Genomic DNA, 115343 nt, shown 5'->3' with positions numbered 1-115343 from the left:
ACTGAGCGAGATTTTTCATGGGTTTCATTAACTACTCCATGGTGCTGGCTAGATGTTGCCCTTCAATGATAAAAAACGAGCAGACATATTCGGCCTAACGCAATTTAGGTCTGTGTGATTAGTGAAAAATACGTAGTGCGAACTGCGCTTGCTAAACAAGATAAAAAGATAAGTTAACCAACGAACGCACAGGCTTCGGTAAGTTTAACGTGTTTAATACGGCGATTTAAACAATCAGCTATCAACTTAGAGCAAGCGGTCACAAAGCGTTAGCAAGAACTGGGGTGAATACAGGTGCGATTACGTCCATCAGCTTTGGCTTGGTATAGCGCACTGTCAGCCATGGCAATACCCATTTCCGGTTCATCACCATGTTGAGGAATATAAGAGACAAGACCGATACTGACCGTGAGACGTTCCGAAGCTTCTGAGCTGTCGTGCTCCATATCTAGTTGTCGAATTTGTTCATGAATACGCTGCGCTACATTACTCGCGCCTTCCGTTGTGGTATTCGGCAGGATAAAACCAAACTCCTCACCACCATAACGCGCAACACAATCCGAAGAGCGATTGATGACTTTTGTGAATACGGTAGCAACACTGACCAATGCTTCATCACCTTGCTGATGGCCGTAACAGTCGTTGTAATCTTTGAAAAAGTCGATGTCACACAACATGATAGTGAGCGGCAGCTTTTCGCGGGCATGGTGGTACCATAGTACCTGCAGTTGTTCATCGAAGCGGCGTCGGTTCGATACCTGAGTTAAGCTGTCCATAAAGCTCAACTTTTCTAACTCTAAATTGGCTCTCTCCAACTTTTGTTCGGCAAGGTAACGTTCAGAAATATCACGCGCCATGATCAGCACACCATTCGTTCCTGAAGCTTTATCTTTAAAGGGCGATTTCACCACATCAAACCACGTACTTTTGCCATCACTGCTAACGACTTTATCTATGTATCGGACAGGCTCTGACTGACGCAATGCATCTAAATCACTAGCAGCTAAGCGAGCGTACATCTCTTCAGGAATGACATCTTGAAGGCGCTTACCGATCAAATCAGACACGTCTGAAATACCTAATGCATTAACGAACGGTTTATTACACGCTTGATAGACCATATTCTCATTGAAGATACCGATAGAGTCAGGGCTAGCGTCAAGAATAGTTTGTAAGATGGTATCCCTTTGCGCCAACGCAACTTCTGTATCTTTACGGCGCTCCATTTCATCTCTCAGGTTTTGCTGCATTTTGTGCCACTCGGTCACATCATGACTAATGGATAATGTACCGATCAGCTCACCACTCGGTGACACAAGGGAATTTTGATTCACTTCCAATAAGCAACTGCGACCTTGTGGATCCGTCGTCCACTTGCGCTCACTCTTTCTGCTAGCCTCACCCATGGAAGCCTTTGATGCGCAGGCTTCTTCCCTTCGCCCTTCCCAAAATTGATCAAATGCTCGGTTCGTCGTTAATAAATTCCCTTGGCGATCTTGGGTACAAATTAACTCAGAGAGTGAGTCTAGTGCCGAACGGGCAATCGTTAATTGCGCAAGCTCTTGTTGCTGCTCTTGATGAGTGGCTTGATATGGCTGCGCGTAGATGATCCAAACACGGTGATTGCGCAGCAAACTCTTTCTTCCTGACAACTCCACCTTGATAGATTCGCTTTCAGATAAACGCCAGTCAAATACCTGCTGGCTAAAATGACGACTAGAGACACTGTCTAGAAACGACTCAAGCTCACGAATATCGAATAAAGCGGGATACAAATATCCCGTGCCTAGAGAGCGAATACCTAATAACTGCATCGCAGCTTGGTTAGATAACAAGATCTGAGCATGGCCAGTATCCATCACTATGACTGGATAAGGTGAATCCGTTACGAGTTGCTTAAGTGAAGTTTGAAAGTGCAAATAGATCAGTGCTAACGCGCACACGCTAGCAATTAATAACAAGACGACATAGCCATAACCGCCTTGATCATCCCAAAGCCAATTGAGTAACTGATCCATCGTTTAAACCTTTAAAGAAAACTGGTTAAAATATATCAGTTATTTATTGAGCGATCTGCTATTAATTCCGGTTTAGTATAGATAAAAGCGTTTCCCGTTAGGCTTCCTTGAGCACCATGTTCACTGAGGGCTCGACCAATTTCAGTCATCGCCAGCCAGCGATTTTCACACCACAGTGGCGATAATAAGGTAGGTCTACGAGCTGCTGATGAAACGCGATGGTAAATCACGTCCGGTGGCGTCATACGAATCATCTCACTGGCAATTGCGACATATTCTTCTAGCTCTGGCGCCTCTAATCGTCCTGCACGCCACGCTTTCGCCATGGTGCTGCCTTCCACAATATGCAAGCCATGTAACTTAATGCCATCCGTGCCCACGGCTAACACTTTTTGCAGCGTCTCAATATTATCGTCGCGGCTTTCTTTCGGTAATCCAACAATTAAATGAGTACAGACTTTAATACCTAGCGCACGCGCACGCTTGGTGATCTCGGCATAACATTCGAAATCATGACCGCGATTGATGCGCTTAAGGGTATCGTTATTAGCGGTTTGAAGCCCTAACTCTAGCCAAATTTCATAACCTTGCTGTACATAGTCAGACAGCAAATCTAATACGGCATCAGGCACGCAATCTGGACGAGTCCCGACACACAATCCCACAATATCAGCCGCTTTTAGTGCTTCTTCATACATATTTTTCAGCACTTGCACTTCCGCATAAGTACTGGTGTAAGCCTGAAAATAAGCGAGATACTTCTTCGCTCGATGAATTTCGCCCGCACGATCTTTCAACTGATCGTGAATACTCTTTATCTGTACTTCTTCATCCGCAAACGAAGCCACATTACAAAAAGTACATCCTCCCCGACCAATAGTGCCATCTCGGTTAGGGCAACTAAATCCACCGTGCAACGTTAGTTTATGGACTTTTTCACCGTATCGACGCTGAAGATCTTGGCCGATTGTATTGACCAACTCATGTAACTGCATAAATTCTCACCAACAATGAACCGTAATCAATCTCACTACGATCTGTGTAAATAAATTACATCCCTGCAAGAAAAAACACACAATACTAGTCAATTCAAACAAACCTCATACGGCTCAAAATCAATAAACCTGCATAAATACAGATAAAAAACGTTCATGTTGCGTAAATGTTAAACTAAAAATGCATAATTAAACGAAAAAATTGGGTCACAACGTCGACTTTTTCATTGCATTCTGAAGTGACAAAATTGTAGGATACTTACACAACCCCGTTATTTTTGTGACTTTTATTACAAAGTACACTGCGGGATTTGTCGGTGTTATCCCACTCCTACCTATATAAATCACTAAATAGTGGCAATAAATAAAGGGATACCACCAAGGATTGTTTTTCTCGCAAAACTTTTCCTGCGAGATACGGAAAGGAATCAAGATCGATCAACCTAGATCGGTGGCGATAATAAATATAAAGGACAAGACGTAATCAATGGTCTAGGTGGCATTTGCCTGCCTGGTGCTTTTGCGTCGACATTGAACTGGAAGGATGTATCTATGGTAGATAGAGAGCAAAATCCACAGGGTCTATATACTCCTGAATTGGAGCATGACGCTTGTGGTATCGGTTTTGTTGCTCACCTTAAAAACCGTAAATCTCATGAAGTAGTGACTCAAGCATTGGATATGCTAGCTCGCATGGAGCACCGTGGTGGTCAAGGTTGTGATCCATGCAGCGGTGATGGTGCGGGTATCTTGCTACAAAAACCTCATGAATTCCTATTAGAAGAGGCCGTTAAGCTCGGCATTAAACTGCCTTCATTTGAAAAGTATGGTGTGGGTGTCGTACTTTTCCCGAAAGACGAATATAAACGCGAGCAATGCCGTGACATTCTAGAACGCAACGCTCAGCGTCTAGACCTTGAAGTTATTGGCTACCGCGTATTGCCAACCGATAACTCAATGATCGGTGCCGACCCACTAAGCACAGAACCTCAGTTTGAGCATGTGTTTATCTCTGGTGGTCCAGGTATCACACCTGAAGAGCTAGAGCGCAAACTGTACGTACTTCGTAACTACACTGTACGTGTTTGCCTAGAAAGCGTTTCGAACATTGGTGATGACTTCTACATTAACTCAATGTCTTACAAGACATTGGTGTACAAAGGTCAGTTAACGACAGAGCAAGTGCCTCAATACTTCCTTGATCTGCAAAACCCGACCATGGTGACCGCACTGGCACTGGTACACTCTCGCTTCTCTACCAACACCTTCCCGAAATGGCGTCTTGCACAGCCTTTCCGTTACATTGCCCACAACGGCGAAATCAACACCGTTCGCGGTAACTTGAACTGGATGAAAGCCCGTGAGGCGATCATTGAATCCGATTTATTTACCCAAGCTGAAATCGACATGCTGCTTCCTATTTGTCAGGAAGGCAGTTCGGATTCATCTAACTTTGACATGGCACTTGAGCTCCTAGTTCTTTCTGGTCGTAGCCTGCCGCACGCATTGATGATGATGATCCCGGAAGCATGGCAAGAAAACAAAAACATGGATCCTAAGCGTCGCGCGTTCTATCAGTACCACGCGAACATCATGGAACCATGGGATGGTCCGGCTTCAGTATGTTTTACTGATGGTGTTCAAGTTGGTGCGACACTCGACCGTAACGGTCTGCGCCCTTCTCGCTACACAGTGACCAAAGATAACTTCCTAGTAATGGCATCAGAATCTGGTGTTGTGGATATTGAGCCAGAGAACGTTGAGTTCCGCGGTCGTCTACAACCAGGTCGCATCTTCGTTGCAGACCTAGAGCAAGGTCGCATCATCTCTGATGAAGAAGTGAAAGACACCATCGCAACGGCACAGCCTTACGAAAAGTGGGTAGAAGAAAACCTACTAAGCTTGAAGAAGCTGCCAGATGCGAGCAACCAATTCAGCCAACCTAAGCCAGAACATCTTCTACACCGCCAACAAGCGTTTGGCGTAAGTACTGAAGAAGTGAACGAAATCATCGTTCCAATGGCAAATGAAGGTAAAGAGCCATTATCAGCAATGGGTGCCGACTGGCCTCTTGCAGTGCTATCTCATCAGTCGCAACATCTTTCAAACTACTTCAAGCAGCTGTTTGCACAGGTAACTAACCCACCGATCGATCCGATCCGTGAGCGTATGGTGATGTCGCTGAACACTTACTTGGGTAAAGACCAAAACCTTCTGACTGAAACACCACTTCACTGTCAGAAAGTAGAATTGGAATCGCCGGTTCTGGCGAACTCAGAGCTTGAAAAACTGCGTGCGATCGATAACGAGCACCTACAAGCGAAAACGTTGGATATCGTATTCCAAGCTAGTGAAGATCAAGGCAAACTTGAGCGTGCATTAAAACGCATCTGCCAATATGCAGAAGACGCGGTTATCGATGGTTACTCAATCATCCTACTCACTGACCGTGCAGTGAATTCAAACCACGCGGCGATCCCAGCAATGCTGGCAGTTGGCGCAGTACACCACCACTTGATCCGTAAAGGTCTACGTGCGAAGTGTGACATCGTGGTTGAAACTGGTGACGCGCGTGAAACGCACCACTTTGCAACGCTACTTGGTTACGGTGCGAATGCGGTTAACCCTTACCTAGTGATTGAAACCATCATTGAACTTCAACGTACGAAGAAGTTGGATCCAGAAGCGAACCCTCGCGATCTGTTCAACAACTACCGTAAAGCGATCAATGGCGGTCTTCTGAAGATCTTCTCGAAGATGGGTATCTCAACCCTGCAGTCGTACCACGGTGCGCAAATCTTCGAAGCCTTAGGTATTCATAAGTCAGTGGTAGACAAGTACTTCACAGGTACAGTTTCTCGTATCCAAGGTCTCACCCTTGACGATATTGCTAAAGAAGTGCTCGTTCGTCACCGCATCGGTTATCCACAACGCGAAATCCCAATTCAAATGCTGGATGTGGGTGGTGTTTACCAATGGAAACAGCGTGGCGAGAAGCACCTATTCAACCCAGAAACCATTTCTCTACTACAAGAGTCTACGCGCAACAAGAACTACGATCAGTTCAAGCAGTACGCGACAGAAGTCGATAAACAAGGTGACAACGCGGTAACTCTGCGTAGCCAGCTAGAATTCATTAAGAACCCAGCCGGTTCTATCTCTATCGACGAAGTCGAACCAATTGAAAGCATCGTGAAACGCTTCGCGACGGGTGCTATGTCATTCGGTTCTATTTCTTACGAAGCACACTCCACACTAGCTGTTGCGATGAACCGTCTTGGCGCGAAATCGAACTCTGGTGAAGGTGGTGAAGACCCAATGCGTTTCGAGCGCAAAGAGAACGGCGATTGGGAACGCTCTGCAATCAAGCAGGTAGCTTCGGGTCGTTTCGGCGTAACCTCTTACTACCTAACCAACGCTGATGAGTTACAAATCAAGATGGCTCAAGGTGCGAAACCAGGTGAAGGTGGTCAGCTACCAGGCGATAAAGTAGATGACTGGATCGGTGCTACACGCCACTCAACTCCGGGCGTCGGTCTTATCTCGCCGCCACCACACCACGATATCTACTCAATCGAAGATTTGGCTCAGCTTATCTACGATTTGAAGAACGCGAACCGCGCGGGTCGTGTAAACGTGAAGCTGGTATCGGAAGCTGGCGTAGGTACGATCGCTTCTGGTGTTGCTAAAGCGAAAGCGGACGTTGTACTTATCGCAGGTTTCGACGGCGGAACTGGTGCATCACCAATGTCTTCAATCCGTCATACTGGTCTTCCTTGGGAACTTGGCTTGGCAGAAACGCACCAAACCCTGCTGAAGAACGGTCTACGTAACCGTATCGTGGTTCAAGCGGATGGTCAGATGAAGACACCTCGTGACCTTGCTGTGGCAACACTACTAGGTGCAGAAGAATGGGGCGTAGCAACCGCAGCATTGGTGGTTGAAGGTTGTATCATGATGCGTAAGTGTCATAAGAACACCTGTCCTGTTGGTATCGCGACTCAGAACAAGACGCTTCGCGAGCGCTTTGATGGTCGCGTAGAAGACGTCGTAACCTTCTTCCAATACATGGCACAAGGTCTACGTGAAATCATGGCTGAACTTGGCTTCCGCACTATCGATGAGATGGTCGGTCAAGGCCAGAAACTGCGTGTTCGCCAAGACGTTTCTCACTGGAAATACAAGAACCTAGATCTGTCTCCTGTTCTACACGTTGAACAGCCACGTGAGTCAGACGGTATCCATAACCAAACGCAACAGAACCACAATCTTGAATCGGTACTAGACCGTAAGCTGATTCAAGCAGCGATTCCTGCACTCGAGAAAGGCGAAGCGGTGAATGCCGAGTTCCCTATCGTCAACACTGACCGTTCTGCGGGCACCATGCTGTCGAACGAAATCTCGAAAGTGTACAAAGATGCCGGTCTACCTCAGCCAATGAACGTGAAATTCAAAGGTTCTGCGGGTCAGTCATTCGGCGCATTCCTAGCTAAGGGCGTGAAGTTCGAAGTAGAAGGCGACGCGAACGACTACTGGGGTAAAGGCTTATCTGGCGGTACGTTAGTACTTTACCCAGATGCGAAATCAAGCATTGTCGCAGAAGACAACATCGTGGTTGGTAACGTGTGTTTCTACGGTGCAACTTCGGGTGAGTCTTTCATTCGCGGTATGGCTGGTGAACGTTTCTGTGTTCGTAACTCAGGTGCGAAAGTAGTAGTAGAAGGCGTCGGTGACCACGGTTGTGAATACATGACTGGCGGTGCAGCAATTATCCTTGGTTCAACAGGTCGTAACTTTGCCGCAGGTATGAGTGGCGGCGTGGCTTACGTATGGGATAAATCAGGCGACTTTGAGTCAAAACTGAACCCAGAGCTAGTAGACCTAGATCCAATCGAGAAAGAAGACAGAGATCTATTACTCGACATGCTAACTAAGCATGTTCAATTCACAGGAAGTGAAGTCGCTCAGTCTTTCCTAGACAATTTTGAAGCAAGCCTAGCCTCTATGGTTAAGGTGATGCCGCGTGACTACAAAGCGGTGCTTCAAAAGCGTAAAGCTGAAGCGCAGTCTCAAGGAAACGAAACTCAAGCGGAGGCATTATAATGGGTAAGCCTACTGGATTTTTAGAGCACGGTCGTGAACTACCACAGAAGATCGACCCGGCTGAACGCATCAAGAACAACAAAGAGTTCGTTCTGAACGAGGAGTTTGGTGACAAGATCAATACTCAAGCTTCTCGTTGTATGGATTGTGGTGTGCCGTTTTGTCATAACGGCTGCCCTATCGGTAACATCATCCCAGAGTTTAACGATGCGGTTTATCGTGATAGCTGGGAAGAAGCATGGAACATTCTAAGCTCGACTAATAACTTCCCTGAGTTTACTGGTCGTGTTTGCCCTGCTCCATGTGAAAGTGCTTGTGTACTTGGCATCAACCAAGACCCAATCACCATCTGTAACATCGAGAAAACTATCGTAGAAACGGCGTATCGTGAAGGGTACGCCAAGCCAAAAACGCCACGTTCTCGCACTGGTAAAACGGTAGCGATCATTGGATCTGGACCTGCTGGTCTTGCGGCTGCTGAGCAGCTAAACAGCGCAGGCCATACCGTGACAGTATTCGAGCGAGACGAGAAAGTTGGTGGCCTGCTGCGTTTCGGTATTCCAGATTTTAAACTGAGCATGGAAGTCATTGATCGTAAGATCAATCTAATGGCAGAAGCTGGCGTTGAGTTTAAAGTAAACCAACACGTCGGTGTTGATGTAAATGCTCAGCAACTGCGTCAAGAGTTCGATGTGGTTCTACTGACGGGTGGCTCAACGGTTCCACGTGATTTGCCAGTTCCGGGTCGTGAGCTCAAAGGCGTTCACTTCGCAATGGAATTCCTAGGTCAAAACAACCGACGTGCAAATAACATGGACCTGAAAACGGAAGAGATTCACGCAAAAGGTAAACATGTGGTTGTCATTGGTGGTGGTGATACCGGTTCAGACTGTGTAGGTACGTCAAACCGTCACGGCGCAGCAAGCGTAACTCAAGTGGAAATCATGCCGATTCCACCAGAGAAGCGCCCAGCCAATATGCCTTGGCCTCAATACCCAATGATCCTACGTACTTCGACTTCTCATGAAGAAGGTGTCGATCGTCACTGGAACATCCTGACCAAAGAGTTCATCGGAAATGACAAAGGTGAAGTCACAGGCCTTCGTCTTGCTGATATCGTTTGGCAAGATGCAAAACCAGGCGAGCGCCCAAGTTTCAAAGAAGTCGAAGGCAGCGAGCGAGTGATCCCATGTGATATGGCATTCCTAGCAATGGGCTTCTTACACCCAGAACCTACAGGCGTGCTTGCTCAACTGGATATCGCGCTAGATGATCGCGGTAACGTAGCAACTCAAGGTTTTGCTACTAACCAAGAAGGCGTATTTGCTGCTGGTGATATGCGAACAGGCCAATCTTTGGTGGTTCGTTGTATCAACGAAGGTCGCGAATGTGCTCGTGCTATCGATGACTACCTAATGGATGGCACAAACCTAGAAGCAAAAGCAGATTCACTGATGCTTTCTGCTTAACGGAAGTATTCACGCTTCCCTCTTTCAATGCCATAAATAGCCATCAGCGATATCGATGGCTATTAGCAAAGAAAGAAAACAATTCCTTCCAATCTTTCTATTTTGACCAGCATTTTATGCTGGTCTTTTTTATTTCCCACAGAATCAAATGTTACTTTTTTTGTAACAATCAATTTTCTATCTATTTGAAATCATTAAACTATTTTAGCTTATTAAATGGTAAATCGCATATTCACGTGATTATCCACTAATAACTTGACCTTTTTTACAATAAGCTATAGCTTGTGAAGTTGATGAAAATAAAACACTCAAAAAATGTTAAATATTTCACAGCTTTTATTGAATAAATATACATAAAACCATAAAAGATGACGCATATTCAGTCATCACTATCAACGTAAGCAGTGTTGATATATCTGTCGGGATGACGGATAAGCAAAGGGAGAATTGCAATGGCTCTTTATGATCCAAGTCTTGAGAAAGACAACTGTGGATTTGGCTTGATCGCGCATATGGAAGGCGAACAAAGCCACAAGCTGGTTCGTACAGCAATTTCTGCACTTGACCGAATGACCCACCGTGGTGGTATTGCCGCCGATGGAAAAACCGGTGATGGTTGTGGTCTTCTTCTACAAAAGCCCGATTCCTATTTACGCCTTATCGCCGAAGAAAATGGCTTCAACCTTGGCAAGCAATACGCCGTGGGGATGATTTTCTTTAACCAAGATCCGGTGAAAGCTCAACTCACCAAAGACATCGTAAACAAAGAACTGGCTCAAGAGACCTTAACCGTAGCGGGCTGGCGTGAAGTTCCAACTAATTCAGAAGTACTCGGTCCGATCGCTGCTGATTCACTTCCAGACATTCAACAAGTCTTTATCTCTGCACCAGCAGGTTGGCGCGAGCGTGACATCGAACGTCGCCTCTATATCGCACGCCGTCGCATCGAGAAACAAATTACAGAAGATCCTGACTTCTACATCTGTAGCTTGTCGACACAAGTTCTGGTGTACAAAGGCTTGTGCATGCCTGCGGACTTACCACGCTTTTATCTTGATCTTGCTGATCTACGCATGGAATCCGCTATCTGTCTGTTCCACCAGCGTTTTTCTACCAATACTCAACCGCGTTGGCCGTTGGCTCAGCCGTTCCGCTATCTTGCTCATAATGGTGAGATCAATACCATTGAAGGTAATCGACAATGGGCACGAGCTCGTGCTTACAAGTTCTCGTCACCACTGCTGCCCGATCTTCAAACTGCAGCACCATTTGTGAACGAGACGGGTTCAGACTCCTCTAGCTTAGATAATATGCTGGATCTCTTCTTAGCTGGCGGCATGGATATCTTCCGTGCCATGCGTATGCTTGTGCCGCCTGCATGGCAAAACCACCCAGATATGGATCCGGATCTGCGGGCGTTTTACGATTTCAACTCCAAGCACATGGAACCATGGGATGGCCCAGCAGGTATCGTACTGTCCGATGGTCGTTATGCTGCTTGTAACCTAGACCGAAACGGTCTGCGTCCTGCGCGTTATGTAATTACCAAAGATAAGTTGATCACTCTGGCATCTGAGGTAGGAATTTGGAATTACGCCCCAGATGAAGTTGCCGAAAAAGGGCGTGTAGGTCCGGGTGAATTGCTCGTCATCGACACTCGTAAAGGTAAGCTTTGGCAGTCTAGCGAGATCGATAATGATCTGAAATCTCGTCACCCTTATCGCGAATGGATGGAAAACAACGTTCGCAAACTCACACCATTTTCTCAGCTACCTGAGGAGCAAGTAGGCGAGCGCAGCTTTGATGAAGACTTACTTAAGACTTATCAAAAGCAGTTTGCCATGAGCAATGAAGAAGTCGATCAAGTGCTGCGTGTCCTCGGTGATATGGGGCAAGAAGCCGTCGGTTCTATGGGTGACGATACTCCAATGGCAGTGCTCTCCTCAAAAGAGCGCTTGGTAACTGACTACTTCCGCCAGAAGTTCGCTCAGGTCACCAATCCACCGATCGATCCACTGCGTGAAAAACACGTGATGTCACTGGCGACCAGTATCGGTAAGGAAATGAATGTTTTCTGTGAAACCGATGGCCACGCGCATCGCGTAACATTTGATTCGCCTGTACTGCTTTATTCAGACATGCAGCAACTGCTCGAGCTTGGTGACGATCACTACCGTAATACCATTCTAGATATCAACTACGAACCACAAGAGAAAGATCTTAAACAAGCCATTAATGATCTCTGTGAGCAAGCAGAGCAAGTCGTACGTGAAGGCACGGTTTTAGTAGTACTTTCAGATCGCGCTTTGGTCAAAGGCAAGTTACCAATTCCAGCGGCAATGGCAGTCGGCGCCGTTCAAACTCGTTTGATTGATGCGAACTTACGTTGCGATGCCAACATTGTAGTCGAAACCGCAACTGCACGTGACCCACACCAATTTGCTGTCTTGCTTGGCTTTGGTGCGACTGCAGTTTACCCATACCTTGCTTATGAAGCGTTAGGTAAACTGATTGATGATAAGGCACTAGAGAAAGACTACCGCGATGTGATGCAAAACTACCAATACGGCATCAACAAAGGCCTGTACAAGATCATGTCGAAAATGGGGATCTCAACCATCGCCTCTTACCGCTGCTCACAACTGTTTGAAGCAGTTGGCTTGAGCCAAGATGTGGTCGATCTGTGTTTTAAAGGCGTCACAACTCGAATTGAAGGCGCGAATTTTGACGATTTCCAGCAAGATCTTACAAACTTATCTCGTAAAGCATGGGCGAAACGCAAATCGATTGATCATGGCGGCTTGTTAAAGTATGTCCATGGAGGTGAGTATCATGCTTACAACCCGGATGTTGTCGGCACGCTGCAACAAGCCGTTAAATCTGGCGAAAGTAACGACTATCAGAGCTTTGCCAAGCAAGTGAATCAACGCCCTGTTGCTATGTTGCGTGACTTAATGTCGCTGAAAAAATCAGACTCACCGCTGCCACTTGAGCAAATAGAGCCGAAAACCGAACTGTTCAAACGCTTCGACTCTGCGGCCATGTCCATTGGCGCACTCAGCCCTGAAGCGCATGAAGCCCTCGCGACTGCGATGAACCGTCTTGGTGGCTATTCAAACTCCGGTGAAGGAGGTGAAGATCCTCGCCGTTTCGGCACTGAACGTAACTCACGTATCAAACAAATTGCTTCAGGCCGATTTGGTGTAACGCCTCATTACCTTACTAATGCAGATGTACTACAAATCAAGGTAGCGCAAGGAGCTAAACCGGGTGAAGGTGGTCAGCTACCGGGACACAAAGTCACCGCAGAAATCGCAAAACTGCGTTATTCGGTACAAGGTGTGACTCTCATCTCCCCTCCTCCGCACCACGATATTTATTCAATTGAAGATTTGGCCCAGCTGATCTTCGACCTTAAACAAGTCAACCCGAATGCGCTGGTTTCGGTAAAACTCGTCTCCGAGCCAGGTGTTGGCACCATCGCAACGGGCGTAGCCAAGGCTTACGCTGATCTCATTACCATCTCGGGTTACGACGGTGGTACCGCAGCAAGCCCATTAACTTCAGTAAAATACGCTGGTAGCCCTTGGGAGTTGGGGTTGGCAGAGACACAACAAGCACTGGTTGCTAATGGTCTGCGTCATAAGATCCGCCTACAGGTAGACGGTGGTCTAAAGACTGGTTTAGACGTGGTTAAAGCCGCAATTTTAGGTGCAGAAAGCTTCGGATTTGGTACCGCGCCAATGGTTGCTATGGGTTGTAAGTTCCTGCGAATTTGTCACCTCAACAACTGTGCAACAGGGGTTGCGACTCAAGACGAAACGCTGCGTAAAGAGTACTTCAAAGGCTTACCTGAAATGGTGATGAACTACTTCACCGGGCTGGCAGAAGAAGTGCGCGAGCTGCTTTCTGAGCTAGGCGTTGAAAAACTGACGGACTTGATTGGTCGTACCGATTTACTTGAAGCAGTAGAAGGCTTTACCGCGAAGCAAACCAAATTGGATCTATCCAACATTCTAGAAGCTCCCGTCTCGCCTGAAGGTCATCCGCTGTTTTGGACGGAACCAAATAAACCGTTTGATAAAGCTGAGCTCAATCAAAAGATCATTGATGATGCCATGCATGCAGTAGAAAACAGCCAATCGGCAAGTTTCTTCTACAATGTCATCAACACTGATCGTTCTGTGGGTGCACGCTTATCTGGAGAAATAGCGAAACGCTATGGCAACCAAGGTTTGGCGGCTTCCCCTATCAAAATCTATCTTGACGGCACTGCCGGCCAGTCGTTTGGCGTTTGGAATGCGGGTGGCGTAGAGCTTTACCTCACAGGTGATGCGAATGACTACGTAGGGAAAGGCATGGCAGGCGGCAAGATCGCCATTAAGCCTCACTTAGGTACAGCGTTCAAGTGTCATGAAGCCACCATTATTGGTAACACGTGTTTGTACGGCGCAACGGGCGGTAAACTGTTCGCAGCAGGTAAAGCGGGTGAGCGTTTTGGGGTACGTAACTCAGGTACGATTGCCGTCATTGAAGGAGCTGGCGATAACGCTTGTGAGTACATGACAGGCGGTATTGTTGCCATTCTAGGCGCAACAGGCGTGAACTTTGGTGCAGGTATGACCGGAGGCTTTGCCTATGTTCTGGATGAAAACCAGAGCTTTGAAGGTCGAGTCAATACTGAATCTGTCGAAGCCATTTCATTGTCCGATCTATACATCCACCAAGAGCATTTGCGCGGGCTGATTGCGGAACACCTTGAAGAAACAGGGTCGAGCCACGCAGAAAATATTTTGGCGAACTTTGATGAATGGATTCCAAAGTTCTATTTGGTGAAACCACAAGCGGCAGATCTTCGCACGCTACTTGGTCACCAGAGCCGCAGTGCTGCAGAGCTGCGTGTTCAAGCACAGTAATCATGGAGGATGTTTGAATCATGAGCCAGAACGTTTATCAATTTATCGATGTGCAGCGTGTAGATCCTGCGAAAAAGCCGATCAAAGTTCGTAAGATCGAGTTCGTTGAAATCTATGAACCGTTTACTAAGCAGCAGGCGACTGCACAAGCGGATCGCTGCTTAGATTGTGGCAACCCATATTGTGAATGGAAATGCCCAGTCCACAACTACATCCCTCAATGGTTAAAACTTGCCAATGAAGGTCGTATTCTTGAAGCGGTTGAACTATCGCATCAAACCAATAGTTTACCTGAAGTATGTGGACGCGTTTGTCCTCAAGACCGTCTATGTGAAGGTTCATGCACGCTTAATGATGACTTTGGTGCCGTCACCATCGGTAATATAGAAAAGTACATTACCGACAAAGCCTTTGAAATGGGCTGGAAGCCAGATATGTCCAAGGTGGAGTGGACCGATAAAAAGGTCGCAATCATTGGAGCTGGCCCAGCAGGCTTGGCAGCCGCTGATATCCTAGTGCGCAATGGCGTTAAGCCAGTCGTGTTTGACCGCTACCCAGAAATCGGCGGACTACTGACTTTCGGTATCCCTTCGTTCAAGCTTGAAAAAGGGGTAATGGAAAATCGTCGCCGTGTGTTCACTGAAATGGGCGTCGAGTTCCGCATGAACGTGGAAGTCGGTAAAGATGTACAAATGCAAGATCTAATCGATGAGTACGATGCCATTTTCTTAGGCGTTGGCACCTATAAATACATGCGTGCAGGACTAGAAAATGAGGATGCGCCGGGTGTGTATGACGCGCTGCCATTTTTAATTTCGAATACCTACAAAGTCATGGAGCTTGAGAACAACCAACCTTTTATCGACATGGCAGGAAAGAAAGTGGTCGTGCTTGGTGGTGGCGATACCGCAATGGACTGTGTACGAACCTCTATTCGCCAAGGAGCCTCCAATGTGATTTGTGCTTATCGTCGTGACGAAGCCAACATGCCAGGTTCACGTCGAGAAGTGAAAAACGCTAAAGAGGAAGGCGTGAAGTTTATGTTTAACCTGCAACCACTCGGTGTGGAGGTCGACGCCTCAGGTAACGTATCGGGCGTTAAAGTGGTAAAAACTGCTTTAGGTGAGCCCGATGATGCAGGTCGTCGCAGACCAGAACCAGTGGAAGGCAGTGAACATGTATTGCCTGCGGATGCCGTGATCATGGCATTTGGTTTCCAGCCACACAAAATGGACTGGTTAGAACCGTATGGTGTCGATTTAGACCAATGGGGACGTATCAAGGCACCTGTTGAGCAAGCGTTCATGTACCAAACCAGCAATGCGAAAATCTTCGCTGGCGGTGATGCGGTCCGTGGCTCAGACCTCGTCGTAACCGCCATTGATGAAGGGCGAAAAGCGGCAGAAGGCATTCTTGATTACCTAGAAGTCTAATCACAGCTAACATCACAAAAAGGATCCTATTATTGGATCCTTTTTCTTTTGTATCCATATAATTAGAAGCAAAACTATAAGAGTAAATACAATGAAAAAAGCCGCTCTCCTTTCCATCACTTTACTCAGCCTTACAGCCTGCAGCCAAGGAGTCACCAGTATGCCAGATCGTTCTCAATCACCTTGTGGTGACAAACCAAATTGCGTTTCAACTCAAGACTCAAGAGACAAGTTTCAATTAGCACCTTTTTTGCTCACTGAATCCGCAACGTTAGATGCCATTGAGCAAGCCGCGCTTCAACTTCCTGGCGCCAAAACCGCGGTAAAAGAGGGCAATTACCTTCGGATAGAATGCACATCTAAAATCATGCGCTTCGTGGATGACCTCGAATTAAAAGTAGCAGGAGACAAACTGATTGTTCGCTCAGAGTCACGTGTGGGCTATTCTGACTTTGGCGTAAACAGAAAGCGCGCCGAACAATTACGAGAAAAGCTCACTCAAGCTAAGCTCATCAAATAGAAAACTGCTCACGGGGAGTGCTATACTCTCGGCCAACTAAAATATTTACCGAAAGAGAGTGTTATGAAAGTTGGTATCATCGGTGCGATGGAACAAGAAGTGACCATCCTGAAAGAAGCAATCACAAACTGCAAAACCGTAAATAAAGCAGGTTGTACGTTTTTCTCTGGTCAAATTAATGATGTAGAAGTAGTCGTACTACAATCAGGTATTGGTAAAGTTGCAGCTGCAGTAGGCACTACCATTCTTCTTGATGAATACCAGCCAGATGTTGTGATTAACACAGGCTCTGCTGGTGGCTTCGATTCAAGCCTAAATCTAGGTGATGTCGTTATCTCAACAGAAGTTCGTCATCACGATGCAGACGTAACAGCTTTTGGTTATGAAATTGGCCAAATGGCTGGCCAGCCTGCTGCATTCAAAGCAGATGAAAAGCTAATGGATTTAGCAGAAAAGGCACTAGCGCAAATGGAAAACACTCATGCAGTTCGCGGCCTGATCTGTACTGGCGATGCGTTTGTTTGCACCGCTGAACGCCAAGAATTTATTCGTAAGCACTTCCCATCCGTTATCGCGGTAGAAATGGAAGCATCTGCTATCGCTCAAACTTGTCACCAATTCAACACGCCGTTTGTTGTTGTGCGTGCAATCTCTGATGTCGCTGATAAAGAGTCACCAATGAGCTTTGATGAGTTCCTACCGCTAGCAGCAAAAAGCTCTTCTGAAATGGTATTCAAAATACTGGAACTCATTAAGTAAACGACTCATTCATGGAAGAAGTTTTTCAGTCATTTTATGCCAACGGTGCGCTCCTTATTATGTGGGGCGCACTGCTCTTTCACCTTCTTTTACCAATCCCCCGTTCATCGCATCCCATCACTTTATGGCGAAAGTTAGCTGAGCAGCTCGCCAACAAAGTGAACAATAATCACAGTTACTCACAGAGCCTGACCTCCGGCAGTCTTGCATTGGGCTTGATGCTATTGCCTTGCTTGCTCTTGCTGATTGCCGTGGAGCCATTCGTTTGGCAAGTGCCTTTATACGAACTAGTGCTATTGATCATTGCTTTGGACTGGCGCAACAACGAAGCCTTAACGAAACAACTCGTCACAAGTATGTCGAGAGAAGACAAAGCCCAGTGCCGACAATTACTGAGACCATATCTTAATCGCGATACTGACAGTCTCTCGATCATCGGCATAGGTAAAGCAAGCTCAGAAACTGTGATTATGGGATACTGCCGCAACGTAATCGGTGTGTTATTTTGGTACGCACTCGCAGGTGGTATTGGTGCGTTAATGTATCGACTAACTACAGAGTTAGCTCGAGTTTGGTCCCCTAGCCGACGCCAATATTTGCCCTTTGGTAAACCTGCCGTTCAGCTGGTTGCCGCTCTGGATATTATTCCACTTCGTCTCTTTGCCATACTTTTAGCTGTAGGAAAGAACGTAAGCAATGTGCTTTCTGGTGTACAGCAACAAGCGAAGTCTTGGCCACTACCCGGGCCCGCCTGGGTGTTGTGTACCATCGGACACAAACTACAACTCTCTTTATGCGGCCCTGCTATCTATCAAGGTATACGTGCGGAACGCGCAAAAATCGGTGGACGAATCGCCCCATCGGCTATTCACCTTTCACAAATACATACGCTGCTCGTTTGGCGAGTCTTCGTTTGGATAGCTATCCAAAGTCTGCTTTTAGGAATGATTTATCAAGGATTATGATGAATAAACTATGCTTCACATTAACGTTGTTTGTTTCGACAGCGACCTTCGCTCAAACACCAGTGCAACGCATTGTAAGTTTAGCTCCGCATGCCACTGAAATTGCCTTTGCGGCAGGGCTAGGAGACAAGCTTGTTGCTGTCAGCGAAATGAGTGATTATCCAGAGCAGGCAAAGCAGCTGGAAAGAGTCTCTAATTACCAAGGAATTAAATTAGAGCGCATTATTGCTCTTCAACCGGATTTAGTCATTGCTTGGCCGGCAGGAAACCCGGCAAAAGAGCTGGAAAAAATTAAACAGTTCGGCATTCCTATCTATTATTCCACTACAGGTTCACTGGAAGATATCGCTAATAATATCGAGCAGCTAAGCCAATACAGCGAAACCCCGCAAATAGGACAAAAGGCCGCTGAAGATTTTAGAACGCAACTGAATACACTAAAAGAGAAGTACAACACGCACGAGAAAGTTCGTTACTTTTATCAGTTGAGTGAAAAGCCTATCATCACTGTCGCCGGGAAGAACTGGCCAAGTGAAGTCTTTACTTTTTGCGGTGGTGAAAACATTTTCGCAGCATCCAGCGCGCCTTATCCTCAGGTCAGCATCGAGCAGGTCATCACTCGCCAACCAGAGGTTATTTTTACTTCTCGTCACGCAATGAGTAATGATGGTATGTGGGCAGAGTGGAGCAATGAGCTTCCCGCACTTAGAAATAAACACATCTGGTCTCTAAACTCAGATTGGATTAACCGCCCAACCCCACGCACACTAAATGCGATCACAGAAGTGTGTGAGCACTTTAAAAGCGTTCGTCAAAAACGCTAACGATTTCGTTGCAAATACCGTACAATTTCCGCCCATTTTTTCTCACACTATATAAAGGTACTAAGTAACATGGACTCCATGCTGCTTTATATGATCGACTTGTTCGGTACCGCAGTTTTCGCTATCTCTGGCGTGTTACTGGCGGGCCGTTTAAAAATGGATCCATTCGGCGTTATCGTTCTCGGCAGTGTGACTGCTATTGGTGGCGGAACAATCCGAGACATGGCGCTAGGTGCCACTCCTGTATTTTGGATAACAGATACTACGTACTTATGGGTGATATTTGTTACGTGTCTACTAACCATGCTTGTTATTCGAAGACCCAAGCGACTCTCATGGTGGGTATTACCCGTTTGTGATGCCATCGGTCTCGCTGTATTTGTGGGAATTGGAGTAGAGAAGGCACTCGCCTACAATGCATCTGGAATGGTCGCTGTGATAATGGGGGTTATTACTGGCTGTGGAGGTGGCATTATACGAGACGTGCTGGCTCGCGAAGTTCCTATGGTATTAAGAAGTGAAGTCTACGCTACGGCATGTATTATTGGCGGCATCTTCCATACGATGGCGGTAAACATGGATTATGACCACTCAACCGCTTTACTCGCTGGCGTAATCTCAACGCTCGTTATACGTCTCGGTGCAATTCGTTGGCATCTATCCCTACCAACTTTCGCAATTAATCGTTAAACACAAATTACATGATTCGGTCATGGAGTCGACTGAGTGTCGGCTCCTCTCATTTATACTCATTTGATTCGCCAATTCTTGTACAATTCGCTAAATTATTTCAACCATTCCTAACTTTCATTAATCATTATGTTGCTTGAAGGTATTGAGACGTTACTTGTCCTCAGTAAAGAAAAAACCATGAGCCGTACGGGCAGCCAACTCTATATTAGTCAATCTGCGGTGAGTAAGCGCATTTCGAATCTAGAGAAGAAGTTAGGAAAAAAATTGATTGAGCCAAGTGGTCGGCACATAAAGCTGACCTCCGATGGCCTCGCGCTCATCAACACGATCGAGCCAACGTTCAATGAGTTAAGAGGTCAGATCTATGATCAGCAAGAAATAGAAGATACTTCTTTGATCAAGATAGACTGCTCTGAAACCTTAGTCGCTGGATACCTCAGTGTGATCATGGCAGAACGCTTTGCCCATGACCAGTACATACGAATATCGACCAATCATACACCACGCATTATTGAGAACGTCAAATCAGGTAAAGCGACACTGGGATTCTGTGCCGGTTATTTACCGCCTCATCATGGATTAATGAGCCTTCACCTCGTTGATGAACCTTTTTCAATCGTCAGTAGATACCCACTTTCGCAACTACCCAAAGCCATTTTGACCAATGACTTAACCAATCCTGCCAACACTTACCAACAAGCTATTTTGTCAAAATACGGAATTGAGCCTTTGATGGAAATGGATTCATACACTGCGGCAGCACAACTGGCTTTGGGCGGAATGGCTCCCGCTTTAATTCCTAAATCTATCCTGAAGACACTTAATATCACACCCAAATTCTGCTATGACTTTGAAGAACTAGGACAGTTAATTCGACCAATACATATCTGCATGCGCCACAGCACATATCGCAGCGAACGAGTTAAAGCACTGACAGAAGCCATTGCTGATGTTGTTGCCAAAGAAGTTTCGTTGCCATTAGCATCGACATCACAACAACTAGACAATTGAAGTAGAGTATAATGTAAAAGTGTATTTCATAGTCATTTTACAAAAACATAGTACTCACTTAAGAACCATCGAGAACTAAGTTCCTCAGAATAATGGTATCCATGACTTTCAGCATAAGACAGCAACCACTCATTAAACATATAAGAAAACAAAAAACTAGAAACTAATAAAACAAAACATAATTTAAAAAGCTTTTTAAGTTTTTCTTTATTTGGCTTTCTCTTAGTAGAAACAGTATAAATAGAAACATAAGAAAGCAAAGCAAATAAAAAACCGGATGAAAATAACTGAATATTCTGACCACCTAAGGATAAACTTTCCTGATCGGATGAAATTGCTCCAAAAAAGTCCAACAAATCAGATACCGGAAGATAAATCATAAAATATGTACATATAGGAAATAGAATTGAACCTATAATAAATGTGCTATAATCTATTTCTTCATTTTTCATAATGAAAAACCACTATTTTTAAAGCTCTGCATCGCTCGGTATTGGTTTATTTTATCTTTCATCTCCCATTTTTCCACCTCTTCCTTTTGAGACCAAAATAGCATAATTTCCTTTTGGAACCTCTTTGTGAGGTTAAATTCTTCATCTATTTTACTAGCTGCAAAGCTGGCAACAACACCGACAAAAACAACCACAAACAGAGCTGCTGAACCACCAGCAGCGACAACACCTACAGAAACCATCGTTTTTAATGTTATACTAGCAACTAAAGCAGCCAAACCCACTTTAATAATGTCACTTGCTATAACTCCGAATAATTTAGCCAATACTCTTTTATTTGACTCTTTAAAGAAATACTCAGCTATTCTATAAGATGTGACAAAGATAACAGTAATAATTGCACCTTGCTTAACCGTCTGTAATGCCTTTTCTTTTCCTATAGCAAAACTTACGGCCATCGGTGGCGAAATCTTACCAGACAAAGCCATAACTTTTCTTTGTAAACTAGGTGTTCCTTTAATTACAATATGATTAAAACCACCATACTTCTCAACTGCAATAGGAGCTGCGCTACCTGACAAGGCTACAGCAACTCTACCTAAATACGCCAAATCATCTACAGTTGCATAGTAGTTTGCAATAAATTCTAACTTATCCTTTAAACTATTCCACCGAAGTTGTTCATGCTTAGGGATAAATTTACTAACCAATTTATCAAATTCATTGATAGAAAATGCATAGCATTCTAACTTTATTAAATAAAAATTGTTTATTACTTTTTCATTTTAAGTACGATATCACACTATAATGAAATCATAGATATATCAGTATTTCTTTACATATAATTCATGAGTAGGCGTAGTTGAACGTAGAGAACGAGTTATAATACTGACAAAATCCATTGCTGATGTTGTTGCCAAAGAAGTTTCGTTGCCATGAGCATCGACATCACAATAACTAGAGGACGAATCCATTTTTGCCCTTTACTTACCACGACCTTCGCCCCTAACTGAGCACCAAGAAAACCGCCAACAGCCATGGTTAAGCCAAGCTTCCACACTGGCAACCCGGCTAAGATAAAAAAGAGTAGTGCCGCTATGTTTGACGTGAAATTGAGGATTTTTGTTCTAGCAGTGGCTTCGACCAAAGAAAAGTGACCCAGTGCAACAAAACAAACAGTAAAAATAGATCCAGTCCCAGGGCCAAAAAAGCCATCATAGAAACCGATCCCACCACCAATGCATAGCGCAAACATCGCTTCAGATAACTTTGGTTCTCCATCTATTTTACGTGTACTTGGCGCGAGTAAAAAATAGAGGGAAATGGCAATCAAAAGAACAGGAATCAAACTGGTGAGTACGCTAGCATCAATAAACTGCACAGCCTCGGCACCGATCGCTGCACCGATAAAAGTGCAAAGTATCGCGAAACGCATTTCCTTTAGGCTGACAATACCGTTACGCACGAAATACCAGCTAGCAGAGAAACTGCCAAACGAACTTTGTAACTTGTTGGTTGCTAGAGCTTGAGTCGGACTCAACCCCGCTGCCAAAAGCGCAGGGAGCGTAATGAGCCCTCCCCCACCAGCCATCGCATCAATAAAGCCTGCGGCAGTCGCAACAAAAAATAGAGCCAACAAAATCTCAACCGTGATTTCCACTACACATCCTTTTTATTTAAAGAGGCATCAAAGAGGAAAAACGGTAGCACTTATTCACAAAACCACCAATGGAAAGTCAAGACACCAATCTATTCCTAATTTTCATCATTTAATAAATCTAGAAAATGACACATTAAAAACATCAATCACAACCAAATATAGAGCCTCACCTCAAGAGCCTCTTAATATTTTGATAGAAAAGGAAAGCGCTGTCTTAATAGGGAACGTCTAATCTGATAAAAACGAAAATAATGGATAACTTACTGACTCGACCATCCAGAAAAACAACAATTACACTCAAAAATCGAACAAATAGTGAACATTAATCAGCTATTCAACGTTATTGGCTCTAAACCCAAGACGAGCGGTTATTCGGGAGAGCTAAGAAATCTTACAATTGGAATCTATGAGGAATTGAAAGTTGAATACTAAATCAATTAGCATAGCGAACATCTCAATAAGTGTATGTTTATACTTGGCATTGACTATTGGTCTGACTATTAGCTTAAGCATTTGGAATGACTGGTTTTCTTTCACTCAACACATTGATCTAGATACGTACCTTCTTACATTGGGAGCTATTACGGTTGTTGTTGTATGCATTCCAAACATCCTGACAATAAGCAAAGGATTAAGTATTGCTGCAAAAATAAACTTAATCACTATCTCTTTTATCATTCTTACCTGCAGTATCAACTTTGTTGTAGCAAGTGGTAGTACTATTTCTTCATCTTTAGGAACATTGCTTGCCATAATTAGCTTGATGATCTTCAAAAGCGAAGCATACCAATCGTTCCTAGCACATTTTAATACTCTTCATTTTAAAAAAACCTAGATATAAAAAAGCCCGCTCAAATGAGCGGGCAATGAGGTTGTCATATAAGCCCTATTTTCGGGCTTACTGATTTTTATCTATTACGCTTCTAGGCTAGCTTTCACTTTTGCGTGTAGCTCTTGAACCGAAGTTACTGACGCTTTTGCGTCTGCAGTGTGAGACATACATGTAGCGAACGCTGCGTTCAGTGTCGTTGTGTAGTTCACTTTTTCTGCCAGTGCACCGCGGCGTAGAACTTTCGAATCTTCAATCGCTTGACGACCAGCAGCCGTGTTTACAATGTAGGTGTATTCGTTGTTCTTGATACGGTCAAGAATGTGTGGACGACCTTCGTGTACTTTGTTTACCAAACGTGGGTTGATACCCGCTTCGCCCAGAATCACAGCAGTACCGTGTGTCGCATCCAACTGGTACCCCAGTTTCACTAGCTTAGAAGCCAGGTCAACAACACGCTCTTTATCGCCTTCACGTACTGACAGTAGCGCACGACCACCTTCAGGGTAAACCGCACCACAACCTAGCTCTGCTTTCGCGTAAGCTTCTGCGAATGTTGCGCCAACGCCCATTACTTCACCTGTTGAGCGCATTTCTGGGCCCAATAGCGGGTCAACGCCAGGGAATTTGTTGAACGGCAGAACCACTTCTTTCACTGAGTAGTAAGGAGGGATAATCTCTTTAGTAAATCCTTGTGACTCTAGAGATTGACCCGCCATTACACGTGCAGCGATTTTCGCTAGAGGTGCACCTGTCGCTTTCGATACGAATGGTACCGTACGAGCAGCACGAGGGTTCACTTCGATTAGGTAAACGTCGTTGTCTTTCACAGCAAACTGCGTGTTCATCAAACCGCGTACACCGAGTTCGAACGCCAGCTTCTCAACTTGCTCACGCATCTTGTCTTGAATTTCCTGACTTAGCGTGTATGCAGGCAGTGAACATGCAGAGTCGCCAGAGTGAACACCCGCTTGTTCGATGTGTTCCATGATACCGCCGATAACGACGCGTTCACCGTCACAGATAGCATCAATATCAACTTCGGTTGCATCATCCAAGAAACGGTCAAGTAGAACTGGAGACTCGTTCGATACGCTTACTGCTTCGTTGAAGTAGCGACGCAGGTCTTGCTCGTCGTATACGATTTCCATCGCACGACCACCGAGTACATAAGATGGACGAACAACTAATGGGAAGCCAATTTCTTTCGATTTTTCAACCGCCTGTTCCATCGTTGTTACTGTCGCGTTTTCTGGCTGAAGTAGACCTAGACGGTCAACAGCTGCCTGGAAGCGTTCACGGTCTTCCGCACGGTCGATAGCATCTGGGCTCGTACCAATGATTGGAACACCAGCCGCTTCTAGAGCACGAGCCAGTTTAAGTGGCGTTTGACCACCGTACTGAACAATCACACCTTTTGGTTTTTCAACGCGAGCGATAGACAGTACATCTTCCAGAGTTACTGGTTCGAAGTACAGACGATCAGACGTATCGTAGTCAGTAGATACCGTTTCTGGGTTACAGTTAACCATAATGGTTTCGTAACCGTCTTCACGCAGCGCAAGTGATGCGTGTACACAACAGTAATCGAATTCAATACCTTGGCCGATACGGTTTGGACCGCCACCAAGAACCATGATCTTGTCTTTGTCTGTTGGGTTTGCTTCACACTCTTCATCGTAAGATGAGTACATATAAGCCGTATCAGAAGAAAACTCTGCGGCACACGTATCCACACGTTTGTAAACCGGGTGAATATCAAACTGCTCACGAGCACGGCGAATTTCACTTTCAGCGACACCAAGCAGTTTAGACAAGCGCGCATCAGAGAAGCCTTTACGTTTCATCTGGCGAAGAACGTCTTTGGTCAAACCTGCGTAGCCGCCCGCCTTGACTTGCTCTTCGAGTTTTACGATTTCTTCGATTTGAACCAGGAACCAACGGTCAATTTGAGTCAAGTTGAACACGCCGTCAACTGACATGCCAGCTCGGAATGCATCGGCGATGTACCAGATACGCTCAGCGCCTGCTTCTTTAAGTTCGTGACGAATCTTAGTCAGTGCATCTGGTGCTTCTAAATCGACCATCTCGTCAAAACCAGTTGCGCCAACTTCTAGGCCACGAAGTGCTTTGTGAAGAGATTCTTGTTGGTTACGACCAATTGCCATTACCTCACCAACCGATTTCATCTGAGTAGTCAGACGGTCGTTTGCGCCAGCAAATTTCTCGAAGTTAAAGCGAGGAATCTTAGTTACGACGTAGTCGATAGTTGGCTCGAATGATGCTGGTGTTGCACCGCCCGTGATGTCGTTTTGTAGTTCGTCCAGAGTAAAGCCAACAGCAAGCTTCGCGGCAATCTTAGCGATTGGGAAACCTGTTGCTTTTGACGCTAACGCAGAAGAGCGAGATACACGTGGGTTCATCTCGATGATAACCATACGGCCATCTTTCGGGTTGATACCAAACTGTACGTTTGAACCACCTGTTTCAACACCAATTTCACGTAGAACGGCTAGCGATGCATTACGCATTAACTGGTATTCTTTGTCAGTCAGTGTCTGTGCTGGTGCTACTGTGATTGAGTCACCCGTGTGGATACCCATTGGATCAAAGTTTTCGATTGAACATACGATGATACAGTTGTCCGCTTTGTCACGAACGACTTCCATTTCGTACTCTTTCCAACCGATTAGTGACTCATCGATAAGAAGTTCGTTGGTCGGAGATAAGTCCAGACCGCGACGACAGATTTCTTCGAACTCTTCTTTGTTGTACGCGATACCACCACCAGTGCCACCCATGGTGAACGATGGACGGATGATACAAGGGAAGCCAACCATATCTAAAACTTTGTAAGCTTCTTCCATGCTCTTCGCTGTATCTGCGCGAGGACACTCAAGGCCGATAGACTTCATCGCTTTATCAAAACGAGAACGGTCTTCCGCTTTGTCGATTGCATCTGCAGTTGCGCCGATCATCTCTACGCCGAATTCTTCTAGTACGCCGTGTTTCTCTAAGTCTAACGCACAGTTAAGTGCAGTCTGGCCACCCATGGTTGGCAAAACTGCATCTGGACGCTCTTTTTCAATGATCTTGCGTACCACTTCCCATTGGATTGGCTCGATGTAAGTCGCATCAGCCATCTCTGGGTCTGTCATGATCGTTGCTGGGTTCGAGTTAACCAGAATAACTCGGTAGCCTTCTTCACGAAGTGCTTTACAGGCTTGTGCGCCAGAGTAGTCAAACTCACATGCCTGACCGATAACAATCGGACCAGCACCAAGAATTAGAATACTTTGAATGTCAGTACGTTTTGGCATTATCTACTACTCCGAATTAAGCGCTGTGTTTTTTGATTAGTTCGATAAAGTGGTCAAATAGCGGTGCCGCGTCATGTGGACCTGGGCTCGCTTCTGGGTGACCTTGGAAGCTAAATGCTGGCTTGTCTGTGCGGTGAATACCTTGCAAAGAGCCATCAAATAACGATACGTGAGTAGCACGTAAGTTTTCCGGTAACGTTGCTTCATCTGCCGCAAAGCCGTGGTTTTGCGAAGTGATCATCACAACGTTACGGTCTAAATCTTTTACTGGGTGGTTTGCACCATGGTGACCAAACTTCATTTTCACGGTTTGTGCACCTGACGCTAACGCAAGGATTTGGTGACCTAAACAGATACCGAAGATAGGTAAGCCTTTTTCTAGGAACACTTTTGTCGCTTCAATCGCGTAAGTACATGGTTCTGGATCACCAGGGCCATTTGATAGGAAAACACCGTCCGGGTTCATCGCAAGCACTTCTTCCGCTGACGTTTCAGCAGGAACAACCGTTAAGCGGCAACCGCGGTCAACCAACATTCGTAGGATGTTGCGTTTTGCGCCGAAGTCGTAAGCAACGACGTGGTATGGCAGCTCGCTGCCATCTTTCGCCTCTGGAAGTCCACCTTCAAGCGTCCACGAACCTTGTTTCCATTGATACGCTTCTTTCGTTGTAACTTCTTTCGCAAGGTCCATTCCTTTTAAGCCTGGAAATTCTTTTGCTTTCGCTAAAGCCAAAGCTTCATCTAGGTTATTACCCGCAACAATACAACCGTTTTGAGCACCTTTTTCACGCAAGATACGAGTGAGCTTTCGCGTATCAATATCAGCGATGCCAACGATATTTTGAGACTTAAGGTAATCAGAGAGGGATTGTTCATTACGGAAGTTAGAAGCGATAAGAGGAAGATCGCGAATCACAAGGCCTTGTGCATGAATGGAAGAGGATTCTTCATCTTCGGAAGTGGTTCCGGTATTGCCAATGTGAGGATAAGTAAGGGTGACGATTTGCTGAGAATAGGAAGGATCAGTGAGGATTTCTTGATACCCCGTCATCGAGGTATTAAAAACGACTTCACCAACGGAAATACCATCTGCCCCTATGGATACTCCGTGGAACACTGTCCCATCTTCTAGGACTAACAGTGCTAATTTACCCAAGACAACCTCCAGAATAAAAATGCAAAAAAAATAAATCAAACTGCAAACATGCCTTCCTTTACCTATAAAATCTACATAAATAGGTATTTCAGACAAATTGGCGGTATTCTAAAGTTGGACTGGAAACCTGTCAACCTACAATCAAAAATAAATTATCAATTTCTAGCGAGTAAGGTCATTTCGAATCAGTAAGGCTCAAAAAGACAACTTTTGAATGCTATTACATAGGGAGGGATAGAGGTTTAATAAATTTTACAAATTTGAACTTTTTAGGGATCACAAAAAATTATGAGTTTTTAACGCAAACGTTCACCAAGACAAAAACAGCAATACTTTTAACGGTTACACCCAAAAACAAAGCCAAAACAGACAAAAACATAACAAAAGTAAGTGCTAAAATCTTCTCTATCAGAATCATTTTATTTACAAATAATTCTATAGATATAAAAAAGCCGGCTAGCGCCGGCGAATAATTATGTATTTAGAGTTCATTCAATCCCAAAACATCTGTCATGGTATAAAAGCCCGCAGGTTTAGCACTCAACCAAACGGCAGCCTTTACGGCCCCATTAGCAAACGTCATGCGATCAGTCGCTTTGTGCGTTATTTCCACTCGTTCCCCGATATCAGCAAACATAGCTGTATGCTCACCGACGATATCGCCAGCGCGAATCGTAGCAAAGCCGATCTCATCTTTTGTTCGTTCACCAGTAATGCCTTCTCGGGCATAGACAGCTACATCATTCAGCTTATTACCCATCGCACCAGCAATGGCTTCTCCCATTCCGATAGCGGTACCAGAAGGAGCATCAACTTTATGGCGATGATGTGCCTCGACAATCTCGATATCACAGTAATCACCCATCACTTGGGCTGCTTTCTCAAGAAGCTTAAAGACAAGGTTTACGCCTACAGAATAATTTGGCGCCATTACAACAGGCACTTGCTTAGCGGCTTCGTCAATCAGTTCACGCTCTGCATCACTGAAGCCAGTCGTCCCAATCACAATACTCTTTCCATGCTTCTTACACAGTTCAAGATTCGCTAATGTGCTTACTGGAGCGGTGAAATCGATGATTACATCAAAATTATCGACGTCTTTAGCAAGATCATCCGTTAAGAGCACATCGAATTTACCTTCACCACAAAGTTCACCGATATCGACACCGACGAGTGAAGACTCAGGTCGTTCTGATCCCGCGCTCACTGTCGCTTCAGGATTAAGGTGTGAAGCTTTAACCAAATTACGGCCCATTCGGCCAGCTGCTCCTGCGATTGCAATACGAACCATTGCGCTTTCTCTCCTTCTCTGGATAACGAGGTTTACTCTCGTTCTCTCGTTTTGCTTAATCTGTTTAAACTAACAACATACTATGGTTACCACAAGCAAGTTCATCGAGCTTAAGCAAACTCTTTTACAACACGCTCCAAGATAGGTACGTTCGCTTCAGGAAAGGTATAGTAGCCCAATTCGCTGATTTCAACCCAGCATCCTTCTTGACCTTCTCGACCGTAAGGCTCATTACTGAATTGAGATACTGTAATAAAATCAAACTTGAGTGATTTGTCTGGATAGTCGTATTCCAAATGTTCAAAAGGGGCTTGCTCAATAACTTCAATTCCTACTTCTTCTTCGAGTTCTCTTGTAATAGCAAGCTCAATGCTTTCTCCCGGCTCGACTTTGCCACCCGGAAACTCCCAAAACCCGCCTTTGTGCTTATCATCAGGACGCTTTGTAATAAAGATCTTTGATTTGTCTTGGTTAAAAATAATTGCCGCGACTATGTGAATTCTTTTCATGGGGATTCCTAACTCTCAAGACCGTTGTACTTTTCTATTGTGACAACGAGCTTCTACACCTCAAAAACTTGCTGACCTATCAAACTTATGGAATTTGATAGCCAAAGAATTTATTTAAAAAAAGAGTCGCCTAAGCGACTCTTTGATAAATAATCCGACTAACAGATTAGTCGATTTTGCCGTGGCACTGTTTGTACTTCTTGCCACTGCCACAAGGGCAAGGTTCATTACGACCTACTTTACGTTCATCACGTACCATTGGTTGATTTGAACCTTCTTCAGATTCTTCGCCTTCAGAAAGCGGATTTTGTGCTGCAGCGTGTTGCGCTTGTGCACGACGAGCGGCTTCTTCAGCTTGCGCACGACGCTGTTCTTCCATACGTTCAACTTCTTCTTGTTGCTGAACGCGAACACGAGATAGAACAGTAATAACGTCTGTTTTCAGCGCTTCTAGTAGACCCTCAAACAGTTCAAACGACTCACGTTTGTATTCTTGTTTTGGGTTCTTCTGTGCGTAGCCGCGTAAATGGATACCTTGACGCAAGTGATCCATCGCAGCCAAATGCTCTTTCCAAAGCGTATCCAGAGTCTGAAGCATGACCGATTTTTCGAAGTTGCGAAGCACTTGTGCACCCACCACTTCCTCTTTCTCTTTGTACACTTCAACGGCTAGGTTGATGATCTTTTCACGTAATGCTTCTTCGTAAAGCTTGTCGTCTTCTTCAAGCCATTGCTTCACTGGCGCATCAAGATCGAAGTCCGCTTTCAAGCGCTCTTGTAGACCTTCAACATCCCACATATCTTCTAGTGACTGTGGTGGAATGTACTCATCAATAACCGCTGTTAGCACATCTTCACGGTTTTGCTCGATCATGCCGCTGATGTCTTCAACGTTCATTAACTCGTCACGCAGTTCGTAGACAACCTTACGTTGATCGTTCGCTACATCATCGTATTCAAGCAGCTGCTTACGGATATCAAAGTTACGACCTTCCACTTTACGCTGTGCTTTTTCAATTGAGCGAGAAAGCATCTTCGATTCAATAGCTTCACCTTCTTCCATACCACTTTGAATAAGGCTAGCCATACGATCAGAAGTGAAAATACGTAGCAAAGAGTCTTCCATAGATAGGTAGAAGCGCGATGAACCCGCATCACCTTGACGACCAGAACGACCACGTAGCTGGTTATCAATACGGCGAGATTCGTGGCGCTCAGTACCGATGATATGTAGACCACCAGCTTCTAGCACTTGGTCATGCACCACTTTCCACTCTGCTTTAATCGCATCGATTTGCTCTTGAGTTGGGTTCTCTAAAGCTTCAACTTTTGATTGCCAGCTACCGCCAAGCACAATGTCCGTACCACGACCGGCCATGTTGGTCGCGATAGTTACCGCACCAGGCATGCCCGCTTCAGCAACAATTTCCGCTTCTTTCTCATGGAATTTCGCGTTCAATACGTTGTGTTTGATCTTAGCCTTCTTCAATGCGTTAGAAAGAAGTTCTGACTTTTCAATCGACACAGTACCAACAAGCGTTGGCTGCCCTTTGGCAACACGCTCTTTAATATCTTCAATGATTGCCGCAAACTTCTCTGCTTCAGTACGGTAAACCACATCTGGCATATCGTTACGAATCATCGGCTTGTTGGTTGGGATAACCACCGTTTCCAAACCATAGATAGACTGGAATTCGAACGCTTCAGTATCCGCTGTACCTGTCATACCTGACAGTTTTTCGTATAAACGGAAGTAGTTCTGGAAGGTTATAGAAGCCAAAGTTTGGTTTTCGTTTTGGATCTTAACGCCTTCTTTCGCTTCTACTGCTTGGTGAAGACCTTCAGACCAACGACGACCTGGCATTGTACGACCAGTGTGTTCATCAACGATGACCACTTCGCCTTCATCAGTAACGATGTAATCAACGTTACGCTCGAATAACACATGAGCACGCAAAGCAGCATTCACGTGATGCAACATGCTGATGTTAGCCGGAGAGTAAAGTGTATCACCTTCCTCCATCAGACCGTTTTTCACCAACAGCTCTTCAACGTATTCTTGACCCGTTTCTGTTAGGTATACTTGCTTTGATTTTTCATCAACAGTGTAGTGACCATCACCACGGTATTCTTCAGAGTCTTCTTTATCTTGCTTTTTCAGATGCGGGATCAAAAGGTTGATTCGAGTGTATAGCTCAGAGCTATCTTCAGCAGGACCTGAAATGATCAAAGGAGTACGAGCTTCATCAATTAGGATTGAGTCCACCTCATCGACAACTGCAAAGAAGCGATCACGCTGTACACGGTCTTCGCTACGGAAAGCCATATTGTCACGAAGGTAGTCAAAACCAAATTCATTGTTGGTTCCGTATAGAATGTCAGCTTGGTACGCTTCTTTTTTCTCTTGAGGAGGCATGTTTGGCACGTTTACGCCAACGGTCATACCTAAAAATTCAAATAGAGGGCGGTTCGTCTCAGCATCACGTTTAGCAAGATAATCGTTCACTGTTACGATGTGAACGCCTTTACCAGCAAGAGCATTTAAGTAAGCAGGAAGCGTTGCAGTCAGCGTTTTACCTTCACCTGTACGCATCTCCGCAATTTGACCCGCATTTAGAACCATACCACCGATAAGCTGAACGTCGAAGTGACGCATGCCGTAGACACGCTTAGATGCTTCACGAACCGTAGCAAAAGCTTCAGGAAGTAATTTATCAAGAGTTTCACCTTTCTCTAGGCGCTCACGGAACTCAACCGTCTTTGCTTTTAACTCTTCATCACTTAGAGCTTCGAATGTTGGCTCGTAGTTATTAATTTCTTTTACAATTTTTCTAAGGCGGCGCAGTGTTCGGTCGTTGCGACTGCCAATCACTTTTGTCAGTAGCTTAGTTATCATTTTTCGTGAATCTCTCTTTAATCAGACCGTTCCCGATCTACTCATAATGCCTTCAGTCTCTGCCAGTTTGGAACTAAGAATACTGAGATAAATCATTTATCAAAGATATTGAGTTCAAACATCCATATTTCAAGGCTAAGTTTCGAAACAATGTGGCTTAGTGTAAGGATTTTTCATCGATACAACCATAAATAGACGTATTTGTTTGAAGCACTCTGAAGTTTTTACTTAAAGTGGTGACTGATTAGACGATATTGCATACCACAATATGTGTAATCTATTCAGAGCAGACTTTGCTTTTTACCTTGCTACATTGTAAAACTGAAGCGAAAGACGTTAATGTAAACTATACCTTGATAGAAAGCTGCTCTAGAATAGCTGATATCTCAACAAAATTAGATTTTACCTATGCGTGATCACCGTCCAACCTCGACTGAAGATGTTATTGCTGAATCACAGTTCAAGCAGATTCAAGAACATGCTGGAGAAATCTTACAGCTTAACCAAGCTTTGCAAGAGATCTTACCCACAGGGACGGCCGATCATTGCCGGGTGGCGAATGTTCGTAACGGCCACCTATTGATCGATGTTTCTAGTGCCGCGATCAAAATGAAGATCGATTACGATCGCCTCATGATCCTAAATAAACTTCGTACTCAAGGCTTTGCCAAACTGATGAGCGTTGAAGTGAGGATCAATCCATCATTATACCGAAATCGTTTCGAACAAGACGACAGACCTAAACGTCCACCATTAACAGAATCTGCAGCAAAGTCATTGATGACGATTGCCGACATGGCACCGCCTAAAATTCAAGAGCGTTTAAAGCGATTGGCCGATATGGCAGAAAAGAAAGACCGTAAGTGATCGTTATTTCAATATGCTGAAAAGCTCGAATGCTATTAATAAGCCCAAGATTAAAGCCAAATAGCAAAAAACCAGGCATAAGCCTGGTTTTTATTAATTTTAATGCCGAGTATTTACGCAAGCACCATATTTGGTTCAGCGAATGCTACTGGTGAGCCGACTTCTTCTTCGAATGTAGTCCACTCCCACGCTTCCTGATCAGCAAGAACTGCTCGCAGAAGTTGGTTGTTCAAACCGTGACCCGATTTAAAGGCGCGAAATTCACCGATGATTGGGTGACCACACATGTAAAGATCACCAATCGCATCCAACACTTTGTGAGTCACAAACTCATTTTCAAAGCGTAGACCTTCTTCGTTAAGAATACGGTAATCATCCAATACGATAGCATTGTCGAAACTACCACCCAATACTAGGTTTTGAGATTGTAGATATTCGATATCACGCATAAAGCCAAACGTACGTGCACGAGAAATTTCACGAACGAAGCCTTTTGAAGAGAAATCAAACAGCAAGCGCTGTTCGTCTGACTCAATAGCAGGGTGATTAAATTCAATTTCGAAGTCCATGCGGAAGCCGTTAAATGGTACAAACTCTGCCCATTTATCGCCATCTTCAAAACGAACTGGCTTTTTAATACGGATGAAACGTTTTGGCGCATTTTGCGTTTCGATACCTGCTTGTTGTAGCAAGTATACAAATGGGCTAGCACTACCATCCATAATTGGAATTTCAGGTGCATCTACTTCGACAATAATGTTGTCGATGCCCATACCAGCAAGTGCCGCATTCAAGTGTTCTACAGTTGAAATACGCACACCTTCGTCGTTTACCAATGCAGTACATAGCATGGTGTCACGAACAGAAGCTGGATCAGCTGGAAAATCTACAGGTGGGTTTACATCTGTACGACGGTAAATGATACCTGTATTTGCAGCAGCCGGGCGCAGAGTAAGCGTGACTTTACGACCAGAGTGGAGGCCCACACCAGTTGTTTTCACTATTTCTTTCAGAGTACGTTGTCTGATCATCTGCTTGCCTCTCAAAAATTTGCTACAAAACACGGCCGTCTGTAACGTCGACCGTGAATGCTACCATAATTTTGAGCCATGTCAAATTTATGGATTAAAGATTAATCAGCCTGACGACGCAAAAATGCCGGGATATCTAAATAACCACTTTCCTTCTCTTGCTTCGGAGCCGCAGAGCTTTGGCTCGACGATGCTGGAGAAGAAGAAACTGTATTTGTCTGCTGAGGAGTTACCTGTGGCTTCTCTTGCACTTGATTATTTTGCAAGGTTTGTGCCGGTTTCTCTTCAGCTTGCGTTGCCGCCGCTTGCTGTTGTGGTTGAGCCTGCGGCGTCGGAGCCACTTTCGCTTTACCACCCGCAACTAGCGTGATATCTGGCTTTTTCTCATTGCCAATACCTGTCGCTACAACTGTTACGCGGATTTCATCAGTCATATCTGGATCTAGAGAAGTACCGATAACAACAGTTGCATTGTCAGAAGCAAATGCTTTCACTGTATTACCAACCGTCTCAAACTCGTCAAGACGCATATCCAGACCTGCAGTAATATTGACAAGAACACCACGAGCGCCCGCTAGATCGATGTCTTCCAGAAGTGGGCTAGAAATTGCCATTTCAGCCGCTTCTTCAGCACGATCTTCGCCTTTAGCAATACCGCTGCCCATCATCGCGTGACCCATTTCAGACATTACTGTCCTTACGTCCGCAAAGTCGACGTTGATCATGCCAGGGCGAGTAATTAGCTCTGCAATGCCTTGAACTGCGTTCTTAAGAACGTCGTTCGCACTTGCAAAAGCTTCTAGTAGCGTGACACCACGGCCAAGTACTTTAAGCAGCTTTTCGTTTGGAATCGTAATCAAAGAGTCAACGTGCTTAGACAGCTCATCGATACCTTGCTCAGCGAACGCCAAACGCTTTTTGCCTTCAAAGCTGAACGGTTTTGTCACTACCGCGACAGTTAGAATGCCAAGCTCTTTAGCTACTTCAGCAATAACAGGTGCTGCACCAGTACCTGTACCGCCACCCATACCAGCTGCGATAAACACCATATCGGCGCCAGTTAGGGAATCTTTAATTCTATCTCTGTCTTCGAGAGCTGCGTCACGGCCAACCTGTGGATTAGCACCTGCACCCAGACCTTTGGTGATATCGCCACCGATCTGAATAACATTGCCAACGCTTGTCTTACGAAGTGCTTGCGCATCAGTGTTGACGCTGATGAATTCCACACCTTCGATGGATTCACGCACCATGTGTTCAACGGCATTACCACCGCCGCCACCAACCCCAACGACCTTGATTACTGCATCGTCAGACATTTCCATCATCGGTTCAAACATGTGTTGTCTCCGTTTATCCTGCAACTCAGGTTAAAACTCTTTTTGTATCCAGTTACGCAATTTATCGAAAAAGCCAGTAACAGATGAGCGTTTAGGTTCATTATAATCGCTATCGTCGCTAGACTGCATGTCTCTTGCGTAATGAAGTAATCCAACTGCCGTAGAATGGTACGGCTCTTTTACATAGTCAGTTAATCCGCTGACTTCGAGCGGTTTGCCGACCCTTACTTGATTGCGGAATACGCGTTCCGCACATTCTATCACTCCGTCCATTTGCGCAGCACCGCCGGTGAGTACCACTCCCGCAGCTAGATGGTGCTTTATACCCTCTTCGCGCAATTTCGCTTGTACAGAGTCAATAGTTTGGTTAACCAGTCCCATAAGCTCAGAGTAGCGTGGCTCAATCACTTCTGACAACGTTTGACGTTGCAGACTACGTGATGGTCGCCCACCTACGCTTGGTACATTAACCGTGTCATCCTTACTGACCAGTTCACTCAAAGCACAGCCATATTTGACTTTTATTTCTTCAGCATCGCTCACTGGCGTACCAAAAGCAAAAGCAATATCGCTGGTTACAGCATTTCCTGCGTACGAAAATACTTCTGTGTGACGTAACGCACCGCCAGTCCAGATGGCCACATCCATCGTGCCGGCGCCAATATCCACCACACAAACTCCAAGCTCTCTTTCATCCTCGGTGATTACTGCATTACTTGCAGCAAGCCCAGAAAATACGAGTTGCTCTACTTTAAGGCCGCATCGTTCTACCGCCTTAATAATATTGCGTGCCATGTCATTATGGCATGAGATAAGGTGGACACTTACTTCCATTCTTACCCCAGATAAACCAAGCGGATTTTTGATTCCCTCTTGGTAATCAATGGTGAACTCTTGCGGAATCACATGAAGGATTCGCTGTTCATCACCGATTTTAATCGATTTTGCGGTATGGATAGCGCGATCCATGTCTTCTTGAGACACTTCTTCATCTGAAATCGTGCCCATACCTTTTTCAATTCGGCTTGCGATATGCTTACCAGACAACGAAATGAAGACTCGGCTGATCTGGCACTCGGCCATCAATTCAGCTTGATCAATTGCACGTTGTACTGATTTTACAACCGACTCCAAGTCATTCACGCCACCTTTATCCATGCCACGTGAAGGGCTACTACCTGCGCCAATAATATTAATTTGACCGTCTGGTAGAACCTCACCCACTAGAGCCGATACGGTTGCAGTGCCTATATCAAGACCAACAATAATGTTGTCATCAGCGGGCTTAGTCATCTGTACTCTCTTCTAACTCTTGTTCAGGAAACCAACCAACTGCGGCTCCTGTATCGTACCTAAGATCGATATAACTGATTCTTTGCGTGTCACTGCCAAGCTTGTTATAGAGCTTAAAAAATCGCTCTATACGCTCAAGAAGAGACTCTTTACCGAGCTCTAATCGAATACCGTTATCAAGGATGATTTGCCAAGCTCGTCGCTCGTTTAATACCAGAGACGATATCGCTAAACCCAATTGCTGAAACTTAGGACTCAAATCACGGTAAGTCTGTAAGACTTCTGGTCCGCTGTCTTTGGGTCCGTACAGTTTCACTTTTTCTTCTTGTAACAGAGCCACATCGCCATCAAAAACAAACCCGTTTTTATCTAACAGTTCGTTGCCATTCCAAATGGCTTCAGGTTGATGCTCTGTCAAAAAAACTTTTACTGTATCCGGCCACTGCTTTCGGATTGCGGCATGCGCCACCCATGGCAGAGCTTCGACACTTTGCTGTAATACATCAATATCCTGAGACATAAATGTACCGATGTGATCTATTCGACTAAATGCAGCCTGCACATCGTCAGCTTGGACATACTCCAGTTTTCCCTGAAGTACTATTTTGGAGAGAGGTAACCTTTGGTCATCCCACATCCAACTGATCGCCGAGTACAAAACAGAACTAATTAAGGTCACAACCACAACGAAAAATAACGCACCCAAGATTTTCTCTTGGCGACCACGGTTATTATCCGTGTTTGGTCGCTCGTCATTCAGTGCAATATTCAACAACGTCTTCGTTTCCTGACTTTTGTCGTGTACTTTTTACCCACATAATTACGCAGAGGTAAAAGTCTTGACTTTAACCTTGGGATTATACTGAGCTCTTGTAAACTATCAAACACTGATAGCAATAAATCACAATGATATTGACGCAAAATCGAGATCTGAGTCTTTATCTGTCCTTCGCACCAACAATCTGTGTTAACCAAGCATCTTGTTTATATTTAATTCAAGACCTGCCAGTTGTTTCGCCACTTTACCAACATCACCCGCACCTTGCGTTAAGATTAGGTCGCCGTCTTGTATAACGTTAGCTAAAACTGAAGGTAATTGCTCGATTTCTGGAACAAAAATCGGATCTACCTTACCTCGACTGCGAATTGTGCGACACAATGAACGTCCATCAGCTCCTGCAATTGGCTTTTCACCTGCGGCATAAACATCCAACATGATTAATACATCAACTTGCTCTAGCACATTCGCAAAGTCATCGTACAGATCACGAGTACGGCTATAACGGTGTGGTTGGAAAATCATAACGAGACGTTTATCTTGCCAACCGCTTCTCGCAGCATTAATGGTCACATCAACTTCTGTTGGGTGGTGTCCGTAATCATCCACTAACATGGCATGACCATTACCGGTATCAAACTCGCCAAGGTGATCAAAACGTCGTCCCGTGCCTTGCGTACCGGCCATTGCTTTTAGAATTGCATCGTCTTCAATGTCATCTTCGGTAGCCACTGCAATCGCAGCCGACGCATTAAGTGCATTGTGACGACCTGGAATGTTCAGAGTGATATCTAGGTTGGCACGCCCTTTACGTACTACCGTAAATTTGCCTTGCTGACCTTCTTGACGATAGTTTTCAATGCGTACGTCAGCATCTTCGGAGAAACCGTAAGTAATCACTTGACGACTAATACGTGGGATTAACTCTCGAACCACAGGATCATCAATACAAACAATAGCTTGGCCGTAGAACGGTAGATTGTGTAGAAAATCAATGAAGGTTTGCTTTAACGTTTCAAAGTCACCACCATAAGTATCCATATGATCGGCTTCGATATTGGTGACAATACTTACCATTGGTTGCAGGTGCAGGAATGACGCGTCGCTCTCATCCGCCTCGGCAATTAGAATACGACTCGAGCCTAAACGAGCATTTGTACCAGCGCTTTTCACCAAGCCGCCGTTTACAAACGTTGGATCAAGGCCTGCTTCAGAATAGATTTGTGTCACGAGTGCCGTCGTCGTCGTTTTACCGTGCGTGCCCGCAACGGCAATACCATGACGGAAGCGCATCAACTCAGCGAGCATCTCAGCACGACGTACAATAGGGATACGTAACTCCCGCGCTGCCATCACTTCTGGGTTTTCTTCGTTGATAGCGGTTGAAACCACAACCACACTGGCTTTTTCAACATTGCTAGCTCGGTGCCCGATAAATACCGTCGCACCTTTTGATACTAAACGCTCTGTCACAGGGTTTTCTGATAGGTCAGAACCCGTGATTTGATAGCCTTCATTCAACAGCACTTCTGCAATGCCGCTCATGCCCGCACCACCAATACCGATGAAGTGGATGGATTTCACGCGGCGCATCTCTGGCACCATGGCGCGAATCTGAGCTAAGTCTTGTGTATGTTGGATTGTCATCAATTCTATTCTCAATAATTCGTTAACGCTTTTCGGTCAAAGCGACAATGGCTTGTGCGACAACTCGGTCGGCATTCAATTTAGCAGCGCCACGCGCTTGCTCAGCCATCGTAAGTAAAGCTTGGCGATCCAATTGTTGGATCTGCTGAGTCAGAGACTCAACGGTTAAATCTGGTTGTTCAATCATTTTCGCTGCGCCGCATTCTACTAGATGATCGGCATTCAGTGCTTGTTGGCGATCTTTATGCATAAAAGGAATAAAGATCGCACCAACGCCAGCAGCAGAAACTTCAGAAACGGTTAACGCCCCTGAACGACAAACTAAAAGGTCAGCCCATGCATAAGCCTCTGCTACGTCGTCAATGAACTCTGTGACTTCTGCATTTACCACACCATTAGCTTGGTATGCTGCGTTCACTTCTTCGGCGGAACCTTTGCCCGCTTGATGACGAATACAGTAATCACCGCCCAACTTTGCCATCACTTCTGGCAGAGTTTGGTTAAGAATGCGTGCACCTTGGCTACCGCCCATCACCAGAATACGAATTGGGCCTTGGCGATCTTGCATTCGCTCTGCAGGCGCTTCTAATCTTGTTAGGTCTTCACGAACTGGGTTACCGACTACCTCAGCATTAGGGAACGCGCCAGGAAAGGCCTGAAAGACTTTCTTAGCAATTTTTGATAGCCATTGGTTTGTCAAACCCGCAACCGCGTTTTGTTCGTGCAGAACAACAGGAATACCGCTCAACCAAGCCGCAATACCACCGGGACCACTCACATAACCACCCATACCTAACACGGCATCGGGCTTCCAATGCTTCATGTGCGCCCGAGCTTGCATGATGGCATTAATAATTTGAAATGGAGCTGCAAGCAGACGCTTTACGCCTTGACCTCGTAACCCTTTCACTTTGATAAAATCGATTTCAATGCCATGTTTTGGCACCAAATCCGCTTCCATTCGATCCGCCGTGCCTAACCAACGGATCTCCCAGCCTTGCTCTTGCAGCTGTTTTGCTACAGCTAACCCTGGGAATACGTGACCGCCAGTACCACCAGCCATCACCATCAAACGTTTATTTTGTTTCATTAGTTTGTTGTTCTGATTGTTGTTGCTCGCGTTTCAAGCGGCATTCGTAATCGATACGCAGCAATATGGACACTGCGACGGACATAATAATCAGACTGGAACCACCATAACTGATTAGCGGGAGTGTTAAACCTTTGGTTGGTACGATACCGGCTGCAGCACCAACGTTAACCAACGTCTGGAACGCAAACCAAATACCGATACCGAAAGCCAGATAACCGCCGAACATTTCGCCTTCTTCAAACGCACGCTTGCCTATGTAAACCGCTTTTAACACTAAGCTAAAAATCAACATTAAGACCAACACAACGCCAACAAAACCGAGCTCTTCAGCAAGTACGGCAAACACAAAGTCGGTATGCGCTTCCGGTAGATATTCCAGTTTTTGAATTGAATTACCGAGACCTTGACCGAACCATTCACCACGACCAAACGCCATCAAAGACTGAGTCAACTGATAGCCACTGCCAAATGGGTCTTCCCACGGGTCAAGGAAGGAGGTTACTCGTCGCATACGGTATGGTTCGACTAAAATCAAACCTACCACAGCGCCGATACCTGCCACCATCAACGCGAGAAACTGAGTCAGTTTTGCGCCTGCGATAAACAGCATGCCAAACAGTGTTACTAGCATCACGACGACCGTACCCAAGTCTGGCTGACCAAGCAGTAATACTGCGAAGAAAGCAAACACCATGATTGGCTTCATAAAGCCACCAAAGAAGGTTTGTCGTACTTCGTCTTGCTTTCGAACTAAGTAACCAGACATGAAGATAAACAGCGATAGCTTCGCGACTTCCGCTGGCTGAAGGTTAAACAGCCCAAGGGGAATCCAACGAGACGCACCATTAACCGACTTACCCGCCAAGAGCACGATGATCAACAGTGCGAAAGAAGCCCAAAGTAAGTAATGGCTCTTCTTAAACCACTCTTGCAAAGGCACTTGCAAAATAACAGCGGAGGTCCCTAACGCCAGCACGAGAAACGTCGCATGACGAAACATAAAATGGAACGGCTGTTCCGTTAATCGAGAGCTGATTGGAAAAGATGCAGAGGTTACCATGACCAAACCAGTCAACATCAAACCCAGTGCAATCCACACTAACTGACGATCAAACATCGCCTCTGGGGCTGGATGCTTGAGCCAATTGCCAATACTGCGTTTAACGTTACCTAAACCCACGAAGTGTGTAACCTTTAATTATGCATATTTCTGAGCAAGAGCAGCGAAAGCATCACCTCTTGCCATAAAGTTGTCGAATTGATCAAAGCTAGCACATGCAGGAGACAGCATCACCATATCACCTGGTTTTAACTGCGAAGATACTTGTTGAATCACATCTTCCATGGTGTCGAAACGTATTGCAGATTCATGCAGTGGCATAAATTCATCGCCATCAGCGCCAAAGCAGCACAGTTGCAAGTTAAGCGTCGCGAAGATCGGTTTTAATGGCGAGAAGTCAGCACCTTTGCCAACACCACCAACGAGCAAGTAGAGCTTGCCTGTCGATTCCAAACCAGATAGCGCAGCCATAGTGCTCGCAATATTAGTTGCTTTAGAGTCATTCACCCATTTTACGCCTTGATTATCCGCAACCACCTGGCATCGGTGTGTCAGTCCCGTGTAATTTTTAAGTGCATTCAATGCGTTGTGATAATCAACGCCCGCAGCCTTTAAGAGCGCTAAAACGACCAATGCATTGGATAAGTTGTGTTTACCAACCAACTTAAGCTCATCACTTGCGACGACTCGTTGACCGTGATCGAGCAGCCAAGTACGGTTGCCATCCACCTCGAGACCAAAGTCCTGATTGTCGCTGCCAAATGTCACCAATGGCACCTCTGCATCTGGGAAGGTTTCTTTATCATCACGGTTAACTACCGCGAGATCAGCATGATCAAAAATACGCAACTTGGCTTGTCGATAGTTAGACATGCCTTGATAACGGTCCATATGATCTTCAGAAAGATTCAGAAACGCAGCGGCTTTGAGCTTTAAGCTTGACGTCGTTTCTAACTGGAAGCTTGAGAGTTCAAGCACATACAGGTCTGCGTCATGTTCTAGTAAATCCAATGCAGGAACGCCGATATTGCCACCAACGCCAACTTCCAAACCCGCGGCCTTGGCCATCACGCCAGTGAGATCGGTGACTGTGCTCTTACCGTTTGAGCCCGTAATCGCAATCACCGGTTTCTGCACCGCCCAGGCGAATAACTCAATATCACCAACTATTGTCGTGCCTTTTGCTAATAAGGCTTGGATCTCTGGTGTCGCTAGCGCAATACCAGGGTTGGTCACGATAAGATCAGCGTCAGAAAGCCAGTCTGTATTCCAACCACCACTATGCAGTTGAACACCTTCCGGCAAGCGCTCTGCTCCCGGAGGGTTTACGCGAGTATCAATGACTTTGACCACAAGCTGTGGCTGATTTTTTCTTAGGTGTTTAACGACAGAGAGCCCGGTAATACCGAGCCCTACGACGACAACACTATGTATGTTTTGCCAACGTTCCATATTTGATCACACTGTAAATCTTGTTCTTGGAAAGTGCGATTAACGCACTTTCAATGTCGCAAGACCAATCAGAACAAGAACCATAGAAATAATCCAGAAGCGCACGATTACGCGAGGTTCTGGCCAACCTTTCAATTCGTAGTGGTGGTGAATCGGTGCCATACGGAAGATCCGCTGACCACGCAGTTTGTATGAACCCACCTGTAGAATTACCGACAGCGTTTCCATCACAAACACACCGCCCATGATCACCAACACCAACTCTTGACGAACGAGAACAGCAATAGTGCCTAACGCGCCGCCAAGCGCTAGTGAGCCGACATCACCCATGAACACTTGTGCTGGATACGTGTTAAACCACAAGAAACCAAGGCCTGCACCGACGATTGCTGTACATACGACAACCAACTCAGAAGCATGTGGTAGGTATGGAATATGAAGGTATTCAGAGAAGTTAACGTTACCCGTCGCCCATGCAATAACCGCGAAGCCTGCAGCAACAAGAACCGTTGGCATGATTGCCAAACCGTCTAGACCATCGGTCAGGTTAACCGCGTTACTCGTACCGACAATCACAAAGTAAGTCAGGATAATGTACATCAAACCAAGTTGCGGCATGATGTCTTTAAAGAATGGCACCACGAGCTGAGTGGCTGCAGTGTCTTTACCGTAAGCGTACAATGCAAAAGCGACGACAAACGCGATCAACGATTGCCAGAAGTACTTCCAACGCGCGATCAAACCATCGGTATTTTTGCGCACCACTTTACGATAATCATCAACAAATCCGACTGCACCGTAGCCAAGCAAAACCGTCAAGACCGCCCATACATATGGGTTGGATAAGTCAGTCCAAAGCAAGATTGTGATTGAGATGGCCGCTAAGATCATGATACCGCCCATCGTTGGAGTACCACGCTTACTAAAGTGAGATTCAGGACCTTCGTTACGTACTACCTGACCAATTTGCAGCATTTGCAAACGCTTGATCATGATTGGTCCCATCCATAACGACAGACCCAGAGCGGTTAATACGCTTAGAATTGCTCGAAAAGACAAGTATTCAAACAATCGGAAAAAAGACAGGTATGGCTGTAGCAGCTCGGCAAGCCAAATAATCATTAATAATACTCCTTCAAAGCAGCAGCGACTTCAAACATACGTGCACCGTTCGCTCCTTTCACCAAAATCGTATGGTTTTCAGGAACGGCTTGGTCTAGATGCTGCTTGATGTATTCAATCATCTCTTGGTGCGTCTCAAAATGAATGCCTTGGCAAAGCTCACTGATCACCTTGGCGTCTGCACCATATGTGAGAACATGTTCAAATTTTTGTGGGGCAGCATGTTCCCCGACTTGACGATGAAGTGCAAGACTTTCCTCGCCCAATTCCGCCATATTACCTAAAATCAGCCAGCGCTGACCTGGGAAAGCAGCCAATAAGTCAACCGCCGCTTTCATGGCTGGCACGCTTGCGTTGTAGCTGTCATCAATCAATTTGATTTTTTCGCTCAGCGCTTCAACCTCGACGCGACCTTTCACTTTGTTTAAATGTTTAAGGCCAGCGCGAACCTCTTCTAATGTGGCGCCCATTTGTAACGCAATAATAGAAGCTGCGATTGCATTCGCCACGTTGTGTTGACCTATAATACCCAGAGACAGTTCAATTTCTTGTGAGCTTGCTGCGATATGTAGGTTAAAGCTGGCCTCTCCCGCGGCATTCATCACGATATTTGATGCATAGTAATCAGCCGCAGAATTACTTTGTGAGAAGGTGATAACTTCCTTATCCGCCAGCACGCTTTCCCACTTTGTTTCGCCATTGCTGTCTAAATTGACAATCGCAATACTACCTGCAGCAAGACCTTGGTAAATTTCACCTTTGGCTTGTTTCACGCCATCAATAGAACCGAAGCCTTCAAGATGCGCGGCGGCTACATTATTTACTAACGCGATATCTGGTTTTACTAACTGCGTTGTGTAAGCAATTTCACCGATATGGTTAGCACCAAGCTCAATCACGGCATAATCGTCATCCTGCTGTGAGCGCAATAACGTCAACGGAACACCAATATCATTATTGAAGTTACCTGCAGTAAACAGCACTTTGCCTTTCAATTGCAGAATGCTCGCGACCATTTCTTTGACGGTCGTTTTACCACAACTGCCTGTGATGGCAACGGTAGGTGTTTGGCAAGTTTGATGCACCCAAGAGGCTAACTCACCCAGTGCCATTTTGGTGTCCGACACCACGACTTGTGGCACATTCACATCTAAACGTTTTTGTACGAGTAAAGCACCAGCGCCTGCATCCACCGCTTGTTGGCAAAAGTTGTGCGCATCAAAGCGCTCACCCACCAGCGCAACAAATAAAGCACAGTTGTCAATCGCTCGTGTATCAGTAGAAACCGCGTCGATAAGTAGATCATCGCCGAATAGCTCACCGCGAGTGATGTTGGCAATTTGAGATAATGTTACTTTGATCATAAGGACAATCCTAAAAGCTGCATAGCGGACTCACGGTCGGAGTAATGAATCGTTTCGCCATTCCGAATTTGATAATCTTCGTGGCCCTTACCCGCTAACAAGATGATGTCGTTTGGCGAAGCGTTCTCAACCGCATAAGACAGTGCTTTGAAACGGTCATGCTGCACAATCGCTTCGGCAGGTTTTGACAGCCCAGCCAGCATGTCTTTTACAATCTGAGCCGGCTCTTCGCTGCGTGGGTTATCGTCAGTCAACACCACTCTGTCGCCTAGACGCTCTGCAATTTCCGCCATCATTGGGCGCTTACCTGCATCGCGATCGCCTCCGCAGCCAAAAATAGCCCACAGCTGGCCTTCACAATGAACTCGTAAAGCGTGCAGCGCTTTTTCTAGTGCATCAGGAGTATGGGCATAATCGACCACGACTTTGGCACGGCCCTCTGTCTGGAATAACTCCATTCGGCCGAGTACAGGTTGTAACTGACCTGCGGTTTCGAGTAACGCTTGTTTATCCTTACCCAAGCTTAATAAGGTCGCAAAAGCGAGCATTATGTTGGTTGCGTTAAACTCACCAATCAGTGGCGCGTGCAATTGACCTGAGCCAAATTTACCATCAAATTGGATAGTAATACCCGACTCCGCGTAACGGACATCTGTCGCCCAAATTGCGCTTTCAAATTCAGTGTTCGGTTTGAGTGACACCGCAATCGCATTGCTTAACTGCGACGCCCATGCATGACCGACCTCATCATCGATATTGATAATGGCACGTTCACATTGATGTTGCGTAAACAACCCCAGCTTTGCATTGGCGTACTCTTCCATCGTGCCATGGTAATCTAGGTGATCACGACTTAGATTAGTAAACACACCCGCCGCAAACGACAATGCCTTGACACGGCCTTGCGTTAAGCCATGAGAAGAAACTTCTAGCGCGGTGTATGCGGCTTGTTGATTTGCGAGAGAAGAGAGCGTTTTCTGAATTTCTACAGCATTCCCTGTTGTATTCGCGGCTTGCTGTAAATTGTCGAGAAAACCATTTCCCGTCGTGCCCATCACTGCCGCTTTGTGGCCAAGTAGCTCTAGCCATTGTGCAATTAGCTGGGTAATGGTGGTTTTGCCGTTGGTACCGGTGACACCAACCAAATCCATATCTGGGTAAGCATAGAGCTTTCCAGCGATTGCAGATAAACGTTGATCCAACGTATCGAGGTAAATAACGGGAACGTCATCGATGATTTCCACCGTGCCGTGTGCTTTTACCTCACAGCCTTGCGCTAGAACCGCATTGGCGCCTTGCTCAATGGCAGAAGCAATGAAATTACGCCCATCCACAACATGGCCAATCACCGCAACAAACGTGGTTCCAGGCTGAACTCTTCGGCTGTCGAGCTCCAATTCAGAAACAAGAACGGACGATAAGCTAGGGCAATCCACCCAAGGGGAAAGCAGCACGTCCATACTGATGGCTTTAGTCATATTTGTTCTCCGAGCTTTGGCTCAGGTTTTCTTAATTTTGTTTGCTCAGTAAGCCACTCAGCTTACTGCTGGAATTTGTTTTCGTCTGGTGCAACATTGAGTATTTGTAGCGCGCCTTTCATGATTTCAGAGAAGACAGGAGACGCGACCGAACCACCATAGTAATCATCACCTTGAGGCTCGTTTACGATCACAACCAATGCAATTCGCGGATCGCTAACCGGAGCAAGCCCTGCCGTATAAGTGATGTACTCATCGCTGTATCCACCTGCAGACGCTTTACGTGAGGTACCTGTTTTGGCTCCCACTCGATAACCAGGAACTGCCGCTCGACGAGCTGAGCCTCCTTTTTGGGTTACGGTTTCCAGCATGTCCAAGACCTGGCGTGCGTACTTTGCACTCACTACTTGGCGCGACATGTCATGATCATTGCTTTCGATAATATGGATTGGCTCGTATTTGCCGAGATTTCCAAGCGTCGCATAGGCATGCGCTAACTGGATTGGCGTTATCGATAGACCATAACCAAACGCAATCGTGGCACGTTCAATAGGAGACCATCGTGTTCGTGTCGGGAAGATACCAGTCACTTCCCCAACGAGGTTCAGACCAGAAAGCTCACCAAAGCCCACAGAGCTGTACAGACCGAGCAGCGCCTCTACTGGCATTTGCATTGCCAGCTTCGTCACACCGATGTTACTCGATTTTTTGAGGATCGTGGTCAAGCTCGCTTTACCCACGCGGGATACATCTCTTACTCGGCTACCACCTAAACGAAGTACACCATTACCGGTATCTACGATGGTATCTTTATCGGCTACCCCATTTTCTAAGGCGGCTAAAATAACGAAAGGCTTAATGGTGGAGCCTGGCTCCATCGAGTCCGTGATCACTCGGTTACGCATTTTATAGCTTTGCCAGTCGCTACGATTGTTAGGGTTGTAGGAAGGCGCATTCACCATGGCCAATACGGCGCCGGTTTTCACGTCCAACATAACAACGGAGCCTGACGTGGCGCGATGGTCCGCAACAGCTTGTTTAATAGCACGATAAGCAATCGCCTGTAGGCGCTGGTCGATTGTCAACTGGAGTGACTTACCTTCTTGCTTGTCTTGCCACGCAATGTTTTCTACGACGCGACCATAACGGTCTTTACGAATGGTTTTCTTACCTGCGGCGCCAGTAAGCCACTCATCGTAGCTACGCTCAACACCCTCTAGACCATGCCCATCAATACCCGTCACCCCAACTAAGTGAGCACTAACCTCACCGGCAGGATAGTAACGACGAGATTCTGACTTAAGGCCCACACCAGGCAGCTTTAGCTCACGAATATAGTTCGCCATGGCCGGACTCACTTGGCGCTGTAAGTAAATAAAGCGGCGCTTTTCATTGTGCTTGATCTTGTCTATCAACCCTTGTCGGTCAACACCAAGAACATCCGCTAATGCATACCAGCTCTTGATCTGGCTTAAGGCATTTTCTTTAAATATCGTCGCGGGATCCGCCCAAACGGCCTCAACAGGCACACTGACAGCGAGCGGCTCACCATTTCGGTCCGAAATAATACCGCGTGCAGAAGGAATGGATTTCACACGAACCGAGCGTAGGTCACCTTGTTTAATCAGGTTATCCGGTTCAATGATTTGAATATAGGCTACGCGCGCTACCAAAAGTGCAAATGCACAAAAGACAAAAAACAGTAATAGATGGAAGCGCCAACGAATCAGAAAGGATTCTTCAACCGCCACTTTCACTGCTTTTTTCTCGGTTTTCGTATCCCCCGAAGCGTTTTTTTCTTTCGCGACAGGTTTACGCTTGTTGCTTGGTTTCGTGTTGGTTTTCTTTCTAATCATTTGAGCGTGACAACCACTTCTTTATCGCCATCAGGTCGTTTCATTTCAAGTTCTTTTTTGGCAAGGTCTTGAACACGACTGTGTTCCGCGAGGGCCGTTTCTTCCAACATCAGGTTGCGCCATTCGCTATCTAAACGCTCTCGTTCAACCAAAGTGTGATCTTTTTCGGTGATCGCTTGACGCGCATGGTGGGTAGCAAATACCACTCCCATTGCCGATGCCATGATCAATAGCAACAACAGTAATGGCCAGCGACCAACGGTGATAAGATCCGTTGCAATCAACTTAGCAAGGTTAGGAGTGGGTTTCGTCATAATAATTAAAGCTTTTCTGCAATTCTTAGCACAGAGCTGCGCGAACGAGGGTTCATTTCAATTTCTTGTTTGCTTGGCTTAATCGCTTTGCTCACCGCTTTCATATTCGCACTACCAAGAGCACGAATTTGCTCTTCAGTCATTGGAATGCCATGTGGCACTTCAGGTCCTTTGCTCTCTTTACGGATAAAACGTTTGACCATACGGTCTTCCAGAGAGTGGAAACTGATGACAGATAAACGACCTTCAGGAGCCAGAATGCTTGCCGCACCTTTTAGTGCCGTATCAATTTCTTCTAACTCACTGTTGATGTAAATACGAAATGCCTGGAACGCACGAGTCGCAGGGTGTTTTTTCTCTTTAAAGCTTTTGGGTGCAGCATCTGAGATCAGCTTCGCGAGCTGGCCAGTACGTACCAGAGGTTCATTTTCTTCGTCTTCACGGTAGGCAACAATCGCTTTGGCAATACGGCGCGCGTGTTTGTCTTCACCAAATTCACGAATCACCCAGGTAATATCATCGAGGTCAGCTTCCATTAGCCATTGAGATACGGGAATACCTGATGTTGGGTCCATACGCATATCTAGCGGGCCGTCTTTCATAAAGCTAAAGCCACGCTCTGCGTCGTCTAACTGCGGAGAAGAAACACCTAAATCCAGTAGAACGCCATCAACTTTGCCAACCAAGTCATACTCTTTAGCATACTCAGCAATGCCAGAAAATGGACCATGAATGATGGTGAAGCGAGGATCATTGATTTTGCCTGCTTCAGCTATCGCTTGAGGGTCACGATCGATACTGTACAGTCGGCCGTTTTCTCCGAGTTTAGATAGAATAGTCCGGCTGTGACCGCCACGGCCAAATGTTCCATCGATATAGATACCGTCTGGTTTGATAGCTAAGCCATCAATGGATTCATTTAATAACACGGAAATATGTTGGAAGGTTTCGGTCATAGCTTTCTCGTTGAATGATCTTGAAGCGATTTTAAGATATGTTGCTCTCTCATGCTGAATATTTATAGCAAAAGATCAACCTACCATAGTGTACTGATTTCCCACATCATCGCCACCTCAAGTCTAAAGTCAGACGTGATTTAACGCCAAGTTTATTGGTAATGACAGGGTTTGCGTCAATAAAATGCAAAAAACCCATCACTACAAAAAGTAGTGATGGGTCTCGAATAGTTGGAGTCGACACATAAGCCGGGTTCTGTTCCGCTTGCGCGGCGGTAGCCATTCGTCTAGGCCAGCAATCGCTCACTGGCTCAAGCAACCTACCCGCCTCCTTACGCGAGCAACGCAATGTGGAGGCCTATTTGGTCTTGCTCCGGGTGGAGTTTACCCTGCAACGAACTATTGCTAGTCGTCCGGTGCGCTCTTACCGCACCCTTTCACCCTTACCTGTGCCCTAGGGCCATCGGCGGTCTTCTCTCTGCTGCACTTGTCGTAGGCTTGCGCCTCCCAGGCGTTACCTGGCACCCTGCTCTATGGAGCCCGGACTTTCCTCCCCTTTACCAGTCTCCCGAAGGACGTCAACGTCAGTCTCCCAAAGGACTTCAACGTCAGTCTCCCGAAGGACATCAGTAAAGCAGCGACTACCCAGTCAACTCCGAGGGCGGATTGTATAGAGTTATCTACTCAGAGTCTAGTGAGATCACAGATATGATGAAATGAATGCATTGAGTGGTGTTTTTTTAACCTAACCATTAAACATTGAGCCTAAAAAAGGCCGATATTTTCACATCGACCCACTTTACAATGTTTCTCGTTAGCAGTGCTTAGTCTAAGTTTTCTAAGCCCCACTTATACAACGCATTCTTCTTCAAGTTATGAATTTCTGCCACCAAAGCCGCTGCTTTTTTCAAAGGCAGCTCTTTGGTTAAAATCCCTAATGTACGCAAGGCTTCATCTGGCAATGAATCGTCCGCGGTTTCGCGATGACCATGTACCAACAATACCATTTCGCCACGCTGTTGGTTATCGTCACTTTTCACCCACTCAATTAACTCACCTAATGGCATACCTTGAATGGTTTCAAAGGTTTTCGTTAGTTCTCTCGCCAACACGACTTCTCTATCTGGGCCAAGAACGTCTAACATGTCTTGTAGAGAGTCCAAAATACGGTGCGGTGACTCGTAAAAAATACACGTACGCTCTACCGAAGCAATCTCTAGGAATTTATCCTTACGGCCTTTGCTTTTCGGTGGTAAAAAGCCTTCGAAGCTAAAGCGATCGGATGGCAAGCCTGATGCACTTAACGCCGTAATGACCGCGCAAGCACCAGGAAGCGGCACAACTCTAACGCCCGCTTGACGACATTTTGTCACCAAATGGTATCCTGGGTCGCTGATAAGTGGCGTACCAGCGTCAGAAACTAACGCGATAGACTGACCGGAAAGCAGCTTTTCTACCAAAACCTGTGCTTTTTGCTGTTCATTGTGATCATGCAGAGCAAAAGTTTTGGTTTGAATATTGAAGTGAGACAGTAATTTACCCGTATGTCGAGTATCCTCAGCAGCAATGATGTCCACCGTCGACAGAATTTCGATAGCACGTTGGGTGATATCCGCTAAATTTCCGATTGGAGTCGGTACGATATAGAGAGTTGGCCCCTCATTCGGCAACTTATTTTTATCTGTCATTTGTTTACCATCACTTCAACGATTAATATAGAGACAATTTTGTACAAAATTATAGAGAACTCACGGCAATGATTAACCATAAGAGACTCAGTGTACCACGCATACTTACTCCTGTTGCACTAGCAATTACGCTCGCCGCCTGTTCTTCAGGTCCAAGACAGCCTGATGGCGTTGATGTAACACTTGAGCCTACTCAGTCTGTTCAGAACTATATGATCCAAGCTGATAGCACGGAAGGCAGTTTACAAAATGACTGGTTGATCATGGCAACCAAAGCCGCTATTCAAGCGAACCAGTTTGATCAAGCAGAACTGTTGATCAAACGTCTGGCTCGACAACAGTTGACCGAAGTTCAGCAAGCGGAGTGGCAACTGGCGCGTGCGACCATACAGCAAAAGCAAGGTAATTACTCGCAGTTGCTGCAATTGTTAAACTTTAAACCTTGGTGGAAATTGCCAAACGAGCAATGGAAAGACTATTACTTGATGCGTGCCGACGCTTATCAAGGCCTCAACCAAGCGTTTGAAGCAAACCGCCAGCTGGTTGCATTTGGTCAATACGCCTCGTCAGCAGAGCAGAGGGAAATCTCTAGCCGTATTTGGATGAACTTTGGCAGCTACTCAGAATATGAACTCACCTCATTAGAAACAGAGCCGAATGAGGATGTTCTAGACGGCTGGCTTCAGCTGGCTGTTTATGCAAAAACGCTATCGGGCAACCTGTCCCAACTTAAAAATACGCTAGAGCGCTGGTTAAGCGAAAACCCTTCGCACCCTGCTGCTATCTACACACCAGAAGAGATTCAAAACATTCTCTCTCTTGATATCGTGAAGCCAAACAATACTGCTTTATTGCTGCCGCTGACGGGTAAGTTCTCGCCACAAGCGCAATTAATTCGTGATGGTTTTGTGTTTGCGATGATGAATGATCGTAATCGAGATCCTAGTGCAACACTTACGGTGATTGACACCAATGCGTATAACGCTGACCAAATTAAACAACGCTTGATCAATGAAAACATCGATTTTGTTGTTGGCCCTCTAGAAAAAGAGAACGTGGAGTTGTTGCACACAACCATGGATGGCTCAGCAAATGGCCCTACCATTCCAGCCCTTGCGCTAAATATCCCCGAGGATGTGCAACCAGATAGCAATATTTGCTACTTGGCATTATCACCGGAACAAGAAGCCGCACAAGCTGCAAAACACTTGTTCAGCGAAGGCTATAACTTCCCTCTTATTCTTGCACCAAAAGGCAGCTTTGGAGAGCGTGTAACTGAGGCTTTCAACAAAGAATGGCGAAAGTACAGCTCTAACAAAGTCGCAGCAAGTTACTTTGGTGACAAGCGCCAACTTCAAAAAGACATCAATGAAGTATTTGGCCTGCAAGAGAGCAAGCAGCGTATCGCCCAGATGCAATCATTAATGCGAATTAAGCTTGAAACACAGCCACGTAGTCGTCGTGATGTTGATGCGGTTTATATCGTAGCTAGAAGCACTGAGCTGACTTTGATCAAGCCGTTTATCGAAGTAGCGATTAACCCTGATGCGAAAGCACCACAAATCTTCTCTAGTTCGCGTAGCAACAGTGGCGGCGCGACATACGAAGATCTAACAGGCATCATCTACAGCGACATTCCATTGCTGATTGACCCAGATCCTAGCGTAACCGCTGAAATGAACGAACTTTGGTCAGAGCAATCTAATATGGAAAAACGTTTGAAAGCACTCGGTATGGATGCATATAAATTGATCGGTGAACTTCCACAAATGAAGGTCGTTCCTGGTTACTCAGTCGGTGGCCAAACCGGTATTTTAAGTATCGACAACAACTGTGTTGTACAGCGTGAATTGAGCTGGGCTGAGCGTGGGGCTCTTTAGTAAGCGCCAAATCGGAAATCAATATGAAGCTCTGGCGAAGCACTATTTGCAACGCCAGGGCTTGCGCTTTATTGAACAAAATTTCCTGACCAAGGTCGGTGAGATTGATTTAATCTTCCAACAAGGTGAAACTATCGTGTTTGTTGAAGTCAAATATCGTAAGAATGATCACTTTGGCTCAGCAGCAGAAATGGTAACGCACGCAAAAATGCGCAAGCTAATCAAAACTGCACAAGTTTGGCTTAGCCAACAAAAGCGCTTAAAACACAATATCGATTATCGGTTTGATGTCATCGCTATTCATGACAATGGGCGAGATATCAACTGGATAGAAAACGCAATCTCTGAAGGATAAGCGATGCTAGACAGCATTAAAGACAGCTTTACAGAAAGTATTCAAATTCAAATCGCAGCAGCAGAGGCGCTGCCCGATGCCATTACTCACGCGGCCCAAGCGATGGTCTCAAGCTTGCTCAATGGCAACAAAATTTTATGTTGTGGTAATGGCGGCAGTGCTTCAAACGCTCAACAATTTGTTTCTTGTCTTTTAAACCGTTTTGAAACTGAGCGCCCTAGCCTACCTGCAATGGCCTTAACAGCCGATAATACAACCCTGACCGCTGTTGCAAACGACTACCACTACCAGGAAATTTTCTCAAAACAGGTACGAGCGTTTGGCCAGCCAGGCGACATTCTGCTTGCCATGTCGACTAGCGGTAACAGCAAAAATATTATCAAAGCGATGGAAGCGGCCGTAACTCGAGACATGACGATTATCGCGCTAACAGGAAAAGATGGCGGTGAGATGGCAGGACTGCTTGGTGAGAACGACGTCGAAATTCGCATTCCATCACACCGCACTGCACGTATTCACGAAGTACATATGGTGACACTCCATTGTCTTTGTGATCTTATTGACCAGGTGCTTTTCCCTGCTCATGAAGAGTAACCAAGACTGAGGGTCAGAATTATGATACGTAGCCTCGTTATCTTATTAACAGCATTGAGTTTAAGTGGTTGCGCTGGCTTGTTTATCGCTGGCGCTGCAACCACAGCAAATATTGTCACGGACACACGCAGTACAAAACAAATTTGGCAGGACAACAACATCGAATTCGAAGTTGCGGCGATCGGTAATAAGGCGCCGTTTAAAGGTGAGGTTCGTGTGGTTGCCAGCTCCTATAACGGCACGGTTGTTCTTATGGGTCAGGCTCCAACGCAAGACCTTATCCATGCTTTAGAGCGAAGAGCTCGAGAAGTTAGTGGTGTGAAAGTCATACACAATCAAATCAAACAAAAAGAGCCACTCACTGTCACTCAAATTAGCAACGACAGTTGGATCACAACCAAAGTAAAATCAGCCTTGCTGACCGACTCTGAACTCAATGGCGTTAAGGTTAAAGTGATCACCGAAGACGGCGACGTTTTTCTGTTTGGTTATGTCACACCAGAGCAAGGCGAGCGAGCGACAGAAATCGCGCGTAATATCTCTGGCGTAAAACAAGTCATTAAAGGGTTCCAATATGGCGAAATGGAACCTGTTGAAGTGGACTTACCGAGTGACGGTGTACAAACAATAGAAAGTGAGACTGAAGCCAACGTCGAAGCATTTACGATTGAGTAATTGAAAACACGTCAAGACACTAAAAAGAAAAAAAGCAGCGTTACGCTGCTTTTATATTATTTAATCACTCTTAAGCTTGGTTTGCCTTTTGGTCGAGGAGCATCGTCCTCTTCGGCATCTGAATCAGAGGCTAACTCAGAAGGCTCATCGCTAACCGTTGTAAACGATGGGGATGATTCTTCCTCGGTCATCGCTTCTTCTTCTTCGATGTGAGTGTACGCTTCTTCTGGTTCAAACATAGTACCAGCACCATTCTCACGCGCATAAATAGCTTGGACAGCATACACCGGCACAATTACTGAGTGCGGACGACCGCTAAAGCGAGCATGGAAGGTAATCGCATCATTACCTAACTCAAGATTACCCACCGCACGTGGTGCAATATTCAAAATAATTTGACCATCTTGAATAAACTCAACCGGTACACGTACGCCCGGCATCGTTGCATCCACCACTAAGTGAGGAGTCAAGTCATTGTCTACTAGCCAATCGTAAAATGCGCGAAGCATATACGGGCGGCGAGCAGTCATTTTTGCAATATCCATAACGTGTTTAAAATCGCTTAGCGAACTAGGCGCATTTCACGTTCAGCTTCAGTTAAAGAAGCAAGGAACGAATCACGTTCAAATACGCGGTTCATGTACACCTTGATTTCTTTTGAACCAGGGCCAACCAGATCGATACCAAGTTGAGGCAGACGCCACAATAATGGAGCTAGGTAACAGTCGATCAAGCTGAATTCTTCGCTCATGAAGTACTCATATTCAGCAAAAATTGGCGCTAACGTCAGAAGATCATTACGCAGCTTTGTGCGTGCTTTTTCTGATTCTTCCGCATTACCTTTCATCACTTTTTCAGCGAGTGAATACCAGTTGCGTTCGATACGGTACATCATCAAGCGGCTGTTGCCACGAGCAACAGGATAAACCGGCATTAGAGGTGGATGAGGGAAACGCTCGTCCAAGTACTCCATGATGATTTTTGAATCGTAAAGAGCTAGCTCACGGTCAACAAGAGTTGGCACTGATTTATATGGGTTTAGCTCAACAAGCTCAGCAGGAAGGTTTGCTTCGTCAACAAGCTCAACTTCAACACTTACGCCTTTTTCAGCTAGTACAATGCGAACCTGATGGCTATACAAATCTGATGCACTTGAGAAAAGAGTCATCACAGAACGTTTATTGGCAGCTACAGCCATGGAGCCCTCCAGTACACTTACAAATAAAAACAATGGAGGCTAAGCCTCCATTGTACATCAATTAAAATTGGGAATTAGCACGGTATTTTAGCACAATTAATGCACATCGCGCCAATACTCTTTCTTGAGCATCACGACAACGATGGTTAGAAGCACTAAGAAGCCCATTACCCACCAACCTAAAGCATGACGCTCAAGCTTCACTGGGTCACCTGAATAAACCAAGAAGTTCACTAGGTCACCAACCGCTTTGTCGTATTCGCCTTCGCTCAGCTCACCTGTACCATCTGTTTCAGTACCAACAACAACTTGTACTTCTTCGCCATCTACGATTTTCGTATCGTAAATCGGCGTCGGGATACCCTGTAGCTCTTCGAGCACATGTGGCATACCAACACTCGGGAAGACAATGTTGTTCACGCCGAATGGACGAGATGGATCAACATAGAAAGAGCGTAAGTAAGTGTATAACCAATCAGCACCACGAACTCGTGCAACCAACGTAAGATCTGGTGGTGGAGCACCAAACCAATTTGCCGCTTGCTTCGGTGGCATTGCGTTGACCATTAGATCACCGATTTTCGCTTCAGGATTGAAAATCAGGTTTTCTTCCATTAAGTCTGTTGGAATTTCCAAGTCTGTTGCTACACGCTCATAACGCTGATACTGCGTTGAGTGACAAGCAAAACAGTAGTTCATGAACAACTTCGCACCGTTTTGTAGCGAAGCTTTATCCGTTAGGTCAACATTCGCTTTATCAAGCGGAACGTTAGCCCCCGCTGCCATCGCTAGTGATGGCAACATAGCAAATAGAATTACAATCCACTTCTTCATTTGAATGTCACCCTCTCTGGTAATGGTTTGGTTGCTTCATTTTTGCTGTAGAAGAACAGCAACACAAAGAACATGAAGTAACACAAGCTAAAGATCTGAGATAGTAGTGTGTACGTTGGTGTTGCAGGTAACGCCCCTAAAATACCCAGAGCGATAAAGGCGATAGTGAACTGTACAATATTCAACAGATGAAGTTTGCTACGGTAACGGTATGAACGAACTTTACAACGATCCAACCAAGGTAGAACAAACAGCACTGCTATTGACGCACCCATTAGGATAACACCTAATAGTTTGTCTGGAACCGCACGTAAGATTGCGTAAAACGGCGTGAAGTACCATACCGGAGCAATGTGCTCTGGTGTCTTCAGTGGGTTGGCCGCTTCAAAGTTAGGCGGTTCAAGGAAGTATCCTCCCATTTCTGGGTTAAAGAACAGCACGTAACAGAAGAAGAACAAGAAACCAGCCACACCAACTAAGTCCTTAACCGTACCGTATGGGTGGAAAGGAATAGAGTCGATAATGTCGTATTTCTTCGTGTAGTAATCGTGGAACTTGAACTGTGTCTTGTAATCATCGCCCATTGAACCTTTTGGTAGCTTAGTTTCGATACCATCAGGGTTGTTTGAGCCGACTTCGTGCAGCGCCAATACGTGCAGAACCACAAGAAGAAGCAGAACGATAGGCAGTGCAATAACGTGTAGTGCGAAGAAACGGTTTAACGTTGCACCAGAGATGATGTAGTCACCACGGATCCAAAGCGTTAGGTCATCACCGATAACAGGAATCGCACCAAACAAAGAAATGATTACCTGCGCACCCCAGTATGACATCTGACCCCATGGCAGTAGGTAACCCATGAATGCTTCAGCCATTAGAACGAGGAAGATCAACATACCGAAGATCCACAGTAGTTCACGAGGTTTTTGGTATGAGCCGTAGATCAAGCCACGGAACATGTGCAAGTACACAACAACGAAAAACGCAGATGCGCCAGTTGAGTGCATGTAACGTAGAAGCCAACCGTACTCTACATCACGCATGATGTACTCGATAGAAGCAAACGCACCGTCACCAGAAGGAACGTAGTTCATCGTTAGCCAAATACCCGTTAGGATTTGGTTAACCAGAACCAGCATCGCCAGAGAACCGAAAAGGTACCAAAAGTTGAAGTTCTTAGGCATTGGGTATTCAGACAAATGCTTTTTATAAGCATTCATTGCAGGAATACGCTTTTCAACCCAGTCTAACATTGCTTGCATTATGCATCCCCCTCATCAACACCCACAATGAGCTTGGTGTCGCTCAAATACATGTGCTTAGGAACGACAAGGTTCAATGGAGCAGGTACCCCTTGGAACACTCGACCAGCCATATCGAACTTAGAACCATGACAAGGACAGAAGAAGCCAGATCTTACGCCCTGGACCTGCTCTGAGAAAGAGTCTGGTAGATAGGTTGGTGAACAACCTAGGTGAGTACAGAAACCAACAGCGACAAAAAACTCTTCCTTAATCGAACGAAACTCATTCTGAGCGTACTCAGGCTGCTGTTCCATTTCAGATTGCGGATCACGAAGCTTATCGCCGATCGTTTTTAAGTTATCTAGAACGCTTTGAGTGCGGCGAACAATCCATACAGGTTTCCCCTGCCACTCGACACGAACCAGCTGACCTGGTTCAATTTTACTTATATCCACTTCCACCGGTGCACCTGCCGCTTTGGCTTTGGCACTCGGATTCCATGATTTGATAAAAGGCACGGCGACGGCGACTGCCCCTAACCCACCAACAACTGCCGTTGTAGCGGTTAGAAAACGCCTGCGACCGTTATTTAAAGGCGCGTTGCTCATCCAAACATTCTCCCATTTGCTCCCTTTGGATCGTTATTATTCCGCTTATAAGAGCATGGCTAACAAATAATGAATTTAGTTCTATTTATTGGAGGGAAATGATAAAGAAAACCCTACTTTTTGACAAGATAAAGCTACCTTTTTGTAACATTTGTGAGGCAAATCGCTCGCGTCGTCACAAAAGCGGCAGAATTATAAAAAATTGATGTGATTTGTAACAAGAAAGCACAACATGGAAGTTCTGCTGAAAGCTATTCAAACCTTTTATCTTGGTAGTTTTCAGTTAATTACACAGCAAAATATTTCTTAGTGCGCATTCAACTTACGTTGTTTGTATTTTCACTTTTGTAGCACGCCGCATACGCAAAAAAGACGAGTAGGCATTTTAAAACATGTTGCAGGGATATTAAGACGTAAAGGCACCCACAGCAGATAAATAAGCTTATAACGTATGGTAAGGAAGAAGCCTTACTCTGAACCTAGTTATAAGTGAATACAAATGGATATTGATAGGCTGGTATAAAAACAAAAAAGCCCGGCATAGAGCCGAGCTTTTGGTACACAGTTTCCAGAGTAACTCTGAAAAGCAGAATTTCCAATAAGAGGAAATTAACGCTTAGAGAACTGTGGACGACGACGTGCTTTACGTAGACCAACTTTCTTACGTTCAACGCAACGAGCGTCACGAGTAACGTAGCCAGCTGCGCGTAGAGCAGGACGTAGAGACTCATCGTATTCCATAAGCGCGCGAGTGATACCGTGACGGATAGCACCAGCTTGACCAGAAATACCGCCGCCTTTAACTGTTACGTAAAGGTCTAGCTTTTCAGTTAGTTCAACAAGTTCTAGAGGTTGTTGTACAACCATGCGAGCTGTTGGACGACCGAAGTATTCGTCAAGGTTACGCTTGTTTACTACAATGTTGCCGCTGCCTGGTTTAATAAAAACACGTGCAGCTGAGCTTTTGCGACGGCCAGTGCCGTAGTATTGATTCTCTGCCATTTTCGAAATCCCCAATTAGATGTCTAGTACTTGTGGTTGTTGAGCAACATGGTTGTGCTCAGCGCCTGCGTAAACTTTAAGCTTACGGTACATAGCACGGCCTAGAGGACCACGTGGAAGCATGCCTTTAACTGCAAGCTCAAGAACCATCTCAGGTTTACGATCGATCAACTTTTCAAAAGTGATAGATTTTAGACCACCTGGGAACTCAGAGTGACGGTAGTACACTTTGTTCTTAGCTTTGTTACCAGTTACAGCAACTTTCTCAGCGTTGATAACGATGATGTAGTCACCAGCGTCAACGTGAGGAGTGTATTCAGCTTTATGTTTGCCACGTAGGCGAGATGCAATTTCACTTGCTAGACGACCAAGAGTTTTACCTTCAGCGTCTACAACGTACCAGTCGCGTTTTACAGTTTCTGGTTTAGCAACGAAAGTTTTCATGCTAATAATAACCCGTTAATTAAAATTTAAACTTTAAGGAACACCGTTCTGGTGCTCCCACACTGTCTAAGAGCCCAGTCATCACCCCTTCGAGTCGTTGGTACTCTCGACCTTCAATTTCGAAATAACTTCGATAATCCGGTCTGCAGTAACGGTGGGTCGCAGGATTATAGAGAAGAGCGAAGAAAAAATCACCTTTTTTTGCGCCAAATCACTAATTTTTTCTTCACTTTTTAAGAACACACTAGATTTAGGCCAAATGCTCACGCGCGAGGTACTCATGACTTTGCATCTCAGTGAGCCGAGACAAACAGCGCTTAAATTCAAACTCGAGCTGCCCCTCAGTATATAAGTCTTCCATTGGCACTTCAGCAGAAATAATCAACTTCACATTGCGCTCGTAAAACTCATCGACCAGTGCGATAAAACGCCTCGCAGCGTCATCTATTTTTCGGTTCATCTGTTGAACGTCCGCCAGTAATACCGTGTGATAAATACGAGACAGCTCAATGTAGTCATTTTGACTGCGAGCGGTTTGGCATAACTGAGCAAAGGAAGCATGCAGAACCCCATCACTCGCTTCAATTACCTCAAGCTGACGGTGATTAACTTCGATTTGATGAGCGACGATCTGACGTTCGCCCGTCAGCTGCTGATAATACTTGTTGAGGTTAATGTTGGCCTGTTCATCAAGTGGATAATGGTATATTTCGGCCTGTTCAAGCGTTCTTAAGCGATAATCAACGCCACTATCAACATTCAACACGCCACAGCGTGCCAAAATCATATCAATTGCAGGCAAAAAGCGCGCTCTTTGTAAGCCATTACGATATAAGTTCTGCGGTTCGATGTTTGAAGTCGCGACTAGGATCATCTGCCGCTTGAACATCTCTTGGAGTAACGTTGCAAGGATCATCGCATCCGTAATGTCAGAGACAAAAAATTCATCAAAGCAAACCACATCCGCTTCTTCTTTGAATTTATCCGCTACTTTTGCTAGCGGATTTTCGACATCACCTAACAGCTTCAACTCATCATGTACTCGATACATGAAGCGGTGAAAGTGTACGCGCATTTTTCTTTGGGTTGGTAAAGCATCAAAAAACGCATCCATGAGGTACGTTTTACCGCGTCCGACTCCTCCCCAAAAGTAAAGACCTTTTGGGGGCTCAGGCATGTCGATTTTTTTCCCCATGAGCTTTTGCCATTTGGAAAGCTGGGGCACAGGAGCTGACTGAAATTCAACGATAGCATGGTAAAGCTTATCTAATGCAACGACCGCTTGATACTGAGCTTCATCACGCTGAAACCCGTGTTCTGCTATGTCTTTTTGATATTGTTGTAGTGGTGTCATCGTATTAAGTCGTATAGAGGTACTGGGAAAAGGGTTACCTCGGGGTCAACTTTGAGAATAGAGAGAAGTAGTTATCAGTCCCCGAAGACATACTGCTATTTTTCTTTATCGGCTGTTCAAGCCATAGTAACATGGACTAGCACCGCGTGTAACTAAGTAGTAAAAGACTTGTTAAAACAACTATAAGGAGCAGTTATGCCTTGGATTTATGCCATTGTGGGTTTGCTGGTCGGTACAATCGTAGGCGTAGTCATTAGTAGACTAACCACCCCTGAATACAAGAAACAAAAGTCTGTGCAGAAAGAACTTGAAGCGGCCAAGTTTGAACTAGAGCAACAACGTCAAGAGCTCGTCGATCATTTTGCACAAACCGCAGAAATGTTGGATACACTAGGTAAAGATTACACCAAGCTGTACCAACATATGGCTAAGACCTCTTCTGAGCTTTTGCCAAACTTGCCAGAGCAAGACAACCCGTTTGATAAGAAAACGGCAATGTCTTCTGAAGCTATTGCAGAAGATCAACCAGAGTTTAACGAACAGCCAAAAGACTACGCCAATGGCGCAACGGGTCTTTTAAAGGATCAAGAGAAAGAAATCATTAATGCTCCCGAAGCGGTAACCGCAAAAGCATCATAACCTTCTCTTACCTCTACCTACTAGGGCCGATACATTTGTATCGGCCCTTTTTTGAACTTTTTCTTCTTACCTTTGCTCTAACTTGGATGTGAACTGCCTCCCCCTTTGATTATCCGAACTAGGCCCTATATTAGTTATTAACAAAGTGAACTAACCGTTCGGATATTTCTTTTTGGCAGACATGTTTCAAGAGGAGTTATTGGATGAAAAAACCACTGCTTGCGCTCACCGTTCTATCTCTGAGTTTGGGCTCTATTATTGCGCCAGTTCAAGCCACCGCCGCATTACCTTTAAATGTGGATGGCCAACAGTTACCTAGCTTGGCGCCCATGCTTGAGAAAGTAACCCCTGCTGTTGTGAGTATTGCTGTAGAAGGCAAACAAGTACAAACCAGCCGTATTCCCGAACAATTTCAATTCTTCTTTGGACCGGACTTTCCGATGGAGCAAAGGCGCGAGCGCCCGTTCAGAGGTTTAGGTTCTGGTGTCATTATTGATGCGAAAAAAGGGCATATCGTCACTAACTACCACGTAATCAAGGGCGCGGATGAGATTCGAGTTCGCCTCTATGATGGTCGCGAGTATGACGCTACGCTCGTTGGCGGAGATGAGATGGCCGATGTTGCGTTGCTTAAATTAGAAAAAGCGAAAAACTTAACGCAAATTAAAGTCGCAGATTCCGACAAACTTCGCGTAGGTGACTTTACGGTTGCGATTGGTAACCCATTCGGACTCGGTCAAACCGTGACGTCGGGCATCGTCTCAGCGTTAGGCCGTAGTGGCTTAAACGTTGAAAACTTCGAAAACTTCATCCAAACCGATGCCGCAATTAACAGCGGTAACTCTGGTGGTGCATTGGTCAACCTTAATGGTGAGCTGATCGGTATTAATACTGCGATTTTAGGCCCTAACGGCGGTAACGTGGGGATTGGCTTTGCGATTCCGTCCAACATGATGAAAAACCTCACCGAGCAAATTCTAGAGTTTGGTGAAGTCAAACGCGGCATGTTGGGTGTACAGGGCGGTGAAGTAACCTCTGAGCTGGCTGATGCATTGGGTTACGAGTCGAGTAAAGGGGCCTTTATAGGCCAAGTCGTACCAGACAGCGCAGCCGATAAAGCTGGATTGAAAGCCGGTGATGTAATTGTATCGGTAAACGGCAAAGAGATTAATACTTTCTCAGAGCTCCGCGCAAAAGTAGCAACGCTGGGCGCAGGAAAAGAAATCACGTTAGGTGTAGTTCGAGATGGTAAGAATAAAACCTTTGATGTAACGCTTGGCGAATCTACAAATATGAAAGCCAAAGCCGAAACATTACACGAAGGGCTCAAGGGTGCTGAGTTAAGCAATACGACACCAAGTGATGCAATTCAAGGCGTTAAAGTATCGAGCGTTGCAGATAACTCTCCGGCTGCTCAATATCAATTACAACAAGGTGACATCATTATCGGTGTGAACCGTCAGCGCGTGAAAAACCTTGCTGAGCTTCGTGCAATCGTGGATAAGCACAAAGGCGTATTGGCTCTGAATATTCAGCGTGGCGAACGTACTATTTATCTTGTTATTCGTTAGTCACTTTCAAAGTGATAGGAAATAAGGTTTTCGATGCATAGCACCGAGTAATAAGCCTCGAATACTTTTCCTTATCGCTCAATAGCTAATGAAAAGGGCAGCACGATTCCGTGCTGCCCTTTTGTTATTTTTCAATGTAATGCTATTCTTCATCTTCTATGCCATTTTGGCGCTCATGCATGGAGAGGATATGCTCAGCTTTTTATTACGTTCTGTCTTTTTAGGCTTGGCTACTGCCGCAGTGGTATTACTGGCGGTGCCATCTTTGCGCCACAACGTAATTCCTGCCGCGCTAGATCCGCAACCTGTTAATATCGCATCCGTTGAGTTGACATTTAATCAGGCGGTGCGAAGAGCAGCACCTGCCGTAGTAAACATCTACAGCCGTAAATATGTTGAAAATGATCGCAGTAAACTCTCGACTCAAGGTCTGGGTTCAGGTGTCATTGTCAGTGAGAAAGGCTACATCATTACCAACTACCACGTGGTTGCTCAAGCAGACCAAATTGTTGTCGCATTACAAGACGGTAGAGCCGCGGCAGCTCAGCTAGTTGGCACGGATAAACGCACAGATATTGCCGTACTGCGTGTCGAAGGTTCGAACTTACCTGTTATCCCTCTGAACTCTAATTACAAGCCACAAGTGGGTGATGTGGTCCTAGCCATCGGCAACCCATACAACCTTGGTCAAACCACAACGTTCGGCATTATTTCAGCAACAGGACGCTCATCGATTAGCGACGGTCGCCAAGCATTTATTCAGACCGATGCCGCCATCAATGAGGGGAACTCTGGCGGTGCTCTAGTGAACACGCAAGGTGAGCTCGTCGGCATCAATACCGCCTCTTTCCAACAAGCGACTGATTTAGAAACTTACGGTATTTCCTTTGCGATTCCTGCGCCACTAGCCAGCAAGATCATGCAGAAAATCATCGCTGATGGCCGCGTAATTCGTGGTTATATTGGAATCGACGGCCAAGACATTAATGCGGTCACTGCTCGCCTACTTGGAAATGAACACATAGGTGGTATTGTCGTGCTTGGTATTGATCCAAATGGCCCAGCCAATGCAGCTGGCTTCCAAAAGCAGGACATCATTATCAGTATTGATGGCAATAAAGTGCAAGGGCGTCAGAGCGTTATGGATATCGTCACCGATTTACGTCCTGGCACCACCGTGGACGTCGGCATCATTCGCAAAGGAAAAGAGATGAGCTTGAAAGTCACGATTGCTGAAGACAAGCAAGAAGCATAAAAAATCCCAGCCATTGGCTGGGATTTTTATTTGTGCGTTACTCGCTATCGCTCGGTGTTTCCGTCGTATCGGAATCGTCCAGCTCAACCTCAATGCGAGTGACTCGCTGCAAACCTCTTGGTAGTAACCCACCTCGGCGACCACGTTCGCCACGGAAGTTATCAAGGTCAGACGGTTTAAGACCCAATTTTCGCTTACCCGCGTACAACGTTAACGATGCACCTTTTGGTAAAGACATTAAGTGAGATAGTACTTCTTCTCGCTCTTTTGCTTTAGCAGCAGGAATGTTGATGATCTTATTCCCTTTACCTTTCGCCAGTTGTGGCAGGTCTTTGATTGGGAACAGCAGCATGCGACCTTGGTTAGTGATTGCTAAGATTTCATCAGAATCTAAATCTTCAATCGCTTTTGGCGTCATGACCTCAGAGTTAGCCGGCAAAGTGACCAGCGCTTTACCACTGCGGTTTTTAGACAGCAAGTCAGCGCCTTTACATACAAAGCCGTAACCTGCATCAGAGCCCACCAGCCACAGCTGATCTTCTTCACTCATGATCACTTGGCGAATACTGCTACCAGCCGTAATATTCAAACGACCGGTAATCGGCTCACCTTGACTACGAGCAGAAGGCAGCGAGTGCGATTCCAGAGAGTAACTTCGACCGTCACTACCTAGGAATACCGCAGGCTGATTACTCTTACCTCGCGCGTGCGCTAAGTATTTATCACCCGACTTATAGTTCAAGCCTTCTGCATCTACGTCATGGCCTTTCGCGTGACGAATCCAACCTTTCTCAGAAAGCACAACCGTGATTGGTTCGCTTGGAACAAGATCACGTTCAGTAAGCGCTTTTGCTTCTGCACGCTCAACCAATGGGGATCGACGGTCATCACCGTATTTCTCTGCGTCTGCTTTGATTTCTTTTTTCAGTAGTGTGTTTAGACGACGCTCAGAACCGAGCAGCTGTTCTAGCTTCTCACGCTCTTTCTCTAGCTCGTCTTGCTCACCACGAATCTTCATCTCTTCTAGTTTGGCTAAGTGACGAAGTTTGGTGTCTAGAATCGCATCCGCTTGGATATCGGTAATACCAAAACGTGCCATCAATACCGCTTTAGGATCATCTTCAGTACGGATGATCTCAATCACTTCATCTAGGTTTAGGTAAGCAACCAACAAACCTTCCAAAATGTGTAAGCGAGCCATGACTTTGTCTAGGCGGTGTTGTAGACGGCGACGTACGGTCGTGCGACGGAACTCAATCCACTCTGACAGAATTTGCACCAGACCTTTAACTTGAGGACGATTATCCAAACCAATCATGTTCAAGTTAACGCGGTAGCTGCGCTCAAGATCCGTTGATGCGAACAAGTGGTTCATCAACAAATCACAGTCGACGCGGTTTGACTTAGGTACCACAACGATACGCGTTGGGTTCTCGTGATCCGACTCGTCACGAAGATCGTCAACCATTGGTAGCTTCTTCGCACGCATCTGGTTGGCGATTTGCTCAAGCAGTTTTGCACCCGATACTTGGTGTGGCAGAGAGGTGATAACGATATCAGAACCTTCTTTGTGCCACACCGCGCGCATCTTGATGCTGCCGCGACCGTTGCGGTAAATCTTCTCAATATCCGCTTGCGGCGAGATGATTTCTGCTTCTGTTGGGTAATCCGGACCTTTAACATACTGCATCACGTCCGGCAGTTCTGCTTTCGGGTTGTCGATCAAATGAATAGTCGCATCTGCGATTTCACGAACGTTATGCGGTGGGATATCTGTTGCCATACCAACCGCAATACCGGTTACACCGTTAAGCAGGATATGAGGCAGACGTGCTGGCAACATTTGTGGCTCTTTCATTGTGCCATCAAAGTTAGGTTGCCATTCAACCGTACCCTGGCCCAGTTCGCCTAGCAATACTTCAGCAAACTTAGACAGTTTTGCTTCGGTATAACGCATTGCCGCAAATGATTTCGGATCATCTGGCGCACCCCAGTTACCTTGACCATCCACTAATGGATAGCGGTAAGAGAATGGCTGAGCCATCAATACCATCGCTTCGTAACACGCTGAATCACCGTGCGGATGGTATTTACCTAGTACGTCACCAACGGTACGTGCAGATTTTTTGTATTTTGCTGATGCAGAGAGACCAAGCTCTGACATCGCATAAATGATGCGTCGTTGAACCGGCTTTAAGCCATCACCAATGTATGGCAAGGCGCGGTCCATGATTACGTACATCGAGTAGTTCAGATAAGCGTCTTCAGTGAACTTGCGCATTGGCAATTGTTCGACGCCATCGTAGGTAATTTCTGTAGACATCCGTTACACCTCTGCCAAGTCGCCGTTGTTTTGTAGCCAAGAACGACGGTCATCTGCACGCTTTTTACCTAGCAGCATGTCCATCATTTCCATGGTCGCCGTTGAGTCGTCAATGGTTAACTGCACTAAGCGACGCGTGTTCGGATCCATGGTGGTTTCACGCAACTGAAGTGGGTTCATCTCACCCAGACCTTTGAATCGTTGCACGTTGATTTTGGCTTTCTTCTTCGACAAGCGCTCTAAGATGCCATCTTTTTCATCGTCATCGAGGGCGTAAAACACTTCTTTACCACAGTCGATTCGATACAGAGGCGGCATCGCCACATAGATATGACCCGCTTCAACCAGTGCACGGAAGTGACGAGTGAACAGTGCACAAAGCAGCGTTGCGATGTGAAGACCATCCGAGTCCGCATCGGCAAGGATACAGATCTTACCGTAGCGCAACCCCTCAAGGTTATCGCTGTCAGGATCAATCCCCAAAGCCACTGAGATATCGTGTACTTCTTGAGACGCAAGAACTTGATCGGCAGAGACTTCCCACGTGTTCAAGATCTTACCACGCAGTGGCATCACGGCTTGGAATTCACGGTCACGTGCCTGTTTTGCCGAGCCACCCGCAGAGTCACCCTCCACAAAGAAGATTTCAGTGCGACTTAAGTCCTGTGCTGAACAGTCGGTCAACTTGCCTGGCAGTGCCGGGCCGGACGCCACTTTCTTACGTACGACTTTTTTCGCTGCACGCATACGACGGTGCGCGTTAGCGATACAGACTTCTGCCAATTGCTCTGCTAGCTGAGGCTTTTCGTTCAACCAAAGACTGAACGCATCTTTTACTACGCCAGAGACAAATGCCGCGGTTTGACGAGAAGACAGACGTTCTTTGGTCTGGCCTGCAAATTGCGGATCTTGAATTTTAACCGACAACACGTAAGAACAGCGGTCAAAAACGTCATCACCCGTTAGCTTAACCCCACGAGGTAATAGATTACGGAACTCACAGAATTCGCGCATCGCTTCTAACAAGCCTTGGCGTAAACCATTAACGTGCGTACCACCTTGAGCGGTTGGGATCAGGTTAACGTAGCTTTCGGTGATCATCTCACCACCTTCTGGCTGCCAAATTACCGCCCAGTTTGCCGCTTCGGTATCCGCCAAGAACTCACCAGTAAATGGTTCTTCAGGAATAACTGGGTAGCCTTTTACGCCTTCCGCAAGATAGTCTTTAAGACCGTCTTCGTAGTACCACTTATAGTCTTTACCATTAACTTTGTCGGTTAATGTAATTTCTAAACCCGGACACAAAACCGCTTTTGCGCGCAGATTATTGACTAAGCGCGTAACAGAGAAGTTAGCCGAATCGAAGTACTTCGCATCAGGCCAGAAATGCACACTGGTACCGCGATTGCGACGACCACATGTGCCGGTTACGGTCAGGTCAGAGACTTTATCACCGTGCTCAAATGCAATTTCATACACTTGGCCATCACGACGAACGGTTACTTCAACGCGTTTTGACAACGCGTTTACTACCGAAATACCTACCCCATGCAAACCACCAGAGAATTGGTAGTTTTTGTTAGAGAACTTACCACCTGCGTGCAGCTTGCATAGGATTAACTCTACGCCTGACACTTTCTCTTCTGGGTGGATATCAACAGGCATGCCTCGACCATCATCGATCACTTCTAGTGATTGGTCGGCATGTAGGATGACTTGTACTTTTGAGGCATGTCCGGCTAGCGCTTCATCGACACTGTTGTCGATAACTTCTTGGCCCAAATGGTTTGGGCGCGCTGTATCCGTATACATCCCTGGTCGGCGACGTACTGGCTCTAAGCCATTCAGTACTTCAATGGCACCAGCATTATATTGTTCAGTCATAATACGGAATTATTCTCAAAGTTTACTTGTTGCCTGAATATCACCAATGGGTGAACCCATACTCAGGAAACGAAAAAGCCACCCTGTTCACATCACTAAGTGCTTGTAAACATGATGCATAACAAAGTAGCCAGGGTCCTCGACCCTTAAGATCTTTTGGCAAAACATAGTCGGAAAGCATACCGCCCATGTCAAGAAACGGTTGGATATATCAATAAAAACTATGAGCCTTTTCCAATCGCTTTCGAATTACAGTTCTAGAAATTCGATAATCTGTGCAGGATAACGCTCAAAGCCTACAAAACTGTGATCACCGCCTTGTTCTACTGTTTGCTTAGCGTCTGCAAACTTATCTACCGCTTGTCGATAGTCTAAAACCTCATCTTCTGTTTGCTGCAACAACCAGAAAGAATGTGGCGACGCGATGCTTTGTACATCAAGAGCTTTTAACTCGTCAATATGACAAGCTTCAAGTGTATAGGTTTCGTGCGTATAAGGGTTAGTTTGCTCACCCAAATAATCTACTAACAACTCATAGGGCTTAACCGCGGGGTTGACCACAACCGCTTTAAATCCAAACTTGTCATTTAGCCACGTTGACATAAAGCCGCCTAATGAGCTGCCCACCAGACCAATGTTATAATCGTCTTTATATTGTTCGATGATATCCAACAACATTTTCGCCGCTTGTTGAGGATAACAAGGTAACTGGGGAACAATCACTTTGATATCAGGACGATGCTGCTCGCAGTATGCTCTCATCACATTGGCTTTCATTGAAAGTGGGGAGCTGTTAAAACCATGGATATACAGAAGAAGTGAAGGTTTACTCATAGATATCTCGCACAAAAAAGCGAGCCCGAACATAGAGCTCGGGCGCGTTAGTATCCGTTAGAAGAGAAGTCTGGTTGGAACTGGCCGTCAGGAAGTCGGCCCACTTGGGTCGTAATCTCACCACAAGCGTGCAACTGCAGTTCACGCCAACCAGGCGAAGTCGTATCGAGAGCAAAATCATCCGAGTTGGGCTTAAACTGAACACACGTCGAGGGTGTTGCCATCACTCGAATACCATTATGAAGCACATTCATGTCCTGATGTACATGTCCACAGAGAATGCCTTTCACGTTATCAAAACGATCGACAACGTGCCAGAACGCTTCGGCATCTTTTAAGGTATGTTGATCAAGCCACGCGCTTCCCACTAATAATGGATGGTGATGCAGCAACACAAGTGTGTGCCTTTCTGGGTGTTCTGCTAACTTTTCTTCGAGTAACGCTAACTGCTGATCACTCAAGCGTCCGTGGGGAACGCCAACAACTTGCGAGTCTAAAAGAACCAACTGCCAATGCGCGCCAAGCAATACATGCTCTGCCGCTTTGATTTGTTGCGAAGGTAATACACTGCCCATATTGGGCTTGTAGTCATGATTACCAGGCAGCCAAAAGCAGTCTTTCTCTAGCGGTTCAATGCCTTCGGCAAAGCGCTGGTAAGATTCTGCACTATGGTCTTGGGAAATATCCCCTGTCGCCAAGATGTAATCAAACGTCACGTTGCGGCGTAAAACATCAGCAACAACAGCGTTAAAGCTATCGGCCGTTTTTACGCTCAGCAAACTTCCCTCATCGGCAGCAAACAGATGAGTATCTGTAATTTGTAAAAGTTTGATGCTGTCACTAGATGATTGCAAAATGAAAACCTGATTCGTCCACTATATCGTTATTTGTTATTTTCCTTTAGTGACGTGACGATCAATTGAAGGCAAGTGGTGTTCTACTGATACCACTTCGTAAACAAAACGTCAGCCATTCACCGAGGAATGTGTTTAGTTGATGCTTTTCATCTTTCTGCATCAGTTGGTCGTTGGGATAATCATACTTAGCTTTTATGCGAGAGAACTCTCCGCTTGAGCATACTTCGGCTACTCTCGCATCGTGATAAAGCCTGACAGACATCGTCGGTAAAGGAAACACTGGCGTTTCATCACTCTGACATATCTCAACAACTGTGGTGTATTTTGTGATTTCATTCACGGTCAGTTGGTAAACCATGTTCGCCGCTTGATAGCAGCGTACATCCCCAACTTCGGCAGAAGCAGGCAATAAGGCGTTCAATTTAGCGTAGTTGGTCTCATAGGTTCTCATTAGACCCGCTAAATCAACATGATACCTCTGTTTTTCAGCCACTTGTGCCATTACTTACTCTCCACCATTTGGGGTTGCCCCCACTGTGACTTCAACTCTTGATGGTTTAATTGCAACCATTGCAACGCAATAATCGACGCACCATTTTCAAATTTTCCGTCTTTCACCCATTGATATGCTTGCTCACGACTCAAAACATGTACGCGAATATCTTCATTCTCATAGTCTAAACCATGAATGCCGTGCGCTTTAGATGCGTCCACTTCACCAACAAATACGTCCAACTTTTCCGAGCAACCGCCAGCAGAAGGATAATAAGAAGTGACTGGCGCAACACGCCCCACTTGTATCCCCGCCTCTTCGACAGCTTCTCGGCGAATGACGGCTTCAGCTGATTCATCACGGTCAATCATACCCGCGACAATCTCTAGCTGCCATGGGTGTTGATGCTCTAAGGCTCCTACTCGAATCTGTTCAATGATAACCACTTGATCCGTATTTGGATCATAAGGAAGCATCGCTGCAGCATGACCACGCTCGAACATTTCTCGTTCGACAACCTCGCTCCAACCTCCAGCAAATAGCTTATGCTGAAAGCGATATTTCACCATTTTGAAAAAGCCTTCAAATAAGGTTTCTTTCGAGATGACTTTTACATCTTGCGAAGTAAAATCCTTTTGTTGTTTGTCACACTGTTGCATTCGACACCTCTCTGAGTGAATCTTGTAGTTTACTCATTGTTATTCGCTTGCTCAAAGGACTTGGCTCAACTTTTTGTACAATAGTTACAAATTAATTTAAGTCTTTGGTGAAAATTTATTGCACGACTGGATAATTACGTGTAAAAAAGTGCAAACTTTAGAGTAAATATCGTGCAAATTGAGTTAAACTACTGAGAATTAACCAATCTATTGACCGCGGGAATAGAAAATGAAAAAATTGCTTCCACTATTTATCAGTGCAGCGCTAGGTAGCATGAGTACGTCTGCGTTCGCAGACTCTTTGGCTGAAATCTACGACTTAGCAAAACAAAATGATCCACAATTGCTCAGTGTAGCAGCACAACGTGACCAAGCTTTCGAAGCAATCACCTCAAGCCGTAGTGCTCTATTACCACAAATTAACCTAACAGCAGGTTACAACTTAACTCGTGGTGATACTGAATACGACTCAAATCTAGTCAATGACGTATCAAACGATGCCAACGCTCTAACCGCTGGTGTTAGCTTTTCACAAGCACTTTACAACCGCGCATCTTGGATCTCGCTAGATACCGCTGAGAAAAGTGCTCGCCAAGCAGACGCAACTTACGCTGCGACTCAACAAGCACTAATTCTTCGTGTTTCACAAGCGTATTTTGAAGTTCTACGCGCACAAGACAACCTTGTTTTCGTCCGTGCAGAAAAAGCCGCAGTGGGTCGTCAACTAGAGCAAACAAAACAGCGTTTTGAAGTAGGTTTATCTGCGATCACTGACGTACACGACGCGCAAGCTCAGTACGACCAAGTACTGGCGGATGAAGTGTTAGCAGAAAACGCACTGACTAACAGCTACGAGTCATTACGTGAAATCACCGGTCAAGAGCACAAAGATCTCAACATCTTGGACACTCGCCGCTTCACTGCTAGTCCATCGACCGTGCCTGCTGAGTCGCTAATTGACGAAGCAAAAACCAAAAACCTGACCTTGCTATCTTCACGTATTCTTCAAGATATCGCACGTGACAATATTTCACTAGCAAGTTCTGGTCATCTACCAACGCTGTCTCTAGACGGTGGTTACAACTACGGTGATACGTCTCATAGCTCTCGTGACAACACCACAGACAACTTCAATATCGGTGTGAACCTTGCGGTGCCGCTATACACGGGTGGTAACGTCACCTCTCAAACCAAACAGGCTGAATACGCGTACGTGGCTGCAAGTGAAGATCTTGAAGCACAATACCGTAGCGTAGTAAAAGATGTTCGCGCACAAAACAACAACATTAACGCCTCTATCGGCGCACTACGTGCTTATGAGCAAGCCGTTATTTCTGCGCGCTCTGCACTAGAAGCAACAGAAGCAGGTTTTGATGTGGGTACTCGTACTATCGTTGACGTGCTAGACGCAACTCGTCGTCTATACGATGCGAATAAAAACCTATCGAACGCTCGTTACGACTACATCTTAAGTGTTCTTCAGCTACGCCAAGCCGTTGGTACGCTAAGCGAACAAGACATCTTAGACGTTGATGCAGGTTTGAAAGCGGCAAAATAATTGCTGACTGAATGCTTCAGTTCTCAATAAATAAAAACGCCAGTTGATTTATCAGCTGGCGTTTTTTATTGCTTATAGTTCAGTTCCTAAAAGCGCTTCAGAACATCAAGTATTAAAAAGGCCGCACTTGGCGACCTTTTACAAACCAATAGCGTTTCAATGCCAACAAATCGTAGGCTTAGCCCTTACCGCCTTTGATTGCATTGATGATTTCACTGGTTGAGCAACCATCCTCAAAGTTCAATACACGAACTTCGCCACCTGAAGCGATGACTTCTTTACCACCAGCAATCTCTTCTGGTTTGTAGTCACCACCTTTTACTAGCAAGCTTGGCAGAACTTCCGAGATCAAACGTTGCGGCGTATCTTCACTAAATGGTACTACCCAATCCACAGCGCCCAAACCTGCCAATACCGCCATGCGGCGATCAGTTGGATTCACAGGACGACCAGGCCCTTTAAGACGCTTCACTGATTCATCGGTATTCACCGCAACAATCAGGCGATCACCAAGTTCTGCAGCGTGATTGAGGTAAGAAACATGCCCAGCGTGAAGAATATCAAAGCAGCCGTTTGTCATAACGACTTTCTCGCCACGTGCACGTGCTTTTTTCACTGCTTCAATCAGCGCTTTTTCTGAAATCACACCGTAATCCGTGTCTTGGCTGCCATGTACCGCTTCTGCCAGTTCAATTTCAGACAAGGTCGAGGTACCAAGCTTACCAACAACAACGCCTGCCGCAGCATTCGCTAGTGCACACGCTTCTTCGAAGGATTTGCCTGCGGCAACAGACGCTGCCAATACAGAGATAACCGTGTCGCCCGCACCTGTCACGTCGTACACTTCTTTCGCTTGAGTCGGAAGGTGGAATGGCTCTTGACCACGGCGGATCAACGTCATGCCGTTTTCACTACGCGTAACCAGTAGCGCTTCAAAATCAAACTCTTCAACAAGCTGAAGTGCTTTTTCAACCAGATCTTGGTCTGATTTTACTTTGCCAACGACATCTTCAAACTCTTTCATGTTTGGTGTTAAGAGTGTTGCTCCACGGTAGCGTTCAAAATCCGCACCTTTAGGGTCAATGAAAACTGGAATGTTTGCTGCGCGCGCTTTTTGGATGTATGCCTGAACATGCTCTAACGAGCCTTTTGCGTAGTCAGACATAATCACGGCTTTAACATTTGGCAGAGCGGCATCCATACGCGATAGCACAGGTGCAGAATCCGTGTTTTCAAACTTATCTTCGAAGTCGAGACGAATAAGCTGTTGTCCACGGCTCATTACGCGAAGCTTCGTGATCGTTGGGTAATCAGGCAGTGCAACGAAATCGCACTTCACATTGAGTGAGCTCAGCGTCTCCGTCAGCACTTTTGCAGGCTCATCTTCCCCTGTTAGACCAACAATGTGAGCATGGCCACCTAGTGATGCGATGTTCATCGCAACGTTCGCAGCACCACCAGGACGCTCTTCATTGTTTTCTACTTTTACAACAGGAACCGGCGCTTCAGGAGAAATGCGTCCGGTTGGGCCATACCAGTAACGATCTAGCATGACATCACCGATGATGAGCACACCAGCGCTGTTGTAATCAGGTAGAATTGGTTTCATTATTGGTCTCCAAAAATTAAATCGAAGTGAGTTTATCACAGCCCTTATCGAGGCTAAATATATGGTCTTAACTGAACCACTGATTCCAAGCCTGTTTTACCCACTCCCTTTCGGCAACAAACTTATCTTCCACCACATCAGCATCTAAATTGAGTAGATTTCTCCGGTGTATTTCGTTTCGCATTGTCGTATAGGCACGTATCAACTGCATTGCCTGGTCTTCGTCCATGACATTTTGTGCAATGAGCGTTTCAAAGATGCGCACATTATCACACCAACGCGTTAATTTCGGCTTATCGTGACTATAGTTGAGCACTAAGTACTGAGCGAGAAATTCGATATCGGTAATCCCTCCCACATCTTGCTTGAGCATAAAACGGCCGGGCTTTTTCCCCCCAAGATGACCGCGCATTTTCTCTCTCATTTCGACAACGGCTTTTTTCAGTTCCGCCCGATCGCGCGCTTTGCACAACACATCATGTCGCGTATTGTGAAATGCAATAGCAAGGGGTTCATCGCCGTAAATCAAGCGCGCGCGCACAAGTGCTTGATGCTCCCATGTCCAGGCTTCTTGATGCTGATAATCGTCAAACGCATCGGTTGGGCTAACCAACAAACCTGACGCGCCAGATGGGCGCAAGCGGGTATCGACTTCGTACAAAATGCCGGAAGCGGTGCGAGTCGAGAAAATATGGATGATGCGCTGCGCTAGGCGAAGGTAGAACTGACGGCCGTCGATTTCCTTTTTGCCATCTGTATAGACATTGACTGGGCAGTCATGCATGAAGACGATATCCAAGTCGGAGTTATAGCCGAGTTCCCAGCCACCGACTTTGCCATAACCAATGACGGCAAAACCCTTCCCTTCACGATCTTTCACATGCGTTGGCTCGCCGTATTTTTCGGACACTTGCAACCAAGCCTGACTGACCACAGCATCAACGATAGCTTCCGCCAAATAGGTTAAGTGATCACTCACTTTCATCACCGGCAATGCACCAGCAATATCCGCCGCCGCAATACGTAAAATGCAGATTTGCTTAAACTGACGCAACGCTTCCATTTGCTGCTCCATATCATCTTCTGGAATACGGGCCAGATAATCACGCAGCTCTGTGCGGTAACTGTCTAATGGGATTGGATTGTACAACTGTGCAGGGTCGATCAACTCATCGAGTAAGATCGGATACCGAGATAGCTGCTCTGAAATCATTGGGCTTGCGGTACACAAACGCACGAGCTGTACTAGAGCCGCTGGGTGCTCATCCAATAACTCCAGATAAGTTGTACGTGTGCAGATATTGTGCAGTAAATGCAGCACTCGCGGTAAACCAAACTGTGCATCAGGGTGAGCAAACACCGCATCAAACACCTTCGGCATCAAACGGTTTAACACTTCGCGTCCACGCGGTCCTAACGTTTTTTTAGCCAGATCGGTTTTAAAGTTGATGATGGTTTTCGCGCATGAAGCAAAGTCTTCAACCTGAATATCCTGCTGCAAGATATGTTCAAGCACATCTTGTTTGTTCGCCATATCCCATAACTCATGAAAATGACGAGCAACCGTAGTACCCTCGTCTTCTTCATCATCACCAATTAACGACTCAAATACTTGATGGACATTCGCCATGTGCTGCTGAGTTTGCTCAATCAGTTGGTCCCAAGAGGTCATTTGCATCGCGGTAGCGAGCTTTAAGCGTTCGGTTTCGCAATCAGGCAGCGTCTGGGTTTGCTTGTCCGCCATCGCTTGCAACAAGTTTTCTAATTGACGCAAATACTTGTATGCGGCTTCTAGACTGCTGACTTCTTGCGAAGTGAGTAACGCCAGCTCTTCAATGCCTTGCAGCGTTTCCAACAACCCTCGATTACGAAGAGAAGGCTCGCGCCCCCCTCGAATTAATTGAAAAACTTGGGCGATAAATTCAATTTCTCGGATGCCACCTGCACCTAACTTAATGTTGTTGTTCAAACCTCGGCGGCGAACCTCACTACTGATCATCGATTTCATCCGACGCAAAGACTGAATCGCACTGAAATCAATATAGCGACGAAAAACAAAAGGACGCAGCATTTGGCGTAGCTCTTGGTATTGCGGGTACATTTCGCACCCCATCACTCGAGCTTTGATCATCGCGTAACGCTCCCAGTCACGTCCCTGTTCTTGATAGTAATCCTCTAGTGCCGCATAGCTCATGACTAATGGGCCACTCTCACCAAACGGACGCAAACGCATATCGACACGGTAACAGAAGCCATCGAAGGTTTGTTGGTCGAGCGCTTTGATGATGCGTTGACCAAGGCGAGTAAAGAACTGGGCATTGGCAATACTGCGGCGCGCGCCTTGTGTCTCACCGTTTTCTGGATACGTGAAAATCAGATCGATATCGGAAGAAAAGTTTAACTCGCCGCCACCCAGTTTCCCCATGCCGATAATCAACATCGGCTGTACTTCACCTTCCTCACTCGTCGGCGTTCCCCACTCCTGACAACACGCTTGATATTGCCATTGATAGGTTTCAAAAATCATCGCTTCAGCCAACTCGGATAAGTGGCTTAAAGACGTTTCTAGCGACCATGCATGCGTGAAATCCTTCCACGCAATGTACACCATTTCTCGGTTGCGAAACTGACGCAACACGCGATGACCAGACATCTCATCCGGGCATTGTCCCAGCAGTGCCGCAAGACGTGAACGGTAAGATTCTTGACGGCTTGGTTGCGCTAACATGCTTGGCAACTCACGGGCTAAAATTTCATCGCGATGAATGGCTTCGGTAATAAACTGGCTTAAGCCCGCCACATAGCGAAATTGCTGCGCAATCTCATCTGGCCAAAGGGGAAAATAACCTGCCTCTTGAGCATTTTGTACGGCAGATTCAGCGATAGAAATCAGTGGCGAAGGCAGCTGCATTTTTCTTCCTTGTTTGAAAAGCACGGTAACTCATTCTTTATACCAGACTTAAAGCAAATAAAAACGCCCACAAAAGGTTTGTGGGCGTTTTATCAAAAGTTCGGGCTCGAATATTAAACTTGGAAAGATTTGATCTTCTTGTCTAACTCGCCAGCATTATTTTGCATCATTTCAGAAGTTTCTAGCAGCTCTGTCACAACCACAACCGAGGCTTCTACCAGCTCACGTACATTGGTGAGGTTTTGACTCATCTCTTCTGCAACACTGCTTTGCTGACCAGACGCCGTCGCGATTTGGAAGTTCATGTCATTGATTTGCGTCACTTGCCCAACAATACCATCGAGCTCAGATCCAGCATTAGAAACCAGCTCGTTTCCATCGGCCGCTTCCACTACACTTTTCTCCATGAGTTCTACAGCAGATTCTGCACTGGTTTGCAGCTGCGCAATCATCTCTTGAATTTCTACCGTCGCTTGTTGTGTACGTTGTGCAAGGTTACGAACTTCATCTGCAACCACCGCAAAACCACGACCCGCCTCGCCAGCTCGCGCAGCTTCAATAGCCGCATTCAGTGCAAGCAGGTTAGTTTGTTCAGAGATACCTTGAATCGTACCCACAACACTACCAATGGATTCAACACGTTCTTCGACCTGGTTAACCGCCTGCGCTGATGAAGCGATGTCCGACGAGAGTTCACTCATTTTCGCCATCGTACTTTGCAAGAACTGTTGACCAGAAATCGCTTGTGCGGAAGCTTGCTCTGTAAGAGAAGACGCAGTCTGGGCATGTTCTGCGACGGTTTGCACCGTCGACGACATTTCACTCATCGCCGTCGCAAGTTGATCAATTTCGTTAAACTCTTCTTGCGCCGACTCTTTCGTTTCCGACATGCTCAGCGTCATCACTTCCGTGAGTGTGGATAACTCATCAGAAGCATTAATTTGCATTTGAATCACATCGTGCAATTGGCGACGTGTCTTTTCTAATTCACGTGCCACGTCTCCGTATTCATCTTTACAATCCATACCAAATGGCACGGAGAGGTTCTTGCTCGCCATCAGTTTGATCGCGTCGCTCAGATACTGCGTTTGACGCAGCATCACTCTAGCCGCCGCTAATAAGAGCACGACAAAAACCACAATCAATAAGGCGGTTTGCCAAGCAACTTGCGTTAAGTATGCTTCGTAATGCTGTTGGGCAACTTGCGCGTTTTGTGTCGCCGCTAAAAGTGAATCGTAAAAGGTGTTCGCGTCCCACAGTTGTTTTGCCACTATCAGGACAGTACTGAAGACCATCAACATGACCATTTTAGGAACCAGTCGAATGTCGGATATGACCCTTTCCCATGGCTTAAATGCCAGCTTTTCCATTGTCAGTTCTCCACCGAGTCTTATATAGTCTTTATCTATAATCTTTATATTACTTATAGTTATGTTCGCGTTTAGCGTGGTTACGCGATTTATTTCGAGCTTCGTATGAAAAACAATGATATCAAAGACAGCACACGACCGATGGGCCTGTTGTCACTAATATTGTCTTTTATGGCACTATTTGTGATCTCTGGCTTGTTGTTTTTCCCGATCGATCACGAAACCCGTCAAGTTCTTATCGGTCTGGATTTCATAATCTGTAGTATTTTTCTATTACAGCTCACCATTGATTTGATCCGGTCCACAGATCGGTGGTTATTTCTTAAACGTCATTGGATAGATTTCGTGGCGAGCATCCCATTAATAGAGCCACTGCGCTTTGCTCGTATCTTTCATATTCTTCGAGTGGTATTAGTACTGCGCTCGTCGAAGTTCATTTTGCATCAGCTCAAAGAAAACCGCCGCGAAACCACGGTCGCCTCAATATTACTGTTGATGGTGATCCTCATTACGCTCGGTTCTAGTGCAATGCTGTTTATCGAAGCGAAAAACCCAGAAGCGAATATTCGCACTGGCGCCGATGCTTTGTGGTGGGTATTCGTAACGATCTCAACCGTTGGTTACGGCGATCATTATCCGGTGACATCAATAGGAAAGTTTTTAGCCGTCATCATCATTGTTTGTGGCGTGGGGATCTTTGGTATGATTTCGGGTCTTATCACCTCTATTCTTACCGCCCCGACGAAACAACAGACGCACAGCTCAATCAATAAAGAACGTATGCTCGAGCAGCTCCTAAGCCAACAAGCGCAAATACTAGAACGACTCGACTTCATAGAACAAGAGCTGCAACAAAGCAAAACAAAGACAAAAAAATAGGACCATGCGGTCCTATTTTTTGTACAGGTAGTCAAGGTGATCATTCACGCCAATAAGGCTGAACTTCCACACTGATCGCTCGGGTTTGATCCATTGCATGCAAAATTGAACGCTCTTGACGGTGCAACCAGCGTTCTAACTGCTCTTTTTCTGCGTCTTCCAACATATCAACCAACGGAAGTAAGTGGTTCAGCATTAGCAGATCATCAATACCATGCACCAGATCCGCCCATGGCAAACGGAAGCTGTTACGCTCATCCGAGTTATATAGACTCGCGAAACCAATACCGGTATAGAGGTTACGCAGCAAGCGATAGCGCTGATCAACGTACTCTTGCGCCGTCAGGTCGCGCTCTGCTGGGAAAGCTTCCATTAGTTCTGCCCAAGTGCGATCGAGCTGAGTGACTGAAAACGGCATGATATTACTTGCCATTTTTTCGCGCGCTTTTTCATCAAGAAACGGCTGCCAGCCACGCGCTAAGATCCAGCGACTAAGATCCAGCAATAACCCGGTGTAACGCGCGGAATTGAGCAACCCTAGCACTTCTTCACGGCTTGGCAGCTCTTGTAACTGCTGAGTCAACTCAGATACTAAGAACTTACGCGCATCCAACTTACGCAGCACATTGCCTTTGTCATCCAAAAGTTCTTCAAGATGCGCGTGCTCATCCAACCAACTCAGCTCTTCTTCCAACCATTTGAGCTCTTGGCGCAGGATAGCGCTAGCACGACGAGGGACAACACCACCAAAAATGGTCAATGTTTGACGAATAAAACGAATGGCATTGCTGATTTCACGTAGCGCTTCCACATTGTCACGCTCAGCATAAATTTGCTCGTGATAATGCCAGTGAGATAGGGCGTGTTCTAAAGAGTTGATCAAGCAGTATTCAACGGTATCCGTCGGGCTACTGTCCACAAGCGCCAACGATTTTACTTCATCACCTGCATAGCCACTTGCAAGTCGATAGCCTTTCGCCGCCTTACTCAAGTTACCCAAACGCATGCCACCTTGCTCGCAAAAGCTACGTGCTAGTGTAAATAGGGCATCGGTTTGGCCCGATTTAAGTTCCAGTTCAACTTCGCAAATCGGTTCTTGTTTCTCTTCCCCATCTTCACCTTTGGCTACGACCATACCTTGGTCAAACGCCACTTCTATTTGGCTACCATCTGGCATGCCAATCAGCCACTGTTCACGTGTGAAGTTGGTCGAGAATAACGGCATAAGCTCAGATTGCAGTGTTGCTGCATCTTTACCTGGCGGCCAAATGTCTACAGGATGAAGCGACAGGTTAGGCTCGTCGCTAGTGTGCTCAGCATTGTATTCTGGTCTTTGATGTAAGCCTGCGACGACGCGTCCTGCTGTCTTTACGGTTTGGACGAATACATCATCAAAACGGCGAATTCTTAAACCAATGTCGTGCTTTCTCAGCCATTTATCGGCGGTATCAAAGTAGGTGTTACCCAAGTCACGACAACTATGCTGAAGTACTTTTGTCTCAGAAATTTTTTCTTTTAAAGTTTCTGAAAATTCAGGAGAAACAAAAAACTTCAGTTCTATTTCGGTTTCCATAGCTATACCTTTCAAAGCAGATAGAAACAGGATATTGCGTAATTTCTCGCACGGCAAGAGAGAAATATCGCCGGAATGATGATCTAAAACAGTTTTAATGAGCGATTTAATGCGTTACCATGCGCGCCTTTATAGCCATCGTTCAACATTTCGCCAAGCACTCAGAAATGGTGTATGTTTTTTTAAGGTTATAGTTATTAGGTTGAATGACCATGCCAGTAAATACAATTATGGGGTTATTTGCAAAGTCCCCAATTAAGCCTTTGCAACGCCACGTTGTGTGTGTCAACGAATGTTGTTCACACTTGGTGAAATTCTTTGAAGTATCTTCAAAGGGTGACTGGGAAAAAGCATCTGAAATCCGTGCACAAATTTCTCACCTAGAGAAAGAAGCGGACGTGCTGAAACGTGAAATCCGTCTAAAACTGCCTCGCGGTTTGTTCATGCCAGTAGACCGTACTGACATGCTTGAGCTTCTGACTCAGCAGGACAAACTTGCAAACCTGGCAAAAGACATTGCTGGCCGTGTATATGGTCGTCAACTTGTCATTCCTGAGGCTCTCCAACCAAACTTCCTCGCTTACGTTCAACGTTGTCTTGATGCGGCCGATCAGGCGCAAAAGGTAATCAATGAACTTGATGAATTGCTAGAAACCGGCTTCAAAGGTCGTGAAGTGACGCTCGTCGCTGAAATGATTCATCAATTAGATGTCATCGAAGATGATACCGATGCTATGCAGATTGAACTTCGTCAACAGTTGATGGCGATTGAGTCTGACATGAACCCTATCGATGTCATGTTCTTGTACAAGATTCTTGAATGGGTAGGTGGTATTGCCGACCAAGCGCAGCGCGTAGGTGCTCGTTTGGAAGTCATGCTATCTCGATCTTAAAACATAAAGTTAACGACATAACGAAGAGCATAATAAACACGTGTCATAGGGACGATGACTATTTTCATCGTCTTATGGTTTGGCGCGCGTAAAATTTTGTTCCGCTTGTTATAAAACAACTAGGTATTACGATGGATATCCTTGCGAACTACGGCACTGTCCTGATTATTGTTGCAGCGATTTTTGGTTTCATGATGGCGATTGGTATTGGCGCGAACGACGTTGCTAATGCGATGGGTACATCAGTAGGTTCAAAAGCGCTAACCGTAAAACAAGCTATCATCATTGCGATGATCTTCGAATTTGCAGGTGCTTACCTTGCAGGCGGTGAAGTAACCGACACTATCCGTAAAGGTGTAATCGAAACTTCTTTATTTGCTAGTCAACCTGACGTTCTTGTCTACGGTATGATGTCTGCTCTTTTGGCTGCGGGTACATGGTTACTTCTTGCCTCTTACATGGGCTGGCCAGTATCTACGACTCACTCAATCATCGGTGCAATCATCGGTTTTGCATGCGTATCAGTAGGTACTGAAGCGGTTGACTGGGGCAGCGTTCAAGGCATTGTTGGTAGCTGGATTATTACACCAGTGATTTCAGGTTTCTTTGCTTACGTTATCTTTGTCAGCGCACAACGTCTGATTTTTGATACTGAGAACCCGTTATTCAACGCCAAACGTTTTGTTCCTGTTTACATGTTCATCACAACAATGGTGATTGCACTTGTAACTATCAAAAAAGGTCTAAAACACGTTGGTCTTCACCTAACCAATGGCGAAGCTTGGATGTGGGCAGCAGCAGTTTCAGCACTCGTGATGGTTGGCGGCTACGTATACATCCAGAAAAAATTCGCTAATCGCGAAGAAGACCGCAGCTTTTCTGGCGTGGAAGGTATCTTCAGCGTTCTGATGGTTATCACCGCTTGTGCAATGGCATTTGCACACGGTTCAAACGACGTTGCAAACGCCATTGGTCCACTGTCTGCTGTAGTATCGACTGTTGAACACATGGGCGAAATCAGCACGAAAAGCACCATCGCTTGGTGGATTCTACCTCTTGGTGGTATTGGTATCGTGGTCGGTCTTGCTACACTGGGTCACAAAGTAATGGCAACCGTTGGTACAGGCATCACTGAGCTAACTCCTAGCCGTGGTTTTGCAGCTCAGCTAGCAACCGCTTGTACTGTTGTTCTAGCTTCTGGTACTGGTCTGCCAATCTCAACCACTCAAACATTGGTTGGTGCGGTTCTCGGTGTTGGCTTTGCTCGTGGTATCGCGGCACTAAACCTGGGCGTGGTTCGTAACATCGTGGCATCATGGATCGTTACACTACCAGCAGGTGCACTATTGGCCGTTGTATTCTTCTACGGACTTCAAGCGATGTTCGCTTAAGACACTCGTCAATAGAATGTAAGCGCTTTGTCATTATTGACTCAAACGCACAGAAAGGGAGGCTTTGCCTCCCTTCTTTGTTGCACCGAAGTTTGAAACTGCATACTATTCGTCTATTTCCGGCTCCAATCATTCGGTGCCAACGCTGTCTCCAAGAAAAATCGTTAAGGGATTTACTGTGAAAAAACTAATCATCACGGTTTTGTTTACTTTGCTAGCAGCGCCAGCGGCCCTAGCAGCAGACCGTTATATTTCTGATGACCTCTTCACTTTTATGCACTCAGGTCCAAATAACACCTACCGTATTATTGGTAGTGTTAACGCCGGTTCTAAAGTACAACTGATTAAAACCAACCGAGATACTGGCTATACGCAAGTTCGTGATGACCGCGGTCGTACTGGTTGGGTACAAAGCAAGTTTGTGACAAACCAAGAAAGCATGGCGATTCGCCTTCCTCGCATTGAGAAAGAGCTAGCAGAAGTGAAAGAACAGCTTGCTAACGCTCGTAAAACTTCTGATGCAGAGAAAGCCGGCCTTGTTACCTCTCTAGAAACGCGTAACCAACAAATTTCCGATCTTGAGAATAAATACTCTGAGATCAGCGACCAGCTTACTTCTGTTGAGACAGAAAACCGCGAGCTGCGCGCTAAACTGGATACACAAAAAGACGACATGCTGCTTAAGTACTTCACTTATGGCGGCGGTGTTGCAGGTTTAGGTTTGCTATTTGGTTTGATTCTTCCGCATGTCATGCCTCGTAGAAAACGTTCACCTGCGGGTTGGGCATAAGTCCTTTCTATAAAAAGAATGCAAAAGCCAGTCGATATTCGACTGGCTTTTTTGTTTGCTTAGTTTTACGGAAATCTGCACTACTCACCCATTGAACTAGACGCTCGACGACGATCCGTTGCGCCATAAAGCTTGCCATCTTTTAGCTCAATTGCATTCAAACCACTTACCACTGGAATAACGTGTACTGGGTAGCCAAGCTCCATGAACTCCGGCACCAACATTTCTGCGAAGGTTTTCTTCTCCACTAGCAACCCTGTTGGGTCATACGGCTTAGTGCGGTCTATCTTGGTGCCGTACTGGATATTTGGTAGGTCAATGGCGTCTTGCGCTGATAACTTCCAATCCAGTACCCCAACCACGGTTTTGAGTACATACCCCGGGATTTGCGAACTTCCTGGTGAACCGACAACCAAACGCAAGTTATCATCACTGTCCATCACCATTAATGGCGTAATGGCTGAGCGTGGACGCTTACCCGCTTCAATCGAGTTTTGAGTAGGCTTACCGTTAAGCGTTGGTTGAGGTGAAAAGTTTGCCATTTGTGCATTCAAGATAACGCCATCGACCATCACACCCGAGCCCATACCCGTTCCTACCGTACTAGTCATCGCTATTGCATTTCCATCTCTATCGACGATAGAAATATGCCCTGTATCTTTGCTCTCGAAGCCTTGATATTGCGCATACTGAGTTTGCGTTATCTGTCCTGCTTTTGGATTCTCTTTCGAGGTGCCATTATCAGGGATTAAATCACGTCTCTGGTCCAAATAGGTTTTAGATAACAATTGTTCAACTGGTGCTTCCACATAATCCGGATCTCCGGCATACGCAATACGATCAGCTTTTGCTAAGCGCATCGCCTCGGTCATTAAACGCCAAGGCTCTACATCAGTTAGTGCCATCTGAGATATATCGTACGGCTCCAGCAGTTTCAGACTTTGAGCGACCATCACACCACCAGAGGCCGGGTAACCAAACGAAACGATTTTGCTGCCCCGATAATCGCTTTCAATAATATCGCGAGATTTCACCTGATAGTTTTTAAAGTCCTCTAACGACAATTTCTCATGCTGATCGTTAATACGACGATTCACCGTATCAACAATATGTTGACCAAGTGCACCACCATACAAATAGCGATCGCCTTGCTGGGCTATTTTCTCTAGCGTCTCAGCCATTTTAGGGTTCTTCATTAACGTCCCTGTTGGCTTCACTTCATCATCTTGCCAATACAAGGCTTTAATTTCTGGATCGCGAGCCAAACGGGATTGCTCTCGCACGACGATATCATAGGTATAGCTGTTCATCGCGTACCCATCACGCGCGAGCTTAATCGCAGGTTGAACCAACTCAGACCATGGTAATTTGCCGTATTGCTCATGAGTGGAATAAAGCAGACGTAAGGTGCCCGGCACTGCAACGGAGCGAGGCCCCAAAATTTCATCGCGGCTGAGTGCTTTCCCATTTTCAATAAACATCTCAGGGTGAGCGCTAGACGGCGCTTCATCTCGCCCATCAAGGGCTAAAAACTTCTGCTTGTCATGTTGATAAAACAGCGCGAAAGTACCGCCGCCAATTCCCGTCATATCCGGTTCAACCACAGACATCACCATCTGCATCGCGACCATGGCATCAACGGCGTTCCCGCCCTCTTTCAATATTGAATAACCAGTGCTGCTCACGTAAGGGTTGGTCGCGCTGACCATAAAATCTTGTCCGTTATTATCTGGTGTTATAGGGAAAGGGGTAGGCTTTGCTGCGTAACTTAACGACGCAACAACACTTAAAGAAAAAATCAGAATACGCATGTGTCTCTGTGTAGACTCCTGTTATTTCATGGGGTCTAACGTGGACCAGGTCGTGATGACGAAGTTCGTCAATGTGGCGTTTTTTTACACAACGCTGACTGGAGTCATTCTACTAATACATGACTGATATTGATGTAATTTAAACGACTCACACAAGCTATATTTAGCTTGTGTGAGTCCCTAAAAATCATCACTCAAATAGATGAAAAAAGACCTTATGAGAAACAAAAAAGCCAGCGACATGACCTCGCTGGCTTGATGATTTACTATAAAAAACGGCTACCCTTCCCACTCATACAACGCTGGGATACGAATTTGCTCACCTTGGAACTCGACAATCACCGCTTGCGGTTGTATTTCTCTTAATGTGACCTGCCCATCAACAACGTCTCCTTGATGATATTCAACATTGTTAATTTTCACCCAGCGGCGATTTTCATCACTGGCGTACATGTGAGTTTGCAAATTGAGCGCAGGTAAACGCCCTTGCCATTGGTGAGCGTTGCGCTCTAAATCGTTCACGCGCACCGTTTGTGGTGAAGGCGCATCATCTCGGGATAACGCATTTTCGACCTTTCGCGCCAAATCAGGAGATAATGAGGACAAGTCAAGATCATCCAGAGACAAACCTAGGTCCTCTTCAACTACTGAAGTGCCTTGAGTTGATACAGATGTTTCTATCTCGTCTTTGTTTGCTGTATTACTCACGTATTCATCAGATGTTGCAAACGTACCAAAATCACGAGACAGCTCTGCACTTGGCCACTCTCTTGGCAATTGCGCCAACTGAGTAGTTTCAGGATAGTCCAATGCTTTGAACGGTTGTTCCGCTTCCATCTTGACCTTAGGGGCGGAAGTACTAGCTTCAGCATGAGGCGTAAGGAGATCTAAATACCAAGCAACTCCGATTGCAGCAACGGTGATCGGCAACAAGAACAAACCAATATGTTTCATGGCTGACATTATGCGTCCTCCTTCTCGATTCGTGCCAATTGAGGCGCATCTGGCTGCACGTTTTGTTGAAGACGATCTAGAGTCCGCTTACCTGCAATGCCGTCGACCCCAATACCTTGCCAACGTTGGAATAACTCAACTCGCTCTTTCATCGCACCATCAAAAATAGACGTTTCAAGCAGTGGCTCACTTACCGCTTCTGCTAATAGTCGGTCTAATACTTCGATCGCAGGGCCTTCCATGTCTAAACGTAATGTCTCTTTCAACGGTGCTTGCCACAGTTCAATGATATTGCCTTGCCACATCGGCTTTAGCCACGAAATAGGCAGACGCAGACGCTGCTTACCATTGAGCACTTCGACTTTGTCATTGCCGACGGCGTACAAAATGACATACCCAACATCACCTTGATAATTCAACTCCAAAATTACAGGGCGATTTTGTTGCATCAGCAGCGGCCAGGTCGCCATTTTACGCTCACAACGCATGGTCGATTGGGGTTCTGATAAACAAAGATTGTCGCGAACCGATGCTTGATAACCCCACAAACGATACAAATCATTCACGGCGAGATTCGACTGTTTTTGTGCTAACAATAAGTCACGCTGATCATCTGTCAATTGTTGGTTGACGACTATTGGCGTTGGCTCCTCTCTTGGTGCGGTCACTTGCGCCAACACTGACGTGGCTTGAGCTGGCATATAATTAACGACCGCCCATCCCGTACCTAATGCCGCAATAAGACCCACCGTAACAGAGCCCCAAGCAGGCCAGCGGAAAGTACGGCGCTCTTTTTTATCTTGCTGATAAATATCTGCCTGAAACTGCATCACCTCTTCACAGGCCTGCTGAACAGTTTGCTTATCCACCACCACATTACCTTGGTGATAACTGATGTTGAGAGATTTATCACAGATAAGATTAATCAAGCGCGGGATGCCGTGACTGTATTTGGCAATGAGTTTACAAGAAGCACGATTAAACAGTTGCTGGTCACCACCTGCCGTATGTAATCGAAACGCGATGTAATCTTCTGTCTCTTTTTCATCCAACGGCAACAAGTGATAACGCCCAGTAATGCGCTGAGCGAGCTGGCGTAGTTGCGTCGTTTGTAATAGCCGCTGTAATTCAGGCTGTCCGACCAACAACACTTTGAGCAGTTTTCTGGTATCGGTTTCCAAGTTGGTCAACAAACGTAACTGCTCTAAAACGTCGGCAGCAAGGTGTTGAGCCTCATCAATGACCAGTAATGTCTGCCAGCCTGAGCGATAATTACGCAGCAAGTATTTGTGAATCACTTGGTTTAGCTGTTTGAGGTTTGCATCTGGCGGGTAAGTAATTTTGAATTCATCGCAAATAGCTTCGAGCAAGTCTCGACTCGAAAACGTGGGATTTAGGATCAGACCCGCTTTGGTGTTATCACCTAAATTCGCCAGCATCGCTTTTGCGACGGTCGTTTTGCCTGTACCCACTTCGCCAGTAAGCATAGCAAAACCACCGCCATCGCCTAGCCCGGCTTGGAGATGTGTGATTGCCTCTTTGTGACGTTGGCTTAAATACAAATAACGCGAGTTTGGAACAATCGAAAATGGTTGTTCTACAAACCCAAAAAAGTCCTTATACATTAGGCTCTCCAGCTAAAAAACCACCAGGGAATAGTCAGATATAATATAAACATAGCTGCATCTACTCTCGGGAGTAAAGAAAAGTACCATTGCTTGCTACAATGTCCAACGGCATATCAATAAATTAAGAGGTAATTCGTGCAAGTTTATTTAGTAGGTGGCGCAGTTCGAGATAAATTGCTCGGAATTGATAGTTATGACAACGACTGGGTGGTCGTAGGTGCGACTCCCGAGATGATGCTGTCCCAAGGGTACACCGCCGTTGGTAAAGACTTTCCTGTATTTTTGCACCCAAAAAGTAAAGAAGAACATGCACTTGCGCGAACAGAAAGAAAATCAGGCTCTGGTTACACTGGCTTTGAGTGTTTCTTTGATCAAAGTGTCACCTTAGAAGAAGATTTAATTCGTCGTGATTTAACCATTAATGCAATGGCAATGGATGATGCAGGTAAGCTCCATGATCCTTACGGCGGCCAGAAAGATCTCAATAATAAACTACTACGCCATGTCTCAGACGCCTTTGTCGAAGATCCTCTACGCGTTTTACGTGTCGCTCGCTTTGCTGCCAAGCTGGCTGATCTAGACTTTACGGTTGCCGACGAAACCATGCAGTTAATGCGCCACATGGCAGAGTCTGGGGAGCTGAGCACACTGACTCCCGAGCGTGTTTGGCAAGAATGGCATAAGTCCCTCTCCACCCCTCGCCCTGATATCTTCTTATCGATTCTAAGAGATTGTGGTGCATTGGCCGTTGTTTTACCTGAAATTGATGCACTATTTGGCGTGCCTCAACCAGCAAAATGGCATCCAGAAATCGATACAGGCATCCATACTTTGATGGTGGCAGAGCAAGCCGCAAGATTGAGTGACTCACTCCCCGTCAGATTTGCCGCTCAAGTGCATGACTTGGGCAAAGGGGTGACGCCAGAGAGCGAATGGCCAAGCCACAAAATGCATTGTCATACAGGATTAAAACTGATCAAAAAGCTGTGCGAGCGTGTCCGGGTGCCGAATGAGTTTCGTGATTTAGCCTTGATGGTGTGCGAACAGCACTCCAATATCCATCGCGCAGCCGAGTTAAAGCCGCAAACCATCATAAAAATACTCAACAAATTCGATGTGTGGCGCAAAGCTGAGCGCTTAGAAGATATTTTAATATGCTGTCAGGCTGACCATGCAGGTCGAAAAGGGTTAGAAGAGAAGCCTTATCCTCAAGCTGAGATTTTTACCCGCGCTTATCAAGCCGCAGCCGCCGTAGATGTTCAGAGCATCATTAAGGATGGATTTAAAGGCCCGGCAATACGTGATGAACAAGAAAAGAGACGGATTGAAGCGGTAAGAGTCGCTTTGAATAAGTGATCTGAGCTCAGATTAATTAACCGAATTGTATTCATGCCAGGTCATTCCAGCGGGCCTTAGCGAGACTAGGAATCTAATATCAGCACGCAGGGAAGTTTTAGAAGTGACCAACGCCACAAGAAACTCGGAGAGAAGATTCTGAATCTCGCTCCTTCGTCGCTGTTCAGAATGACGTTGTGGTTTAGGTATGCAGCTTGCGGTTAAGCAAGCTGCCAATCCGTCGCGTTATCAGGCGCTAAGCAAGAACGCAAACAAGCCGAAACCTAGAATCAGACGGTAAATCACAAACGGTGTCATGCCCATGCGTGAAATCATCTTTAAGAAGAAGTGGATACAGATGTACGCACTGATAAACGATGTGATGATACCAGTCAGCAAGAAACCAATATGGACAGGTTCACCACTGGTCACTAGCTTCATGCCCAAGTAGCTACCAGCCAATGTAATGATGGGGATCGACATTAAAAATGAAAAGCGCGCAGCCGCTTCTCGAGTAAAGCCAAGGTAAAGTGCAGCCGTAATGGTCGCCCCTGAACGCGACGTTCCAGGAATCATCGCTAAGGCTTGAGCAATACCGATAAACACGGCTTTCTTCCAACCCGTTTGGTATTCATCCGCAACCAACTTAGCGTTTTTGTCTACCCACCAAAGCAACAAACCAAATACGATCGTTGTGGTCGCGATGACATAAGCGCTACGTAGATACACTTCAATGATGTCTTTCATCAACAAGCCAAACACACAAGCTGGAATCGTGGCGATCACGATCATCCAAGCAAGTTTTGCTTCTTTACTCCTATCTCCTTTAAAGATCGAAGCAAATAATGCCAGGAACAGAGTGATCACTTCATGGCGAAAATAGATCACTACCGCCATTAATGTACCGACGTGAACAGCAACATCAAAAGCTAGACCTTGGTCTTCCCATCCCAAAATGGCGGAGGGCAGGATCAAATGGGCAGAGCTCGAAATAGGCAAAAACTCTGTCAGACCCTGAATCAGAGCCAGAATAAAGGCTTCAAAATAACTCATGTAAACAACTCAAATTAAAAATGAAAAAGAAACAAGTTTGAGTGAATCGACTGGCTGCATTGCATGCCAAATATCTGCGACTGTGCGTCCATCGCCTGGGATCACTAATTGAGGTTCGAGATCATACAGAGGCTTTGTGACAAAAGGATATTTGTAGATATCACTGCGAGGTAGCTCAGGTTTTTTCTTGGAGACACATTCACCGAACAACACTATATCGAGATCCAGTGTTCGATCCTGATACTTTTGCGCATTTTCTTCGCGTCCCCACTTAAATTCAATCTCACGTAGCTGATGACTCAACTCTTCTAATGACAACTCGGTACGCATTGCAACGACAAAGTTGTAGAAGTTCTGGCTGCTAAAGCCAATAGGTTCACATTCATATACCGGCGATACGAGGAGACTTTCTCCAAGCTGTAGCAGCTCCTGATACGCAGCGAGCGCATGTTGCTCTCTTTCTACATTCGTACCAACACCGATATAGGTGGTGATCATGCTTGACCTCGCTCAATCACGACACCAACAGCACGTGCTTGTGGCACTGCACCAGGTTTTGCTAAACGGATTTTCACCCAAGGCACAGAGAAACGCTGCATGATAAGCTCTGCCACTTCTTCGGCTACGCGCTCAACCAACAGAAAACGACCATTTTCAATATGGCTCAGTACCGCCTCGCTCACTTGCGAGTAATCCAACGCATCTTGCACATCATCACTTTTACCCGCAGGCTTATTGTCGTGCGCCATTTCGATATCCAGAACCAACTTTTGTTTAATTTGTTGTTCCCAGTCGTACACGCCAATCGTGGTGATTACTTCTAATTGTTCAATAAAAACTTTATCCAGAGCCATCTTATGTCCTTCTATTACAGAGGTCGGATACCCGTGAGGGGTAATTTGATCGTAGTATTCTATACCTAAGTAACATTTACTTGGGTCATCACAATGTTACTTAGGTATAAACTGCGAAAGCATCTTTATATACAAGAAATCACATAATGCAAGCTCTATCACAGTGAGGATTTCTGCATTATGTGAATTCGAGGTATGATAGCAACTACGCGGGAACCGAGCATTAAATTCCAATCCATCAAGGACTTCTATGGACGCACTGGCACTGATAATGACAATGGCCGCCTATTTACTGGGTTCGGTTTCCAGTGCGGTTTTGATCTGTCGACTCTTAAAACTGCCAGATCCACGCAGTGTAGGCTCCAACAACCCTGGAGCAACGAACGTATTGCGTATTGGCGGACGAGGAGCCGCTGTTTCAGTCTTGTTGTGCGATATGCTCAAAGGCACCATCCCCGTATGGGGCGGATACTTTCTTGGTATCGACCCTATCATTCTTGGCGTCATCGCCATTGCTGCCTGTCTTGGCCACATGTACCCCATCTTTTTCCACTTTAAAGGCGGAAAAGGTGTCGCAACAGCGCTTGGCGCTATCGCTCCGATTGGTTTGGACTTAACAGGATTAGTGATGTTAACTTGGCTGTCAGTAGCCGCGCTATTCCGCTATTCATCCTTAGCGGCTCTCGTCACGGTTTTGGTCACTCCGTTTTATACTTGGATGTTTAAACCGCAATACACGTTACCTGTTGCTATGCTGTGTTGCTTAATCGTATTTAAGCATCATCAAAATATTCGGCGGCTTTTGTCTGGCGACGAGCCAAAAATCGGCGAGAAGAAACTGACACAAAAAAACTCGGCTTAATGCCGAGTTTTTCGTTTAAAGAGGGATGCATTGGTTATGCATGAACTCGATTCAGGAAGTTCAACAACATTTGGTTGACGAACTCAGGTTGCTCTAAACAACTGATGTGTCCAGCTTGAGGAATCTCCACCAACTCACTGCCCGTGATACAGTCTTTCATTAAATACGATTCGAAAACCGGGCGAGGCTTATCTTCACAGCCCACCGCAATTAACGTCGGCAGAGCGAATTTTTCCGAATCTTCAATCACATCACGGCGACCAAACACCATGCGACCAATGCGAGCCACTTCAACCGCACGCTCACCACTCAGGCTTTCTAAACTGCGTTTGAATGCAGCGACCAACTCAGGATTCACCTGCTCAGCGTTATCAGCAAAAAACAATGGCACGACAGCTTCAATAATTGGCGCAGGCACCGCTTGGACTTGGCTGATAGTATCAAGCATTGAAAAATACTTCTTATATGTAACTTCTGGCTCCCAACCAATGAAGGTATCCATCAATACCAGTGATTTCACACGTTGCGGTGCTTGAGCCGTCAGTTCCGCTCCCCACATGCCGCCAACAGATAAGCCCACCACAGAAAACTCTTCAATATCCAAATGATCCATCAACGCCAACATATGTTGTGCATAATCAACTAATGACTCTGTCGATGCAGGGGCCGCTTCTGACTCACCATGTGCCCACAAATCTGGCACAATACAACGATATGACTGGCTTAAAACTTCAATTTGTGGCGCCCACATTTGGCTATCCCACAAATAACTGTGACCAAACAGTAATACTGGACCATCACCTTTATCAAGGTAAGCAAGTTGCTGACCTTCAATTTCAAACTTATTCATTGTTATATCCATTTCTTATTCTTCCGCACTATCCTATCACTGAAACGATACCGAACTGCTCGCATCAGTCAGAGTGTAAACGAAGCTTTTCATTGAATAGCTAAAAATAAAGGCCTCTGATGAGCAGAGACCTTTATCGTAGTGAATCTATTTCAAACCTACCGCATAAGTTTGATTAAGCGACAGGTGTCAGTTGGTCAATCGGCCAACGTGGGCGAGCCGCTACCGACATATCGGCCACTTCTCCATTCTTCAAACGCTGCATACCAGCGTAAGCGATCATCGCACCATTATCCGTACAGAACTCAGTTCGTGGGTAGTAAACCTCACCGCCAACTTTCTTCGCTAGCTTCTCTAACTCTGCACGTAAACGACGGTTAGCACTTACACCACCAGCAATAACAATACGCTTCATACCTGTTTGCTCAAGCGCGCGTTTACATTTAATCGCCAATGTTGCACACACGGCTTCTTCAAATGCCAGAGCGATGTCTGCGCGAGTTTGCTCGTCATCGCCATTCGCAGCAATCGTATTTGCTGTAAAGGTTTTCAGGCCAGAGAAACTCATATCCAAGCCAGGGCGATCAGTCATTGGGCGCGGGAACTTAAAACGACCCGGCGTGCCTTTTTCTGCCAGTTTAGACAACAGCGGGCCGCCTGGGTAATCCAAACCCATTAGCTTCGCTGTTTTATCAAACGCTTCGCCCGCCGCATCATCAATTGACTCACCCAAAATTTTGTACTCACCGATGCCTCTCACTTCGACCATCATCGAGTGACCACCCGACACCAACACTGCCACAAACGGGAATGGCGGTGGGTTATCTTCTAGCATTGGAGCCAACAGGTGACCTTCCATATGATGAACAGGTACCGCTGGCACTCCCCAAGCATAAGCAATACTGCGACCAATAGTAGCGCCCACTAATAGTGCACCAACGAGACCCGGCCCCGCGGTGTACGCGACACCATCAATGTCTTTCGAAGTTAAATTCGCTTCTTTTAGTGCCTCTTTAATAAGAGGAATGGTTTTCTTTACATGGTCACGTGAAGCCAACTCAGGCACCACACCACCGTAATCTGCGTGCAGTTTTACTTGGCTGTAAAGCTTGTGTGACAGCAGACCTTTTTCATCATCATAAATCGCGATGCCAGTCTCGTCACAAGAGGTTTCAATACCGATAATGCGCATGGTTTTCTCAGTATGCTTTCTGTATAGAGGAAATTTGGGCGTCATATTACCTCGCCTTGGTGCTGCAAACAAATTTTGTACAGACAATAATCGACAAAAGGCTTTACAAAGTAGTTGTGATCGGATTAAAATTCCGCACCATTTTTGATCAAGCTGGTAAGAGACCAAACAATTGTGATTTGGTCTGTTGAATGCCAGCGTTAACGAATAACCCCTGAGGTGAAAGGCATATGCCAGTAGTTAAAGTACGTGAAAACGAACCGTTCGACGTTGCTCTACGTCGTTTCAAGCGCTCTTGCGAAAAAGCAGGTATCCTTTCTGAAGTGCGTCGTCGTGAGCACTACGAAAAACCAACTACAGTTCGCAAACGCGCTAAAGCAGCAGCTCAAAAGCGTCACGCTAAGAAGCTAGCTCGCGAAAACGCTCGTCGCGTTCGCCTGTACTAATAACTGAGCTCCAAAAGGAATTTAGTTATGGCTCTGATTGATCAACTCAAAGAAGAGCAAAAATTAGCGATGAAAGCCAAGGACAAATTGCGCCTTGGTACTATTCGTTTAGCCCTATCAGCAATCAAGCAACGTGAAGTTGACGAGCAGATCACTCTGAACGATGACGACATTCTTGCAGTATTGACCAAAATGGTTAAACAACGTCGCGACTCTGTAGCGCAGTATGAAGCAGCGGGTCGTCAAGATCTTGCTGATGCGGAACAAGCAGAAATTACCGTTCTTGAGGACTTTATGCCTCAACCACTGACAGACGAAGAAGTAGCGGCTCTTATCGAGAACGCGATTGCTGAATCTGGCGCAGCTGGCATGCAAGACATGGGCAAAGTAATGGGCGTTCTGAAACCGCAAATTCAAGGGCGCGCAGATATGGGTAAAGTAAGCGGTTTAGTTCGCGCTAAACTGGCTTAAGATACCCCACCCAATTGCAGCAAGCCGTGCTATCCTTTGGAGCGCACGGCTTGTTTGTATCTGGATGGATGGAATGAAATCAATGGGCAATACGCTCATTCTTTTAAGGCATTCACTCCACTCATCATCTTCTTTTTTTGTTAGGTTTTATGGCTGGACACATCCCTCGCAGTTTTATCGATGACCTTCTAGCTCGACTTGATATTGTCGATATCATCGACGCACGTGTGAAACTTAAGAAAAAAGGCAAAAACTACGGCGCATGCTGCCCGTTCCACAACGAAAAGACGCCGTCATTCAGCGTCAGTCAAGAAAAGCAGTTCTACCATTGTTTTGGTTGTGGTGCGCACGGAAATGCCATCGACTTTTTGATGGAATTCGACCGGCTAGAATTCGTCGAAGCCATTGAAGAACTCGCTTCATACTTGGGCTTAGATGTTCCTCGCGAACAACGTAGCGGCGGTAATGGTTCGTTCCAGTCAGGCCCACAAGCAAGCAGCAGTGAAAAACGTAATCTATACGACTTAATGGGCAGCATTGCTCAATTTTATCGTAACCAACTCAAGCAGCCAGCAAGTAAAGTGGCGATTGAGTATCTAAAAGATCGCGGCCTGTCTGGTGAAATCGTCCAGAAATTTGGCATCGGCTATGTGGCTGATGAATGGGATTTAGTTCGTAAGAACTTTGGCCAGAATAAAGAAAACCAAGACATGCTCGTCACAGGCGGCATGTTGATCGAAAACGACAAAGGCAACCGCTACGACCGATTCCGTGGTCGAGTGATGTTTCCTATTCGAGACAGACGCGGCCGAGTGATAGGCTTTGGTGGTCGAGTATTAGGTGATGGGACACCGAAATATCTCAACTCACCCGAAACCCCGATATTTCATAAAGGTAAAGAGTTGTATGGCCTTTATGAAGTACTACAAGCGTACCGTGAGCCACCACAAATTTTAGTGGTTGAAGGCTATATGGATGTTGTCGCGCTTGCTCAATATGGCGTAGATTATTCCGTTGCCTCATTGGGTACCTCTACAACGGGCGATCACTTGCAAGTGTTATTCAGGCAAACAAGCACCGTCGTATGTTGTTACGACGGTGACCGCGCAGGCCGTGAAGCAGCGTGGCGTGCCATGGAAAATGCATTGCCTTACCTAACTGATGGTCGCCAGTTAAAATTCATGTTTTTGCCGGATGGAGAAGATCCCGACTCTTATATCCGACAAAACGGAAAGCAAGCATTTGAACAACAAGTGTCTAATGCGATGCCTTTGTCTGAATTCATGTTCAGCTCATTGACTCAGCAAGTCGATATGAGCACTAAAGAAGGCATGGCAAAGCTGAGTACCCTTGCTGTTCCTCTCATCGACAAAGTCCCTGGCGGCACTTTAAGACTATACTTGAGAGAACTGCTTGGCCGCCGTTTGGGTTTGGTTGATGAACGCCAACTACAGCAGCTAATTTCAAAACAAGGTAAAGAGGATAAAAGGCCTCAACCTCATAAAGAAATCAAGCGAACGCCGATGCGAGAAGTGATCGCGTTACTGATTCAAAACCCACAATACGTAAGTATGGTGCCAGATCTAACTAGCGTTAGAGATTTACCCATTCCTGGTCTAAGTTTATTTGTTGATGTACTTGATAAATGCCAAGCGCATCCCCATATCAACACAGGCCAATTATTAGAGCATTGGCGAAACAGCCAAAATGAGACCCTTCTGTCTCGTCTCGCGAGTTGGGACATTCCACTCGATGAGGACAACCAAGAAGAAATATTTTTAGACTCACTGGATAAAATTATTGCCCAGTGCGTAGAAAAACAAATTGAAAACCTGCAGGCCAAAGCAAGAAGTGTCGGTTTATCAGCCGAAGAGAAAAGGGAGCTGCTAGCACTTATGCTAGATTTAAAAGCGTAACCCTGTTTAATTAGTCAGCAACGATTTAATTTGTTATAGTAAGTGGTTTGCATTTCGCATACTGATTCCTTCACCAGATTACGAAGTTGGATACCGTCTATGGATCACAATCCGCAGTCACAGCTAAAGTCACTTGTTATTAAAGGCAAGGAACAAGGCTATCTGACCTACGCCGAAGTAAATGACCACCTACCTGCTGAAATCGTAGATTCAGAACAGGTAGAAGACATCATTCAGATGATCAACGACATGGGCATTAAGGTAGTAGAAACTGCTCCTGATGCTGATGATTTAGCACTGAACGATGACACAAATATTACCGATGAAGATGCAGCCGAAGCTGCAGCCGCTGCACTGTCTAGCGTAGAGAGTGAGATTGGTCGTACAACAGACCCAGTACGTATGTACATGCGTGAGATGGGTACTGTCGAACTTCTAACTCGCGAAGGCGAAATCGACATCGCAAAACGTATTGAAGAAGGTATTAACCAAGTTCAATCGTCTGTTGCTGAATACCCAGGTACGATTCCGTACATTCTTGAGCAATTTGACAAAGTTCAAGCTGAAGAACTACGTCTTACTGACCTTATTTCAGGTTTTGTAGACCCAGATGCTGACGACACCGCTGCCCCAACAGCAACACACATCGGTTCTGAACTGACTGAATCTCAGTTAGAAGAAGAAGACGATGAAGACGTTGATGACGACGAAGATAGCGATGACGATTCAGATGATTCTGAAGAAGATGTAGGTATCGATCCAGAATTAGCGCTAGAGAAATTCAACCAACTACGCAGCACCTATCAAAATCTTCAATTAGCAATCAACGAGTACGGCTATAACAGCCCGAAAGCAACCGTTGCTAATGAAATGATGCTAGACGTATTCCGCGAGTTTCGTCTAACGCCTAAACAGTTTGATCACCTAGTGAATGAACTGCGTACTGCTATGGATCGCGTTCGTACTCAAGAACGCCTGATCATGAAGTCTGTGGTTGAATACGGCAAAATGCCGAAGAAATCATTCATCGCGCTGTTCACTGGTAATGAATCAAGTGAAGCTTGGTTGGATGAAGTTCTTGCTTCAGACAAGCCATACGCTGAAAAGATCAAACGTAACGAAGAAGAAATCCGTCGTTCAATCGCTAAGCTAAAAATGATTGAAGAAGAGACTTCTCTAAACGTACAGAACATTAAAGACATCAGCCGTCGTATGTCTATCGGTGAAGCAAAAGCTCGCCGTGCGAAAAAAGAGATGGTTGAAGCGAACTTGCGTCTTGTAATTTCTATCGCGAAGAAATACACCAACCGTGGCCTACAGTTCTTGGATCTTATCCAGGAAGGTAACATCGGTCTGATGAAAGCGGTAGATAAGTTCGAATACCGTCGTGGTTACAAGTTCTCGACTTACGCAACGTGGTGGATCCGTCAGGCAATCACTCGTTCAATCGCAGACCAAGCTCGTACGATTCGTATTCCGGTACACATGATCGAAACGATCAACAAGCTAAACCGTATCTCTCGTCAAATGCTGCAAGAGATGGGTCGTGAGCCATTACCGGAAGAACTGGCTGAGCGCATGCAGATGCCAGAAGACAAGATTCGCAAAGTTCTGAAAATCGCTAAAGAACCTATCTCAATGGAGACACCAATCGGTGACGACGAAGATTCGCATCTAGGTGATTTTATCGAAGATACAACGCTAGAACTTCCGCTAGATTCTGCAACAGCAACTAGCCTTAAAGTGGCAACGAAAGACGTGCTTGCAGGTCTAACGCCACGTGAAGCGAAAGTACTTCGTATGCGCTTTGGTATTGACATGAACACTGACCATACTCTAGAAGAAGTTGGTAAGCAGTTCGACGTTACTCGTGAGCGTATCCGTCAGATCGAAGCAAAAGCACTACGTAAACTTCGTCACCCAAGCCGCTCAGAGACTCTGCGCAGCTTCCTAGACGAATAATCGCAGCGCATACAAGCTTTTAGAAATCAAAAAAGGTGACTTTAGGTCACCTTTTTTATTATCTACTGTGCTAAGTGGATAAAAACTAAGCGCAATTGCCCTAGTTGGTATCTAGACACCTTGCAACGCTTCCCCTATAATCGTTGTCCTATTAAGGCCCCTTAGCTCAGTGGTTAGAGCAGTCGACTCATAATCGATTGGTCCGCAGTTCAAGTCTGCGAGGGGCCACCAAATTTCGAAAGGCGTAGCAGGTTAGTACCTACTACGCCTTTTTTGTGTCTGCTGACTTTGGGTATGGGTGTAGTAATTCGTTGCTCATCTCATCAACAACTTCAAACTTATTACCTTCCTCGGTTCTACCCTCTCTTTCTTTTCGCTTATTACCAATCTTTCTATATAGTCGTAGAAACAAAATGTCTGCTCGCTATTTAAACCATTGACCCTTTTTCGACTTCTGATAGGATGGACATGTAAACGTATGGACGTCTAAAACAAAAATGGAGTTACAATGAAAAGTATTCGTCACCTAAAGAAACTAGCTTTGGTTCTCACGGCAGTAGTTGGCTTAAGTGCTTGTGGAGAAAAAGATAACTCTGTCATTAAAGTGGGAGCAACCGTAGGGCCTCATGCTCAAGTAGTTGAAGCAGTAGCGAAGGAAGCAGCGAAGCAAGGCTTGAATGTAGAAGTCATCGAGTTTTCTGATTACGTGACACCCAATGCCGCGCTTAGCGATGGTAGCATCGACATTAACAGCTATCAGCACCAACCATTTTTAGACAACTTCAACAATAGTCATGACGCCCAATTAGTGTCGATTGGTCAATCCATTCTGATGCGCATGGGACTTTATTCTAACAAGTATCGCTCATTGCAAGAGCTTCCAAACAATGCACGCATAGCAATTCCAAACGATCCAACTAATGGTGGTCGCGGTCTATTGCTACTCGCCAATGCAGGTTTAATTGAGCTTAAACAAGGTGTTGGCCACAAAGCCGCCCTAACTGATATTACAAAAAATGCAAAGTCGTTTGAATTTGTCGAGGTAGATGCCGCCCAGTTACCACGAACATTGGATGATGTAGACGCGGCTGCGATCACAATGAACTACGTAATGTCTTCTGGTTTAGACCCGAAGAAACAAAGTATCTATCTTGAAGCAAAAGACGCACCACTGGCCGTCATGGTCATCGCTACTCGTGACGCAGACAAAAATAATGAAGCGTATAAAAAATTCGTTTCTATTTACCAATCTCAAGCAATTCGTGATTATCTCGATCGTACGTTCAAAGGCACAATAGAAGCGGCTTTTTAATCAATAAAGCAACGAATACTTTGCTCACTAATCAGATAGAAAAGAGGCTGATGTTTCTCATAGCCTCTTCTTTTCACTCCTCACTCAATCGGCTTATTGTCGACTTTCAGCCTCTAATCTCATTGCTAAATAAGCTTGGTCCGCAGAAACCAATTCAGGGCGGTTAATCAACTTCCAAAGGAAGTATGGTGGGATTAAAAATACGACAAAGTAGAGAGATTCATGGAAGAATACATCGGCTATCGCTTGCTGATGCTCCCAGAGTGCCGTCAGTGCAAAGAGCTCTAACATCACACCTAAAACGCCAAAGACGACAGAGACAACGATCGCTAAACCCAGTAGTTCTCTAATAAAGTGCTTGTATGCCATGATACTAATTCCTTCTAGCAGTAAGTCATACTAACTTACGCTCATAAGAACGAAGCCAGCTTGACTATCATCAAACTCCCCTCATCACAGTTAAGAACTTAGTTTTATAAAAAAGGACTTGTATATAGCGCCATTGAAGATTGACCTCTCTATCACAATACAATGACATCATTTCTCGACTTTGAGACTAGCCTTTTACATTTATCAGCAGTGTAAACAAGAGGTCATAATGAAAAAATATACCTACCCTTTACTTGCCATCTCAGGCGGTCTTTTATTGACGGGCTGTGGTAGCGACGACTCTTCATCCGATACAGAAGCAGCCACTTTTTCTCTCAGCGTTTCCGATGCTCCTGTCGACGATGCCAACAAAGTCGTCTTAGCGTTTCAAGATGTTGTCCTTGTACCATTTGACCCTGAAACTGGCGAGCAAACTGGAGAACACATTCTGTTAGATGCTAGTGACAATGGAGCACTACACCAAGTTGATCTAATGGAATATCAGGGAAGTAACGCTAAAACGATCATTCACGAACAGGACATCGCTCCTGGTGATTATGCTATGTGTGTGTACGCTAAAGACGGCAAACAATTAAACGATACAACGCTGTCATACGTAGAGAAGACAGACGGCAACATCAAAGGCTTAGTTGTGCCTAGCCGAGGCAGCTGTTTTGGTTTTAAACCAGATACGAGCGATCAAGGTCGCTTGAAGTTTTCGCAAAAAGGTCAGTATGTAAAAGTTCATACTGGTCATAATAGCTATGTTGTCGAGTTTGATTTGCGTAAAGGCCTGGCAGATCCAACAGGCAAAGATTACATGAACATGAACTCTAATGCGGTAAGCTTAGTAAACGCATCAGAATCAAGTCATATCAGTGGTGAAGTCAGTGAAATTCAGTATCAAGCGTGTGAAGCAGACAGTGCAGCATCAAATGCAATAAATGACGTTCCTGCCGTTCACTCAGTCTATCTTTACGCAGGTTCGATGGATCGCTCAACCATGGGCGATATGGGCGCGATGGAACCACTCCAAGCGCCAGTTGCAGTAGCTAACGTGAATGAGTCGCAAGACGAAGCAGGTAATACAACCTACAGCTACGAGTTTGGTTACATTGGCCCAGGCACCTACAGTATTGGGTACACCTGTACCGCGTATGTTGATACACCAGATAACCATGAAACATCAGAAGATGGCTTCCTGATTTATCAACATTACACACCTGTTGATGTGGTCGAAGGTGAGCATACAGAGCAAGATATTAATCCTATCCTATAGCTCTCGTCTTATCGAAAGCCGCTCACACGATGAGCGGCTTTTTGACTATTATTTTAATCCGATAAGTAATACTGAACGGTTGAGACCACTCGTACTTTCTTAATGTAAGGCGTGTTGCTATCTCGGTCATAAATCGAGAACTGCCCTTGCGTGGCACGTTTGATCTTACCCAGTGAACTCTGTGAGTCTTTCGCAAACTTTTGCGCCACTTCGCGGGCGTTTTTCGTCGCCTCTTCGATCATATCTGGCTTTACATCATTTAGCTTAGTAAAGCTGTACTCAATGCGGTTCGCGTAAGGGTCCTGATTCAGCAGTACACCTTGTTTTCCTAGCTCACCAATCTCATTAATTGCCGCTCGAACCACATCGACACTTTGACTATAAACCGTAACCGTCCGCGAGGCTAAATAACGAAACTCGATATCTTGCTCACTCCCGTATTGCTGTGCTTTTCGGTCAATGACAGCAGGAGAAGAAAGGGAAACGCTCGTTTCAGGGAGCCCTTTAGCACTTAAGAAATCCAGAATCAAACGCGTTTGCTGATCGATGTCATCAAACATAGCCCCCATATCATTACTCGCTAAGGTGAACTGAATTGGCCAGATCACTGTATCGGCAGAGTACTCTCGTTCAGACAATCCCTTCACCGTTACCACTCGTTCATAGGCTTTGTATTTGACTGCCGTTTGCTGAATAAAAAAGCCCAATACTCCTAAACCAATTATCAGACACAGCCCGAGCCATATTGACGCTTTATTGGAAATCTTCTCCATTCATCCTCCTAATTTCGCCAAAAGTAACAATTCGTCGTATCGATAACATAGCTCAACTATGGCCAGAAAATGGCGACCTAAAGCCAAGTTTTTGTCATATCGTTCGAAATGGTGAATAGAATAAATTACAATTGAACGGTGTTTTATTGTGTTTTTTAAGATTATGCTGAAAATAAAATGGCTGGTAGTTCTGAGCGGATTATTTGTCTCAACGACTTGTTTGAGTACTGACGACTTAGTAATGGATGACAACTCAACACAAGAACCCCAAGCGGGTATGTGCGATGAAGAGCAATGCGAAGGGAAACGCTTTGATGGTCGTATTCTGCTAGACAATGAGCCGACCAAACAGGTATTGAGCTCACTAGAAAGTCTCGGTGAAACGCTCAACTCTCTGAGTATCCTGATGTTTGCTGGCGACAAAACGTAACGCTAATACGTCCCTATCCCCTCGCCTTTGGTCAACAAAGCTTCACCAGTTTGTCACCAAAGGCTCATGGATTTGCCTCTGAACTGTCATCTGTAATTTCTACTATCCGATCAGCCACTTGTATGCTGAGGTAAATATGGATAGTTCAACCCCTTTTCGTCTCCCTCGTAAAACGCCGTTCGGCATTGGTGAAAACGTTGCAGAATGGGCAACGGGTTTAAGTCAGCTCGATAAATTCTACGCCCAACGCCCCGTGAATGCGGATACCAAAACTTTCTTGCGATTTACGCTGGATATTTTGGGGATCGACTATCGCATTGCCCATGGTTCGCTCGACGCAGTGCCAAAGCAAGGCGCAACCGTCATTGTGGCGAATCACCCTCTCGGTTGTGTTGAAGGCGTGATTCTCGCCGAGCTACTATTGATGATACGAGACGATATCCAAATTTTAGCGAATCAGTACCTAAAAACCGTACCAGAGCTCGACCAACTTTTTATTGGTGTCGACGTATTCGAAGGCAAAGACGCCGTCAAATCCAATATGAAGGCCCTCAGAGCAGCCAACAAACACCTTGCGAATGGCGGCTTGTTATTGGTTTTCCCTGCGGGTGAAGTGTCGCAGTTAGTGGATGCCAAACAACAGCGTTTAGAAGACAAAGAATGGAGCCGCAGTGTCAGTGCGTTAATTCGTAAGAACAAAGCCGCCACTGTTCCCGTCTTCATTCGTGGGCAGAACTCAAAACGCTTTTACATGGCAGGTAAAATCCACCCTCTTTTACGCACCTTGATGTTGGGAAGAGAGCTGCTCAACAAGAGCGCAAAAACCATTGAGTTGTCCTTTGGGCAAGCAATCAAGTTTAAAGAACTCAATAACCTCAATGATGATCAGATCGTCAATTATCTGAGGCTTAACACCTACCTGCTTAACCGCGATGTAAGTGCCACTCAGCAAACGGTCTCAGACAATGCTCTCTTACCTATTGCAGCAGGGTTACCCATAGGCCAATTGCTTGAAGAGCTGCACAGCTTACCGTCAGAAACCCAATTACTTCAAAGTGGCGAGTTCGACGTATATTGCGCCAGCTCGCAGCAGATCCCATCTCTCCTGCATGAAATTGGCCGCTTGCGAGAACATAATTTCCGTCAAGTTGGCGAAGGGACCGGGCAAGCGATAGACATCGATCATTTCGATCATGATTACCTGCACCTATTTGTGTGGGATCGTGAGAACCAATGCATGGTAGGTGCTTACCGTCTTGGATTAGTTGATCAATTATTGGCGAAATATGGCGTAGAAGGATTGTATTCGCGCACCTTATTCAACTATGACCAAGGCTTTCTCGATCAAATGGGCAAGTCGATTGAAATGGGTCGCTCTGTGATTGCCGAGCAATATCAAAAAAGCATGAGTGCCCTACTCTTACTCTGGAAAGGCATAGCGACTTTTGTCCATCAACATCCCGAATACACGCACTTATTTGGCCCAGTGAGCATCAGCAACGATTACAGCCATACCGCGCGTCAGTTGCTGGCACAATCGATGACCCTACACCACTACGACAACGACTGCGCCGAATACGTCACTCCGTCAAATCCACTGCCAGAAACCAACTTAAACTGGAATACCAGCATGCTAACCGCATTGGGAGATTTACAGTTGCTATCTCGCGTGATCGCTCGGATTGACGAAGGCAAAGGCGTTCCGGTATTACTGCGCCAATATTTGAGTTTGAATGGTAAGTTGGTGTGTTTTAACGTCGATCCGGCGTTTAACAACGCACTGGATGGATTGATTATGGTGGATTTACGCGATGTGCCTGAGAAAACGCTTGCACGTTACATGGGCAGTGGAAACGCGCGCGAGTATTTAGCTCTAAACCATTAACCGTCGTCGGAGGTATCGCGCTGCTCAAAATCGCTGTAAACAACACAACGCGAGCAGCGTGATGCGTTATTTACCCATAAGACATTAAAAACAAATTGTTTAGTTAAACTCATCGCAAAAAGGCCTGTCATCTCAAGCTTTAATCCACAAAACGCCAACATCGCACAAACGTTCACGTTATAAACTTTCACAAAACCTCAAAATGGTTACAGATCACATTTCCAATCAAACCTGACTTCAAGCAAAATGTGACATTGATCATTTAGAGTATTTAATTTGAATTGAAAAAGAAATTAAAGGTGATCTTAATCACAATGAATTTTGATTTTATATTTGTCAGAGGATCGAATTGATCACTAATATTTTTATTGACAGATTTGAAAGTCATTTTTTGTTATTAAGTTACATATCAATTAATTGATCATCATCACTTAAAAAATGCTTTTCATCCGAAGAAATGCGGGGGTTGATCACGAAAAACCCGTCGTCAGTTCCAATTGGAAAATGTGTGGTAAATTGATTGGGTACTAAGCAATCAAACAAGCGGTTTTGGCGAACCGTTTACGACAACATATTCATCAGAACATCGAACGGGGAATTGTTATGATATCACCAGATGCCAAGATCAAGATACAAAATTTTGGTCGTTTTCTGTCAAACATGGTAATGCCTAACATCGGCGCGTTTATCGCGTGGGGCTTTATCACTGCTCTATTTATCCCAACCGGATGGCTACCAAATGAGACGTTAGCTTCCATGGTTGGTCCTATGATCACTTACTTGCTGCCACTACTGATCGGTTACACCGGTGGTAAATTAGTGGGCGGCGATCGCGGCGCGGTCGTTGGTGCAATCACAACCATGGGCGTGATCGTCGGTACCGACATCCCAATGTTTATGGGCGCAATGATGGTTGGCCCAATGGGCGGCTGGGCAATCAAAAAATTCGATAACTACATCGACGGTAAAGTAAAAAGCGGCTTCGAGATGTTGGTCAACAACTTCTCTGCGGGCATCATCGGTATGCTGTGCGCCATTCTGGCTTTCTTCCTTATCGGCCCATTTGTCAAAGTGCTTTCAGGCGCATTGGCAGCTGGCGTAAACTTCCTTGTTTCAGCGCACCTTCTGCCACTGACTTCTATTTTTGTTGAGCCAGCGAAGATCCTGTTCCTAAATAACGCAATCAACCACGGCATCTTCTCTCCACTGGGTATTCAGCAAGCGTCTGAAACTGGTCAATCGATCTTCTTCTTGATCGAAGCGAACCCAGGTCCTGGTCTAGGTATCCTGTTAGCTTACATGGTGTTTGGTAAAGGTACGGCTCGTCAAACTGCAGGTGGTGCATCAATCATCCACTTCTTCGGCGGTATCCACGAGATTTACTTCCCATACATCCTAATGAACCCTCGCCTAATCCTTGCGGCTATCGCAGGCGGTATGACTGGCGTATTCGTTCTAACTATGTTTAACGCAGGTATCGTTTCTCCAGCATCACCAGGTTCAATCTTTGCAATCTTGTTGATGACTCAGAAAGGTTCAATCGTTGGTGTTCTAGCGTCTATCGCAGCGGCAACAGGCGTGTCATTCGCCGTAGCAGCACTGCTAATGAAGACACAAACGTCAACAGAAGAAGACGGTGATGAAGCAGCACTAGAGAAAGCAACATCACAAATGAAAGACATGAAATCTGCATCTAAAAACGATGCGGTGGTAAACAGCCAAAGCAAAGGTGACGTAGACCTAGCGACAGTACAAAGCATCATTGTCGCGTGTGATGCGGGCATGGGCTCGAGTGCAATGGGCGCGAGCATGCTACGTAAAAAGGTTAAAGACGCAGGTCTGAACATCCACGTAACCAACCTTGCCATTAACAGCTTACCAGAGAGTGCAGATATCGTGATTACTCATAAAGACTTAACGGATCGTGCACGTAAGCATGCTCCAAACGCACACCACATTTCATTGACTAACTTCCTAGACAGCGAAATGTACAACCAGCTAGTCACCAAACTACTAGCAGCACAAAACCAATCCGCAGCCAATGACGACCAAATGGTAAAAGTGTCGCTCGTGGCAGCAAACGACGACAACTTCGAGCCACAGCAAACGTCGGTATTCCAAATCCAGCGTGAGAACATTCACCTAGGTTTGAAAGCAGCCAACAAAGAAGAAGCCATTCGCTTTGCTGGCAACAAATTGGTTGAACTTGGCTACGCAGAACCAGAATACGTAGACGCGATGTTTGAGCGTGAAGCGCTGGTTCCAACTTACCTTGGCGAATCTATCGCGGTTCCTCATGGCACCGTAGAAGCGAAAGACCGCGTGAAGAAAACTGGCATTGTAATCTGCCAATACCCATCGGGTATCCAATTTACTGAAGATGACGACGATGTCGCGAAACTGGTTATCGGCATTGCCGCTAAGAACGATGAGCACATCCAGGTGATCACCACCATTACGAACGCGCTCGATGAGCCGGAAGCAATTGAGAAGCTAACCAGCACCAACGATGTAGAAGAAATTCTGAACATCCTTGGCGGTCAACAAGCGGCTTAATTGCTCCTTTAATTTGCTCCTGAGGCAAACGAGGTCAGCTGTCACCCCCTATGCGGTTGGCCTCACCCTAGTTTCGTAAGTCAACATTTTCAGATATTGGTAGGTAAGAATTATGAAAAACGCAGTTCATTTTGGTGCAGGTAACATCGGTCGTGGTTTCATCGGTAAACTCTTGGCAGACGCAGAAGTCGAGGTCACTTTCGCTGACGTTGATGCGCCGTTGGTAGACCAGCTCAGCCACAAACAAGAATACAAAGTGAAAGTGGTCGGTACTGAGTGCAAAATCGACACCGTTACCCACGTCACAGCCGTAAACTCAGCCAGTGATGACGTGATTGATCGCATCGTCAAAACCGATTTAGTTACCACAGCGGTCGGTCCAAACGTATTAGATATCATCGCGAAAACCATCGCAAAAGGTATCGCCAAACGTTTTGAAGCTGGTAATGACGCGCCACTTAACATCATCGCCTGTGAAAATATGGTGCGTGGCACAACACACCTAAAAGGCGAAGTATACAAACATCTGGATGAATCGCTGCACACAAAGGCAGACGAGTTGGTTGGCTTTGTTGATTCAGCAGTCGATCGCATCGTGCCACCAGCAGAAGCCGCCAACGATGACCCACTAGAAGTCACGGTAGAAAGCTTTAGTGAATGGATTGTGGATGAACAGCAATTCAAGGGCGAAATCCCTGACATCTCAGGCATGGAAAAGACCAACAACCTAATGGCCTTTGTCGAACGTAAGCTGTTCACCCTAAACACAGGTCACTGCATTACCGCTTATTTAGGTTGTTTGAAAGGGCACCGTACCATTCGTGAAGCAATTGAAGACCCAAGCATTCATGCTGAAGTAAAACAAGCAATGCAGGAAAGTGGCGAAGTGTTGATTCGTCGTTACGGCTTCGACCGTGATATGCACAACGCTTACATCGAAAAGATTCTAGGTCGCTTCGCCAACCCATATTTAGTGGATGAAGTGGATCGCGTTGGACGACAACCAATTCGTAAATTGGGTGCAAATGATAGATTAGTGAAGCCATTACTCGGTACAATCGAGTATGGCACTGAAAATAAAACACTTTTGAAAGGCATTGCCGCTGCCTTGAAGTACACTAACGACACCGACCCACAAGCGGTGGAATTACAAACCTCATTAAAAGCCGTGGGCGTAAAGAAAACGCTAGCAACGTACACTGGCCTGGCTGAAGACAGTGTTGAAGTGGCTAAAATCGAAGTGATTTACCACCAGCTTTAATCGAATCAAGGGGAGCTCTGCTCCCCATAAATATAATGTTAAACAGTTACTCAGTATATGGCAGATAACATCAACGAAACCGAGATCATTGAACGACTCAACAGCGCACCATCGGTACGTGGCTTCTTTATTGCGACCGTCGACGTTTTTAACGATTCCATCGACGGGCTAATACAAAGGATCTTTCGTAAAGATAACTTCGCCGTGCAATCGGTTGTTGGTCCCCTACTGCAAGACTCCGGACCGCTGGGCGATCTCTCCGTTCGTTTGAAACTCCTATTTGGCTTAGGCGTCCTCCCAGACGATATTTATCATGATATTGAAGACATCATTAAGCTTAAAAACCGACTTAATAGCGATGCATCCGACTACGAGTTCACTGATCCAAATATTCTAGAGCCAATCAAAAAGCTACATCTGGTAAAGAAAATGGGCATGGTGCAATTAGAAGTCAACGAACCTGATGACGACATCGACCTTGAGTTTTATCAACTCCAACTTCAACGCCAGCAACAAATAATAAAATCAGGTCTCTCGCTCGCCATTGTCGAGATCTGTAACGAACTGGGCAAAGACAGCCCTTTTTAACCCAACCTCCGGCAAGGAACGCCTTCTCTACTAGCCTCTTTTCTTTGCGTATCCTTTCTGTATGACGTGCGTGAAAGCCATCACAGTCCATATTCGTATGTCTCTGTAATATCAGACCAATCTATCGCTGGTATTGAAACGGTATGGCATGCTTTCAATCGAAGACACTAAAACCAAATGGGCGTTTTTCCAGAAACACCATTGGGTATCTCCAGAATTTTCCCGCAGTTCCGTACTTGAGTCGTGGGAGCGTTGCATAAAGCAATGCAGCCCTTATACCTGGTCAAAACCACATATTGCCTCTGGCTTTACCTTCTCATCTCTGATGAAACGCAACGAGCACCTCATCGAATGCGCCACGACCGTACTTGAAGACACTTACGACATGCTAGGAGACGAAGACCTGCTATTGATGGTAACTGATGGCAACGGCTGCGTTCTTTCCGTTGTGGGACATGACTCAATGCAACAAGAGATGCAGGTACTCGGCATTAAACAAGGCTGTTTTCTATCTGAAGGAAAAATTGGCACAAATGCGGTCAATCTTTGTATTAGTACTCATATCCCGTGTGAAGTATTCGCAGCAGAACATTTCAATCGCCACTTACATTCTTATGCCTCTGTAGCAGCACCTGTTTTCGACCAATTTGGCAAGTTACGCGGCACAACATGCCTTCTCAAAAAAGCAGAGAGCTATAAGAAAGAAAACTTGGTCATCATCGCGTCGAGCGCGAAAGAAGTCAGTTTGCAAATCCATATTCAGTCGGAACAAGAAAACATTAACCGCCTCACTTGTGCGCACAACGCAACGTTAGAATGCATGGATGATGGCCTTCTGGCCTGGGATGAAGAAAGCCGTATCACCATGGTAAATCATCAATCAGAGCGCTTGTTAAACATTGAAACCAGTCAGGTCTTGGATAAAGAAGTCTTTTCTGTTTTACGCTTCCCGCCAAATGTCCTCAATAGTATTGAGTCGGGTGCAAGCATCAACCGAAAACTCACAACGGTAGAGGTTCGTGGCGAGTTTGTTGAGGCAATCATTACCTTGCGTCCACTCAACGACGGCACACACTTATTGTTTTTGCACCCTATCGATAAAATTCGCGAACTTGCTCAACAACAAATAGGTGGCAGTGCGCGCTATACGTTCAGTACTTTGCCTGTTATTTCACGAAAAATGAAGCATGTCATTACCGTGGCAAAACGGGCCATAAAGTCCAAATCACCGATTCTAATTACAGGTGAAGAAGGTGTAGGAAAAGCCACTCTCGCCATGGCGATTCATAACGAAAGCACCTACAAAGAAGGGCCGTTCATTACGCTCAACTGCCGCTCCATCAATACAGAGCAACTGGTCAAAGAAACCCTGGGATACGACGAGGGACAAGGCATGCCCTCTAAGTTTGAACTCGCCCATGGCGGTACACTCTTTTTGGAAAAGGTGGAATATCTGTCGCCCGATTTACAAGCCGTGCTACTTAAGTTGTTAAAAACTGGGCTCGTCAGCCGCAGCGACAGTTTGCGATTAATCCCCGTAGACTTTCAACTTATTACGAGCACCGCTTCAGAGATCAGCGAGTATGTCACTCAGCGCTCATTTGGTCGGCAACTTTATTATGAAATCTCCTCGAACGAGCTGCATATTCCACCGCTACGAAAGCGTAAAGAAGACATTGAATTTCTCGTCCAGCAGCTTATCAGCCATTATGAACGCCGCCACAATGTGACAATCTCGATAGAGCCAGTCGCACTGGAAGCGTTGATGAATTTTCGTTGGTCAGGCAACAACTCTGAATTAAGAAATCGAACTGAGCGAATTTTGCTGAACCGCAGTTCTAACTTAATCAAGCTGAACGATATTCCAGAAGACATTAAACTGAATTCCCGCCATACCGCAGAAAATACGCCAGTAATCACGCTAGAAGAAGCCGAGAGAAGAGCTATCGTTCAGGCTTGGAATCAGTGTGATGGCAAAATGCATGATATGGCGAAAGCATTGCAAATTGGCCGCACGACCTTATGGAGAAAAATTAATAAGTTTGGGCTGCAGGAGCAAATGAAGCTGTATTAAGCCAAGAAATGGCGTTCCTAGAAAAGTAAAACCGGCGTAAGCACGCCGGTACACATGTACTAACGATAAAGGTATCGATTAAACATCGACAGACAACTGACGAATCTGCGCTTTTAGTCCCGGTAGCAGACTCGAACTGGCGCTGAATTTTCGTAACCCCACACGAAGCAATGTTTCTGTAGCATTTGGATCGCCTGCCATCTCACCGCACATACTGACCGGTATGCCCGCGCGATCGCCTGCTGAACAAGTGAGTTCAATGGCTTTTAGTACCGATGGTTCAAAGTAGTTCACCAATTCAGCAACGGCGGCGTTGCCTCGATCGGCAGCCATAACATATTGAGTCAAATCATTGGTGCCAATAGAGAAAAAGTCGACTTCTTGTGCTAACGCATCAGCATTCAACACCGCGGCGGGTACCTCAATCATAATACCGACAGGCAAATGAGTCGCATCCAAGCCGAGTTGGTTTGCTTGATGCGCCAACAGCGCTTTTACTTTTCTCACTTCTTCAACCTGAGCCACCATCGGTATCATCAATTGAATATTCGGTTGCTCGTGAAAGGCTCTCAGAATGGCTCGAAGTTGGGCGGTAAACAATGACTCATGTTGAAGGCACAACCGCACCCCTCTCAGACCTAAAAATGGATTATCTTCCGCTGGCATAGGGTAAGCGACTAAAGGCTTATCACCGCCAACATCTAGACTACGAATCGTAAGTGGCTTATCGCCAAGTGCGGCGGCAATATCACGATACACTTGGTATTGCGCTTCCTCAGTCGGCAACTCATCACTGTTTTGAAATAGAAACTCAGTCCGGAATAGACCAACGCCCTCTGCTCCTGATGTTAGTGCATCATCAATATCTTTCGGTCCACCAATATTGGCGAATACTGGAATATGGACACCATCACAGGTGACTGCGGCTTGCTGAGCACTCGCTAGTGCACTTTGTCGGGTGCTTTGCCACTCTATTTGTTGCGCTTCTAATTCCTGCTGTACGGAATCTGAAGGAGAGAACCATAAATGCCCTCGGAAGCCATCAATAGTCACCACTTGACCAGCACGCACAGCATCAAGGCAGCCCTGAGCTTTAACGATGGCAGGAATCCCCATCGCACGAGCAAGAATCGCACTGTGAGAGGTTTTCCCTCCTTCACTCAAACAGATACCAAGCACTTTCGATTTATCAAGCCCGGCCACATCAGAAGGCATCAGGTCGCGGGCCAACAAAACACTGGGTTCCTGAATGTCGATGGCATTAGGCGTTAAGCCTGTCATTTCGACCATAACTTGGCGTGCGATATCATGCACATCTGCTTCGCGTTCCCGCATGTACTGGCTTTCAGCCTGGCGAAACTCGTCGGCCAACGTTTGCAGTGATTCTACCCAAGCTTGCTCGGCTATCATGCCCGTTTGAATTCGCGACTCGACCGATGCCCATAATTCTGGGTCACTGAGCATCATGCTATGAGCGGAAAATATTTCCCCTTTCGGCAGCTTCGCTTGCTCCTGCAAATGTTGAACAACCACGCCTATCGCACGCTTAACCCGTTCAATTTCATCTTGTTCACTTTGGAAATCACGTTCAGGCACAGCTGGCATTTCATGAGTAAAAAGGACAGCAGGAGCAGTAGCGATACCGTC

At 45.8% G+C, this 115343-nt stretch carries 93 protein-coding genes, 1 tRNA gene and 1 other RNA gene (2 of these 95 cut by a window edge); 38 read left to right on the top strand and 57 right to left on the bottom strand.

Annotated features, from left to right (window positions below):
* The 3 genes from arcB to LIX84_RS14240 form a co-directional block, all read right to left on the bottom strand.
* Positions 1–28 carry the 5' portion of an aerobic respiration two-component sensor histidine kinase ArcB gene (gene arcB / locus LIX84_RS14250; protein WP_005396314.1) on the bottom strand. Its footprint begins 2327 nt before the window's first position, so only the first 28 of its 2355 coding nucleotides appear in the window; the start codon lies at positions 26–28; the stop codon falls past the left edge of the window.
* A gap of 241 nt (positions 29–269) precedes the next feature.
* The gene (locus LIX84_RS14245) at positions 270–2018 is read right to left on the bottom strand and encodes a sensor domain-containing diguanylate cyclase (RefSeq protein ID WP_226421575.1); all 1749 of its coding nucleotides are present in this window, start codon (positions 2016–2018) and stop codon (positions 270–272) included.
* Between the two features lie 35 nt (positions 2019–2053).
* Complete coding sequence (locus tag LIX84_RS14240; RefSeq protein ID WP_047009093.1) at positions 2054–3013, bottom strand: TIGR01212 family radical SAM protein; 960 nt, start codon at positions 3011–3013, stop codon at positions 2054–2056.
* A gap of 552 nt (positions 3014–3565) precedes the next feature.
* On the opposite strand from LIX84_RS14240, the gene gltB (LIX84_RS14235) reads away from it, so the two are divergent.
* From gltB (LIX84_RS14235) to LIX84_RS14190, 10 genes are all read left to right on the top strand, one after another.
* Positions 3566–8116 (top strand): glutamate synthase large subunit, encoded by a 4551-nt coding sequence (gene gltB, locus LIX84_RS14235; RefSeq protein ID WP_226421574.1) that lies wholly within the window; start codon positions 3566–3568, stop codon positions 8114–8116.
* On the top strand, positions 8116–9585 hold the full coding sequence (locus LIX84_RS14230) for a glutamate synthase subunit beta (protein ID WP_085343971.1): 1470 nt from the start codon (positions 8116–8118) through the stop codon (positions 9583–9585). The genes gltB (LIX84_RS14235) and LIX84_RS14230 overlap by 1 nt, the downstream gene beginning before the upstream one ends.
* A 452-nt stretch (positions 9586–10037) precedes the next feature.
* Complete coding sequence (gene gltB, locus LIX84_RS14225; RefSeq protein ID WP_226421573.1) at positions 10038–14501, top strand: glutamate synthase large subunit; 4464 nt, start codon at positions 10038–10040, stop codon at positions 14499–14501.
* Between the two features lie 20 nt (positions 14502–14521).
* Entirely contained in the window at positions 14522–15934 is a 1413-nt protein-coding gene (locus LIX84_RS14220; RefSeq protein WP_005396322.1) for an FAD-dependent oxidoreductase, read from the top strand.
* Between the two features lie 91 nt (positions 15935–16025).
* On the top strand, positions 16026–16454 hold the full coding sequence (locus LIX84_RS14215) for a DUF1499 domain-containing protein (protein ID WP_226421572.1): 429 nt from the start codon (positions 16026–16028) through the stop codon (positions 16452–16454).
* A 63-nt stretch (positions 16455–16517) separates the two neighbouring features.
* Positions 16518–17213 carry a 5'-methylthioadenosine/S-adenosylhomocysteine nucleosidase gene (mtnN, locus tag LIX84_RS14210; RefSeq protein WP_226421571.1) on the top strand — a complete coding sequence of 232 codons (696 nt, stop codon included), beginning with the start codon at positions 16518–16520 and terminating at the stop codon, positions 17211–17213.
* A gap of 11 nt (positions 17214–17224) precedes the next feature.
* Positions 17225–18178: a cobalamin biosynthesis family protein gene (locus tag LIX84_RS14205; RefSeq protein ID WP_226421570.1), complete on the top strand. Its 954-nt coding sequence runs from the start codon at positions 17225–17227 to the stop codon at positions 18176–18178.
* Entirely contained in the window at positions 18178–19002 is an 825-nt protein-coding gene (gene btuF, locus LIX84_RS14200) for a vitamin B12 ABC transporter substrate-binding protein BtuF (RefSeq protein WP_226421597.1), read from the top strand. Before LIX84_RS14205 ends, btuF begins: the two co-directional genes overlap by 1 nt.
* Positions 19003–19071: 69 nt before the next feature.
* Positions 19072–19692 (top strand): TRIC cation channel family protein, encoded by a 621-nt coding sequence (locus tag LIX84_RS14195; protein WP_226421569.1) that lies wholly within the window; start codon positions 19072–19074, stop codon positions 19690–19692.
* 129 nt (positions 19693–19821) lie between these two features.
* On the top strand, positions 19822–20706 hold the full coding sequence (locus tag LIX84_RS14190) for a LysR family transcriptional regulator (RefSeq protein ID WP_226421568.1): 885 nt from the start codon (positions 19822–19824) through the stop codon (positions 20704–20706).
* A gap of 32 nt (positions 20707–20738) precedes the next feature.
* On the opposite strand, the gene LIX84_RS14185 is transcribed toward LIX84_RS14190, so the two are convergent.
* The 8 genes from LIX84_RS14185 to secA all read right to left on the bottom strand — a co-directional run bounded on the left by LIX84_RS14185 (position 20739) and on the right by secA (position 32819).
* Positions 20739–21158 (bottom strand): hypothetical protein, encoded by a 420-nt coding sequence (locus LIX84_RS14185; protein ID WP_046873988.1) that lies wholly within the window; start codon positions 21156–21158, stop codon positions 20739–20741.
* Positions 21155–21868 carry a hypothetical protein gene (locus LIX84_RS14180; RefSeq protein ID WP_226421567.1) on the bottom strand — a complete coding sequence of 238 codons (714 nt, stop codon included), beginning with the start codon at positions 21866–21868 and terminating at the stop codon, positions 21155–21157. Before LIX84_RS14180 ends, LIX84_RS14185 begins: the two co-directional genes overlap by 4 nt.
* Before the next feature lie 170 nt (positions 21869–22038).
* On the bottom strand, positions 22039–22818 hold the full coding sequence (locus tag LIX84_RS14175; RefSeq protein ID WP_005396424.1) for a TSUP family transporter: 780 nt from the start codon (positions 22816–22818) through the stop codon (positions 22039–22041).
* A 915-nt stretch (positions 22819–23733) separates the two neighbouring features.
* Complete coding sequence (gene carB, locus LIX84_RS14170) at positions 23734–26967, bottom strand: carbamoyl-phosphate synthase large subunit (RefSeq protein ID WP_226421566.1); 3234 nt, start codon at positions 26965–26967, stop codon at positions 23734–23736.
* A 16-nt stretch (positions 26968–26983) separates the two neighbouring features.
* Positions 26984–28123 (bottom strand): glutamine-hydrolyzing carbamoyl-phosphate synthase small subunit, encoded by a 1140-nt coding sequence (gene carA, locus LIX84_RS14165; RefSeq protein WP_226421565.1) that lies wholly within the window; start codon positions 28121–28123, stop codon positions 26984–26986.
* Positions 28124–28604: 481 nt separating this feature from the next.
* Entirely contained in the window at positions 28605–29414 is an 810-nt protein-coding gene (gene dapB / locus LIX84_RS14160; RefSeq protein ID WP_226421564.1) for a 4-hydroxy-tetrahydrodipicolinate reductase, read from the bottom strand.
* Positions 29415–29524: 110 nt separating this feature from the next.
* Complete coding sequence (mutT, locus tag LIX84_RS14155; protein ID WP_226421563.1) at positions 29525–29923, bottom strand: 8-oxo-dGTP diphosphatase MutT; 399 nt, start codon at positions 29921–29923, stop codon at positions 29525–29527.
* A 166-nt stretch (positions 29924–30089) separates the two neighbouring features.
* A complete protein-coding gene (secA, locus tag LIX84_RS14150; protein WP_005396435.1) occupies positions 30090–32819 on the bottom strand; it encodes a preprotein translocase subunit SecA in 2730 nt (909 codons plus the stop codon).
* A 408-nt stretch (positions 32820–33227) separates the two neighbouring features.
* Here secA and LIX84_RS14145 point away from each other — a divergent pair, with 408 nt between their 5' ends.
* Entirely contained in the window at positions 33228–33686 is a 459-nt protein-coding gene (locus tag LIX84_RS14145) for a DUF721 domain-containing protein (RefSeq protein ID WP_012842148.1), read from the top strand.
* A 113-nt stretch (positions 33687–33799) separates the two neighbouring features.
* Here LIX84_RS14145 and lpxC read toward each other — a convergent pair whose 3' ends face one another.
* From lpxC to rsmI, 16 genes are all read right to left on the bottom strand, one after another.
* Positions 33800–34717 (bottom strand): UDP-3-O-acyl-N-acetylglucosamine deacetylase, encoded by a 918-nt coding sequence (lpxC, locus tag LIX84_RS14140; RefSeq protein ID WP_025768410.1) that lies wholly within the window; start codon positions 34715–34717, stop codon positions 33800–33802.
* Between the two features lie 101 nt (positions 34718–34818).
* Positions 34819–36057 (bottom strand): cell division protein FtsZ, encoded by a 1239-nt coding sequence (gene ftsZ, locus LIX84_RS14135; protein WP_226421562.1) that lies wholly within the window; start codon positions 36055–36057, stop codon positions 34819–34821.
* 30 nt (positions 36058–36087) lie between these two features.
* Positions 36088–37350 (bottom strand): cell division protein FtsA, encoded by a 1263-nt coding sequence (ftsA, locus tag LIX84_RS14130; RefSeq protein WP_226421561.1) that lies wholly within the window; start codon positions 37348–37350, stop codon positions 36088–36090.
* Entirely contained in the window at positions 37343–38125 is a 783-nt protein-coding gene (locus LIX84_RS14125) for a cell division protein FtsQ/DivIB (RefSeq protein ID WP_012842151.1), read from the bottom strand. Before LIX84_RS14125 ends, ftsA begins: the two co-directional genes overlap by 8 nt.
* Before the next feature lie 192 nt (positions 38126–38317).
* Complete coding sequence (gene murC, locus LIX84_RS14120; protein ID WP_226421560.1) at positions 38318–39775, bottom strand: UDP-N-acetylmuramate--L-alanine ligase; 1458 nt, start codon at positions 39773–39775, stop codon at positions 38318–38320.
* Positions 39776–39797: 22 nt separating this feature from the next.
* Complete coding sequence (murG, locus tag LIX84_RS14115) at positions 39798–40865, bottom strand: undecaprenyldiphospho-muramoylpentapeptide beta-N-acetylglucosaminyltransferase (RefSeq protein WP_104974500.1); 1068 nt, start codon at positions 40863–40865, stop codon at positions 39798–39800.
* Positions 40852–42048, bottom strand: coding sequence for a cell division protein FtsW (ftsW, locus tag LIX84_RS14110; protein WP_005396444.1), 1197 nt, complete (start codon positions 42046–42048; stop codon positions 40852–40854). The genes murG and ftsW overlap by 14 nt, the downstream gene beginning before the upstream one ends.
* A gap of 18 nt (positions 42049–42066) precedes the next feature.
* Positions 42067–43380, bottom strand: coding sequence for a UDP-N-acetylmuramoyl-L-alanine--D-glutamate ligase (gene murD / locus LIX84_RS14105; RefSeq protein ID WP_226421559.1), 1314 nt, complete (start codon positions 43378–43380; stop codon positions 42067–42069).
* A 39-nt stretch (positions 43381–43419) separates the two neighbouring features.
* A complete protein-coding gene (gene mraY, locus LIX84_RS14100) occupies positions 43420–44502 on the bottom strand; it encodes a phospho-N-acetylmuramoyl-pentapeptide-transferase (protein WP_005372931.1) in 1083 nt (360 codons plus the stop codon).
* Positions 44502–45866, bottom strand: a complete 1365-nt coding sequence (locus LIX84_RS14095) for a UDP-N-acetylmuramoyl-tripeptide--D-alanyl-D-alanine ligase (protein WP_109168782.1) — start codon at positions 45864–45866, stop codon at positions 44502–44504. Before LIX84_RS14095 ends, mraY begins: the two co-directional genes overlap by 1 nt.
* Positions 45863–47344 (bottom strand): UDP-N-acetylmuramoyl-L-alanyl-D-glutamate--2,6-diaminopimelate ligase, encoded by a 1482-nt coding sequence (murE, locus tag LIX84_RS14090; protein ID WP_226421558.1) that lies wholly within the window; start codon positions 47342–47344, stop codon positions 45863–45865. Before murE ends, LIX84_RS14095 begins: the two co-directional genes overlap by 4 nt.
* 62 nt (positions 47345–47406) lie before the next feature.
* Positions 47407–49200 (bottom strand): penicillin-binding transpeptidase domain-containing protein, encoded by a 1794-nt coding sequence (locus LIX84_RS14085; RefSeq protein WP_226421557.1) that lies wholly within the window; start codon positions 49198–49200, stop codon positions 47407–47409.
* Positions 49197–49514 (bottom strand): cell division protein FtsL, encoded by a 318-nt coding sequence (gene ftsL / locus LIX84_RS14080; RefSeq protein ID WP_226421556.1) that lies wholly within the window; start codon positions 49512–49514, stop codon positions 49197–49199. The genes LIX84_RS14085 and ftsL overlap by 4 nt, the downstream gene beginning before the upstream one ends.
* Positions 49515–49519: 5 nt before the next feature.
* Positions 49520–50470 carry a 16S rRNA (cytosine(1402)-N(4))-methyltransferase RsmH gene (gene rsmH, locus LIX84_RS14075; RefSeq protein WP_005396452.1) on the bottom strand — a complete coding sequence of 317 codons (951 nt, stop codon included), beginning with the start codon at positions 50468–50470 and terminating at the stop codon, positions 49520–49522.
* A gap of 229 nt (positions 50471–50699) precedes the next feature.
* Positions 50700–51127, bottom strand: an RNA gene (gene rnpB / locus LIX84_RS14070) — RNase P RNA component class A.
* 167 nt (positions 51128–51294) lie between these two features.
* Positions 51295–52158: a 16S rRNA (cytidine(1402)-2'-O)-methyltransferase gene (gene rsmI, locus LIX84_RS14065; RefSeq protein ID WP_226421555.1), complete on the bottom strand. Its 864-nt coding sequence runs from the start codon at positions 52156–52158 to the stop codon at positions 51295–51297.
* Between the two features lie 68 nt (positions 52159–52226).
* Between rsmI and LIX84_RS14060 the strand changes: the two genes are divergently transcribed.
* From LIX84_RS14060 to LIX84_RS14045, 4 genes are read left to right on the top strand one after another with little or no spacing between them, the layout of a single operon-like run.
* The gene (locus LIX84_RS14060; RefSeq protein WP_048626628.1) at positions 52227–54038 is read left to right on the top strand and encodes a penicillin-binding protein activator; all 1812 of its coding nucleotides are present in this window, start codon (positions 52227–52229) and stop codon (positions 54036–54038) included.
* Positions 54025–54393, top strand: a complete 369-nt coding sequence (locus LIX84_RS14055) for a YraN family protein (protein ID WP_012842156.1) — start codon at positions 54025–54027, stop codon at positions 54391–54393. Before LIX84_RS14060 ends, LIX84_RS14055 begins: the two co-directional genes overlap by 14 nt.
* Before the next feature lie 3 nt (positions 54394–54396).
* Positions 54397–54987 (top strand): phosphoheptose isomerase, encoded by a 591-nt coding sequence (locus LIX84_RS14050; protein ID WP_005372901.1) that lies wholly within the window; start codon positions 54397–54399, stop codon positions 54985–54987.
* A 21-nt stretch (positions 54988–55008) separates the two neighbouring features.
* Positions 55009–55662: a BON domain-containing protein gene (locus LIX84_RS14045; protein WP_226421554.1), complete on the top strand. Its 654-nt coding sequence runs from the start codon at positions 55009–55011 to the stop codon at positions 55660–55662.
* A gap of 56 nt (positions 55663–55718) precedes the next feature.
* On the opposite strand, the gene sspB is transcribed toward LIX84_RS14045, so the two are convergent.
* The 8 genes from sspB to zapE all read right to left on the bottom strand — a co-directional run bounded on the left by sspB (position 55719) and on the right by zapE (position 62346).
* Positions 55719–56207: a ClpXP protease specificity-enhancing factor gene (gene sspB / locus LIX84_RS14040; RefSeq protein WP_226421553.1), complete on the bottom strand. Its 489-nt coding sequence runs from the start codon at positions 56205–56207 to the stop codon at positions 55719–55721.
* 17 nt (positions 56208–56224) lie between these two features.
* Entirely contained in the window at positions 56225–56860 is a 636-nt protein-coding gene (gene sspA, locus LIX84_RS14035) for a stringent starvation protein SspA (protein ID WP_005372897.1), read from the bottom strand.
* 96 nt (positions 56861–56956) lie between these two features.
* Complete coding sequence (locus tag LIX84_RS14030; protein WP_226421552.1) at positions 56957–57694, bottom strand: cytochrome c1; 738 nt, start codon at positions 57692–57694, stop codon at positions 56957–56959.
* A complete protein-coding gene (locus LIX84_RS14025; protein ID WP_005372880.1) occupies positions 57691–58956 on the bottom strand; it encodes a cytochrome b in 1266 nt (421 codons plus the stop codon). Before LIX84_RS14025 ends, LIX84_RS14030 begins: the two co-directional genes overlap by 4 nt.
* A complete protein-coding gene (gene petA, locus LIX84_RS14020; RefSeq protein ID WP_005396462.1) occupies positions 58956–59546 on the bottom strand; it encodes a ubiquinol-cytochrome c reductase iron-sulfur subunit in 591 nt (196 codons plus the stop codon). Before petA ends, LIX84_RS14025 begins: the two co-directional genes overlap by 1 nt.
* 609 nt (positions 59547–60155) lie before the next feature.
* Positions 60156–60548 (bottom strand): 30S ribosomal protein S9, encoded by a 393-nt coding sequence (gene rpsI / locus LIX84_RS14015; RefSeq protein ID WP_005372876.1) that lies wholly within the window; start codon positions 60546–60548, stop codon positions 60156–60158.
* Between the two features lie 15 nt (positions 60549–60563).
* On the bottom strand, positions 60564–60992 hold the full coding sequence (rplM, locus tag LIX84_RS14010; protein WP_012842158.1) for a 50S ribosomal protein L13: 429 nt from the start codon (positions 60990–60992) through the stop codon (positions 60564–60566).
* A gap of 250 nt (positions 60993–61242) precedes the next feature.
* Positions 61243–62346 carry a cell division protein ZapE gene (gene zapE, locus LIX84_RS14005; protein ID WP_226421551.1) on the bottom strand — a complete coding sequence of 368 codons (1104 nt, stop codon included), beginning with the start codon at positions 62344–62346 and terminating at the stop codon, positions 61243–61245.
* Positions 62347–62541: 195 nt separating this feature from the next.
* On the opposite strand from zapE, the gene zapG reads away from it, so the two are divergent.
* The 3 genes from zapG (at position 62542) to degS (ending at position 65811) form a co-directional block, all read left to right on the top strand.
* The gene (zapG, locus tag LIX84_RS14000; protein WP_005395919.1) at positions 62542–62985 is read left to right on the top strand and encodes a Z-ring associated protein ZapG; all 444 of its coding nucleotides are present in this window, start codon (positions 62542–62544) and stop codon (positions 62983–62985) included.
* A 203-nt stretch (positions 62986–63188) separates the two neighbouring features.
* The gene (locus tag LIX84_RS13995) at positions 63189–64556 is read left to right on the top strand and encodes a Do family serine endopeptidase (protein ID WP_047009069.1); all 1368 of its coding nucleotides are present in this window, start codon (positions 63189–63191) and stop codon (positions 64554–64556) included.
* 190 nt (positions 64557–64746) lie between these two features.
* Positions 64747–65811: an outer membrane-stress sensor serine endopeptidase DegS gene (gene degS, locus LIX84_RS13990; RefSeq protein ID WP_046873999.1), complete on the top strand. Its 1065-nt coding sequence runs from the start codon at positions 64747–64749 to the stop codon at positions 65809–65811.
* A 37-nt stretch (positions 65812–65848) separates the two neighbouring features.
* Here the strand turns inward: degS and parC are convergent, their stop codons facing one another.
* From parC to nudF, 6 genes are all read right to left on the bottom strand, one after another.
* The gene (parC, locus tag LIX84_RS13985) at positions 65849–68134 is read right to left on the bottom strand and encodes a DNA topoisomerase IV subunit A (protein ID WP_005395922.1); all 2286 of its coding nucleotides are present in this window, start codon (positions 68132–68134) and stop codon (positions 65849–65851) included.
* 3 nt (positions 68135–68137) lie between these two features.
* Complete coding sequence (gene parE / locus LIX84_RS13980; RefSeq protein WP_006743361.1) at positions 68138–70018, bottom strand: DNA topoisomerase IV subunit B; 1881 nt, start codon at positions 70016–70018, stop codon at positions 68138–68140.
* Between the two features lie 249 nt (positions 70019–70267).
* Positions 70268–70852 carry an esterase YqiA gene (yqiA, locus tag LIX84_RS13975; protein ID WP_053808564.1) on the bottom strand — a complete coding sequence of 195 codons (585 nt, stop codon included), beginning with the start codon at positions 70850–70852 and terminating at the stop codon, positions 70268–70270.
* Positions 70853–70899: 47 nt separating this feature from the next.
* Entirely contained in the window at positions 70900–71706 is an 807-nt protein-coding gene (gene cpdA, locus LIX84_RS13970; RefSeq protein ID WP_226421550.1) for a 3',5'-cyclic-AMP phosphodiesterase, read from the bottom strand.
* 61 nt (positions 71707–71767) lie between these two features.
* A complete protein-coding gene (locus LIX84_RS13965) occupies positions 71768–72211 on the bottom strand; it encodes a DUF1249 family protein (protein WP_005395930.1) in 444 nt (147 codons plus the stop codon).
* Positions 72211–72861, bottom strand: coding sequence for an ADP-ribose diphosphatase (nudF, locus tag LIX84_RS13960; RefSeq protein WP_012842164.1), 651 nt, complete (start codon positions 72859–72861; stop codon positions 72211–72213). The genes LIX84_RS13965 and nudF overlap by 1 nt, the downstream gene beginning before the upstream one ends.
* A 229-nt stretch (positions 72862–73090) precedes the next feature.
* Between nudF and tolC the strand changes: the two genes are divergently transcribed.
* Positions 73091–74419, top strand: a complete 1329-nt coding sequence (gene tolC / locus LIX84_RS13955; RefSeq protein WP_012842165.1) for an outer membrane channel protein TolC — start codon at positions 73091–73093, stop codon at positions 74417–74419.
* A 178-nt stretch (positions 74420–74597) separates the two neighbouring features.
* On the opposite strand, the gene hldE is transcribed toward tolC, so the two are convergent.
* The 3 genes from hldE to LIX84_RS13940 form a co-directional block, all read right to left on the bottom strand.
* Complete coding sequence (hldE, locus tag LIX84_RS13950; RefSeq protein WP_226421549.1) at positions 74598–76028, bottom strand: bifunctional D-glycero-beta-D-manno-heptose-7-phosphate kinase/D-glycero-beta-D-manno-heptose 1-phosphate adenylyltransferase HldE; 1431 nt, start codon at positions 76026–76028, stop codon at positions 74598–74600.
* A 67-nt stretch (positions 76029–76095) separates the two neighbouring features.
* On the bottom strand, positions 76096–78939 hold the full coding sequence (glnE, locus tag LIX84_RS13945) for a bifunctional [glutamate--ammonia ligase]-adenylyl-L-tyrosine phosphorylase/[glutamate--ammonia-ligase] adenylyltransferase (protein ID WP_226421548.1): 2844 nt from the start codon (positions 78937–78939) through the stop codon (positions 76096–76098).
* 113 nt (positions 78940–79052) lie between these two features.
* Complete coding sequence (locus tag LIX84_RS13940; RefSeq protein WP_005395942.1) at positions 79053–80309, bottom strand: methyl-accepting chemotaxis protein; 1257 nt, start codon at positions 80307–80309, stop codon at positions 79053–79055.
* A 105-nt stretch (positions 80310–80414) separates the two neighbouring features.
* On the opposite strand from LIX84_RS13940, the gene LIX84_RS13935 reads away from it, so the two are divergent.
* The gene (locus LIX84_RS13935; RefSeq protein ID WP_104974514.1) at positions 80415–81188 is read left to right on the top strand and encodes a potassium channel family protein; all 774 of its coding nucleotides are present in this window, start codon (positions 80415–80417) and stop codon (positions 81186–81188) included.
* Between the two features lie 40 nt (positions 81189–81228).
* Here LIX84_RS13935 and LIX84_RS13930 read toward each other — a convergent pair whose 3' ends face one another.
* Positions 81229–82761 (bottom strand): CYTH and CHAD domain-containing protein, encoded by a 1533-nt coding sequence (locus LIX84_RS13930; RefSeq protein ID WP_005395946.1) that lies wholly within the window; start codon positions 82759–82761, stop codon positions 81229–81231.
* Positions 82762–82973: 212 nt separating this feature from the next.
* Here LIX84_RS13930 and LIX84_RS13925 point away from each other — a divergent pair, with 212 nt between their 5' ends.
* The 3 genes from LIX84_RS13925 to LIX84_RS13915 all read left to right on the top strand — a co-directional run bounded on the left by LIX84_RS13925 (position 82974) and on the right by LIX84_RS13915 (position 85835).
* Positions 82974–83654, top strand: coding sequence for a TIGR00153 family protein (locus tag LIX84_RS13925; protein WP_031780508.1), 681 nt, complete (start codon positions 82974–82976; stop codon positions 83652–83654).
* A gap of 131 nt (positions 83655–83785) precedes the next feature.
* Entirely contained in the window at positions 83786–85045 is a 1260-nt protein-coding gene (locus LIX84_RS13920) for an inorganic phosphate transporter (RefSeq protein WP_005395948.1), read from the top strand.
* Positions 85046–85223: 178 nt separating this feature from the next.
* Positions 85224–85835: a TIGR04211 family SH3 domain-containing protein gene (locus tag LIX84_RS13915; protein WP_031780509.1), complete on the top strand. Its 612-nt coding sequence runs from the start codon at positions 85224–85226 to the stop codon at positions 85833–85835.
* A gap of 80 nt (positions 85836–85915) precedes the next feature.
* Here the strand turns inward: LIX84_RS13915 and ggt are convergent, their stop codons facing one another.
* From ggt to LIX84_RS13900, 3 genes are all read right to left on the bottom strand, one after another.
* Positions 85916–87646 carry a gamma-glutamyltransferase gene (gene ggt, locus LIX84_RS13910; protein WP_226421547.1) on the bottom strand — a complete coding sequence of 577 codons (1731 nt, stop codon included), beginning with the start codon at positions 87644–87646 and terminating at the stop codon, positions 85916–85918.
* Between the two features lie 279 nt (positions 87647–87925).
* Complete coding sequence (locus LIX84_RS13905) at positions 87926–88609, bottom strand: general secretion pathway protein GspB (RefSeq protein ID WP_226421546.1); 684 nt, start codon at positions 88607–88609, stop codon at positions 87926–87928.
* Positions 88609–90225, bottom strand: a complete 1617-nt coding sequence (locus LIX84_RS13900; RefSeq protein WP_005395952.1) for an ExeA family protein — start codon at positions 90223–90225, stop codon at positions 88609–88611. The genes LIX84_RS13905 and LIX84_RS13900 overlap by 1 nt, the downstream gene beginning before the upstream one ends.
* A 138-nt stretch (positions 90226–90363) precedes the next feature.
* Here LIX84_RS13900 and LIX84_RS13895 point away from each other — a divergent pair, with 138 nt between their 5' ends.
* Positions 90364–91584 (top strand): multifunctional CCA addition/repair protein, encoded by a 1221-nt coding sequence (locus tag LIX84_RS13895; RefSeq protein ID WP_226421545.1) that lies wholly within the window; start codon positions 90364–90366, stop codon positions 91582–91584.
* Between the two features lie 228 nt (positions 91585–91812).
* Here the strand turns inward: LIX84_RS13895 and LIX84_RS13890 are convergent, their stop codons facing one another.
* Genes LIX84_RS13890 through folB form a run of 3 tightly spaced genes read right to left on the bottom strand, consistent with a single transcriptional unit; the run spans position 91813 to position 93470 of the window.
* On the bottom strand, positions 91813–92616 hold the full coding sequence (locus LIX84_RS13890) for an undecaprenyl-diphosphate phosphatase (RefSeq protein WP_054867240.1): 804 nt from the start codon (positions 92614–92616) through the stop codon (positions 91813–91815).
* Between the two features lie 9 nt (positions 92617–92625).
* A complete protein-coding gene (gene folK / locus LIX84_RS13885) occupies positions 92626–93114 on the bottom strand; it encodes a 2-amino-4-hydroxy-6-hydroxymethyldihydropteridine diphosphokinase (RefSeq protein WP_225461771.1) in 489 nt (162 codons plus the stop codon).
* Positions 93111–93470, bottom strand: coding sequence for a bifunctional dihydroneopterin aldolase/7,8-dihydroneopterin epimerase (gene folB, locus LIX84_RS13880; protein ID WP_005395977.1), 360 nt, complete (start codon positions 93468–93470; stop codon positions 93111–93113). The genes folK and folB overlap by 4 nt, the downstream gene beginning before the upstream one ends.
* Positions 93471–93720: 250 nt before the next feature.
* On the opposite strand from folB, the gene plsY reads away from it, so the two are divergent.
* On the top strand, positions 93721–94332 hold the full coding sequence (gene plsY, locus LIX84_RS13875) for a glycerol-3-phosphate 1-O-acyltransferase PlsY (RefSeq protein ID WP_005379857.1): 612 nt from the start codon (positions 93721–93723) through the stop codon (positions 94330–94332).
* 34 nt (positions 94333–94366) lie between these two features.
* Here the strand turns inward: plsY and LIX84_RS13870 are convergent, their stop codons facing one another.
* Positions 94367–95182: an alpha/beta fold hydrolase gene (locus tag LIX84_RS13870; RefSeq protein WP_046874009.1), complete on the bottom strand. Its 816-nt coding sequence runs from the start codon at positions 95180–95182 to the stop codon at positions 94367–94369.
* A gap of 175 nt (positions 95183–95357) precedes the next feature.
* Entirely contained in the window at positions 95358–96374 is a 1017-nt protein-coding gene (tsaD, locus tag LIX84_RS13865; RefSeq protein ID WP_054867238.1) for a tRNA (adenosine(37)-N6)-threonylcarbamoyltransferase complex transferase subunit TsaD, read from the bottom strand.
* A gap of 230 nt (positions 96375–96604) precedes the next feature.
* On the opposite strand from tsaD, the gene rpsU reads away from it, so the two are divergent.
* The 6 genes from rpsU (at position 96605) to LIX84_RS13835 (ending at position 102481) form a co-directional block, all read left to right on the top strand.
* Positions 96605–96820 carry a 30S ribosomal protein S21 gene (gene rpsU / locus LIX84_RS13860; protein WP_001145625.1) on the top strand — a complete coding sequence of 72 codons (216 nt, stop codon included), beginning with the start codon at positions 96605–96607 and terminating at the stop codon, positions 96818–96820.
* Positions 96821–96847: 27 nt separating this feature from the next.
* Positions 96848–97291, top strand: a complete 444-nt coding sequence (locus LIX84_RS13855) for a GatB/YqeY domain-containing protein (RefSeq protein ID WP_005395984.1) — start codon at positions 96848–96850, stop codon at positions 97289–97291.
* Between the two features lie 149 nt (positions 97292–97440).
* Positions 97441–99207 (top strand): DNA primase, encoded by a 1767-nt coding sequence (gene dnaG / locus LIX84_RS13850; RefSeq protein ID WP_005379719.1) that lies wholly within the window; start codon positions 97441–97443, stop codon positions 99205–99207.
* Between the two features lie 99 nt (positions 99208–99306).
* Positions 99307–101169: an RNA polymerase sigma factor RpoD gene (gene rpoD / locus LIX84_RS13845; protein ID WP_005395986.1), complete on the top strand. Its 1863-nt coding sequence runs from the start codon at positions 99307–99309 to the stop codon at positions 101167–101169.
* Between the two features lie 155 nt (positions 101170–101324).
* Positions 101325–101400: transfer RNA gene (locus LIX84_RS13840), tRNA-Ile, on the top strand.
* Positions 101401–101677: 277 nt separating this feature from the next.
* Positions 101678–102481: a MetQ/NlpA family ABC transporter substrate-binding protein gene (locus LIX84_RS13835; protein WP_226421544.1), complete on the top strand. Its 804-nt coding sequence runs from the start codon at positions 101678–101680 to the stop codon at positions 102479–102481.
* A gap of 93 nt (positions 102482–102574) precedes the next feature.
* Here LIX84_RS13835 and LIX84_RS13830 read toward each other — a convergent pair whose 3' ends face one another.
* Positions 102575–102850 carry a hypothetical protein gene (locus LIX84_RS13830; protein WP_048626615.1) on the bottom strand — a complete coding sequence of 92 codons (276 nt, stop codon included), beginning with the start codon at positions 102848–102850 and terminating at the stop codon, positions 102575–102577.
* 229 nt (positions 102851–103079) lie between these two features.
* Here LIX84_RS13830 and LIX84_RS13825 point away from each other — a divergent pair, with 229 nt between their 5' ends.
* The gene (locus LIX84_RS13825; protein WP_226421543.1) at positions 103080–104129 is read left to right on the top strand and encodes a DUF4382 domain-containing protein; all 1050 of its coding nucleotides are present in this window, start codon (positions 103080–103082) and stop codon (positions 104127–104129) included.
* Between the two features lie 53 nt (positions 104130–104182).
* Here LIX84_RS13825 and LIX84_RS13820 read toward each other — a convergent pair whose 3' ends face one another.
* Positions 104183–104902, bottom strand: coding sequence for an SIMPL domain-containing protein (locus LIX84_RS13820; protein ID WP_005392213.1), 720 nt, complete (start codon positions 104900–104902; stop codon positions 104183–104185).
* A 163-nt stretch (positions 104903–105065) separates the two neighbouring features.
* Between LIX84_RS13820 and LIX84_RS13815 the strand changes: the two genes are divergently transcribed.
* On the top strand, positions 105066–105332 hold the full coding sequence (locus tag LIX84_RS13815; protein ID WP_226421596.1) for a hypothetical protein: 267 nt from the start codon (positions 105066–105068) through the stop codon (positions 105330–105332).
* A 136-nt stretch (positions 105333–105468) separates the two neighbouring features.
* Positions 105469–107217 (top strand): lysophospholipid acyltransferase family protein, encoded by a 1749-nt coding sequence (locus LIX84_RS13810; protein WP_226421542.1) that lies wholly within the window; start codon positions 105469–105471, stop codon positions 107215–107217.
* Here the strand turns inward: LIX84_RS13810 and LIX84_RS13805 are convergent.
* Positions 107214–107408 (bottom strand): hypothetical protein, encoded by a 195-nt coding sequence (locus LIX84_RS13805; RefSeq protein WP_226421541.1) that lies wholly within the window; start codon positions 107406–107408, stop codon positions 107214–107216. The genes LIX84_RS13810 and LIX84_RS13805 overlap by 4 nt on opposite strands.
* 412 nt (positions 107409–107820) lie before the next feature.
* On the opposite strand from LIX84_RS13805, the gene LIX84_RS13800 reads away from it, so the two are divergent.
* From LIX84_RS13800 to dhaR, 4 genes are all read left to right on the top strand, one after another.
* Entirely contained in the window at positions 107821–109773 is a 1953-nt protein-coding gene (locus LIX84_RS13800) for a PTS mannitol transporter subunit IICBA (RefSeq protein ID WP_069542553.1), read from the top strand.
* Positions 109774–109885: 112 nt separating this feature from the next.
* Positions 109886–111034 carry a mannitol-1-phosphate 5-dehydrogenase gene (locus LIX84_RS13795; RefSeq protein ID WP_226421540.1) on the top strand — a complete coding sequence of 383 codons (1149 nt, stop codon included), beginning with the start codon at positions 109886–109888 and terminating at the stop codon, positions 111032–111034.
* Positions 111035–111091: 57 nt separating this feature from the next.
* On the top strand, positions 111092–111622 hold the full coding sequence (locus LIX84_RS13790; protein ID WP_226421539.1) for an MltR family transcriptional regulator: 531 nt from the start codon (positions 111092–111094) through the stop codon (positions 111620–111622).
* A 148-nt stretch (positions 111623–111770) separates the two neighbouring features.
* Positions 111771–113696, top strand: a complete 1926-nt coding sequence (dhaR, locus tag LIX84_RS13785; protein WP_226421538.1) for a dihydroxyacetone kinase operon transcriptional regulator DhaR — start codon at positions 111771–111773, stop codon at positions 113694–113696.
* Between the two features lie 78 nt (positions 113697–113774).
* On the opposite strand, the gene ptsP is transcribed toward dhaR, so the two are convergent.
* A protein-coding gene (ptsP, locus tag LIX84_RS13780) for a phosphoenolpyruvate--protein phosphotransferase (protein WP_226421537.1) crosses the window boundary here: on the bottom strand, positions 113775–115343 show its 3' portion. It continues 831 nt past the right edge of the window; only the last 1569 of its 2400 coding nucleotides appear in the window; its start codon lies beyond the right edge, outside the window; it ends in the stop codon at positions 113775–113777.

It is taken from the genome of Vibrio sp. E14 (genome assembly GCF_020515785.1).
GTDB lineage: Bacteria > Pseudomonadota > Gammaproteobacteria > Enterobacterales > Vibrionaceae > Vibrio > Vibrio diabolicus.
The sequence above is the reverse complement of the archived record's forward strand: the minus strand, read 5'-3'. Positions and strand labels throughout refer to the sequence as shown.

Bases quoted from the DNA above. Each gene is read 5' to 3' on its own strand.
- LIX84_RS13905 (WP_226421546.1), bottom strand. From the start codon at position 88,609: ATGTCAGCCATGAAACATATTGGTTTGTTCTTGTTGCCGATCACCGTT.
- LIX84_RS13795 (WP_226421540.1), top strand. From the start codon at position 109,886: ATGAAAAACGCAGTTCATTTTGGTGCAGGTAACATCGGTCGTGGTTTC.
- LIX84_RS13940 (WP_005395942.1), bottom strand. From the start codon at position 80,309: ATGGAAAAGCTGGCATTTAAGCCATGGGAAAGGGTCATATCCGACATT.
- LIX84_RS13900 (WP_005395952.1), bottom strand. From the start codon at position 90,225: ATGTATAAGGACTTTTTTGGGTTTGTAGAACAACCATTTTCGATTGTT.
- LIX84_RS13965 (WP_005395930.1), bottom strand. From the start codon at position 72,211: ATGGCACAAGTGGCTGAAAAACAGAGGTATCATGTTGATTTAGCGGGT.
- btuF (WP_226421597.1), top strand. From the start codon at position 18,178: ATGAATAAACTATGCTTCACATTAACGTTGTTTGTTTCGACAGCGACC.
- nudF (WP_012842164.1), bottom strand. From the start codon at position 72,861: ATGCAACAGTGTGACAAACAACAAAAGGATTTTACTTCGCAAGATGTA.
- folB (WP_005395977.1), bottom strand. From the start codon at position 93,470: ATGGCTCTGGATAAAGTTTTTATTGAACAATTAGAAGTAATCACCACG.
- dnaG (WP_005379719.1), top strand. From the start codon at position 97,441: ATGGCTGGACACATCCCTCGCAGTTTTATCGATGACCTTCTAGCTCGA.
- plsY (WP_005379857.1), top strand. From the start codon at position 93,721: ATGGACGCACTGGCACTGATAATGACAATGGCCGCCTATTTACTGGGT.
- murC (WP_226421560.1), bottom strand. From the start codon at position 39,775: ATGACAATCCAACATACACAAGACTTAGCTCAGATTCGCGCCATGGTG.
- ftsL (WP_226421556.1), bottom strand. From the start codon at position 49,514: ATGACGAAACCCACTCCTAACCTTGCTAAGTTGATTGCAACGGATCTT.
- LIX84_RS13790 (WP_226421539.1), top strand. From the start codon at position 111,092: ATGGCAGATAACATCAACGAAACCGAGATCATTGAACGACTCAACAGC.
- LIX84_RS13920 (WP_005395948.1), top strand. From the start codon at position 83,786: ATGGATATCCTTGCGAACTACGGCACTGTCCTGATTATTGTTGCAGCG.
- LIX84_RS14045 (WP_226421554.1), top strand. From the start codon at position 55,009: ATGATACGTAGCCTCGTTATCTTATTAACAGCATTGAGTTTAAGTGGT.
- LIX84_RS14190 (WP_226421568.1), top strand. From the start codon at position 19,822: ATGTTGCTTGAAGGTATTGAGACGTTACTTGTCCTCAGTAAAGAAAAA.
- LIX84_RS13815 (WP_226421596.1), top strand. From the start codon at position 105,066: ATGCTGAAAATAAAATGGCTGGTAGTTCTGAGCGGATTATTTGTCTCA.
- LIX84_RS13810 (WP_226421542.1), top strand. From the start codon at position 105,469: ATGGATAGTTCAACCCCTTTTCGTCTCCCTCGTAAAACGCCGTTCGGC.
- LIX84_RS13890 (WP_054867240.1), bottom strand. From the start codon at position 92,616: ATGAGTTATTTTGAAGCCTTTATTCTGGCTCTGATTCAGGGTCTGACA.
- LIX84_RS14030 (WP_226421552.1), bottom strand. From the start codon at position 57,694: ATGAAGAAGTGGATTGTAATTCTATTTGCTATGTTGCCATCACTAGCG.
- zapE (WP_226421551.1), bottom strand. From the start codon at position 62,346: ATGACACCACTACAACAATATCAAAAAGACATAGCAGAACACGGGTTT.
- sspB (WP_226421553.1), bottom strand. From the start codon at position 56,207: ATGGATATTGCAAAAATGACTGCTCGCCGCCCGTATATGCTTCGCGCA.
- degS (WP_046873999.1), top strand. From the start codon at position 64,747: ATGCTCAGCTTTTTATTACGTTCTGTCTTTTTAGGCTTGGCTACTGCC.
- LIX84_RS14240 (WP_047009093.1), bottom strand. From the start codon at position 3,013: ATGCAGTTACATGAGTTGGTCAATACAATCGGCCAAGATCTTCAGCGT.
- yqiA (WP_053808564.1), bottom strand. From the start codon at position 70,852: ATGAGTAAACCTTCACTTCTTCTGTATATCCATGGTTTTAACAGCTCC.
- murD (WP_226421559.1), bottom strand. From the start codon at position 43,380: ATGGAACGTTGGCAAAACATACATAGTGTTGTCGTCGTAGGGCTCGGT.
- LIX84_RS14220 (WP_005396322.1), top strand. From the start codon at position 14,522: ATGAGCCAGAACGTTTATCAATTTATCGATGTGCAGCGTGTAGATCCT.
- secA (WP_005396435.1), bottom strand. From the start codon at position 32,819: ATGATAACTAAGCTACTGACAAAAGTGATTGGCAGTCGCAACGACCGA.
- ggt (WP_226421547.1), bottom strand. From the start codon at position 87,646: ATGCGTATTCTGATTTTTTCTTTAAGTGTTGTTGCGTCGTTAAGTTAC.
- LIX84_RS13995 (WP_047009069.1), top strand. From the start codon at position 63,189: ATGAAAAAACCACTGCTTGCGCTCACCGTTCTATCTCTGAGTTTGGGC.
- lpxC (WP_025768410.1), bottom strand. From the start codon at position 34,717: ATGATCAGACAACGTACTCTGAAAGAAATAGTGAAAACAACTGGTGTG.
- gltB (WP_226421573.1), top strand. From the start codon at position 10,038: ATGGCTCTTTATGATCCAAGTCTTGAGAAAGACAACTGTGGATTTGGC.
- dapB (WP_226421564.1), bottom strand. From the start codon at position 29,414: ATGGTTCGTATTGCAATCGCAGGAGCAGCTGGCCGAATGGGCCGTAAT.
- dhaR (WP_226421538.1), top strand. From the start codon at position 111,771: ATGCTTTCAATCGAAGACACTAAAACCAAATGGGCGTTTTTCCAGAAA.
- LIX84_RS14095 (WP_109168782.1), bottom strand. From the start codon at position 45,866: ATGATCAAAGTAACATTATCTCAAATTGCCAACATCACTCGCGGTGAG.
- ftsZ (WP_226421562.1), bottom strand. From the start codon at position 36,057: ATGTTTGAACCGATGATGGAAATGTCTGACGATGCAGTAATCAAGGTC.
- zapG (WP_005395919.1), top strand. From the start codon at position 62,542: ATGCCTTGGATTTATGCCATTGTGGGTTTGCTGGTCGGTACAATCGTA.
- parC (WP_005395922.1), bottom strand. From the start codon at position 68,134: ATGTCTACAGAAATTACCTACGATGGCGTCGAACAATTGCCAATGCGC.
- LIX84_RS14185 (WP_046873988.1), bottom strand. From the start codon at position 21,158: ATGAAAAATGAAGAAATAGATTATAGCACATTTATTATAGGTTCAATT.
- LIX84_RS13825 (WP_226421543.1), top strand. From the start codon at position 103,080: ATGAAAAAATATACCTACCCTTTACTTGCCATCTCAGGCGGTCTTTTA.
- LIX84_RS14230 (WP_085343971.1), top strand. From the start codon at position 8,116: ATGGGTAAGCCTACTGGATTTTTAGAGCACGGTCGTGAACTACCACAG.
- LIX84_RS13830 (WP_048626615.1), bottom strand. From the start codon at position 102,850: ATGGCATACAAGCACTTTATTAGAGAACTACTGGGTTTAGCGATCGTT.
- LIX84_RS14195 (WP_226421569.1), top strand. From the start codon at position 19,072: ATGGACTCCATGCTGCTTTATATGATCGACTTGTTCGGTACCGCAGTT.
- rplM (WP_012842158.1), bottom strand. From the start codon at position 60,992: ATGAAAACTTTCGTTGCTAAACCAGAAACTGTAAAACGCGACTGGTAC.
- LIX84_RS14085 (WP_226421557.1), bottom strand. From the start codon at position 49,200: ATGATTAGAAAGAAAACCAACACGAAACCAAGCAACAAGCGTAAACCT.
- glnE (WP_226421548.1), bottom strand. From the start codon at position 78,939: ATGCAGCTGCCTTCGCCACTGATTTCTATCGCTGAATCTGCCGTACAA.
- tolC (WP_012842165.1), top strand. From the start codon at position 73,091: ATGAAAAAATTGCTTCCACTATTTATCAGTGCAGCGCTAGGTAGCATG.
- LIX84_RS13800 (WP_069542553.1), top strand. From the start codon at position 107,821: ATGATATCACCAGATGCCAAGATCAAGATACAAAATTTTGGTCGTTTT.
- LIX84_RS13835 (WP_226421544.1), top strand. From the start codon at position 101,678: ATGAAAAGTATTCGTCACCTAAAGAAACTAGCTTTGGTTCTCACGGCA.
- LIX84_RS13930 (WP_005395946.1), bottom strand. From the start codon at position 82,761: ATGGAAACCGAAATAGAACTGAAGTTTTTTGTTTCTCCTGAATTTTCA.
- LIX84_RS13820 (WP_005392213.1), bottom strand. From the start codon at position 104,902: ATGGAGAAGATTTCCAATAAAGCGTCAATATGGCTCGGGCTGTGTCTG.
- folK (WP_225461771.1), bottom strand. From the start codon at position 93,114: ATGATCACCACCTATATCGGTGTTGGTACGAATGTAGAAAGAGAGCAA.
- LIX84_RS14205 (WP_226421570.1), top strand. From the start codon at position 17,225: ATGGAAGAAGTTTTTCAGTCATTTTATGCCAACGGTGCGCTCCTTATT.
- rpsU (WP_001145625.1), top strand. From the start codon at position 96,605: ATGCCAGTAGTTAAAGTACGTGAAAACGAACCGTTCGACGTTGCTCTA.
- LIX84_RS14145 (WP_012842148.1), top strand. From the start codon at position 33,228: ATGCGTGATCACCGTCCAACCTCGACTGAAGATGTTATTGCTGAATCA.
- carB (WP_226421566.1), bottom strand. From the start codon at position 26,967: ATGCCAAAACGTACTGACATTCAAAGTATTCTAATTCTTGGTGCTGGT.
- hldE (WP_226421549.1), bottom strand. From the start codon at position 76,028: ATGAAACCAATTCTACCTGATTACAACAGCGCTGGTGTGCTCATCATC.
- rpoD (WP_005395986.1), top strand. From the start codon at position 99,307: ATGGATCACAATCCGCAGTCACAGCTAAAGTCACTTGTTATTAAAGGC.
- ftsA (WP_226421561.1), bottom strand. From the start codon at position 37,350: ATGACTAAGCCCGCTGATGACAACATTATTGTTGGTCTTGATATAGGC.
- LIX84_RS13870 (WP_046874009.1), bottom strand. From the start codon at position 95,182: ATGAATAAGTTTGAAATTGAAGGTCAGCAACTTGCTTACCTTGATAAA.
- rsmH (WP_005396452.1), bottom strand. From the start codon at position 50,470: ATGACCGAAACCTTCCAACATATTTCCGTGTTATTAAATGAATCCATT.
- gltB (WP_226421574.1), top strand. From the start codon at position 3,566: ATGGTAGATAGAGAGCAAAATCCACAGGGTCTATATACTCCTGAATTG.
- LIX84_RS13935 (WP_104974514.1), top strand. From the start codon at position 80,415: ATGAAAAACAATGATATCAAAGACAGCACACGACCGATGGGCCTGTTG.
- petA (WP_005396462.1), bottom strand. From the start codon at position 59,546: ATGAGCAACGCGCCTTTAAATAACGGTCGCAGGCGTTTTCTAACCGCT.
- tsaD (WP_054867238.1), bottom strand. From the start codon at position 96,374: ATGCGCATTATCGGTATTGAAACCTCTTGTGACGAGACTGGCATCGCG.
- LIX84_RS14215 (WP_226421572.1), top strand. From the start codon at position 16,026: ATGAAAAAAGCCGCTCTCCTTTCCATCACTTTACTCAGCCTTACAGCC.
- LIX84_RS14060 (WP_048626628.1), top strand. From the start codon at position 52,227: ATGATTAACCATAAGAGACTCAGTGTACCACGCATACTTACTCCTGTT.
- murG (WP_104974500.1), bottom strand. From the start codon at position 40,865: ATGAAACAAAATAAACGTTTGATGGTGATGGCTGGTGGTACTGGCGGT.
- LIX84_RS14025 (WP_005372880.1), bottom strand. From the start codon at position 58,956: ATGCAAGCAATGTTAGACTGGGTTGAAAAGCGTATTCCTGCAATGAAT.
- parE (WP_006743361.1), bottom strand. From the start codon at position 70,018: ATGACTGAACAATATAATGCTGGTGCCATTGAAGTACTGAATGGCTTA.
- LIX84_RS13925 (WP_031780508.1), top strand. From the start codon at position 82,974: ATGCCAGTAAATACAATTATGGGGTTATTTGCAAAGTCCCCAATTAAG.
- LIX84_RS14245 (WP_226421575.1), bottom strand. From the start codon at position 2,018: ATGGATCAGTTACTCAATTGGCTTTGGGATGATCAAGGCGGTTATGGC.
- sspA (WP_005372897.1), bottom strand. From the start codon at position 56,860: ATGGCTGTAGCTGCCAATAAACGTTCTGTGATGACTCTTTTCTCAAGT.
- murE (WP_226421558.1), bottom strand. From the start codon at position 47,344: ATGACTAAAGCCATCAGTATGGACGTGCTGCTTTCCCCTTGGGTGGAT.
- mtnN (WP_226421571.1), top strand. From the start codon at position 16,518: ATGAAAGTTGGTATCATCGGTGCGATGGAACAAGAAGTGACCATCCTG.
- mutT (WP_226421563.1), bottom strand. From the start codon at position 29,923: ATGAAAAGAATTCACATAGTCGCGGCAATTATTTTTAACCAAGACAAA.
- LIX84_RS14050 (WP_005372901.1), top strand. From the start codon at position 54,397: ATGCTAGACAGCATTAAAGACAGCTTTACAGAAAGTATTCAAATTCAA.
- rsmI (WP_226421555.1), bottom strand. From the start codon at position 52,158: ATGACAGATAAAAATAAGTTGCCGAATGAGGGGCCAACTCTCTATATC.
- rpsI (WP_005372876.1), bottom strand. From the start codon at position 60,548: ATGGCAGAGAATCAATACTACGGCACTGGCCGTCGCAAAAGCTCAGCT.
- LIX84_RS13855 (WP_005395984.1), top strand. From the start codon at position 96,848: ATGGCTCTGATTGATCAACTCAAAGAAGAGCAAAAATTAGCGATGAAA.
- mraY (WP_005372931.1), bottom strand. From the start codon at position 44,502: ATGATTATTTGGCTTGCCGAGCTGCTACAGCCATACCTGTCTTTTTTC.